We start from the raw sequence: 85,889 nt of genomic DNA, 5'->3' as shown, positions 1-85,889 counted from the left end.
TGGCGTGAGGATACTCCTTTAGGGCACGCCGAATGGACACATTCTGTAGTAGTTCACGCCGTTTCCGAACAACCCATAGGACCGTATAAAGTCGTCCAAACTGTTGGTTCTGGACACAACCCAGAAGTATTCAGATTAAAGAATGGCAGTTATGTCGTCTATGTAATTGATGGTTATTACAGTTCCAGATCAATTAATGGGCCATGGGAATATGATAAACTTCAATTTGACAATCGCGATAGGCCCATTATTGAAGGGCTTTCGAACCTTACGTTCGCTCAACGGGAAGATGGCTCCTATCTGATGGTATGCAGGGGTGGGGGTATTTGGGTTAGCGAGGATGGTACAGCCACCTATGAACAAGTATCCGATAAAAGTGTTTATCCCCACGTAGAAGGTGCATTTGAGGATCCAGTTATCTGGCGGGATAATATCCAATACCACATGATAGTTAATGATTGGCTTGGGCGAGTTGCTTATTATCTAAGGTCAAAGGATGGGTTTCAATGGAAGACTGATCCTGGCGAGGCCTATGTACCTGGTATTACTAACTATGAAGACGGTACTAGGGAGGACTGGTTTAAATACGAACGTATAAAAATATTACAGGATAATCTAGGAAGGGCCATTCAAGCAAATTTTGCAGTCATCGATACTTTAAAGAAAGAAGATAAAACTCGGGATAGACATAGTTCAAAAAATATAGGAATTCCCTTGGTCGTGGGAAGACAAATAGAATTGTTGGACAATAAAGAGATTACCGAAAGTACAAAATCCATATCGGTTAAAATCATGGCGGAAGAGGGTTTTGACCCCCATAAGGATATTAATGTGAATTCCCTGCGTTTTGGGGCACCAGAAGAAGTAAATTTTGGAAGGGGAAGCCAAATAAAAAAGATAAAAAAGGAAGGTACAAATTTAATCTTAACTTTTCAAGGATCGGGCAATGGTTTTACAGATAGCAATTTTGTTGGCAAACTACTCGGAAAAACCAATGACGGAAAACTACTTTTTGGCTACTCCAGGCTTCCTTGGGTCGATTTTTATGAGCCTGTTTTGTCCGCCCGTATACCAAAAATCACTGAGGATGGAAGACTGAAAGTGGAAATTAATAATTATGGCCTGGTAAGTTCCAATTCGAGCAAGATTCGGATTGAGATTATGGAAAATAAATCATGGCGAGAAATTGCTTCAGGGGAAATTCCCAAAATAGACTCATTTCAGAATATTGTGATTGACCTTCATTGCAATGAAAAAAATAATGTAAAACTGGAAAAGGAATTTAGGATCACTATGTATGGAAATAACCAAAATCCAGTAATCTTGATAAGAAAGTGGCCGTCCCAAGAATAGGGATAGGTCAAAGTAGTACCAAGCGATTATCGGTAATAGCGGGCTGGACCTATATCCAGACATTATCATGGAACAAGAGAACCAATACAGAAATGTAAAAGCGAAAATAGTAGCAGTTCCGAAGTAGAAAAGGCGGATAGTAACGATGTTCTGAATTAAGGCGGCTTTAGTTGTAGTAACGGACATATCTAAGAGAGCAGAGGTAATTCTCCCGTAAGAGAAGGACATCACTTGAACAAGTCCATATATTGTATAACAACTTAAGATCTTTGTTTTAAGGATGATTTTTAATGATGGACACAACAAGAGGCACAAGTCGCAACCAGTAGTAAAGTTGCAGGTAAACGAGATTTTTACAAGCATGAAAGTCAATGGAGTCAGTGCGGTAGTAATAGCAAACCCACGCAATAATCTATTCCCTTGTCAAGTAGGTTGGCCAGTGGGAGCTATTTTTTAGACCTTACAGCTTGATAATAAGAAGTTTATGTATATAATTCCCCTCTATTTATTAGGACAGATAAATTATTTTGACATCAGGAATCCGACAAATTTGAAGCGTCGTATGTGCAATCATAGCATTCGAGGACTGGGTCATGGAAAGGCGAAGACGTATCGGTATTTGTTTTCCGAATACTAGGACTGGCTATGTAACTCTATGTGCTCAACCTATGTAACGATCGTGCATTGGCAGAAGATATTGTCCATGAGACAATTGTTTTTCCTATGGCTAAAAAAAAGGCAGGTCATTATTATTTCTACATCGTTTAAGAACTACCTTTTCAAAATATGCCATAATCAGTTTTTATAACATATTCGCAATTTGATGCCTTTGATATAATAAGATGGGATGTTATCTCAAAGGCAACTTTGGAAGATGACCTCTATGAATTAAAAAAAATGGAAAAAGGAAGTATAAAGAAATTGCCTTGGACATGGGATATCCGAGAAAACCGTCGAAAATCAGATGTCAAAGGTCCTCAGTTTCTTAAGGACAAATGCCAATACTTTCTTAATGTAAAGTTTGATGGCATTCATTTAAAAGGCATATTATATTTGGGATTTTTTATTTTTTCAAACCAAATCATTGGTTATGCTACATATCCATTTATTGGACTTTTTGGAACTATATTTTTCATAGAAATGTTAAAATTCTGTTTATTAAAAGTCTCTAACTAAAATTTAGACCTTCAAGATATTATATTTTCCCCGAGTTTAGTTTTTGGTTGAGGGTTTAATCACAGACCACTAAGAAATTGAAATTAGGCTTTTTTAAGCTCTTTTAAAACTGTTCCATCAAATATAATTGTTTATAACCACCTATATTCCAATAAACAGTCCATTTTCAACCAAAAATATTTGACTGGTCCTGAATTCTTTCGACTACGCAAGGGAAGGTCGTATCTCATCCCGCAGCCTGTAGGCGTACAGAGCAATCTTGGACGCATCGATCCGATCGTCCTTTCCCCTTGTAATCCCCAAGGATCTTTTTATTTCCAATCCCGAGATCATGGCATGGGGAATGTCCCTTTCGGAAAGATATTCCTATAACTGTTCCGAATAAAACCCCGTGTGTTCGAAGGCTATAGAAATATGCTCCTTTGGGTGGGGGCTGGATCTGTAGCCCCATTTGAGCAGTTGGGCAAAGCCTTTGACCGAGTTTTCGAAGGTAGCCAGTTCCTGGTTGCTGTGAATGCAGACATCAAGGGTCACTTTACTGACATCGATGCCGATGGTTTCCATGATTTTCATAACTTTATCCTGTTTAAATGGTTACGTTGACTAAATTCTTTAGCAGGTAAATTCCTAAAATTCTATATGGTCCTTGTAACCGGGTTAGAAAAGAATGGGGACTAATACTTACCCTTGGCCGTTAACCTAGATTTGGGACGAGTTCACCCCATTCTTTTTTAATAAGCTAAAGTTATGGACATTTTTGGAAGTTATAAGTCTCCCCCAAACCCTCTTTTTTCAACATCATCATTATCCTTTTTAGCTTATTTGTCTAATTAGGCTAATCTTAAGGATTTGGGTTAATGGTGGCAACTTCTAAGTCCATAAGTAGTGGGTCAAGCTCGCATTGGGATCAATTAAACTACAAGTTCATGTTCAAATAAACCGATACCCTATTTTTTAACTCAACTTTGTTGTTATTTAAATTTTGATCTATGGGCAACATTCCGATCAAACCTAGAGAATATCGGTTATAGGTTGCCTCTACACTAATTTTACCTAAATATACACTACCCTTGGAATTGGCGACCTCCCTATCAAATTCTTTATTGGTGCCATAACTTTCTCCAGCTAGGCCCAGTTGCGGAGTTAGGGCTAGGGAATTGGAAACATAGTAGGTTTTAAATGCGTTTATACCATAGTTCAATTGGTTTCCAAATTGGTAGTCCTTTGGGTTTTTGGTTTTAAGGGTGTAATTGAGCAGGGTGCTAATTCCCCAGTTCCTATACATAAAGCCGTAATTCATGGCCAATATGTAATCCCAGCTGCCATTACCTACTTGAAAGCTTGGGTTTACGCTTCCGCTATTGTTTGCTTTATCATAATTCCCAGTAGGCATTTTTATGCCCCCACCTAACTGTATATAGTGTTCGGGTTTAATAGATATAATACTATCAGGGGTAATGGGGAGTATATTATAGAGACCAAGGACACTTATATCTCCCAGCCCATTAATGTTTTGTTCCTCGCTATTGGGGAGTGTCCTATTGTGAAATTGATAAGGAACTATTACATTTAACATAGCTCGCTTGGTCACTGCAAAATTTCCCCAGGCCTGTATAGTATTGAAATTCTCTTGAATCCATGGGGAATCGTTAAAAATTCCGTCTCTCGATCTGTATTCTTGGCTAATGTATCTTAAGCCAAAAAAATTGTTGTTTAGGCCTGTACCATATCCCATGCTGCCCCCGCTACTTCCACAGCCACATGTATCGCAGAAATCATAAAACGAATCCTCAAAATGGGTATGCACTGGACATTCCACTGGCCAATCATTTTTTGAAATCCCGTTACCGTACACTATAGTGGAGTAAATGACTGCCAATAATAATAGTATGTATTTAGTATTCTGCAAAGCGTTTATCTTTGATATAAGTTTCATCTGTCAAAGTGATTAAAAAAGAAATTAGTAAAGTTTTTTCTTCCAGAGATAGGGGTATTCCCGGTTTGCCTTCGTTCTTCAAAAGGGGATCTAAGGTGGGAGAATCCTTAATGCCATCGGTATAGAAATCAAGAACGGCCGCTAGACTTCCAAACCTTCCATCGTGCATATAAGGTGCCGTAAGTTCAACATTGCGAAGGCTAGGTACTTTAAATTTATAGCGATCGGACTCGGCACCACTAACTTCCTCCCTTCCAATGTCCATAAGAATTGGATTGGGTGGTAAACCGTTGTTTCTAAATTGTCCATCTGTAAAAAGGTCCGAGCTATGGCAAGTGGCACATTTCGCTTGGAAGATGGCCAGACCTTCCATTTCGGTATCAGTCAATTGTCCACTAGTTTCCTGACGTACATATTTGTCGTATTTGGAATTGGAGGATACCATCATAAGCATAAACTGTGAAAGGGCCTTTAGAAAATTTTCATTGTTCACTTCCCCTTCATCAAAAGCATTTTTGAAAAGATTTTGGTATTCTGTGTCCGATTTTAATTTTGTTAGTACATTGCTTAATGTCTCTCCCATTTCCACTTCATTGGTAATAGGTATAATGGGAAATAGATCCAAATGGGAAGTAGCGCCGTCCCAGGTAAATTCGTTCATGAAAGCGACATTTTGTATCGCAGGAGTATTTCGCGTACCCTCAAGATCATCTATTCCATGACTAAATTGATGGCCATGATGGGTAAAGGCGGTTCTCTGTTCATGACAAAAGCCACAGGAGATAAATCCGTTAGCGGAAAGACGTCCGTCATAAAAAAGTTTTTTCCCTAGCTCAAATCCCAATTTAGTGGGTGGGTTGCTTTCCAAATTGTAAATAGGTGCCGGAAAATTGGAGGGCACCACAAATTCCAAGGGTTCGTTTATTGTTCGGAATTCTTCGGAATTATTGGAACAAGAGGAAAAAACAAATATAACGACACCATATAATAGGCCGATCGGTTTCATTTTTTTTAAAATTATGGCAACCGGCACCTTATAAGTGCCGATCACCAATTTATAGATAATGGTTAGTAACTCTTAATGTCCGCCTCCGTTATGTATGTGGTCTACCACGAACATTTGGGAAGTATTTACCGCTATTTGGGGAGATTTTACTTCATCTACCATTATTACAGATTTTTCTGTTAGTTTAATACTAGTGGTAGCACCAACCAATATTTTACTGGCATCTATTTTTAGATGAATGTTGGAGTCTACACCGTCTCCCACCCTGACATTGGTTGGTAGTGATAAGCTAACTTCTTTATAGTTGTCCAGACTAGAGCCATGACTTCCCATATGAATCTTAAAATCGGTAGGTTCGGTAACCGTCTCGGAGGTAAAAGTACCCTCAAAATTCAAAAATTTATAGCCGGCCTGCCAAGACCACATCATGTTGTTTTCTTCGGCCAATGATAAAAAATCACCTTGGCCTTCCGCTCCTTGTAGGTATTTTTCCTGATCAACCCCAATACCAAATTTAAGAGTGGTGTATTCCCCGGCTGGTATTTCAGTTAGGGCCACCTCATCAGACTCTTCTTCTTGGTTGATAATGAAATATCCCTGGTCTTTTGGAAAAGTATATTCCAGTCCATCTTTATTGACCAATCTGAAGTTGCTCACAATGTAATTGAAACGGGTAACAGTAATACTTTCTCCATTAGCATTTGCGCCATTGATAGTCCCTAGAACAAGATCGTTGCCGTTAAAGCCGTTATCAAAGGTCAGGGATACCTCTCCTGATCCGGTCAGTTCTTCCGAATTATCCGTATCATCACTGGAACAGGAGAAAATTAGAAAAGTGGATAGGGCCAATAGGTAATATATAAAAGTTTTCATTTGAATGTTTTTTAAAGGTTGTATATAAATGGACCGGCAACCTTGTTCCAATAATAGGAATAAGGGTAACTGCCCAAAACTAATTTGTGAAATTTCTTAAATGTGGAGATATATCGGTGCACTAAAGGGGAGGACCATAGGTCACCCTATAAAAATAAAGCACCAAATGGAACTAGGCCAGTTCTGGCGGTTGGGAAATATCTGAAGTTAAAAGTGTTGGGATAAAAACTTGGGCTATTCCAAAATTTTTAGATTGTAATAGGTGGATATTTATTCCGAAATCAATTTGAGGCAGAGTTTCCAAGAACAGACTTGTTAAAGTTTCAGTCTTGGTTTTTTTTTCTCCGAACGGATTTTCCTGATCTTGTTGTGATTCCTTGGCCAATTGCTTTGCTAGGTAACACTTACCGTCACAATTCAACATAGGCTTGTCCAAATTTTCACATAGTACGTTCTTAATATAGTTGTAGTTAATAATATACTCGGCTACCGGCCAAAGTGGCTTTACCAGCATTATAAACCCAACAAATAAAACAACATACTGTTTCATGCATCAAAAGTAGGCCTAAAAATTAGAATAAAAAATCAGTTTGAAATAAAATTTTGGGGCATATAGAACTATGGGTATAAATAGCTATAACAATGAAGATTAATAAAAAAGGAGTTAATTTGCCAATTCCAGTATTTTTGAATATCCAGTCCCGGATCGTTGAAATCCCCTTCTACACGGCTAGCCAAAATGCAAACGTTTATCAGGGACTCTATTGTGCTGAACAGATCTGTATAACCATCAAACTGGAGGAACGAAGATTTAAATTTATCTTTATTATATAAGAATTGTTCAAGGTGGTCAATTTGTACTTTGTTGATTCCTTCAACATTTTTAATTGTTTCTTTTTTTTTCCATGGCTGTATTTTACGATTATGTTAAACCCTCTCTTAATTTCTCTTCCCTATAGTAAAGATTAAGGTCGTCCAAGAGCGCCTCCTTCCCTTGCGGCGATAACCTATTGGCTATTGTCAGTACCTGACGAATATATTCCTTTTCATCCCGACAATTAAGGTGTCAATAGACACCAAAATATAGCTAATCTTATGAAAATCAGGGGTTTTTATTTTTCTTGAAATCATAAGATTGGCTTTATTATCATATCAAAGGTTACCTATTCGGTTACCTGATATATTACCAGAATATTCACTACATTGGTAATTCAATAGACTTGACTTTCGTCTCGGTTTGACTTTCGTAAACAAATCGATTATTAACTTAAAGCGAGAGTTTATGCAGACTTCAAAGACTTTTACCATTCACTTTTGGCTGAGTATGGCCAAAAGTAAAGATGATTTTGCACCCATTTATGCCCGTATCACAGTCGATGGAAAACGTGCCGAAATCAGTTTGAAACGATCCACATCGGTTACCTATTGGAGTACCCGTTCAAAAAGGTCAACTCTTAGGACTTCAGACAGCAAGGCACTTAATATTTATTTGGATCAGGTGTATTCCGACTTATTGACTTGCCACAAACAGCTTCTGGGTGAATCCCGATATGTTACAGCCCAAGCTATCAAAGCGAGATATCTTGGGGAGGATGAACAGCACAAAACACTTCTTCAATTGGTTTCCTACCATAATATGAATATGGTGTCCGTACTCAAGCCTGGCACTTTGAAAAATTATTTCACTACGGAACGCTACATCAAACGTTATTTAATGAATAGACTAAAGACCAATGATGTTTATTTGAAACAACTATCCTATAAATTCATCATAGACTTTGAACAATTTCTGCGTACCGGGAAATCTATAAACCGTTCACGACCTCTTAAAAATAACGGTGTAATGAAACATCTGGAGCGACTAAAAAAAATGATGAACCTAGCCCTTCGATTGGAATGGGTGGAGAAAGATCCGTTTGTTAGATTCTCGCTCAAGTTCACAAAACACCAACGTGCATTTTTATCCCAATCGGAACTTGAAATTCTAGAATTAAGTCAGCTTTCAAAAGAGATGCACCAAAAAACGAGGGATGTTTTTGTGTTTGCCTGCTATACCGGTCTATCCTATATTGATGTGAAATTACTTTGTGATGATCATATTGTACGCGGTATCGATGGCGATTACTGGATATTCACAAAAAGGGCAAAGAACGATGAAGCGGTAAAAATACCTCTTTTGGATAAGGCTCTAGATATAATAAAAAGATATGGGCAAGATTCCGAAAACAAGCAGGAAAAGCTTTTGCCTGTGTTTTCCAATCAAAAAGTCAATAAATATTTGAAGGAAATAGCGGCAATCCTTAAAATTAATAAAAAGCTCACGTTTCACGCGGCCAGACATACATTTGCAACCACCGTAACACTTTCGAATGGGGTGCCTATTGAAACAGTTTCTAAATTATTGGGTCATACAAAGCTCTCTACTACTCAAATCTATGCCAGAGTAATTGAACAAAAGATTTCATCGGATATGCGTTCGTTGCGCAGTAAATTAAACACCACGAACGAGGTCGATACAAAGGTGCATTATCAATAATTTGATTTGGAAACATCCATAGTTATAAAGAAAAGCACTTAAGCTCATAACCCGAGGGTCACTGGTTCGAGTCCAGTTCTCGCTATTAGTAAAGACAAGGCTTCATAGGGATGTGAGGCCTTTTTTTATGACTTTGGTACAACATAGGTACAACATTTAGATGTTTTTAAAACATAATACTCATTGATGTTAAATAATTCTATTTGTATTCAGACCCTATTAATATACTCTCAGAATAACAAATTACAACCTCAGTTCTTGGTTGGGTTTCCAATATGTAACTAAGTTAAAGAATAATGACCAACTGAATGCAATGGCCGAAATTGCACTAAACAAACTTCAGAATACGAAATGGAGCTTTTAAGCAATTTGATAAGATGGATATATGATAAGCGCAGAAAGGCTATAAAAGAGAAATTATAATGTTCTGAGGAATCAGAGAAATAGATATTACCTGAAAATCTCAAAATACTTTTTGAAGAGTGAATTAACCACCCAGGCCATTCCATTGCATTTCCACGCCACCTGCTGATAAATCAGGATGCACTAAATTTCTAAACTAAAATCGTGCAAATCCAAAAACTACAGTCAATAATCTGATTTGGCTGATACAAGGATAGATATGACTACATAACTTTTGTCTATCTATTCCACCTTTGTACTTCACTTAAAAAACAGGAAAATGAAAAAAATATTAGTTACTGGAGCAACCGGAGAATTGGGAAGTATAGTTGTAGAAACATTACTTAAAACTATGAAAGCCGAAAATATTTCGGTCCTCACAAGAAAAGAAGAAAGAAAAATCGAATTCGAACAAAAAGGATTAAAAGCTTTTATTGGTCAATATAGTGATGTTGAATCGCTTGAAAAAGCGATGGAGAATGTAGATACCGTTTTACTAATTTCTTCGGGTGACCAAGGCGATAGAATTCAAGAACATAAAAACATAATTGATACTGCAATAAAGAAAGGCGTTAAGAACATAGCTTACACAAGCCGTTCTTTAAAAGACAAAAATACGTTAGTAAATACACTAATGACAGAACATTTCCTTACCGAAGATTACATTAAAGAAAGCGGATTGAAATATGTGATTTTTAGAAATGCTTTGTATATGGATGTCTTACCACTTTTTGTTGGCAAAAACGTATTTGAGAAAGGTATATTACAACCTGCTGGAAATGGTAAAGTAGCATATGTTTTAAAAGCGGAACAGGCAGAGGGAATGGCTAATGTTTTAATACACGAAAATTTCGAAAACCAAACATTCAACTTTACAGGTGATGATGCCTATTCTTTTTATGATGTTGCAACTGCTCTTACAGAACTTTCAGGTAAACAGGTTACTTACAAATCTGTAGAAGTTGAGCCATTCAAAAAAATAATGCTCGACAATGGAGTTCCTGAATCAATGGTCAAGAAAATAGTTGCTTTTAATCTTGATATTAAAAATGGACAGGAGTCAATAGTCACAAATGAATTGCAACATTATCTGGGGCGTAAACCAAAAAATCTAAAAGAAGGCTTGAAAATATTATTCAACTTATAAAAACTAAAAAATGGCAAACGAAATTAAAATTGCTTTAGTAACTGGAGGAAGTCGTGGATTGGGAAAAAATATGGCATTGGAATTGGCAAAAAAAGGACTTCATATAATTCTTACCTATAACAGCAACGAAGAAAAAGCTAAAGAAGTTATCAAAGACATTGAACATTTAGGACAACAAGCGATTGCGGTTCAATTAAACGTTACCGACTTCAATAAGTTTGAGGAATTCTTTGGGATTGTAAAAAAGTTGATTAACTCCAAATTCGGAGTTGATAAAATTGACTATCTCGTAAATAATGCGGGAATTGGAATAAACGCACCATTTGCTAAAACAACCGAAGAACAATTAGATACCCTTTATAATACTCAATTTAAAGGCACCTATTTATTAACACAAAGTGCATTGAACGTTCTAAAAGATGGTGGAGGAATTGTCAATGTATCAACAGGACTTACACGTTTTGCGTTAAACGGATTTTCAGCGTATGCGTCTATGAAAAGCGCTATTGAAACATTAACAAAGTATCAGGCAAAAGAATTAGGCGAAAGAAAAATTCGGTCTAACGTCATTGCACCAGGAGCTATTGAAACCGATTTTGGTGGTGGAGCAGTTAGGGATAATGAAAAAATGAATAGCTTTATAGCCACTAACACAGCTTTGGGTCGTGTTGGGTTACCAGATGATATTGGAAGTGTTGTTGCCTTTTTATGTTCCGATGATGCAAAATGGATAAACGCACAACGCATTGAAGTGTCTGGTGGACAAATGATTTAAAAAAACTTATGTCTATACTTCACATAAAAAATATTACCGAATATCATAGATTAATGCAGTTGCCAAAACCACAGCATCCTTTGGTTAGCGTAATTAATTTTGCTGATATTAAAAGGAAAGAAAATGTAACGGTTTCAAGTTTTACTCACGGTTTTTATTCTATTGCCTTAAAACAGGTGTTTAATGGTAAAATGAAATATGGACAACAGGAATATGACTTTGATGAAGGCGTATTAGCTTTTGTCGCACCAAATCAAGTAATGCGTATTGCCGTAGAAGATGAACAAAAACTAAATCATTCGGGATGGTTACTAATATTTCATCCCGATTTTATTTGGAACACATCTTTGGCGCAAAAAATAAAGCAATATGACTTTTTTGGTTACGAATTAACCGAAGCATTACACCTTTCGGACAAGGAACAAAATATGTTAACCGATTTGATGCAAAATATTAATCAAGAATATAATTCAAATATTGATAAGTTCAGTCAAGATGTTATCATTTCACAATTGGAATTATTACTCACATATTCAGAACGGTTTTATCAACGTCAATTTATCACTCGAAAAAAATCGAACCATAGAATACTTGAGCAATTCGAAACACTTTTAAATAATTATTTTAAAAGCAAAGACTTACAGAAACATGGATTACCAACAGTTAATTATTTGTCTACTTCATTGAACTTATCACCCAATTATTTAAGTAGATTATTAAAAACACAAACAGGCAAAAGCACCCAAGAATTTATTCACGAAAAACTAATTCAATTGGCTAAAGAGAAACTGTCAACTACAGAGTTGTCAGTCAATGAAATTGCTTACGGGTTAGGGTTTGAACATCCACAATCATTTGGAAAATTGTTCAAGAAAAAAACTGAATTAACACCATTAGAATTTAGAAAAGCGTTCAACTAAGTGGAAATTACTACAGATAAAAAGCTATAATTTCTTTTCCATAACTCATTTAGCACATTCTCTATATTCCGCGAAAAGCTACATTTCAAGAAAAGAGCTTCGCTACAAAACTATGGATTCCGTCCGCTTTAAATCCGTCTATTTTTTTACAAAGTCTAATTAGTTTTTTAATTGAGTTATATTGTGTGAAATTTTAGCTTAAATGGAAAAACTGACAGAAAATAGAACCATTGAATTACTTATGCCTCATTTGGTTAAAAAAGGATATCAGATAGAGAGTTATTGTTTAGGTCAAACGAGAGGGTATGATATTGTGGCCAACAAAAAAAGTGAAAAGTTACTTATTGAAGTTAAAGGGGCAAAAGCACATAAAGATTCGCCAACCAAGCGACGAGATTATTTTAATTCTGGACAGATTAAAACTCATTTAGGTAAAGCAATTATTAAATGCTTAGAAACCAAAGTTGCGTTTCCAAATGCAAAAATCGCTATTGCACATCCCGAGGATGAACAAATAAGAAAAGCAATAGCCAGTATTATTCCTGAACTGAATAAGATTGGTATACAGCATTATTGGGTTAATGCCAATGGAACGGTAACTCTTGAAAGATAATTCATTTTGAACACAGCAACGAATTCCAAACTATCTTCTTTATTTAATTTCTTGAATGAAAACAGGGATTATAATAAAAAGGTCCAATCAAATTCTTACAATCTGTTTTTAGCACCGTTCGATTCTATCGAAGATAAATTGTATTCAGTTCTTCATCACATAGCGAATACCCAAAGCCAACCTAAAATTGATATACTCGCACCTTTTTTTCAAAAAGTGTATTCAAATAAATCGCAGCTTCATAGTTTTAAGACGTTCATGAATTTTCTAACAGATGTAGAAAGTGGTGTCCATAATTATGAATCACTTTACTATGGTATGTTGAGACAGAAAGGCTGGGGTAATAAAACGTCTGCATTATTTACCAAAACCATTTATCACTTACATAATGGCATGTATGGATTTCAAAATTCAATATGGGGTGATGCGCCTAAATTCATTGACAAAGAAGAAAAAATATTTTTGCCTGTCGACGCTGTAATTGAAGCAATTTTCCATCGTATTAACCCATCCACTAAGTGGAATTTCCATAAAATAAATAAACTTCTACAGGATAATTATTCTTCTAAAGAAATGGAAGTTTGGGACGACCTTTGGTTCTGGGGATTTATAAATCAACGTGGTTCTGGTCTTACAAGAGAATTTATTTGGAACGAGCCTAAATATTGGGCACTTATTGAAACAACAAAAGATGAGGCATCAATCAATAAAATTAAAGATATATCAATGAGATTTCTGAAAATATTTGATGATAAATAATTTCAAACCCACCCAGCACATTCCCCTCCATTCCGCAAAAAGTTGCATTCCAGGCAAAGAGCTTCCCAACAAAGTCTTGGACACCATCCCCAATTTTTCATTTTCATTCCGTTAACCCTTCCCGATGCTCTGGGAAGGAACACTTCATTCCCAATCCAAAATCGTGAACGGAGTCCGCTCCATCGGAATTCCATTAATTCATTTGGTGCCACTCCCTATGTATTGGTACTTCACAAAAACCTTTAGACCTATTCCCGCACCCTCACTGTCCCTCCCTTTTTTTGACAGCAAAATACCAACATTTGGAAGTTGAACGGACTGCATAACCGGTCGTTCCTCCCTTTTATAAGTCCTTATCAATTCCAAATATTGAAACTGTATCAGCAACAAAAAAAGGTAACAGCGAGGGCGCTATGGGAAGTAAATCTAAAATGAATCTTATGAAATCGTACAAAAACATCAAAAAGGAAGCGGCACCAAAAAAAACAAAAAAGGAAAACGCTCTGGATATAATAAGTAAATCACTTCAAAAAAAACATAAACTGTCTGAATGGTTCAGATAGCATTTTAATTAATCTTTAAATATTTTATTATGAGTACTTTAAAAAATCACGTACAGTTAATCGGTAACGTTGGACAAGAACCAACCATCACCAACCTCGAAAGCGGTAAAAAAGTAGCCCGTTTTTCAATCGCCACCAATGAACACTACAAAAACAACAAGGGGGAAAAGGTACAGTCCACCGATTGGCATACGGTTGTAGCTTGGGGCAAGACTGCCGAAATCATCGAAAATTTTGTAGGTAAGGGAAAGGAAATCGCCATTACGGGAAAATTGAGAACCCGTACCTATACCACCGATGACGGAAACCAACGCTATGTAATCGAAGTGGAAGCAAAGGAAGTTCTATTACTTGGAAGCAAAAGCGATAAGTAATCCTTAAAATTTAAGAGGGCGTTCCCATCGAAAGTTGCGCCCTCTTATTCATCATTCACAAATAATTGAAAAACAATGAAAAGCAAAGTTAATGAAATAGCCATAAGTTATAGCGGAAGCACAAAGGCAAATTTGCTTCCCAAAGTAACCTGTTCCCAAAGTGCTGCCGATATAGCTTACAGCCAATGGAACAAAGAAACAATTGAACTGCACGAAACCTTTAAAATAATGCTGCTCAACAATGCCAATAAGGTAAAAGGGGTTTGTGAGGTTTCAAACGGAGGTATCACAGGCACTTTAGTGGATGTCCGCATCCTGTTTGCTGTACTCCTAAAAAGTTTGACCACAGCAGTCATATTATTGCACAACCACCCGAGCGGTACTTTAAAGCCCAGTGAAGCGGATAAAAGCCTGACCCAAAAAATTAAAAATGCAGGGGAACTACTTGATATCAAAGTTTTGGACCATTTGATATTGACCCCTGATGGCGACTATTACAGTTTTGCAGATAACGGAATCCTTTAAACTGAAAGCTATGGTGTATCTCAATTTTACCGACCTAAGCGAAGAGGCTCAAACCCGACTTTTGGAAAATTCCAAAAAAGATGTGGAACGAAAATTTGGGGATGCTATCCGTAAATACGTAAGGGAAAATCACACCTGTTTTGAAACAACGATAGCTGAAGAAGCATTGCGAAATTTGTATTCCTATACGTTTATATTCAATATCTGATTCTCTAAACTTCATCGTCAAGCACCTCTAAATTTTTGGAGGTGTTTTTTTGTTGCACCGATTTCAATTCCATAAAAATCGTTATCTTTATTTCGCTGAAATACAGCATTCAAATTTACGTAGGGTTATCCATTTTTTACTTTCGCCGATAACCGTGCCCATCGAAATAGTATATAACAGGAAATTATTTTCTTGAAAAAGGCAATTGGCTTTTGAGCCAGATTGTACGGAATTTTGTTCGCCTGGGGCGAACAAAAAGGAGTAGCAAGAGGGTAACACGCGATGCGATGTTTAGCACTCCTTTTTATTTTCAAATCACTGATATTTAGTAATTTGAAAAAATATAAAATTTCCGAACTCCTACAATTTGCGACAAACGCCCTGTGAACGCCCATTTTTAGGGAAGGATTTGCGACAAATCGGCGAATTATGGACTCATTTATTGGCATCAGGTTCAAAAAGGAAACGGCAAAACGTTTTCAGGAATTTTCAAGAACGCACTTCAAATCGCACACCGAAGCATTGACTACAATGCTCGACTTTTTCTTCTATAACGAGATTTCCCCAAAGGAAAAATTGGGGCCTACCGGGAGGACAATCGAAGCTTCCCTAAAGAAACGTATCAATGCGGTCATTGCCATAATGAGGGATATGGAAAAGAGCCAGACTAAACCCACCGTGGCAATGTTGGAATCTCTTTTTCAGACGAACGAACCTTCGAAAAAACCTTTGATTTTGGAAAAGAAAGCGGTCGAAGAAAAACCTAAAGTAAGATTTCAGGAAAAGCAAAACCATAATAATCAATTCTAACTTTTGAGTTATGTATATCACAATCACACCTCAAAAACTGGGAGGGAATTATTCACAAAGTTCAGGGGATTTTGTCGGTTATATGGAGAAAGAAAACCAGGGTCTGGAACAGGAAGAAATGGAACACTTTTTCAACCAGTATGGTGACAGTATCTCAGCTGAAGAAGTGGTAAAGGATATCGATGGCAATGGTGCCAAACTCAAAAAGAACGAACCGAAATTCTATTCCATAACGGTCAGTCCTTCAAAATACGAATTGAACCGATTACAGAACAGTAGTGAAGATTTAAAAAGATACACCCGTGAACTGATGAAGGATTATGTGGTATCCTTTAACCGTGAAATCAATGGAAGGTCTATTACCATCGATGATATAAAATATTATGCGAAAATAGAACACCAACGCACCTTTAAGGGAACGGATTGGCAGATCAAGGAAAATCAACCCTATGCCACCAAAATATTGCAGTTAAAAACAGAAATAAGAAGGATTGAAGAAGGTCGTACTGAAGGCAATATTAAATTATTACAGCATAAAATAGAACGATTGGAAAAGGAAGCACCGCACCAACAGGATGGGAAGCGAATTGTTCAAGGAATGCCAAAGGCAGGAAACCAAAGTCATATCCATATCATTGTAAGCTGAAAGGATGCCTCCAATACGTTTAGCCTTTCGCCAGGAAGTAAACATAAAGCATCAGAAGTAGAGATGCACGGTAAGACTGTAAAACGTGGCTTTGACCGAGACCAGTTTTTTGAGCGTGCGGAAAAGACCTTTGATAAGACATTCGGCTACCAACGAAACTTCACCGAGACCTACAAAGCAAGAAAGGATTTCGTCAGGAATCCGAAAATCTATTTTGCATCGCTGATGAAATTGCCCACCAATGAAAAGGCAATTGCTTTTAAAATGATGAAGGAAAGCGGTGTTCCAATGCTAACAAGCATTCCAGTGTCACAGGCGCAATTGGCAATGAAGGTATTTAACCGACTACGCCGTGGCGTGGAAGTGGCCATCAAATCAAGTTCTATAGGAATCTAATTCGAGTATGATGTATATAGACAACCTTTTTACCGCTCTTTTAACCATTGGTCTGGCCAGTGCTTTATTCTATGGAGTTTATCAGGTCTCCAAATATGCATTTCTTGCAAACAGCCTTTCGTTGTTTGCCCTGGCCTATTTATTACAACCTTGGAATAATTTGGTTTTAGTTTTGTTGAATGTGGTCTGTCCGCTTTTGTTGATCAATACAACATTGTATGTTTTCTTGCATAAAAAAGAAAGACCAAAAAATGGTGATGACCGCTATCAAGTTAATTTTGAAACTACGAAAGGAAATTTTAAGATTGACAATATCAAGCGCGGGGCATCCATCATTGGTTCTGCAGGAAGTGGCAAGACCGAAAGTGTTGTCTACGGATTCTTGAAACATTTCAAGAAAGAAGGGTTTTGTGGTATCATCCACGATTACAAGGATTTTGAACTGACCGAAATGGCGTATCCACTTTTCAAGGATAGTGAAATCCCATTTAAGGTTATTTCCTTCGATAGAATCATCCATAGGGTAAATCCTATCGCTCCTCGCTATTTGGAGAACGAGGAAAGCGTTAATGAGGTGTCTCGGGTGTTAATTGAAAACCTATTGGAGCAACGGGAATCTGGAACGGCGGGAACAACTAAATTTTTCAATGATGCTGCAGAAGGTTTGATAGGAGGACTCATCTGGAAACTGAAAACGACCTATCCCCAATTCTGTACCCTTCCCCATTTAATTGCCATTTATCAGTATCTGGACACCGATAGCCTGATACAGTTTTTGGAAACCAATACGACATCAAGGGCAATGGCAGATGCCTTTATCAGCGGTAAAGATTCGGAACGACAAACCGCTGGTGTAAAAAGTACCCTAGCCAATGCCTTAAAACGCATAAGTACACAACGGATTTTTATGGCCTTGTCCGCAGATGAAGTGCCCTTAAATATTAATAGTAAAGAAAATCCGTGTGTGATAGCAGTCGTAAATAATCCAAAATTTGAAACCTCCTATGCTCCCGTAATAGCCACTATCATCCATACGATTACCAAACAAATGAGCGTGCGGAATTCTGAACCTTCATTTCTGTTGATGGAAGAAGCACCGACTATTCGATTATTGAATATGCATCGTATTCCTGCAACGCTGCGAAGCTATGGTATTTCTACGGTTTACGTGATGCAGGACAAGATTCAGAACGATATGATGTATGGGGATAAGGCGAGCAAGGCGATATTGAGCAATCTATCCTATCAGTTCTTCGGGAAGGTCAATGACCCGGACACCGCAAAATATTATGAACGCTTTTTTGAGATTATAAAGGATCCTACCAAGAGCGTCAGCCGTGGCCATAACCTCGATTTTGATACGCGAATTACTACCGGTGAAAAGGAAATCCCCAAAATCAGGGCGGATGTTTTCTTTCGGTTGAAACAGGGGGAGTTTATTACCTATGCTGATGGAATGGATAAAAAAGTGCAGTTTAAATTACAAAGAATAAAAAGGGAGGTTTCAGGAAAAACTAAGCCGTTTTCTGAAGCGGATTTAGAAGATAACTTTGAGAGGATTTATGAGGAAGCGAGGTCGATATTTAAGTAGTTTAATCTAATAAGATATCTACATGTTGGCTCTAGTCACATAAAAAGCATATTTATTTTTTTCTTCACAGATGCTAACGCTTATAAAATAGAAAAGTTGTCCTTCCCTCTAAATAGATTACAATAATCTATATCATAATTCAATACATAATTATATTATAAAAAGATAATTTAATGTATCTTTGAACTTTATAGTCAAAATTTAAAGACATAGAACCAATGAACAGAATAAAAAAGGTTTTGAAAGATCAAGGAAGGACGCAAACTTGGCTCGCTGAAAAAATCGGGAAAAGTTATGTAGTGGTTACCAACTATTGTAATAATAATACACAACCTAGTATTCAAGTTTTAACAGAGATTTCTCAGGTTCTAGATGTTGACGTACGAGATTTATTAGTTTCAACAAAAAACGATTAACAAGATGGATAAAGAATTTAAAATTTTTGAAAATGGAAGTACTTGGCTTAGAGCTGATTTTCATTTGCATACAAAAGCGGATAAAGAGTTTGTATATCTCGGAGAAGATAATTCTTTTACATCTGACTATGTTAATCAGTTGAGCAAAGAAAAAATTGGTGTCGCAGCAATAACTAATCATAACAAATTTGATTTAAATGAATATAAAGCTCTCGCCAAAAAGTCTAGAAAACAAGAGATTTATTTATTACCAGGAGTAGAATTATCAGTTAATGACGGATCAAATGGAATTCATTGTCTAGTAATTTTCAATCCTAATGAATGGCTTGAAAATGGTACGGACTACATTAATAGCTTTATAAATCAAACATTTGCAGGAAAACATAATTACGAAAATGAAAATGGACGTTCAAATGATAGCCTGATTGAGACTATAAAAAAGCTTGATGCTTTCGAGAAAGACTATTTTATAATAATGGCTCATATCGAGGCAAGTAGCGGATTCTATAAAGAATTAAATGGAGGTCGAATTACGGAATTAGGTAAAGTTCCAATATTCCGTAAGGCAGTACTTGGATTCCAAAAAGTAAGGACAAGGGATATAATTAAGAATCTTAATACTTGGCTTGAAAATGAACTGCCTGCTTTTGTAGAATGTTCTGACGCCAAAAATATTGAAGAAATTGGAACAGGTAATTCTGTAAATGGAATTACGCAAAAAACATATTTGAAAATTGGTGCATTCAATTTTGAAGCTATAAAATATGCTTTACTAGACCAACAATACAGACTAGCACAAAATACGACTGAACCTATTAATGGATACATTAAATCCATCAGTTTTAAGGGAGGAAAATTAGATGGTTCAACTCTTCATCTAAATCATTCTATGAATAACTTGATTGGTATAAGAGGAAGTGGTAAATCTTCAATTTTAGAGGCTATTAGATATTCTTTAGATATTGATTTAACTGAAAAGCAAAATGTAGATTATGAATATAAAACAAAATTAGTAAACGCACTATTAGGAAGTGGGGGTAAAATAACTTCGATTTTGGTTGATGACCAAGGAAAAGAATATGTAGCTGAGAAAATCCTTGGCGATAGAACGAACATTTACAGAGATGGAGAACTTCAGCTTGGACTAAAACCGAATGCAATTGTAAAAAAACCTATATACTTTGGTCAAAAAGACCTTTCTCAAATAGGAGATTCTTTATCAACTGAATATTTGATTAGTAAATTGATTGGAGACCGTTTATTTAATAAAAAACGAGAAGTTGAAGAAAAAAATCAAGATGTTTTAAAAATTATCAATGAACTCAAAAAAATTGATTCAAAAGTTGCTAGAAAAACAGACATTGAAGCGAAACAAGCGGAGTTGAAAATTAAAATTCAAGTTTTTAAAGATAACGAAATAGACAAAAAACTTGAAAAACAAATCTCATTCGACAAAGACAGTAATTTCATTAAACGTCTTGAAAAATTCGAGTTAAAAGTTATTGAGGTAATAAATGAATATGTTGGAGAATACGAAGATAGTTTTCAAAGCTTTAAAGGATATTCCTCAAAAGAAAATGCCATAGATATTGATAAAATAAAGCAACATTTGATTGCCTTTGAAAGCATATTTCTTGAAACCAAAACAATTTCATCAAGGTTAGTTACCGAAAATTTAGTTCTTGAGACAATGCACAAAAGTTTCAATGTGAAATATGAAGAGCTGAAAGAAGAATTTTCAAAAATCAAGAGGGAAATAAATCTACCTAATATTCAGGCGGATGACTATGTCAAATATACAAAGGAACTTGATTTAACAAAAGCCCAACTATCAGAGTTAGATAAACTTTCAAAAAAGAAAAAAGAATTAGAAACTCAGTTAAAACAGACTTTGGTTTCATTACAAAAACTGTGGCACAACGAATTTGAAATTGTACAAGAAGAAATAAAAAAAGTTAATGATGACCAAGATTCAATTAAAATAGCTGTTGAGTTCAAAGGAAACAAACAAGATTTTAAATCATATTTGAAAGAAAATCTAAGAGGTAGTAATTTAAGAGATAATAATATTCAAACAATCATTGACAGCTATAGTGATATGATTGCGGTTTATGAAGATTTGAATCTTCCAAAAAGTACTATTTCTACAAATCTTTCAGATGTCCAACTACATACGTTTCGAGAATATTTCAACTCAAATATTGAAGCCTTTCTGACGTACAGAATACCTGATAAATTTGATATTATATACAGAAATAGGTCATTGAACGAGCACTCTTTGGGGCAAAGAGCATCCGCTTTAATAATATTTCTATTAACACTAAAAGAGAGTGATTTAATAATTATTGACCAACCAGAGGATGATTTGGATAATCAAACGATCTATAATGATGTAATTAAAGTACTAAAAGAATTAAAAAACACCTCTCAATTTATTTTTGCCACTCACAATCCAAATATACCTGTTCTTGGAGATTGTGAGCAAGTAGTTTCTTGTAGGTATGATTCTAACATTATTGAGACTAACCTTGGAAGTATTGATGATGAATCAATCAGAAAGGAAATAGTAAATATTATGGAAGGTGGAAAAGAAGCATTTAACAATAGAAAAAGAATTTACGAATTATGGACGCATTAGAATTATTGGATTTAATCCAAAAAGGAGAATCAAGCGTTGTGCAATTTAAAGTGCGTATTAATGATGCTTACAAAATAGGCACAGAAATGGTTGCATTTTCCAACACAAAAGGTGGCTTAATTATTATTGGAGTTGACGACAAAACGGGTGATATTAATGGACTATCATTTGAAGAAATAGCAGAAACTAATCAGCTTTTAGCTAATGCTGCTTCCGATAATGTCAAACCTCAAATTTTTATTGAAACGGAAACTGTTGAAGTAGAAAATAAGAATGTTATTGTAGCTAGTATAGCTGAAGGTTTGAGCAAGCCTCATACTGATAATAAAGGTATAATTTGGTTGAAAAACGGTTCTGACAAACGCAAGGTTATCGCAAGAGAAGAAATGGCAAGACTACTTCAAAATAGCGGAAACCTTTTTGCAGATGAAACCTTAGTAAACGGAACAACAGTAAACGACATTGACGAAAACTTTTTTCAGGAATTTATACTTGCAAAAACAAAAAAAACTATCGAGGAAATAGGTCAATCAACTTCTGCTGTTCTATCTAATCTCGGGATGATAAAGGAAGGTAAACTTAGCCTTGGAGGACTACTTTTGTTTGGTAAAAACCCTCAACAATTTAGACCAACCTTTACCGTACAATGTGTCTCTGTTATTGGAAATAGTATAAGTTCAAATAATTATCGAGATAAAGAAGACCCTTTCACAGGTAATTTAAAGGAATTATACGAAAAAACACTTTCTTTTATCACTCGAAACTTAAAAAAGGTACAAATAAAGGATGGTTTTAACTCACAACCTGAATTGGAAATTCCAATCGAAACGATTGAGGAGTTACTTGTTAACGCCCTAATTCATAGAGACTACTTTATTTTATCAAGTATTAAGGTATTCATATTTGATAATAGAATAGAAATTAATAGCCCAGGAAGACTTCCTAACACATTGACAATTGACAATATCAAAATAGGGACCTCTATTCCAAGAAATCCAATATTATTTACAAATGCTAGATATATCCTTCCTTTTGTTGGTGTTGGTAGCGGAATACCTAGAGCAATTGAGAGCTCGCCGGACTTAGAATTAATCAATGATACTGAAAGAGAAATATTTATGTCAATAATAAAACGACCATAATGAAGAGTCAACCCTAAAATGTTAAACTCATTTGCAATTCGCATCTGCCAAAGCTAAAAATAGCAAAAGAGTGTGTCTTTGCAAATGCAGAACAGAACAAAATAAAAGAAATCCATTGTCTAACAATGCTTCACTACTAAATAATTTACCAGAAATGATGGATGATTATAAAGACGAATACCTGTTAAGATTACAAAAAAGTTCCTTGTATAACCTTCTTAAAGAAAAATGTAAAGAGAAAGATAGTGAAGTTATAGCTTTGGTTGATCAAGCAATTTCGTATGCTTATCAAAGAACAAAAACTATTCTAAAGCATATGGGAGAGTTTACCCTTCATGATGGTGATCACCTCTTTAGAGTTTTAAATTTGATGGGGAAGTTAATCCCTGAGGAAGCATTGAAAAATTATTCTACTCCTGAATTAACCATTTTAATATTAAGTTCGTTTTTCCATGATATTGGAATGGCTCCTCAAGAGAAAGAAATACTTGCCTGGAAAAAGATATGGGATTACAAACGAACTTTTATAAATGATGAAGAAAAAGATGAATTTGAAAAATTTGAAAGATTTTATAGTGCACGTCCTAATTCTAAAGAGATAATTTCTAATTTGATAATCAATGGCAAACACACGGAAGCCGATTTACAAAAAGGATATTTAATAGCGGAATATATTAGAATAACGCATGCTGAAAGAGCAAAAGAAATAATTGCCAAAGATTGGAATAATAAAATTATATTTAGGGACGTAGATTTAACTGTAGAATTTGCTCAAATCTGCTATAGCCATAATGAAAATGCTCAAACTCTTCTAGAACTAGATTCAAATTTTCTGTGTGGGTCGGAAATATATAGTTGCCTCCCACTTATTGGAGTTGTGCTAAGGCTAGCTGATATTTTAGATTTTGACGCTAAACGAACACCTGAATTATTGTTTTCTCATTTAAATGTAAAACATCCAATATCAATCCAAGAATGGAACAAGCATAGAGCAGTTGAGGCTTGGGAAATAAACTCTGAGATAATTCAGTTTAATGCGAAATGTAAACATCCTGCTATAGAAGCTTCAATTCACAAATTTTGTGACATGATTGATCAAGAGTTAAGCATATGTAATAATATTATATCTAAATTAAATGACTCCAATCAAGTAAAAGAAAGAAATATTCTTATTAAGATTCCATTTAAAGTAAGTCGCGATAAAATTCAAACTCAAAGATCAGTACATAATAAACCCTTATATATTTATAAGGACACACAATTCAATTTAAGTAAAAAACAAGTTATTGATCTATTGATGGGGACCAAACTTTACGGAAATCCAGAAGTTGCCTTGAGAGAACTATTACAAAATTCTATTGATGCTTGTTTACTTAGAAAAGCACAGGAGAAAAAGTGGGGGAATTTATATTCTCCTGAAATAAATGTAAAGTATTACAAAGAAGATGGGAGTGTAATATTGGAAGTCGATGACAACGGAACTGGAATGGATCAATATATTATTGACAAGTATTACTCAAAAATTGGCTCTTCATTTTATAAGTCATCTGATTTTTATAATTTGAAATCAGTATCCAATGCAGATTTCACTCCTACGTCCAGATTTGGAATTGGTATACTATCATGCTTTATGGTAGCTGACACTTTGAATGTTGATACAAAAAGAGTATATGAACCACACAATTCTAGTGAAGCCTTAAACATTACAGTTGAAGGTCAAGAAAGTATATTTTGGATTAAAGAAGGTAATCGAAAAATGCCAGGTACTACCACAAAATTGGTGTTGAGAAAAGAAAAAAATCCCTGGGATGAAATGTCTGAAACAGATTTTATTAAGTCCATCGATAGTGTAATTCCGAACCCCCCATTTAAGTTAAACATACATACATCTACCGAGGTAAAATCTAAAGATGAAAATAGTTTTTTAACTTATACTGCTGTTTCCCTAAAGGATCATACATGGAAATCTCACGAAAACTTAAAAGTTTTTGAAATCGAATTAAAAAACAAAAAGGATGGTATTATTGGGTCAGCAAGCGTTGGTATTTTGGAAAGCCTAGGTCAGCCTTTGGCAAAAGTTGAATTAAACTCAAGAGACATAGAAATAGAAGGAGAAATTTACACACTTGAAAAGCAAATTACTATTTCAGAAAATTCAATTTCTGAATCTTCAAAAACAATAACTATCACAGACGATGGAGAAATAAGTGAATCTAATTCAACTAGCGAATTTGCTAAATCTAGGTCTAGATTATCACTACATGGAATTGAAGTTCCTTCGACTCTATTTCCGAATTCCTGGGATTTAAAAAACAATCAAGTTAGAATTGCTTGGCCTTTTCCGTTTGTCTTGGTTGTTGATGTTTGTGGTACAAGAGATTTAGATTTAAATTCTCCAAGAACTGAAATAATTATGTCAGACAAATGGATTGATTTTGAACAAGAACTTGCTTTTTTAATCTGTCAATCAATCGCCAATCAAGTTTCTACCGAATATTGGAATAAATTAAAAGAAATGTTCATTGATGAAAATAAAAATAAAACTTTTTTAGTAGGTTTAAAAAGAGTCAAAAAATAACGACAACAAAAAAGTTGTATATAAAGAATAGGCAAAAACTGTTAATTAGACGATTTTTCACCTCGTATAAACCATTGTTTACTTTTCTCTGTACTCAAAGTTACAACAATGCACACTAATTCGGAATATTAACAAACCGATGCGATACTTTCAATTCTATATTCCGTTCGCCACCCTTCTCGTTCAACTCCAAAACAGCCCTACGCTCATTGGACAATGAAAATTTATGCAAAACATACACCAATCTCATGGTTTCATTTTTTGCAATTCTGGAAGGTATATTATATAGGTACAGCGGTTCTTGATACAATTTCTGTAGAGATTTCTTTTTGCCCTTCTGTCTCGTTTCAATGGAGAGGTTAAGGAAATTCAAATCATAATCCAAGCTGGAATTGTTCGTTATTTCGATTAAGAAATAGAGCTCATCTTTGTCAAAAACAATATTTTCAACACTTAAAGCGATGCCTTCCTTTCTTTTTTTAAGCCGTCCAATACGTTGCTTTCTATCCAAAAGGTAAGAACAAAATCTTTCATAATACTGAAGGCTTTTTGTAGTAACGGTTTCAGAATCGCTAACTTTTATCGAATCATTCGCTATTGGTCTTTCATTCCTAATACTGCTTGACATCGGGATAAAATAATTCAGCTTTGATAATCGCTCCCTGTATTTTATAATATACGAGAAAACCGAACCATCCCTATTGACGACTAACAGATTGCTTTCCTTTCCGGGCTTGGCCTGCAAAAGTCCTAGATACTGTTCGTTATCCCGGTTATAGGTGAAAACAAAATTATCCGAACCGGTTATGCCCTGGCGAATGGGTTCAGGAAAAAATAAGGCGACGTTCTTTTGGTCATTAGCATAAATGGTATCCAGTGCTATAGTGTTTTGCGCTTTAGTGAATGTGGAAACCAGGACAAAGGCGGAAATAAATAGGTGATTTTTCATAAGAGTACATTTTAAAAATACCATTTTGGGATTATAGTTTAGGCTTTAATATCAGTTGATAATTATTGAGTACGGTCACCTTTACCCTACGGTTATTACGCTTTAGTACTTTGGTGATTCCTCCTACCTGCGGTACACTTGGAATATTGATATCGCCGATGATATCATCCATTACCTCATTGGTGGCTTCTGCGCGAAAATTGTTTTCCACATAGATTCCCTCGCTGCCATCCTGAAGGTCAAAGGCTTTTAAACTGGTGGGACGGTGTTGGATATTCTCAATGGTAATCAAAGCACGATTGGGCTGAAAACTGATAAATCCATAAATGGGTGTATTTTTTGGCACCGTTTTATTGTTAATGAGTGCATCTTGAAGCAGGCGCATCCGCAAGCGGGAATTGACCTTGACCACTTGATTCCCATCCACGACCGCATAAATCATTTCATCCGTGCTGCCTAAAAGCGATAGCTCATTTTTCTTGGGAGCGGCCGCAAAGAACAATTGATGTTCCAGCCCCAGCTCCTTGGCGGCAATCTTCTGTTCCATTTTCAGTTCCGTGGAATCAATTTCCCGAACTTTCTTTGAAGTGGTTCTTTTTTCGCCGATATGTTCATAAGACGTATCTGAATATCGAATCTTTCCGGCAGCGTAAATGCTGTCAACAATGCGTTCTTTTTCCATTTCGGGCAAATCCGGATTATAAAAGCCAAGTGAATCGATCATCTTTTCATCATAGATGCTCGGTGCGTTGGTCTCCCGTACTTCTTTCAGATCGTTGATGGCATCCAGTTTTGAATCATATTCCTTTTGGTTTTGCTCCAGCTCAGGTATCAAGGTCTGTTCAAGGTTCTCGTTTTTACTTTCATCATCGCCCATAATCAAAATGGAATAAGACATCAGGAAAATGAACAGTACGGTAAGTAGGGCCGCAAATACTATTTTATTCTTTTCTACTTTCATTGGATATTTTTTTTAGCGTGTTCTCGAAGTAATTTGTAATCAACAATCCGTGCGGGTTGTTGGGGAAGTTCCGGTCAACCGTAATCAGATTACCGGAGGAAACCAATTCATAAGTGTCGATTATCGACCCTCGATTGATTTCAAATAGGGTAACTGTTCTGAAATTATACGTTCCATTGTTTTCTTCAATTTGGGAATCGATGCGCAATACCTTTTGTACCAAGGAATATTGCAGAAGACGGTTATAAACCCCATCCGCTTTTTTTTGGCGATAGAGATTGTCCACGGAACTGTTGCCCAGCCAAAGCGCCTTTTTCAGGTTCTTTTCATAATTGCTCGCATCGACATTATAGAAATAGGTATGGAAGAGTTCCAAATGTGATAAAGCCTCGACCTTGAAATTTTCCTTTTGGGTAACCAATTTTAAAGGAATAATACTACCATCGGTGTTGATGGCAAAGGCACTGTTCAAAGCTTTCTTGTGCATATTAAAAGCCATTAAAACCGAAAATATGCCTGAGAGTGTGGCGCATATAATAACCGCCAAAACAATGAACCTGTTTAATTTTAGAATGGCATAGATGTTTTTATAGGGTGTTTTCATAGATGTTTGATTAGTTGGTGAAAAGTCGTAAAGTGAAAGAGGTGGCACGCCGATATAGTTTGAATTTCAAAAACACGATGAAACCTACAGAACCCAATTGCACCACTGGGGCAAAGAATCCCTGACCGACATCCGTACCAAAAAGGTTGTTCCAAAAGTTGGTATTGATTTCCGTATAGAGCGTATTAACAAAAACATTGACCAAAAAGAAGGCAGGAACGAGCATATACACCGCAGCGTACAATTTAAAAAAAGTATAGGCCAAGGTGCGGAACTTTTCAAAAACAGCCAAACTGATGACCAAAGGAAAAAATGCCTGCATAATTCCCAAAAGAAAAAAGCGTTCCGCCAAGAAGAGCGGATAGATGAACAGATCCAGGATCCAAAGGATGATGCTGACGATAAAAGCGAATATCTTAAACCCAAAAAGGGGCGTAACCAAAGCTTCATACAGCAAGGTCATTGCATTTTTTGCTGCATCTATCAGGTTCACGTCCTCTTCAATGGGAATGTCCTGCATCTGTAAGGGCAACAAGGCTGGGGCTGTTCCCCGATACTGTCCTTCGATGGCCACTAAAATAGCATCAAAAAAGCCCAGCACCTGTGTCGAAAAAATGACCAGGAGAACGACCGCAAAATTCTTGGCCAGTTCTCCCGGACTCAATCCCCAAGTATATCCGTCTTTATCCGCAACACCTTCATTATACTTTTTAAGGATGTTGACCAGGAAGAACAGTACGGCAAGCGTTTTCATTCCCACAATGGTATATTGCGAGAAGTCGCTGTTTTGAATGGTCTGGAATACCGTATCTACATATTCAAGCCCGATCCCTAAAATGATGGTTGCGGTCATCTTTAGTATTCGGTTTCGCGGTTATTGATTTTATCCTGCATTTTTCTAAAGGAGATAATATCCCGATAGCGTTTGGTTCGGATCGTTATATCCGAGACCATCTCCTTGGACTCGGTTTCCTTTTCCTTTAATATTTCTGCACGTTCGGCATCGCTCATTTTGAGGTAGTCACTGGACAGAATTTCGTCAATGAAGTCCATTGTGTCCAGCGAATTCTGGACAATGGAGCTAAACGATTCGGACACCCTGGCCACTTCATCGGGTTTGATATAGGGCGAGTTCAGAATATCCTGCAAATCGTTTTGCATTACCTCAATAAGGCGTTGATTGTTTCGTCCAATTTCTTCTACAGCCCGAAGTTGTCTGACGACATTGGAGACTTTCTCGATACTTTCCTTTGCATCCTTCAGGAATTTTACGGACTTGATAAGTTGGGCGGTCTGCTTCCCGGATTCCACCAATTGTTTTACCAAGCTGATAAAATTGGTATTGTCATAAGTGGGCATTCCTTGGGCGGTAGCACCGCTAGGCGATAAAATGGCAATCTTAAGGATTGACCCCAACAAAATTGTTTTGATTTTTGTTTTACTCATCACCAAATAGTTGTTTTGGTATTCGTGAATCTTCGATTTCATAATATTATGTTTTAGATGTGAATTCAATGATAGCCTTCTCCATATCTTGGGTCTTTTCATAAATGGCCATTATGGCCTCGTTTTCCTGTCCATCGGTTAGATATGCGGCATACACTTCCTTGGGAACTTCGAGCCTGAAGATGTTGCTTTCCTTTCCGATTTTGATAAACATTTCGGTGTACTTTCGTGGCCCGGTAAGGTTGTTCTTGATGGATTTTAATTGGTTCAGGTCGTGACTGGAAAGGTTGAGGCGTTTGACCAGTTCGGAATAGCCTTTTTCATTGTTCAGACTATAAATGACCTGTGTATTTTCCAATATGCTTGCCGATGTTGAATTGTTGGGAAGCTGATTGATGGATTGTAAAATGATGCCAATCGCACCGTTTTGTTTACGTATCGCCTGATAGTAGAATTCCACACTTTCCAGAACGTTCTCAAACTTCAGTTGCTTGGCAAACTCATCGAACAGGATGATGCCTTTTTCGGCACGGTTCTTCCAAATCGTCCGTTGTATGGCTGACTTAATAAGCTTCAACATAACCGATAGGATTTCCTTATTGTCCTTGACTTCATCCAGCTCAAAAACAATCAATCGCTTGTCCTCGATTTTATAGGTCTGGTCTTCACTGACCTCAAAAAGGAAACTATATAGACCATCGCCGACATACTCGGACATTACGTGCAAGAAGCCCGTAACATTGAAGTAGTCGGGATGGATTTTTAAGGTGTCCAGAAGATCTTTCTGATTCCTTTCTATAAAGCTGTAAAAACCATCCAAGGAATGGTCTTCTGAAGTACTGTCATAATAATACTGAAGTATCTTTTTAACGGAGACCGATTGTGCCTTGGTTACTTTTAAATCGGAAGCGAACAGTTCAAATAGAAAAAGCGATAAATCCTCTAACCTTTCTGGTGTCAGGTCATTGATGTCGCTGATGTAAAAAGGATTGATGCCCAAGTTCTTTCCACTCTCGTAGCGCAGCACAGTATACTGGTCAGGGTAGAGTTTGGCAAATTTGGTGTACGAGCCGCCCAAATCGATGATGACCAGGCGAACCCCGCTTTCAAAATATTGACGCAGAATATTATTGGCCAAAAAGGATTTTCCCTCACCTGTTGGTGCAAAAATGGCAAAGTTCCGTGCCTTGATGCGCTTTTTACGTTCGTCCCAAACATCCTTTAGAACAGGAATGTTATGCTCCCGATCGTTGAAGATGATACCAGGAGCATCCGATTTATAAATGGTATTGTTGATGAATAGACAAAGGGCGTGTTTTAAGTCGGTTACATACAAATCATTATTCGAGAAGTTAGACGAAAAACAGCAGTAACTATTGAGTATATAATTCTTGCGTTCTTCACCTCGTGGATAGTAGGGTATAATATCCAGTTCCTTAAACTCAGTCTTGATTTTTGAAGTTATCTTATCGAGATCTTTGGCATCTTTAGACCAATAGATGATATTTAGATGACCACGAATAATTCTGGAATTATCATCGGCATTGATTTGGTCAAGGATATACTGGATTTTTCCAAGAACCACTTTGTTCTGTGAACCAAAATTGGAACTCTTGTTCAGTTCCTCTATTTTCTTGTCAAGCAGCTTGCGCCATTTCTGTTTATCATCCAAATACAAAATTTGGTTCACGATATGATTCTCATTTAGCGTAAGCCCTAGACCATCAATAAACCCTTGATGAAATACAAAATCGTCAGATGTGAATTTCTCATTGGTTTTGCTGCTCTGTACACTTTCGCCAAAGCACAGTTCGCTGTTGATGGCTAGGGCATCAAAATAATTTTCGCCAATAGTGACGTTTTTCTTTTCTAAAAGGATGTCGGTGTCGAAACCTTCGTTGAAGCCATTGAAATAAGCATCACTGATGCTCTTTATTATTTCTGGGTTCAGTGGTGTCAGTTTAACTTTGCGACTATTATTAATGAAGGAAACCGAATCGCTTACCGAACCAATAAAACTTTTAATATTGTCATCCATTTCCTGAACGATACCCTTGGAGACCTTTCTAAATGGGTTGACATATTTTGGATTGTTGAGTGCTTTGTTTTTGGTCAATATGAAGAACAGATAACAGGTGTGTTCCATATGTTCACGTCCTTTAAAATGCTTGTGGGTTGCTCTCTCTAAAAAGGTTTTATTGGGGAGTTGTTCGGACGAATAGGATTTCTTCAGGTAGATGTCCTGTTTGTGAACCACAGTGCCCACGGGTAAGGATTTCAATGCCTGAAACCACGCACCGTGCATATCCTCAAAGTCCTTTTCCGATAAGGAATAGATTTCTGGTAAATTGCCTTTGTAGCACAAGACCACATTGCCATTATTGGCAAAAATGACATTGTCCTGAATATCCGCAATGGGTTGATATCCTGATAGGTTAATCTTGTCCATACTCGAAGCCGGAATTTCTTTTGTTACTAATAATGTTTGGGAAAGCCTTTGTCATCTGAAAAAGTTGTGGATTGCTGGTTATTCGTATCAAGGCGATATATAGAACACTGTTGAATACCAGTAAGCTTATAATCATCATAAAGCTGAAAGAGAAGATAATGAACAGTAAGGAAGCCACGATGCAGATCATTAGTATCGCAAAGAGGGATATGGGCAGCCCAAAAATGACCGCCTGTTTCCTAATGTTTTTATAGACCTCGAATCGTTTCATCTATACTACGATTGAGATTAGGTAAGTGAAAATTCCAACTACTGCACCTGCAATTAACACAAAGACCAGAACACGGGTAATCCCTTTCTTCAGGTCGGCATTTTCACCAAAGAAATGTCCTGCATTAAATAGGAAGCCGATGAGGAAGATGACGCCCAGAATAATGGGGAAGATAGTTCTTATGGTATTGGAAACATCGTTAACGGAATCTTCGATGCCTCCAATTTGAGCAAATAGCGAAGATGAAACCAGTAAGAGGAAAGCTGTCAAATAGATTGATTTTTTCATAACGTAAAGTTTAAAATTTTGATTCGTTTTCGTTATTGGAAATTTACATATATTTGTTTGTAAATAATTGATAATCAAATATTTGTGAATAAAATAATATTTGATTCTGTTTGAATTCCGTTGCTATTATTTGATATCAAATGCTATGGAATTTTGCAATGAAGTTGTTTATAACCCAAAAGATGAGAATGAAAAATCTGCTCAAAAACGTCAGTTTTGCAATTTTGCTCTTGAAAATGTGCATCATTTTTGGACAGGAAATTGACGCTCAAAAACGAATTGTGATCGATGTTGGACACGGCGGAAAAGATTCCGGTGCCATCGGTATAAATGGCATTAAGGAAAAAGATGTTGTATTGGATATTGCAAAGGAAATAGTAAGTCTTAACGAAAAGTCGGAAGCGCCATTGGATATATATTTGACCAGGTATAACGATACACTTATTTCATTATCGGACAGAACTAAACTGGCCAAGGCTTTAAATGTTGATTTGTTTGTTTCGTTGCACTGCAATCATTCGGATAATCCAAAGGCTAGAGGGATTGAGGTATATGTTAGCAAAAACAAATCTGAATATTCAAAGGAATCTATTTGGCTTGCCTATCAATTACAGAACCAGATAAAAAAACGATTAGGGTTTGAAAGTAGGGGTGTGAAGTTTGCTAATTTTCAGGTGTTGCGGGAAACTGTTGATTGTTGCCCATCTATGCTTTTGGAAATGGGATTTTTGAGTAATGGGGATGAAAGAGACTATTACCAAAATTTAGAATCAATAAAGGTTTTGACATTGATAATATGGAACTATCTAATCAAAAATTTAGAAAGTTATGAGGGAGTTAGGAATTGAGGTGATAAAATGTATAAGAGATATTTTAAATTTATTAGAAGGGAGGAGAAAATAATCTTTGCCAGTACTTTGCATTTTTACCATTCCTGTGGTATTAGAGCTTGAAAATCATTGTTTCCCTCAGTTCCTCTCCATTCTTCTACTAAGTTGATGTAATCTGGGTCAATATCACTCCACATATCTATTGGAACGTGTTCCAATAGAATGAGTTGAATTTCGTTTCCAGTGTTTTTCAAAAATTCAACACAAGCTTCAAAAATCTTTTTAGTGTCTTCTACGTCTTTAGAGTTTTTTTGGAGCTTATCATTTTTAGAATTAAGGCTTTCGGGGTAATAAACTTGACTGGGTTGGTCTAAAATAAGGAAAGAAGGCACGTAATTTACTTTGTTACTTCTTTTTAATTGCCAGAAAAATTCGTGTAATCCAAACATTGTTGCTAAATGATATCCCATATAGTTTGCTCCGCTTCCAAGTCTTGCTAAGTAATATCTGTTCCTTGTTTTAGTATCTTCAATTTTGATGTTTAAACTACTATCCGGGTCAAGGTGAACTAATCTATTCTCCTTTGATTCAATGGATAAAATCGATACATATTTGCCAATTAGGGTTGTCAGTTTTTTCAAAGAAGATTCTTTATCAAACTTTTCATTTAATCTTTTCAATGATGTTTTTTTTGACGCAATATTACCGTTAAGTACTTCAATTTCTTTGTTCAACTCACTCGAAGGTTCAATTTTTTTCAAGTTTGAAAGAGCGTGTTCGATTTTTCCAACATATTCAAAAGTTCTTTTTAAGCTCTGTTCAGTTTCCTTTTCTTCCTTTAGCAATATATTTAGGTTAGCATCTAATTGGGTTATCGAATTTTCATATTTAGAAATTTCTTGAGCCAAAGCTTTTTTTTCTTTTTCAAAGTCGTAACTCAACGACTTAGCCTGATCAATAATCTCTCTATTTGCCTTTCGAACTTCATTAAGTGATAATAATTCATCTATTGCTTTCGAAGATTCTGAATCACAAAAAGGACAAAAGTTTGTGCCGTTCTGTTCCAAAAACCATTCTACAGGCCTAAGTCTATTCTCTTTTTCCCTAATAACATCATCCAAGTAGTCGTCTTTAGATTGTTCTAGTTGTTCAATTTTATTTAAGTTATTCTTGGCAATATTTAAATTGCGAATGAAGGAATCTCTATTATTAATTAATTCATTTGTTTTTTCGTTGAATCTATTTGCCGAACCTTTCTTGAATAGTTCTCCCTTTTTTGCGGACGCTACTATTTCATTTAAAGCGGCTCTAATCCTACTTACAGATGCCGTTTCTATATCTATGTCGGAGTTTGTTAAGCCTAACGATACTGCCTCCGAATAATATTTATAGACCTCACTTTGCCAGTTTTCATATTGCTCTTTTAAATTCTCAAGAGTGTTTATTAACTTATTTTTCTGCTTCTCTAATTCCGAAATTTCATTTTCTAAAAATATAATATCGTATGAACTATATCCTAAAATCAGAGGGAAAATGGTCTTGAGTTTTTGCAGGTGTTCCCAAGAATCAGTTTTGTAGAACATAGTAGAAGGGTTAGCTATGATGTTCTGAGTTTGAAATTGAAATGCAGCTGTATCTCTGAAGCTCGCTGATGTATTAAAAGGATTGTTTTGGTCTTCTCCAGTATAATTTCTAAATCCTGCAAGTTCACTTAGTTGTTTCTTGACAAAAGCAATGTTAAATTTATACTCTGATTTATTTGCCAGCCATTTGTTACTCCTTAGGTCCAAATATTCTCCTTTCACATTTTCCTTAACGAAATACATAGTTGATTTTGATATTTCGTAATTTTCTCTGGCCAAAAAATAGAATTCACCATTCAATTCCAGATATAAGGCATATACACTAACACTATCTCTTATCTTACCGACAGGGATGTTACATTCTCCACTACCCAAACAATAATCTACAATATCAATTATTGCCGATTTTCCTCTCTGACTATAACCGGTAATAATATTCAGTTTTTTTGTGTCAAAGGAAATTACCCTAGGTTTTTTATCAATCGACTCAGGGTAGAGTATTATGTTTTTAATCTTTAGTTGCATTAAAATTTGATATTAAGCGTAAGCTGGAGGTTCTTATCTGTATTTTTGGCAAATATATGACCAATTTTATAGGCACTATCTTGAATCATTCCCACAATATTCTCACGACCTAAGGTGCTTGGAATATTAATTTTTTCAGACATAAAACCACGTAAAAGAATTGTAGTTTTATTTGTCTTATCGTATTCAAGTATTTTCTTACTAAACAAAAGGTTGATGGCATCGAATGTTTGCCCCGACATTTTATTCGAACGTTCCTGAAGCCCTAACACAGTCTCTTGGTCATTTGCGATAGCCGTATATATTTCATTGGACGATTTAAATGTATCACGGGACTTTCGGTGATAAACTATTGGAAGAACATAAAATAAATATAAAAGGCTAGGGAAATTGGACTTATTTTTCTTGTATCTAGCAACTTTATAATAACCCAAAACAAAACTATGCAACGCCAAAGCACTAATTGCAGAATTTTGCAGAGTTGTATATAGATTAAATTCGTCTTCGTACTTTGATTTCATATTTAGTTCTTGTATAACTTTTCCCAATTTGGATGCCATCCAATTTCAGGTATATTTGAAAGTTTTAAAAAACCACCATTCTTGATGTATATATTATTTATATTGAAAGAATGGTCTGTTTGAAAGTTCATTTCAAGTTTTTTCATTACATAATTATAAATGTCGATTGCTTTTGAATTCAATTCATCATCCGAATATTCATTTAATTCTCTTGTAATAAATGTATCAAAAATGTCTTGCCATTTTTCTTGACACTGATAGATAAATTGGTCAAAATCTTTTTTTGTGAAGTCCCCAATCTGGTTAATTATATAGGTATGCTCGATTTCATATCTTATGTAGTCTTCTATTGCTCTTTTTATTAACCTTCTTTTTACATCACTGTTATGCTTAATATCTTGAAGTTGTTTTACAAACAGTTCATTTTTTCTTTCTTCAATTTCTTTTGTCCCAACTTCGATATCCTCTTTGTTTCTAAAAATTGCCTTAATAATGGAGGGAGAGTTAATTAATCTTTGATATTTTTGGTCTAGGTCTTCTTTCTTGACTAAGGCAATTGTTCCGTTTCTCCATTTATACAAACAAACTTCCTGTATCCAACCTAATAATGCTTGATATATGTTATCCTTTTGTAAATCGCTCAAGCTATTACCGCTCAAAAGAAGTTTATTGAGAATTCTTTCTTTAAGGTTACCTTCGTCCCTTAATTCTAGATTACAATGTAGAGTTTCAAATAAGCCCTTATTATTAAGCACACGTTTTATGATAGGGAGAATTTTATCAGCTGTTTTATAGCTTTCACCATTTGCGTCTTTAACCTGTTTTTTATCAAGTAAACTTTGCTTTTTTTTAGCGATTAAGGACAAGGCATCATCTAGACTTGCGTGCTTAATTTTACATAACAAAGATTCTTTTGGTATTAATTTGTTAGTTGCACAAATGAACTTAGTTTTTTCGTTGAAAACCCCTTGGTTGATTTTATCCAACCAAATTTCGATTGTGCGCCAAAGGTCATAGCTATTATCAGGAAAAGTGGTGGTGCTCTGTGAAATACTATGTTTTGCTTGCAATGTAAATAATACAGTCCCGTCTGGGTTGTGAATTGCCACATCATCAACATTTTCGATGGATAGATAGGCTTTAGGATCCTCTAATAGCAAAAGAGAATACAATCCTTGTTCGAATTGATACAAATAACCAGCAAAAGGACCTGGTGCTTTGTCGTTCAATATGGGATTTTTATTCATTACAAACTGCTTAACATTATCAATTTGCAGAAATAAAATCGTTAAGGGTTACTTACATTGATTTTAAGTTTTTTTGGTAAAAAAAAGTCAATATTTCTATTGACCATTGGATAAAAATTTAAATATCTGCAAATCAATGATAAATATAACAAAATGTTAAATAAGATTCTTACGGAATTACACAATTTGCTGTAAATATTATAAAATTATGTCCTCTTATCCTCAACATCCTTATCAAAAGCAACCAAATTAAACAATTCCCGCATCCGGCTACGAACGCGATTACCGTACCGTTCTTCCAATTCTTCAGCATTTAGATTGGTGGTGGCGTGAGTTTTAATTTTATGCTTGGTCTGCTGGTAAAGTTCATAGCGGGATAATAGCACTTCACCCATTACGTTCAAATCTTTACCATAAAACCGTCCAGGGGGCTCAATGCCCAAATCATCAAAGCAGAAAAATTTGGTGTTGCCATATTCTTCAATGGTTTTAAAACCAAGGTGGTTAAAACTGAAGGTCACATTCCTGCAAGGTATTATTTCGTAAGGACGTTGAAGTGGAACTATATGTCGTAACAATTTCATCAAACTGGTCTTGCCGCAGCCTACGGGCCCGGATAGCAGAATTCCCTTATCGATATCAATCCCATAGTGCTTACAATTTTCTTTGTCCTTGATGAAATACGAACAGAGCTTCAGTAGAATATCCTTATCCTCATCATAAATCCTGAATTTTTCCCCGAAAAGTAATTTGCCTTTAGCATTCAAGTAAATCAAGATTTTAGGGAAATCATACAGCACGCTTTTACCGTCAAACTTCCCAAGCGAATATTCCACGCCACCTTCGGTTATTTTAGAGGGGTTGTCCATAATCCTTGTTTTTAGTAGTTAGCAAGTTGTCCTTGATTTGGGATGCTTGTTTTTTATTTGGTTTGTTTTCCTGATCAAACGACTCTGTTCTTTCCATCCAGTTGAAGGCCAATGCTTGCCAATCGCCAATCGCTTTTCCGTCACTCGTTTTCCAATCGTTGGCTTCGTAATGGTCGAAGAATTTTTTTCCTTCATCAGGATCAAACCCTTTTTTATTGAAAAAAATAATAACAGCCTGCCTGTCCTTTGGCTGTTTATTATTGTTTACTTGTTTGGTATTGTTTATAGTAGATACCAATGCTTGTCCATTAAAGGGACGGTGCTGGTACACTACTGGTTCACGTATGGGATGGTACTGTTCCGCAAGTTGTTCCAATATGGGATTGTACTGTCCCGTAACTGGTTCATCACTTGTCCCAATAATAGACATCTTGATTTTACTGCCCTTGTATGGATTGTTGGAAGGGAAATAGGAGAGGTAGTTCCAAGCATCCAACTCGGTCACACATCTGTGGTAGGTAGATTTTGAACCTATTTTAGCCACACGCATAAGATCACGTCGGTTTACGTAAAATTCATCTGCAAAACGGCAGCTGTTCCATTCTTGAAATAATGCCATATACAGGCTGATATGGGTAGGATTTAGGCGGTCGTCAAAATAGAACCTTTTAAAAGCCGCATTGAGTAGCTTTATGTAGTTCATAGACTATAGATTTAATCCGTGCTGTACACGGTTTGCATCCATTACATTTTGAATTTCCGCTGCATCGTAATAAATGATCCCGCCTACCTTTGTATAGGGTAGTGTCCCATTGATCCGTAGGTTTTGTAATGTGCCCGGACTTACTTGGAGCAAGTCCATAACTTCCGAAGATTTAAGGTATTTCTTAGTGTTTCCGGAAGCTTGCTTGGTAAGAAGTTTTTTGATGTCATCGAGCAATTCCATTTTGAATTCCCGAAGATCGTCTGTAGTAATAATGGCTGTTGGCATAATAGAACGGTTTTAATGGAAGAGGCTATCGCACCGCTGTCAACTAATTTGATAGCCCCTGACCTGATTTAACTTTCGTTCTACAAATTTGAAATGGTTTATTGGGTTTTATTCACAAGTTGCACCCAAGTTGGGTGCAATTTTAACATATTGATTTTTAGTGTTGTTTAGTTGATTTTGGTAGTTTGAAAACTGAAAATGCTATCTAAAATGCTTTAAGATTTATTACTAAAACAAACACCCAAGTTGGGTTCAACTTGGGTGTTTGTTCTGTTAAGATTATTACTTTTATACTACTCATCTGCTTCCCTGATTTTTTTGATGAGACTTGTTTTCAATAAGTCCAAAAATCTAGCGAAATCCTCTTTACGTCCACGTATTTCCAGAAAACTACGGTAGTAATTTCCTAAGTCAATATCAAGAACCATTTCAAAAGCGGTAGCCAAATCTTTGATATCTCCCTTTACTGCTCCAGATGCTATTAGCGCATAAACAAGTTCGATTAAATCAATTTTGTTTGAGGTCCAAGTGAGATTCAGGCTTTCCAATAATTTTTCATTGCTGGAAATTTTTCTTGTTGATTTTTTCAAGTCATTTAATTCGTTAGTGTAATGATTCAGCAGTAAATCATATGCCAATATTTTTGCAACGGCATTGTCGTGACTTGTTGAAAATTCAGCATCGGTATAAAAATGGGAAGTGTCAGAAAGAAGTCCGATGTTATCATTACCACGTAAAAAATAAAACTCGTCCAAAAAGGTTGCATTCTGCCTGTAATATTTGATGAACTCGCTATTGTAATAATAATATTCTTGTAGTTTTTTGATTTCATTATCCAAGTAAGTGCGTTTAGACTTATCGGTGCCTCTTGGTTTTTGTATTAAGTACTTATATAGTTTAGCATAAAATTTGAGATGTCCGTAGATAAATGGTTTTTGCTTTTTAAAAAATAGTATTTCATTTTCTTTATTGATAAAATTTCTTTTGCGTAGTACAACCCTTAATTTCTGTAGATATTTTCGTGATATTTTAATGCCTTTTTCAACATTCAAAAACTCACTCAGGTTTTTCTCGTTAACTTCAGCGAGAGCTAACTTACATTCATCAAGTATATGTTGTATTTCATTTGTCACGAATAAACTTCAATTAAATTTAGCGTAACCCACTAATATTTTAAGAGGTTAAATATGTATTTATAATAAATTAGGATGATTATAAAAGAAGCTGAAATTCTTGAAAATTCCATACTTAACCTTTTTTATCTCCCTTTAGCTTTTTCCCCACGAAGTGTCATTACTGTACTTGTTACGGAGGCTGCTAGTTTTCCATTACTTTTATAGATTTCGCAAACATAACAACTTATCGTTTTTCCACTTTGTATTGGTTTAGCGACCGCTCTTAGTGACTCTTTCCATACGGGACGAAAAAAGTTTGTTTTAAGTTCTATAGAGGTGAAACTCTCACCTTCATCTATTAAGGTAGAATGTGCCGTTCCAATTGCTGCATCTGCTAGCTCACATAGATATCCTCCGTGAATAGTGCCCTGTTGGTTGCCGTGTTTTAAAGGGTCTGTATCTACTTCAATGATTGCTGTCCCTTTATCAACTTCAGCTATCCTAAAACCTAGTGTTTTAGAAATAGCTGTTGGATAAGTCATAAATGTGCGGTCATTTTCATCCAGATTTCCATTAATCATTTTATGGATATATTCTAAAACGGGTATTGTGTTCATAGCACTTATTGTTCTAGATTAATTCTATCATTTACATTACCTGGAAATGATATTACCAAAAAGCGGAGTATTCTAGAGGTATCATTACAGATTTTGTGAGGGTGTTCTATTTTGATTTGTATTCCTTCATTTTGCGATACTACCTCTTTTTTTCCATCCACTATAAAAGTGGCTTTACCTTCCAATATATAGAAAAACTGCTCTGTTTTTTTGTGCAAGTGCAGTTGCTCATCCGTTTGTGGAGGCATTATTTCTTCTTTAATAATGGCATTCTTAGATTGAAAAAGCTCCCAAGCATTGCAATTATTTCCCCATTGATACTGCTTTGTATTGGTTTTATTTAATATCATAAACTATTGCTTTTACTTATAAATCATCGGTGTAATGTCGTTTGTCCTTTTCGTTTAAGAATTTACGCTGGTTGTAATCATTGGACTTATTTCTTGCTATGGAAAGTGATTTCCATTCTTCGTTTTTCAACATTTTAGCAATAAACACCAATTGTCCAAGGTGATATGCATAGTGAGCTAGCTGCCTGTTCATCGCTTCAATGACGGTATGTCCATCATTTCGTATATAGATTATGGTTTCCAAATCAGATTCTGTCAACTTGCTTAAAGTATCTATTAAACAAGTCCATCCTTTGTCCCAATAGGCCATTAATTCATTCTTTGAAGAAAATGGATTTTCAAATTCCGCATCCCGATTCCGCCAAGCTTTTTCACCGTCTGAGGTTAAAAAATCGGTAAACCTAGACAACATATTGCCTACCATATGATTTACTAGGATAGCAATGCTGTTGGCTTCTTGGTTATACTGCCAGAACAATTGCTCTTCTCCCAATTGCTCCATAGCCTTTTCTCCCAACATTTTGTAGTAGAGAAATTGCTTTTCGATACTTTCTAGATAACTACTTTTCAATTTAAATGATATTAGGGTTTAAAACTTATAATGCGCTCTTACTTTACAGATTCTTTCTTCTTTATCAAACTCCATATATTCTGCCGAAAGAGAATCATTGACACTTTTATAAAACAAGACAACTGAATGAACGCCCTGTAGTTCGTGGTAAAACTCAAAGTTTAAAGAGGGGTATTTTTGTAGTGCTTTTGAAAAATATTCCTTTAATTCGTTTCTGCTGGATATGTTGCCTTCAACCTTGATACCCATTTGCTTAATAATTGGCGAACTAAAATCAATGTCCTGGCTGTAATGTTCCATTATGGCATCCAAGTTATGACTGTTCCAGGCATTTAGCCATTCGGCTGTAAATTTTGATGTTTCCATTTGTCTTATGTATTAATGGATTTGATTACTATAGTTTTCATTTTCAAGCTGCATAAGCGTTACCAGGGATGTGGCCACAAGAGTTTCGCCACCTTGTTTTGTTACATAAATATCAGAACGTACTACTGTTAGTATTTTACCTCTTTTGATGACTTCAGCTTTTGCAATGAGATTGTCTCCAATAGCTGGACTTAAATAATTGATTTTCAATTCTACTGTAGCATAGTAGTGAGTGTTTGACTTTGTTAAGGCACTTGCATACGAGGACACATCTACCAAAGTAGCCATAGTTGCTCCATTGAACATTCCGGCCGAGCGCATCATAAAGTCTTTTTGGGGAACCCTGATTTCAAAGTAGTCGTCATTTATATTTGATATTTCAGCACCGAAAAGCTGCATCAATTTGGAATTTTTAAAATTTTCAAAAAGTTCTGTTTTTAAGTTGTTCTCCATTTTTCTTATGAATTTAACCAGTTGATTAATACGTGCTTCATTAAGGTGTTGCACGACTTGATGTTTTTAAATCCTTGAAGAATTTCTTCTAGGGATTGGACAAAAGCAGCTTCCTTGAGTTCATTTGTGCCATTGTCCAACATTTGCATTAATGAGTTTTCTGTGACTTCCAGATGGAACTGTTGGCCGATAACATTTTTGGAATGATAGAACGCTTGATGCTTATTTCCTATAGAAGTAAGCAATTCAGAACTTCCATCAGTAGGGATGCTAAAAGTATCGCCGTGCCAATGGAAAACGGTTTGGTCATTTTCAAAAAATTTGTACATCCATTGTATATCCTTGGCGGTTTGGTTCGCAATTACAGGAAACCAGCCAATTTCTTTATTCCTTGCGGGGTAAACTTTTGCACCAAGGCAAACCGCCATAAATTGTGCGCCAAGGCAAATGCCCAGTACTTTTTTACCTGCATTTATACAATCCGCTATAAATACCTTTTCTTCATATAACCAAGGATATGCATATTCATCATAAACACTCATTGGTCCGCCCATAATAATTATAGCATCAATACTGTCAATGGCTGGTAATGTATAGCGCTCTTCAAAAAAATGTGTGGTGGTTACCTGATACTTGTTTTCATTTAACCAGGTTTCTATATAGCCCAAGCCTTCATAAGGCACGTGTTGCAAATAATGGATGTTCATCATTTTAATTTTTATTTTCGTTCCAGTAATAACTATCTGGATAAATCCGCTCTCCAAAAATGGCCGTGCCGACCCTTACAATAGTAGCCCCTTCCGCTATTGCTATTTCAAGGTCACCGCTCATTCCCATAGAGAGCTCTTTCATTTCCACATTCGGAATTTGTAAAGTTTGTATCTCTTGTTGCAAGTTTTTTATTTTTTGAAAACAAGACCTGATTTTATCTTCCTCGGCACTGAACAATCCTATTGTCATCAGTCCTTTTATATGGATGTTGTCATAAACCGAAACCGCTTTTACCAACTCGATGGTATTATCGGGATGCACACCAAACTTACTTTGCTCATTGGAGGTGTTTACCTGAATGAGTACTTCTATTTCTTTCTTTTCAAAAGTCAGCCTTTTATGCAGTTTTTTTGCCAAGGTTAAATGGTCTATAGATTGGACACAGGACACGTTGTATTTTAGCAACTCTTTGATTTTGTTTGTTTGTAAATGCCCTATGAAATGACTTTGGTAGGGGAAACTTTTTAGATTATCGTACTTTTCTTTTATTTCCTGAACCTTATTTTCTCCAATCAAGGTTTGCCCTGATTGAAGTGCAATTTTAATACGCTCTGCAGGAACGGTTTTGGTTGCCAAAAGCAGTTTCACCTCTTTAGGGTTTCGGTTACTTTTGATGCAGGCATTTTCTATTCTCTGCTGAATACGGTTTAGGTTGTTTAAAATGTGATTGTTCATTCTAACTTGATTTTTTCCTTTTGTTCCAATACTTCTATCACTTTTGATTTTATAAGTGTGTAGGTATAATCTTTGGCTTCGGCAAAAGAGATCTGATATTTACGCTCTATGTCCTTTAATTTTTCAGGAAAGGGAGCTAATAATTGGTTGTAATATTTATCTAAAACTTCTTCTGTTGGCATTTTAAACTGGATGCTTAACTGGAATCTTTGCAATAAGGCCAAATCAATAATTTCAGGATGATTGGTGGCACATATCAGTAATGCATCTGTTGGATAATAATCTATCACCTGAATAATGGTATTGACCAGCCTTCTCATTTCACCTACATCTTTATCGGCACTTCCCCTTGATTTACCAATCTGGTCAAACTCATCTAAAAACAATACTGCTTTTTCTCTTGCCGCTTTATCAAAAACTCCTTTGATATTCTGTGATGTTTCTCCAATGCGTGAGCAGATTACGTTACTTAAATTCAGTATCAATATATTTTTACCTAATGCATTTGCAATAGCTTTTGCTGTCATCGTTTTGCCACAGCCAGAGTTTCCCTCAAGTATAACCTTATTGTTTACAGGTAATCCGTATCTGTTAAGTTCATCTAGATATTTATGTTCTTTAATTAATTGTTGGATGCTTTTGCTGTTTTCTTTGTTGAGAAAAACAGCATCTAAGCTTACACGGTCTTTGTTATTTATTACTAGGTCAACTACATTCATCTAATAACTGTTAATGGAGGTCGGAAATGGATTCGAATCACTGTAAAAGGTATTGCGTACCCTTGCCTGACCACTCAGCCATCCGACCTTTACCTAATTATTTTCACCTTTATATTCAAGTCCATTCCATTTTTTGTTTGGTGTGAGTGATATGGGCTAAATGGTGTTTACAATGCCAAGTATACTTTGCCATTGCTTCCTCTATTTTTAGATTCTTCCGAAGCTGTGGATGGAAAAAGTCTCTTTTCCAATCTTTTTCATTCAAACTAGCCAATAGTGCTGCCCAGCGTTCGTGAACACCCTCCAGTATTTTCAAAGAGGGTTCAATCGGGAAACTATATGCGTCCAAAAGTGTTGCCCAAACGTCTTCTTCAAACGGTTTTATTATGGGGCTTTCTTCTGTAATGGCATACTTGATTCGTGAAAAACAGCTCATATTACTATCCGCAAGGTGATGTACTACTTGCTTGATTGTCCAGCCACCATCTCTATAGGGGGTTTTCAATTTTTCATCCGTTAATGGTGCTACCTCATTTATTATATTTTCTGGGAACGAAGCAATTATGGTGATGTAATCTGAACGCATTTCTTTGGTAAAGGAAGATGGTTCTTCATAGTTTCCAATCGGATATTTTTCTCGGTTTATCATTGACATAATTGTGATTTTAAATAAAATGATTCCAGTGGTATGTATCTGTAGTTGTTCCTCGTCTTATGTTGTCTATTTCCTTTTTTAAGCGGTACATAACAGCATTGTTTTTAGTATAAGGGAAGTAGTCAACTTCTTGAATTTGCACACATGAGATAGGTGAGATTACAGCAGCAGTTCCAACTCCAAAGAGTTCAACCCGATTTCCTGATTCTAGATGTTCTTTAAGTTCCTTCCAACTCACAGGTCTTTCTTCTACTGGTATGCCTAAATCCTTAGCTATTTGAAGGATAGAACTGCGTGTTACACCATCTAGGATAGAAGAGCTAAGTTTTGGAGTGACCAATTTGTTATCCATAAAAAGCATCAGGTTCATCGTTCCCGACTCTTCTATAAATTCGTGGGTTTTGGCATCTGTCCAAATTACTTGATCAAAACCTTGTTCATTTGCCTTTTTGGTAGCAAAGAACGCAGCCCCATAATTCCCTCCACATTTTGCATAGCCAGCACCACCTTCTGCAGACCTAACATAATCTGTTTCAACTTTCACCCGAACTGGTTTGGGATAGTATAAACCTATAGGAGTACAGGTAATCAAGAACGTATATTCATCCGCAATCTTAACCCCTAAACGAGGCTCAGTTGCAATGACAAAGGGACGGATGTATAAGCTAACCCCTTCTTCTTTGGGAATCCAATGTTGTTCTAATTGGACTAGTTTCTCTAGGGCATTTAAGAATAATTCCTCTTCTATTCCAGGCATACACATTCGCTCCAAGGAACGGTTAAACCTTTTGTGATGTTTTTTAGGGCGAAATATGTGAACTTTTCCATCGTCTTGCCTAAAAGCCTTCATCCCTTCAAACACCGTTTGGCCATAGTGAAAGCATAGGGCAAATGGACTAATGGTCAAGGAATGAAAAGGTTCTATTCTTGGGTTAACCCATTTTCCGTTTTTAAATTCAGCTAGGAAAAAATGGTCTGTGGGAGTTTCCCCAAACTGGAACGATTTAAAATTGAACCTTTCCCATCCATTTTCCTTGTTTTTGGTGGTCTCTATTTTTATAGTATTCATAAGTATTGTATTTTATAAGATTAGCTCCATCATTACGTCGGCTCTTATGTATTTACCGTCTTCCAATGGTATTTCTTTGAAGTCGTGTTTTTGGTATATGTTCAATGCTAATGTTAACTTTCTCTGAGAGTATAGAATCAACTTCATCACTTTCAATAGCCTCGCTTTATCAATAGCGCCTTGGCATAAGATTTTTCCAGCTCCAAGCCCTTGGTAAGATTCGTCTACTGCCATTTTAGTCAGTTCCATTACTCCATCACCTATATGTTTTAATGCAACCGTTCCTATAATTTTGCCTTTATATTGAGCAAACAAAATGCAGCCTCCATCATTTAATATGGCCTCTTCTGGATGTATTAGTACATATTCATCCAAGGGCTCAACAGTATAATATTTTGTGAGCCAAGCCTTGTTGAATTGCTCAAAATAAGGCTGCCACTCTGGGCGGTAATCGACTAATGCAATGTTACATATCAGTTTTTCCAATTGGTGCCTTTTAATGATTTCTACGCCTATATTTTGTACTTCTGTGATACCTTTTTCATATAGTCCTGATAGGGCTGTAGGGATAATCCCTATTTTAAAATCCCGCTCACTGGCCTGATAAATAGTTGTTCTGGGACAGTTAGGAAAATTGCATCCAATTATCAACAATGAATCGATTCCCTTTTTATGAAGAAAAGATTCCAGTCCCGTTTGATAGAATGCACCCCATCTGGGTTTGTACATCACATAATCAAGGGGTGCTATTTTTAAGATCTCTCCGGAAAGGAGCTTACTGTGGTTTGGTTCTATACTGTTTGCAGGGAGTAGTGCAGGAATTATTTGAGCACCTTCTGAATAAGGTTTGACAATTTCTTTGCCGTTTTCAATTAAAGCACGTCTGCATAAATCCACATTACTACCATCTTCTTTGTAAAGTCTGATGATATGGATAATGGGGCGATTATGCCTACGGAAAGTATCGGCAATTTCTGAAATATAGGGAACCACTTCCAGAGTGCCTTCAATAGGTGAGGCCCCATCCAAAAGGGTAAAATCCTTTTGCATATCTATGATCAAAAGTGCCGACTTCTGCCAATTTAATTTTGTATAATCCATTGCTTTTAATTTATTTATCAGAAATTTTCATCTTTTTTATTTCCGTTTTAATTTTAAGGACTTTATACCCTTTATTAATAAAATAAACCCCTCCCATAGCAGTTGTTAAGGCTAGTATAGTAATAGGTGTCATTTTTTCATTCAAGAATAAAAACCCTAGCAACAATGCAATAAAGGGATTGAAGTATGCATAAATGGAGGATAGTCCTAAAGGAAGTTTTTCGAGGGCATAGACGAAGCAACTATACGCTAGTATAGACCCGAAAACGATTAGATATAATAAGGCCCAAATGCTTTCACTGGACACCATCCCTAAATGGGTTAAGTCATCAAAAACTGGACACATAAGCAAAAGAGCCAAACCTCCAAGAATCAGCTGAACCGCCGCATTGGTGATTATATTGCTTTTAGGCGGTCTGTGTTTGGTATAAATAGCTCCCATAGCCCAAGCGAGACAAGCTCCAAAAGCCACTAACATCCCAATAAGGTAATCTGTGTTGGTTACATCTTGTATATTGTCCTTGAATATCAATACAATCCCTATACTTCCCAGTAGTAATCCTATGATAATCCTTGCATTTGGAAATTGACGGTCTGCACCGCTGAGATAGTTTAGCGCTACTACATAAACGGGCATAATAGAAACAATGAGTGCGGCCAAGCCACTAGGAATGTATTTCTCGCTCCATCCAATAACGCCATTTCCCAGAGCTACCATAAGGACTCCTGGAACAGCTTGCCTTTTAACATCCGATTTTGACAGCTTGCTTAATCTGCCCGAGAATTTAAGCACTATGAGCATTAAAATGCCTGCTATGGTATGGCGGATTCCTGAAAATAAGAACGGAGGAAATGTTGCTACTCCAATTCGCATAGCAAAGTAGGTCGTTCCCCAAACAACACAAACCACAGCTAATGCTATATATGCCAATAGAAGTTTTTTTTCCATAGTTGTCAATATTAAATGTTAAATCCTGTTTTGTTTCCAATCCCAGATTACAATATGCCAATTCTGTGTCCCATCGAAATAAGTGTGCAGAATACGAAACCCAATTTTTTCGTGAGCCTTTAGGGAACGTTTGTTTGTTACTGCTATCTCTGTTAAACAAAGGCTATACACTGTACTTAAATCAACTTGCATTTGTTGGTACATTTGAGAAAGAAGTCCCAAACCCCTACTGTCTTTATCAATACAGACTTGACCCGATATAACATAGCTGTAGTTTTCCAATGCAAAGGATTTATAGGTAATATCCTTGAACTCTTGAAACATTGGTTTTAACAGTGGGAATTCCGATTTTAACGAACGAACTAATGTCAATACAAATCCAACTACATTGTCTCCATTGATTGCGATGTATTGCGGTGCCTTAGAAGACATTTTTTTCAAAACCCCAAAATCGTGTTTTAGGGTAACAAATCCATTGATCTCCTTTTCTAAAATTGGAATGTTCCCAATATGGTTCTGTTCCTGTAAGGAAAGAATACCTTCAAATTCTGCTTGACTTTGAGCTATTTTTATATATGTATTTTGGCTTGTCATCTGATTAAAAAACTATTTATCAACAAATTTCGATAAAAATAATTGATGGGTACAGATACATTTTTGTTATATTTGTAGGGTACAGATTTGTAATAACTAATGGGAAAAGATTTATTATATGTTCGAATAGCCAAGGCATTGGAAAAGCAGATAAAGAATAAGGTTTTGTCATCTGGGGACAAACTACCTTCTTTAAGAACCATAAAAGAGGAATATGGTGTGAGTATGAACACCGCTACACAAGCCTTTCTGGAACTCGAAAAATGGGGTTTGATAGAGTCTGTTCCACGTTCAGGGTTTTATGTAAGCAATCTTACCGAGCGGCAATTGAAGACTCCTGAAACGAGCAATCCATCTGCTTCTACTGTTCAGGAAGAAGCAGAACAATTAATTACAAAAGTATACCGCTCCCTTAATGATACTTCAATAACACGATTGTCCCTGGGCGTTCCGGACCATCAGTTGGTTCCAATCGCAAAACTTAATAAATCTTTGATCCATTCTATGCGTAATTTAGGTGGGGGAGGAATTGATTATGAGGAAATTCAAGGTAACAGAAAATTAAGAAAGTATATTGCTAGATGGTCATTTACTTGGGGAGGTGATTTTAGTGAAGAAGATTTCGTTACCACGGCTGGGTCAATGAACGCCATTTCTTTTTGTTTGATGGCATTGACCAAACGAGGGGATACTATTGCTGTCGAGAGTCCTATCTATTTCGGCATCCTACAATTGGCCAAAAGTTTAGGTCTACACGTCTTGGAGATGCCCACACATCCCGCAACAGGTATGGATTTGCAAGCATTAAAGAAGGTTGTCCCTAAAATAAAGGTTTGTTTGATCGTCAGTAATTTTAGTAACCCATCGGGAAGCTGTATGCCCGAAGCCCATAAAAAGGAACTTGTTTCTATGCTTGCAGCTGACGATGTTCCAATTATTGAAAATGACCTATACGGCGATGTTTATTTTGGGGATAGCAGGCCGAAACCTTGCAAAGCTTTTGATACGACAGGAAATGTATTATGGTGTGGTTCGGTTTCCAAAACCTTAGCTCCCGGTTACAGGGTGGGGTGGGTTGCACCGGGGAAATATCTTGCCCAGATCAATCATTTAAAACTGTTGCACTCAGTATCTTCAACAACCATCACTCAAGAAACTATCGCTCATTTTTTGGAAAATGGAAGATACGAAAACCATTTAAAGAAAATGAGAAGGACATTGGCTACTAACAGTTTATACTTTAAGCGCGCCATTGCAGCTTATTTTCCTGAAAACACGAAAGTCAGTAATCCGCAGGGAGGTTTTATGCTTTGGGTGGAACTAGACCCTAAAATTGATACCGCCATACTTTATGAAAAGGCTATGGAACATAAAATAAGTATTGCTCCAGGTAGGATGTTTACGTTGCAAGACCAATTCCACAATTGTATGCGGCTTAGTTACGGACAACAATGGACAGAACAATTGGAAAGTAAGTTAAAGGAATTGGGCAATATTGCTAAAAGTATGCTTTAAGTAACTATAGCCCATTTAAAATTAAAATGTATAACGCTATCTAACGCATCATCTGCATCATTATGGATAAAATTCGCTTGATAATTTAGAGTTGTTTTTAAATCACAGTGGCGATAAAGCTTTTGCAACATTAAAGGGTGTATTCTATCTCCAGCTATATTTCCGAAACTATGACGGGCAATATGATTTGACATATTCTTATCGATTTCACATTCTTTGGCAATTCGTTTTAAGAATTTATTGAATAATTTTGTTGCATTCCTTGTCTTTCTAAAAACGTCTTCGGCATTTCTATTATTGGCATCTTTTAGAAAGGGAATTACACATCCGCCACTTTCTTTTTGGTTCTTTTTGTAAAAACTCAATATGGCAGTAGCTTTAGCAGTAATTTTAAGACTTAAGGGTTTTCATTTTCATTCAATTTTTCCTGTATTAATTCTACTTTCTGCCAGTTTGCATGTCAAAACCATCCTTTACATACTGGGCTTTTCCGTCAAAAAGAACTTAAAATCAGAAAGTCTAATCTTAATACCTTAGGAAAGTAAGGATAGGAGAGAATTAGGTGTATGTCCAGACCATCTTTTCACTTCTTTAATAAAGTGATTTTGGTCGTAAAAACCATAGTGAAAAAAATCAGGGGTACATCCAGTTGTATGAATGTGTTTAATTGCCAGCCTACAGCGAATCATTGATTGTACCTGTTTGGGAGTTAATCCAGCATACTGCAAAGTGACTCTTTGAAGATGCCTTTGGCTTATTTGGAGCATTCTAGACATTCGACTTGCGGACGATGCATAATTTTTCCCGCTTATGATGAGTTCTAAAAATTGGTTCCATAAAACTTGCCCATTTCTATCCTTTCCACAAGAAATTTTTTCAATTTGATGATTAAAAGTATTCATAAAAATAGCTGGTTGGACTTCTTCAAAAAAAGGTGTCAACCAATTAAAAGCAGGCAGTATCTCATCCTGTAAAATAATTTTATTGGTTAATAGACTTGTTTCTTCCTTGAAAATAGGCAGCGTACTTCCAAATTGAAAGGTCACTCCAAAAGCCAGATTTCCTTCGGGATGTACATATTCGGCAAAATTGGTTCTTGGCCCTAGAATGCGTGTATCTTTTATAACTAGAGATCCCGACTGATTATCTTTAACAGTATATGGAGATCCAAGTGTGAACACCCAGTTCACGTAGGGATAGGCAAAAATATATTCCGTCACTCCACGCTCTTTTACGCTTAAATCAAGTAGCCAATAATAGCGTATTATATGGCGTAAATGTTCTGGTGGGGAAAATATTTGATACATCTATCTATTTAATTCTGATTTTATTTTTACCAACTCCCCAAGTAACTTTGTTTCTTGGACTTGTGCCTCAAGGTTCATTTGCTTCGCTATCCTGACAACTTCAAAATTGAGGGTGTCTATTTCAGTTTCCCTTTTATTTCGAATATCTTGCAATGTAGAAATAAACTGGCCATCGGACATTTTGCTGATGGAAATCACCTGATCCTCGACTTCTTTAGCTTCTAAAGCAATCCCTTTTTTATTTGATATGAGCACACATTCCTTAATGATTCTCCTCGCAAGGGAAAACACTTCTGTATTTCTATGGAAAATCCCATTATCGACGTCCAATAAGGGACATATGGAATTGAACACACAATTTGCAATGGCCTTTTTCCATATAATTTTATCGATTTGTTTTTCAGCAACAAATCTGAATTCGGGGGTATCTATTTCCTTTACAATAGTTTCTAAAACTGTATCATTCTGCCGGATTATACCAATCGGAGATTCCGCTACAGGTTTATAACTAACTTCACTTTTTGAAACGTTTTGACTGGTTGCAAAAAGTACACATCTATAGACTTCATGAAAATCATGCTCAATAAACGGTCTTTCTATGCCTAAACCATTCTGCAAGATAACAATCGGAGTATTGATGGCTTTACTCTTAAGTTTATCAGCAAGCTCCTCATTCCCGAAGGATTTATTGGTAAGCACCACCAGACCATTAAATTTAGTGAAGTTACTTAAAGAATTGAACTTTACATCCGCTGTCAACTCTTGGCCCGATTTAAGTTTCAACGTTAGCATTTCACTATATGAACTACCATCGTCAACACGTCCTCTAATAAGCTGAACGTCTTTACCATGTCGTGTTAAGCAAACTGCCAATGCTTTACCAATGGCCCCTGCACCAATTATATATATAGTCATTTATTTTTGATTTTTCCTGAACAACAAATTACGGTAAAACACATTATTTTAAATAGTATAAGTTGGACATTTTAGCCTGATGTCCACCTTGTACTATCCTATTTATAGCTATTTAATGACTTTTGTTCAAAAAACAAATGGACAAAAAAGATACGGTTTCAGCCGATTATAAGCAACATATTTCAAGAGAACCTTTTCCGAATTCAAAAAAGCATTATGCCATTACAAATAATGGTTTGAAGATTCCTTTTCGAGGTGTTAAACAAGATAAAACCACGATAAATGGAACGGAACAGGACACCAGAAATCCAGAGGTATTCCTCTATGATACCAGTGGTCCTTACACGGATCCAAAAGCAACTATCGATTTAACGCAAGGGCTTCCTGATGTTAGGGATTGGTTAGCAAAAGACAAGCAAATCATAGAATTATCACAGCCTTCATCTGAATATGGGAATACCCGTTTAAAAGATAGTGCGTTAGATAGGTTACGATTTCCAAACATCCGAAAACCGAAACGATCCATAAGACCATCCCACACCCAGATGTATTATGCAAAACAAGGGATAGTTACTCCAGAAATGGAATACATAGCCGTGCGGGAAAACCTGATGATGGATGATTATAATCAGCATTCTGGAAACAGTTGGGGCGCTAACATTCCTCAAAAAATTACTCCAGAGTTTGTTAGGGATGAAGTAGCTAAAGGTCGTGCCATCATTCCTGCCAATATTAACCATCCCGAACTAGAACCTATGGTGATTGGGCGTAACTTCCTTACCAAGGTGAATGCCAATATTGGAAACTCTGTAGTGACATCGTCTATTGCAGAGGAAGTGGAAAAAGCGGTATGGGCTTGCCGTTGGGGAGCAGACTCCATTATGGATTTATCTACAGGAGAAAACATCCACGAAACCAGAGAATGGATTATACGAAATTGCCCTGTACCATTGGGTACTGTGCCTATTTATCAGGCGTTGGAAAAAGTCAATGGAAATCCAGAAGCGTTAACCTGGGAGCTTTTTCGGGATACCTTAATAGAACAAGCAGAGCAAGGAGTAGATTATTTCACGTTGCACGCTGGCGTTTTATTAAGGTATATTCCGCTTACCGCTTCACGGCTTACGGGTATTGTTTCGCGAGGGGGAAGCATCATGGCCAAATGGTGTTTGGCACATCATAAAGAAAATTTTATTTATACTCATTTTTCTGAATTATGCGAAATATTGAATAAGTACGATGTTTCCATTTCATTAGGTGACGGGCTACGCCCAGGGAGTATCGCAGATGCTAATGATAGAGCGCAGTTTGCTGAATTGGAAACTTTGGGTGAGCTGACTGAAATCGCTTGGAAATACGATGTTCAGGTAATGATTGAAGGACCTGGACACGTCCCTATGCAGTTAATCAAAGAGAATGTGGACAAGCAGCTTAAACTTACTCACGAAGCCCCTTTTTACACATTAGGACCGCTCACTACGGATATTGCCCCAGGTTACGATCATATCACGAGTGCTATTGGTGCGGCATTAATTGGTTGGTTCGGTACTGCCATGCTCTGCTATGTTACGCCCAAAGAACATTTAGGGTTGCCCAATAAAGAAGATGTAAAGGATGGATTGATTGCCTACAAAATAGCAGCCCACGCAGCAGATTTGGCAAAAGGTTTTCCATCTGCTCAATATAGGGATGATGCATTGAGTAAAGCAAGGTTCGAGTTTCGATGGGAAGACCAGTTCAACCTTTCCCTTGACCCCTATAGAGCTCGTGAATACCATGATGAGACCTTACCTGCAGAGGGAGCAAAAATAGCTCATTTCTGTAGTATGTGCGGTCCTAAATTCTGTTCAATGAAAATTACACAAGAGATAAGGGAACTGGCCAATGAAAAAGCAGCTACAGAAACGAAAGTGATTGAAGAAGGTTTAAAGGAAAAGGCAGAAGAATTTACAAAAAAAGGATCGTCCATTTACTTATGAAGCAGCCAAAAGTATTATCAATCGCTGGGTTTGACCCTTCAGCGGGCGCAGGGATTCTAGCCGATATAAAAGTATTTCAGCATTTCAATGTCTATGGCTTTGGGGTAATGAGTGCCTTGACCATCCAAAATGAATCAGAGATTCGTGGTATCCGTTGGTCAACACACAAAGAGATTAAAGACCAGATAGATATCATTTTTTCCCTTCACACTATAACTGCCGTAAAGATTGGAATCTTAAAAGATTCCGATACTTTGAAATGGTTGGTCAAACTTTTAAGAGACCACGACCACGACTTAAAAATTGTATGGGATCCTATATTCAAAAGCTCTGGTGGATTTAATTTTTGGAATGATATTGACCCAAAACATTTATTAAGCACCATTGAACTTATTGATCTAATTACACCAAACAAGGAGGAATACTCAAAAATTTGGGACGATGACTTTTCCTTTCATGAATTTAACGGACACACCGCTGTTCTGCAGAAATCAGTTTCTAAAAATGAAGAATTTGTAATTGACTATCTGTGGTGGAATCAAAATGTATATCATCTAGAATCCAGAAAATTTACTGGCTTTGATAAACATGGTACGGGTTGCATATTGTCTTCGGGCATCACAGCCGGACTGGCACTTGGTCTAAATATGAAACAGGCGTATTATAAATCAAAAGAATTACTCAATCACTATATGTTAAGTAGTGAGTCTTTACTTGGCATTGCCTAATCAAATACGTTATGATGCAAAATAGAATATCCAGAATTCATTTTATCACACAAAACAAGCCCAATAAAACACATCAGCAATTGGCATTAGAAGCCTGTGAAGCAGGTGTTGACTTGGTACAGCTTCGACTCAAAGATATGGAAAGGTCAGAAATGCTTGATATCGCCTTGGAAACTAAAAAGATATGTAAGCGGTTTAATGCTACATTGGTGATTAATGATCATTTAGACCTCGCTATAGAAATTGATGCAGACGGAGTACATTTAGGAAATGGGGATATCGATCACGAGATTGCAAGAAAGGAGTTTGGGCAACATAAAATTATAGGTGCAACTGCTTATAATGAAATAGAAGCAGCATTTCATCAACATAAAGGTATAGCAGATTATATTGGGCTTGGGACTTTTCGTAAAACAAGAACAAAGTCGGAGATTAAAGATTTTATATCCTTAGAACAAATCAAAGCCTTAATTGATAAGCAAAAGCAAAACTATAACAATCCCATCCCATTTCTGGTTATAGGTGGAATTAGGATCTCAGATATAAAACCCTTATTATCGATAGGGGTTTATGGGATTGCCATTGCTTCTTTGATTAATGAGAGTGATGAAAAGAAATTGACGTTTCAAAAAATACAGGCTCAGTTTACCAAAGCAGAAAATAAAAATGAAAGAACTCATTATTAATACAGACCATAATCAACTTGATATTCAGCTGATAACGGATTTTATTACCCAGACGTATTGGGCAAAAGGACGGACGCTTCAGCAAGTGCAAAGAACCATAGTAAACTCTTTAAATTTTGGAGTATATCTGGATGATAAGCAAATCGGATATGTCCGGGTAGTGACCGATTTTACCATAATAGCTTATCTAATGGATGTGTTTATCATAGAAAGTGAAAGAGGTAAAGGCTACTCTAAAAAATTAGTGGAATACATCCTCAATCATCCGAGTTTAAAGCGTGTTGAAAACTGGAAACTATCCATAAAGAATGCTCACGGATTGTATCGAAAATTTGGATTTAAAGAAGTGCAAAACCCTAAAAAAATGATGGAACGAGAATTAAAAAATAGCACCTCTCATTAAAGGTCGCGATAGAATTAAATTTAGAATGAATAAAATAGAAATCCGACTGGCAAATAAAAAAGATGCTAAATCCATAGCTCTTTTAGGTAGAACAACATTCTCTGAAACCTTTGCTCATTATTTTAGTTATGATCAGGATTTGCTCGATTATCTAGAAGCTACTTTTTCTCTTGATAAAATAGAAAATAGTATTGAGAAACCTAATAATAAATATTGGATAGCCACAGTTAATAATTTACCTGTTGGCTATGCCAAACTTAAATTAAACTCGGCATCAGAATATACCCTAGCCAACCAGGTATGTCAACTTCAAAAAATATATGTTCTTAAAGATTTCCTTTCTATGAAAATAGGGAGTGAATTACAACATCATCTGCTGAAAAAAGCAAAACAATTGGGGTTCAAAAACATCTGGCTTTCGGTACTCAAAGAAAACACTAGAGCTATAAGTTTTTATAACAAAAGTGGATTTGAAAAAATTGGTGAGCATAACTTCCAGATTGGTAGGGAAAACTTTCGTTTTTTTGTATTGAAAAAGGATTTACAAATAATAGAAGAATAACTCAAATGAAAAAAATAGGATTAGTTGGTGGAATCAGTTGGACATCAACCTTGGATTACTATAAATACATCAATGAAGGTGTTAATGAAGCTTTAGGAGGTTTACAGTCTGCTGAAATTATCCTTTATTCTCTGAACTTTGCTGATATACAGGATAAAGGGTGGCTAAACTCTTTTGACTTGCTTTTAAAGGCCTGTAAAGAATTGGAGAAAAACGACGTTGACGGTATTGCCTTGTGTGCCAATACGGCTCATTTATTTGCTGATGAAATTCAAGAAATAATTAATATTCCTATTATAAATATTATAACCGCAACTGCACAAGAGATTAATTCAAAGGAAATAAATAAAATAGGTTTACTGGGGACAAAGTTTACTATGGAAATGGATTTTTACCGAAAAAAATTAAATGAACACCAAATAGAAGTGCTTATACCTGAAACACTTTCTGATATTGACCGTATTCATTATATCGTAAAAGAAGAGTTAGGCAAAGGTATTATCAAAGAAAGTTCGAAAAAAGAGTTCGTTAAATTTTCTGAAGATCTTATACAAAAAGGGGCACAAGGTATTGTTCTAGGCTGTACCGAAATCCCACTTTTAATTGGCGAAAAAGACTTTAATTCAACCCCTGTTTTTGATACTACCAAAATCCATGTTCAAGCAATTTTAGATTTTATATTGGATAAAAATTAATGTAAAATAAGGTTCTTTCCATCTTTTGGAATATAACATCTATTGGAAAATCCATTCTCTAAAACTTTTTTAGAAATATATTCTCTGGTTTCTATACATGGACTAATCGCTTCCAGATGTGTTACAAGGACTTTTATTTCCGGAAAGATTTTACATAATGCCATTATATCTTCTGAAGTCATTGTAACAGGAGCACCAATAGCAAATGTAGCTGCACCACCTGCTACTACCACATATTGTGGATTGTGTAAGTTTATTGCCATTTTTACTTCTTCACACCAGATGGTATCTCCCGCAAAATAAATGCACTCTTCATTTGTTGAAAAGATAAATCCATTTACAGTTCCCATCTTTTTTCCAATTTCTCCTTTACCATGTTTGCCTTGCGTGAGTGCTATAGAAATTTCTTTAAATACCATATTGTTTTCAAAGCTCTTTATGTTTTTAAAGCCATAGTTTGCAATCGTTTCTGCAATAGCAATAGGGCAAATAATAGGCAGGTTTTTATCTAAACGCTCTATTGTCGCTTTATCCCAATGGTCTGGATGAAGATGGGTTACTACAACCGCATCTATGCTTGCTAAATAATTGTCTAACTCTTTTGTGTCAAACGGTAAATCTACTAAGGGATTCGGTCTATTGTCCTGAGTCCAAGGAAAAACCCCAAACGAAGATTTTTTCCCTAGCATAGGATCTATTAAAAACTTTATGCTTTTTATATGCAGTAGTACTGTTGCATTTCGCCATAATTGAACTTCCATGGTGTTTGTTTTTTATGAATAATTTATATTCACTAAATTAGTGACACGTTATGTATTCTTAAAGAAGTTTACCTTTAAGTAACCCACTTAAAAACCCAATTATGAATTATAAGGAGTTTGAAAATTGCGGAGTAAAACGAAGTTTAGATTTACTTTCGGGAAAATGGAAACCCCTGATTTTGCATCATCTATTCCAAGAAAAAGAAATACGGTTTATTGAATTATGGCGTAAAATGCCACGGGTATCAAAAAAAGTTCTAGTCGAACAATTACAACAAATGCAAGAGCATCATATCATTGAACGAATAGAACTTAAAGATTTCCCTCCACAAGTATACTACCGATTGCATCAGGATACAGAACCTTTAGGACCCGCTTTACAAATACTGGACGGTTGGGGAAAAAACAGATAGCTATTACTTATCTAATTTATTATAAAAGGGAAAGACAAAAATTTGTAATTGAAGTTAAAGAGTATCAGCAATAAGACTTCTTTTCTGAATTTTTAAGGTTAAATAAAATTTGAGTCGATTAATACTTTTTTAGTCTTAAGAATTCGAATATCTTTGTAAAACGATAAGAAAACTGACAGAAAGGTTACCTATTCGGTTACCTCGATTTAGTGAAATAGATCAAGTGTCTGGTAATCAAAACATTGTAAGGTGACAGCTTAGTTCTGTCATACCTATCGTTGATATCATCACACAATTCGGGATCGATTACCTTCATGGCCAAATGAAGCATAGCTCGGACGGCCAACACCAAATCTACATGATTGTCAACATAAAAGAGACTGACCTCAAACTTATTTTAAAGAAGGGGTGGGGCTTTAATGTTGGATGATGGTCCATTGCCTGATGTTTTAAGCTATTGATCAATTTTTCTTCATTCGGGTTCATAGGTATTAATTTTTAGATGATTTTGTTTTGGCATTGTCCAAACCGTTCAGCTTTTCGGTTACGTAGTCCATAAAATCCATTTGGCTATGGGGCAGAATGTTTAGGACCAGTTCCAATACCCGGCAAACGCTGTCATGTTTGGTTACATTTTGATTGTTTGGGGACAATAGCATTCCGTTTCCGTCCAAAGCAAATACACATACTTCCAATAGGCTTGCTATGTTCAACAGAAGATCACTGTTATCTTTGATTTCAATAAAGACCTTATAGGTTTTAGAAGGATTACCTGCATCCTGTTTTAAGAGCCCTATAAGGGTTTGATGGAGTTTATGAATGTCCTTCAAGGTCTTTAATTTTTTCTTTTTCATAGGCTTATTTTTATAGTTGTCATTGGGTTTCCAAATCGGGGAGTAAATTCCAGATCTTATCAAGTAATTCCATTTCCTCATAAGGTATCATATTGAGAACGTATCCGAGTACTTCTTGAATATTCTGGTCGGGTTCTTGAACAACATTATTTGGGGTGCGTTCCGCATCCAATGCCGTGATGCACACCTTTAATAAACTAGAAATCATAAAGGAGGTTTCCAGGTAGCCATCGGTGATAAGGTTTACGGTATAGAGTTCCTTTTTGGAGGGGTACCGTTTTAAGGTATGGAAATGTTCCTTGGCCAATTCGCTTATTTTATACAAGATGTCTTTTTCCTCCGATTCCTGATGTTCCACTTGAGAAGTACTCTCATTAACAAGCGTGTTTTCTTTGGTAGGGTCTCGATTTTCCAAATACTTTCGGGATTCTGTATTAATTATGTTTTGTTCTGATTCACTGATTTCGTGGCCCATAATAGATAGTGTGTTAGAATCATTAATATATCTTTAGATTATCTAATCAAATCTTTAGATAATCTATTGAAATTCCAAACAAAACTTTAGGTATTCTATATTTTTCATTAAGAAAAGTATATTTATGTAATCAAATTCAATAGATTTATGACTCCGCTAGGATTATTTTTTACCAAAAAATCGGTAAATCTTGCCATGGTCTCAAGACGGACAGGTATTAGTCAGGCCAGGCTTTCTCAATTAAGTTCTAATGAAACTACTAAATTACGAGCGGATGAGCTCTATTTGATTGCCTTGGCAATAGATATTGATCCTTGAGAATTATTGAGGGAAGTATTTAAAGGACTTAAACTACCTAAAGAGTAAAGACTGTTGGCATAGATTTTTATTGTTTTAAACCAATAGAAGTATGTGCTATCCGAGTTTTAGAGATTTACTAGATACTTTGAATATTCAACATACAGCATATGCATTCTGCTAAAATATAATTTTAAGTGGCTAGTAACAATTGAATAATTTAAATTGTATAGGAGGCAATTATAATCTATCCTTTAATTTATTGATAAGCATGCTGTGTTTTTCAGGGTTTGTTTCCTTTAGTTTTTGTAAGTTTTGCAATTTCCATTGCACAGCAGGAAATCCTTTAAAATTGTATAGACTCCAATTTGGAGTAACATTTTCAAAATTCAACAGAAAATCTTTATCGGCAGCAGTTAAACTTTTATGGATGTTTTGAATTAGTAAATTCCGGGTGGTTTCAAAATCATCATAGGTAAATGGTTCATTGCTCATTCCGTCGAATTGATTGGTCATTGCGGAACGCTGATCCAATAGGTTTGGGAACAACATTTCATATATAGGTCTCTTACTTGCTAAAAGGCAAAAAAGAAATCCTTTTTTTATTTCATCAGCAAACCCCTCATTTTCTAAAAGATATATAACATCGAACAAATCCCTCGGGTGCTGACGGTCCAGTACGGGGCATATTTTGCCTCCGTAGAGTTGTCCTATAGGTACCATATGAATGAAGCAAAACACATCAAAAGCCGTTTGTGCTTTATTACACAATCCTATTTCTGTTACCGGTGCTATTATGCCTCGCATCTCTTGGCTTATTTCCAGCTTTATTTAGGCCTGATTATTGGTAATTAAAAGCTTGAGTTCTTTTTTTTATGTGATATTCGAGCATTTGGTACAATAGTTTCAATATTGGATTTGATTCGCGCGAGTACTTCTGAAATATGGATTAATGAAGTATTCCTATCCTCAACTGGAATATATGTTAAATCAATATCCACTGAAAGTCGAGGCATATCTCGAAGATAGAGATTGATAGCAGTACCACCGTGAAGTGCAAAGTAATTTTCTTTAGCTACTTCGGGTAATACGCTCAACAACAATAAAACTTGGGATTTATAATTCTCCATTGGCTAGTTCTACTGGAATAGTTATTTTATATTTTGGGTCACTAGTGTCCCATTAAAATTGGGACGTTTTAAAAATTAAATAAATTTGGCCCATTAGGCCTATTTCGTTCTTTGTCATTTTGAAATTTAGTTTTGCTGAAGAGTTCCCGAAGGTTCGTTTTATCGGTCAGGGAGATGCTTAATATCTGCAGCACTTCATAAGTACTTCTCTCCAGTTTCATATAGTGCTGAACGATGGCCACCAAACAATAGGTGCAGATGGCGGCATAGATCTGGATTCGCACGGCATTCTCGGTAGTACCCCAGAACTTTTTGATTTTAAGGTGTTGTTTCAGCCATTTGAAGAACAGCTCTACTTGCCAGCGGTTCTTATAAAGTTTAGCAAACTGTAGGGCTGAGATGTGGGTAGCATTGGTCAAAAAGACGAACTCCCGTTGTTGTAGTTCATCCCAGTATCTGACAAGCCGCAGTGACTCAGGATAGTACTGCTTTGGGTAAAATCCAGTCAACCCAATGGTCAGATCTGAAAGCACGTTCCTGGGCAATCTGCGTTTCCACTTGATGGATCTGTACTGTAGGTTATTCTTTGCCCTGATCACAAAGTAAGCACCTATCTGATGGATTTTATACAACATCTTAAAGTTGTTATAGGCTCGATCAAATATATAGTAGGACCCTGGTTCATAGGGAATTTCTTTCATAACCTTTGAGTCGTGTACTGAAGCTTCGGTAATATGAAAAAATGCCGGTATCTGTGTTTCCACATCATACAAGGTGTGTACTTTGATCCCGCCTTTTCTCCTTCGGAACTTTGCCCACCAGAATACGGAAAGACATAGGTCGATCGTTGTCGAATCGAAAGCATAGACGTGGCCACTCAGATCGAAGATGTTGGTAGTTCTGGTTTCTCTGGCCTGGTTTACCAAATAGTAGGCATACTCCTCAAAGATATGGTAATCCCTGTCCTGATTGGCCCTTGCCAAAGATGATTTAGAGACATTCTTCCCCATTCCCAAATGATAACATTTGGATCGGTGGGCATCAAGTGCGATCACCAGATCCCTAAGGCTTTCACGATTGGAGAGCTGGCCGAACATCAAAGCGAGCAACTGGTTCCAGCAGGTGAAGTGTTTCACATATTTATCCCCCCGATAGATACGAACAATATAATTGAACTTATTTCTATCCAAAAATGAAACAAGCTGTGAGAAAACGAATTTGTCTTTATGCATTGCAAATCTGTATAAGAATTGCAAAAGTTAAAATTGAAATCCGTTTAATCGAAAAACCTCTGTAACTAACTATATTTCAAATATTTCAAAGAACTATTTTAGATTTTAATGGGACAGTAATGATTTTGGGTCATAAACACCATTCTTTACAATACTACGCTTTCCACTTCCTAAATTTATTTTATCCATATTCAGGTGTTTTACCCAATTAAGGTTGGCTTTTTCAGCTAGATACTTAAATAGGCGGTTTACCTTGATGGAGGTACCGTTTTCCAGTAAATCTTGAACAAGGTTTGGTCTTAGATTGTTTAAACCCTCCATTAATTGGTAACATTCTATTAATTCTTGATGTTTTGGAGCCAAAAATAGGCACTCTAACATGGCCCTGGCGGCTCTGGATACTTTTATTGAGAAGGTTTTTAGTTCTAGTTCAATAAGGCCTATATCAGCGGGTAGAAATGAAGAACTGTGATAATCCAATTTTACACTCCAGTCATGTTTTATGCACCAGGTGGGCAGCTTTTCATGTTGTCCACCAAAAAGTGTTACCTTATTTGGCGAAAGTTCCAAGTAATGGGATTTACCAAGCAGGGATAAGGCCATCTTGCCTGCAGGATGAACATACATCCCAGCTTGTTCTTGAAGTGAATAGATTGCACCTTCATAACCAACCTTATCACCCGAACGTATCATGGCACCGGTTCCGATTGAGGTAAACCAGCCACTTTTTTTTATTCTTGTCAAGTAACTGATTAGAAAACCCTCTTTGAGTTAGCCATGCGGTCAGATAAACTATTGAAGATGGCTTTAATTATAGAAGAGAGTTTATTTTTTGTTCTTTTTTTAAACTCATGGTTGATAAAATTTATTTTTTTTAAGCCAAAGCAAATATATGGTTTATTTTTTGATCTACATATAAACCAATGGTTTATGCAAAATAATCTTTTTAAACCAGATATTATCTAGGATTAATTTTTTTAGCTACATTATAAATCCGCTTAAGAGCTACTTTTGAAGTAAAAGGCCTCGTGAGTATCCAAATAAATTAAAGGACATTGGTGTATTTTTCGTTATCTGGGGTTAATTCATTAACTCATGCATATACATTAAATATTGCCTACAAGAATTTAGAATAGTGACTAACTTACCATATAAAACGTAATATCGAAATAGAGGTGAATAAGCTAGTTTTTAAATAGGAATTTGTGTCATAGCGGATATTTTTTGAAGGTAAGGGGAAGCAAGAAACCTATTCAATTTTTGTGTATTGGCCTTCCTTTTCTATGATTTACATTCAGTCATAATAATGGTGCTACTTGCTAATATAATTTTAAAACGTCATATCAATCTGAGCTTTAGAATACGATTTACCCTGACTTTGTTGCAATATTTTTAGAAATTCACCCTGACTTTGTTACAAAAAATTGAAATGGTTGAGCATTCACAGTTATAAAAAATAGTGGAATTTTTCCTGTAAGCTCAATTTGAGATATGATTACTCATTGATTCTTGAAAATAATTCTATATAAAAATGAGTATTACTATCCCCATAATTGCCATATTTGGAGAAAATATAACCCATTGTAAAAAATAAGAAAGCTGTCCTTTTTCCAAAATACCAGAGGATAATGGGACAATTAGGAGAGAATATAAAGCTTGCCCGTAAACGAAGAAAGCTTACAACAATTCAGGTATCCGAACGGGCAGGTATAGATAGAAAGACTTTGTATCAGATAGAAAGGCGAAGTCAAAGGTAGCGATCGGTTCATATTTTAATGTTCTGATTGCCCTTGGTTTGCAACATGATTTCTTGAAGTTGGCAACAGATGATGTATTCGGAAGAAAACTTCAGGACTTGGATTTATTATAACAGGGAAGAATGGCACAAGGTAAATTTGATAAATAGGTTTAACATTGGCAAGGAATGCCATAAGCTAAGATGATAGGTGTTCTTGCGGCCCATTATACCAAGCGAAAAAAAGCCTTTAGCTTCGAATACGATAAGCATTGGATAAAATCACAACAACAATAAATGGCAGCGGCATTTATGGATGGCTAGCTGTTGTCCATATTAATTATGTCGATAAAAATCGAAAATTTCGATGTATTCAGCATATCTGTCGTTGGCATAGACATCTTGCCATATTGCATACTGGGCAAGTGTCCCTTAAAAGCTCAATTAACGAGACTATTAAAAGAAGCCACAAATAGGACATATTAGAATAAATTTCTCGAATTTATAAAGTAGTCTGGCAATACGGCCGTGGCTGTTGCAGAAATTATTTATGAGCAAGAGATGGATTTAAGCAGGCTGTTTATAGACTTTTCAAATAAAATTCATTATTTTTTAATTGGTCTATTTCCCCTCATTATACCCATCCGTTTTCTTGGGGACTAAATTGGGGTTTAAAATATCAAACAATAACATTAAAGAGATTATGCTTATGAACAATTTAATGTCATAATAATTATTGCGGCATATTTATAGGAAATCAACTTCCAGAATATAAATCCCTCTCATTATATTTTTTCCTTTCACTTTTATTTCTACTATATTATAGATAAAGATTTTTAAGGTGTATAAGTATACTAACAGCAGTATATTGTAAGGAATTAATAAATTTTGATTAATATTGAGCGGTTCAACTATTTAAAGTTGAATATTACTTCATACTTCAATAGATTTTTAAAGGAATATATTAAAGTTTACTTGGAAACACAGTGACGACGAATAAGGTAGAGGGTGATAATTTTTTGGTTAAAGAGCTTATCAATGGCAATGAAAAGGCCTTTAGAAAACTCTTTGATTTCTATAGGAACGACCTCTATAGATTCAGTTTAAGTATGGTTTCTTCAGAAGATCATGCCGAGGAAATAGTTCAGGATGTTTTTATGAAAATTTGGATCAAGCGAGGATCCTTAAATCCTGAAATGTCTTTTAAGTCCTACCTTTTCACCATTACCAGAAACAAAACCATAAAATTTATGAAAAAAGCTGCTAATAATAGAAAGCTGAGGGAAGAGATTTTTTACAGGAAACAAAAATTTGTCAACTCCACTGATCTTTATGTGCGGGAATTGGAATTGGAATCCCTTAAACAAGAAGCGTTGGACAAATTATCACCCAGAAGGAGGAAAATTTTCGAAATGTCCAGAAATGAAAATAAAAGCTATGAAGAAATAGCCTATGAATTGGGTATTTCAATTAGCACAGTGCGGAATCAAATGAGTACCTCATTAGAGATTCTTCGCGATTTTATATTTAAAAATAAGGATATCGGGCTTGGAATTTTATTATTTTATGCAGGTTGGGTTTAGGATAAGAGTTTCATTTTGAGTAAATTAACAATGGATTTTTGATATTTTGACGCTTTGTTTTTTGTCATATCTTTAAAGAAAACCACAAAAAAAAACAACTTCAATAGTATTCCATAAAGTTTCAAGGGTATTATATCTGTTACCATTGATGTAATTATCATGAAATCATTCGAAAATAAAGAGTTATTTATTAAATATATAAGGCGCGAGTGTTCAGAAGAAGAACTGCGGCAAATTATTGCTTTTTTTAAAAAGGCCAAAGATTTTTCCAGTGTTCCTACTATTGAAGAGGTCTCTAAATTACTGGAGGATTATCCGGATATGGCGGAAGAAGTCGCCAATCGTATTTATAACAATGTATTAGAAACTGAAAAAGACGAACATCCGCGCATTAAGACCAAAAAGACATATACCATTTTGAAATATGCTGCAGCGGCAGTTATAATCGGTATTCTCACAACATCTTATTTTTTAAGTGACAATAGGTACAATAGTCCACAGGTGAACATTCCTAAAAATGTGGTCAATAATGTTGAGCCAGGTACGGATAAAGCTACTTTGACCTTAGAGGACGGTACAGTGGTAGCATTGCAAAAGGGGAATGCGGTTCAAACCCAAAATGCAAACAGTGATGGGGAAAAGATAGTTTACAAAACTGTAGGGGTAAATCCAACGGAAATAGTATACAATTATTTGACTATACCAAGGGGAGGGCAATTTAATGTTGTTTTATCCGATGGGACTGAGGTTTGGTTAAATTCCGAGACCCAGTTGAAGTATCCAGTGCATATTGTGGATGGTCAGGACCGGGAAGTGGAGCTGGTTTATGGAGAGGCATATTTTGATGTATCCCCAAGCACGGAACACGGAGGTTCAAAATTTAAAGTTCTGAACAATGCCCAGGAGGTTGAAGTTTTGGGAACCGAATTTAATGTAAAGGCGTACAGGGACGATAACAATATTTATACCACATTGGTCGAAGGTAAGGTGGTAGTAGGTTATGGGGATGTAGAACAATATTTAACTCCAAACCAACAGTCGCATTTAAATCTGGAGAATAATAGTATTGAAGTAAGGGTTGTTGATGTAAATGTGGAAACTTCATGGAAGAATGGAATCTTCAGCTTTAAGGGTATGCCATTAAAAAATATAATGAAAGTAATATCCAGATGGTACGATGTAGATGTCGTATTTGAAAATAAGGAGATTGAATCTATAAAATTCAAAGGCGTCTTGGACAAATATCAATCCATTGAGGAAATTCTCAATATTATGATGTCAAGTACCATTAATAATTATGAAATAAAAAATAAGACCATAATTCTTAGATAGCATTGGATGCTATAAAGGGATTAACATTGGTCCAAGGAGACCAAATTGGAAAGACTTAGATTAATTATAAAACAATGTAGCCAATGAAATAAAAAATAACAAAAAAAGGAGATAAAGTTTAACCGACTAAAGTATAAAGCTCTATCCCCTAGTATCATTATCAATTAATTAAAATAATTAACTAATAAATAAGCGACTAATTTATGAAAAATAATCTTAATAGGGCTGGTTTCCCTTATGGCAAAATGCTCTTTATATTCTTTATGCGTACATTCATATACTTATTTTGCGCTACCCTTTTTGCTTTAACACCCGTAGATGTTGTCTCCCAAAATTCCAAAATAGTAATTGAAAAGGACAAGATACTAAGTGTGGACCAAGTCTTTGATCTTATTATGGAGCAGACAGAATATAGGTTCTTTTATGAAGAAGGCATATTTAAGGACTATCCCAAAGTACATCTGCGAAAAGGAGTAATTAGAACGAACAAGCTGCTAAAAGAAAGTCTGACCCAGGGCAACCTTAATATTACCGTTACAGCAAACGATGCCATACTAATAAAGGAAAATCCTCCTAAAATCATAGAAGAAGAGCAGACAGAATACCAAGTATCCGGTACCATAACAGATCAGAATGGTCAGCCTTTACCAGGGGCAAGCGTCGTTGAAAAAGGAACCAATAACGGTACCCAAACCGATTTTGATGGCAACTTTATCTTAATCGTTAAAGAGGAAAATGCGGTATTAGAAGTTTCTTACATAGGTTATGAAACCCAAGAACTTCCGTTGAACGGAAGATCAGAGGTAACAATAGTCCTTAAGGAAGATGCGGCCAGTTTGGATGAAGTTGTCGTTGTAGGTTATGGAACAAGAGCTAAACAAGCTGTTACCGGTGCCGTGGCCGTGGCAGATTTGAATACTTATAACAGAGTACCGGTGAACAATATAATAGAGACGGTCAAGGGTACATTGCCTGGATTGAATGTTGCAGGTATTAATAGTGCAGGTGCTGTAGCAGATATTACGATAAGAGGCCAAAACTCTATTGGAGCAGGTAATAGTCCATTAATTGTTGTAGATGGTATAATATATAATGGATCATTGGGGGATATCAGGCCAGATGATATTGAAAATTTAACAGTTCTAAAGGATGCCAGTGCCGCGGCTATATATGGCGCAAGATCGGCAAATGGTGTTATTTTGATTGAAACTAAAAAAGGGGGAGGTATCAATGGAAAACCTCGTTTTAATTTTAAATTGGTAAATAGTGTTTCCAACCAATTAGAACCTAATCCCGTGTATACCGATGGATGGTTTCAGAATATCCTTGATATTCGAGAAGCACAGGGTTTAGACGCTGACCCTAATTTGATTCGAAGCTATTTAACCGAACAAGAACAAATCAATTATGATGCAACTCCTGATCATCAATTTACTATTCCAGACCCCAATGATATTGGTATAAGGGATGGATTTTTAAGATCTGTAGACTTTAGCGTATCCAACTCCACGGAAAAATCGAACTATTTTATCTCACTTGGAGTTACGAATCAAGAAGGGGTAGTCCTCAATGATGACTTCAGACAGTATACTACTAGGATCAACCATAGTTCCAATCTTACTTACTGGTTGAATCTTTCGGTTTTAGCTTCTGCGAGTTTGAGGGATTTTTCGGGCTCTGAACCATCTATATCTGCCGTAACACGCCTAAGTCCATATGCAAGTTTGTACGACGAAAATGGAAACCCTATAAGATTCCCACAAACAACCACATCTTCTAGTAATCCACTTTATGCAATAGCGTCAGAACATTCAAGGCTTTCCAATAGTTTAAATGGAGCCATTAAATTAAGATTTGATGTGCCATGGATAAAAGGGTTGTCTTATACCTCTACATATTCTAACAATTTTAGGTGGGACAAGAATAGAACTTTCTATGGTGAATTTAGCTCAAGGGGTGAAGATAATGACGGTTATGGTGACAGATCCTATTCTCATAATTATTATAGGTTGTTTGATAATTTAATAACGTTTAAGCGACTTTTTGCCCAGAAACATGCTATTGATCTTACTTTGCTACACTCATTAGAGCAAACAGACTTTGAGAATGAGGAATTAACCGCAAGCGGGTTCGATAATTATGCTTTGGGTTCTTACGGGTTGTCCGACGGAACTGTTCAAACTGTGAGCACTGGAGGTGGCGAGAGTGCCGCTATCGGACAGATGGCCCGTTTAAATTATACTTATGACAATAAGTACAGTATTACCGGTACTGTTCGTCGTGATGGCTATTCCGCTTTTAGTGAAAATAACAAATGGGGGGTGTTTTCATCAATTGGAGCAAACTGGAATATCACCAATGAAAATTTTATGGTCGATTCGAAGCTGTTTAGTACACTTTCCCTATCGGCATCCTATGGAAGCGTAGGAAACAGATCAATAGATCCTTATGCCACACTGTCCAGGGTTTCAACGGGAAAAGTCATTTTTGCAGACAGTGAGGATTATGTTGTCACCCAAGGGATAAACCGTCTCGGTAATAATTCATTGGGATGGGAAAAAACAACGGGCTTAAATTTAGGATTGGACTTTGGTCTATTGAAAAATCGTATTTCTGGAAGATTGGATTATTATAATACATCCACAACAGATTTGATTTTTGAGTTGTCTTTACCTAGCGCCACTGGACCTGAAGAATCAAGTATTCTTGACAATATAGGTGAAATAAAAAATCATGGGTTTGAAGTATCTCTTAATACCCAGAACATTATAAAGCCCAATTTCAATTGGACATCCAATCTAGCTTTTTCCTTAAACCGAAATAAAATAGAGACTATTCTAGGGGAAGATAATGATGGGGACGGGGTTGAGGACGATATTCCCCAATCTAGCCTATTTATAGGTGAAAGTCTGGGTACAATATTTGATACACGGGTCATTGGTATGTGGCAAGAGGACGATACCGATATAATGGCAGGCTTAGAACCAGGAGACTATAAGATCGAAGATATTAATGGTGATGGAGTAATAACCTCAGATGACGACCGTCATATAATAGGTAATACCAATCCTAATTACCGCTGGAGTTTTACGAACACATTTAATTATAAGAATTTTTCTTTGCTGATGTATGCCTATTCTGTTTGGGGGGGGGATAATTGGTATTTATCTGGCAGTAATGATCCACATTTGGATTTCGGTGTGAACAGAACAGACCTCAATCATCCCATTTACGATTATTGGACACCTAACAATCCCAATGCCGAATACCCTAGACCCAACTATAATGACAATGCGGCTTACACGAGTAAAAAATATTACGACCGAAGCTTTATTAAGCTTCAAAAGGTTGCTTTAAGTTATGATATGTCCAGCATCTTAAATCCCATAACAGGAATAGAAGGGTTCGTTTTAACCCTAAGTGCCGATAATCTTTTTGTATTTGCGCCCCACTGGGATGGATTGGATCCAGAAACGCAACAGGGATTGACTAGTGATGCTAGACCATCCATTAGGAATTTTCAATTATCCTTATCGCTAAACTTTTAAAATAAATAAAATGAAAGAATTAAAAAATATATGTGCGTTATTGATGGTGTTATTTATTGTTGTAGCGTGCAGTGAAGATAACTACTTAATCGAAGAACCGAAGGATTTTCTGACACCAAGTAATGCTTTTGTTTCGGAAGAAGGTTTTATTTCCGCTTTGACAGATATATATCTTGATAATAGGGATGTTTTCTATAGTCCGGGAGATAATATTGGAAATTTTAGTCTGCTGGGCATCGACCTTGATCTGACGTACGCAAATGAGCCAAGTGCTAACGTATATACAGATGAAGTTTTTCAGTGGGACACCTTCAATGCAGATTCAGACTTTGCCTCTCAATGGTACCGTAATTTTTATAGATTGATTTTTAAAGCTAACACCATTATTGGTAGAATAGACGATATCGATTGGGAATCAGAAAAAGATCGCAATGCCGTAGAGGCAGAAGCAAGATTTTTAAGAGCGAACTATTATAGGTACTTGGCAAACATGTACGGTGGTGTTCCGATTGTTTTGGAAGAAGCCAGTGAACCGCGTTTTGATTATGTTAGGGAGACTCGCGAAAATGTTTATCTCCAGTGCAAAGCTGATTTAGAGTATGCTGTACAGCATATGTACACAGTGGATGAGGTTCCCGGGGGACGTGCACCTAGGGCAGCGGCTTATCATGTCCTAGCAGAAGTGAATATTCAACTTGAAGACTATCAAGGCGCAATAACTGCAGCATCTGCCGTAATTGATGGTGGTGATTATGCTTTGATGACGTCAAGGTTCGGACTTTATTCGGATTTTGAGTGGAGAGGGTATGATTATACCGGTCCTGCAGAACCATGGGGGGATGTGTATTGGGATATGTTCCGTACGGGTAACTTCAATAGGTCCTCTGGAAATACCGAAGCAATCTGGAATGTACAGTTTGAGTATGATGTACTTGGTGGTAATACAGATAATCCTAGAGGGAACTTTGTTTTGGAAAGATGGGTAGGAGGAGCTGTTTATTGGAATGGTGGACAAGCTCGCGATTTAAACGGTGTCCGAAATATGTATAAAGATACCCTAATGGGCAGACCTACTGGTTTTGGGGGTTCTACCGATTATCTTAGAAATCAGGTTTGGAATTTTAACGGGGATTTTGACAATGATATAAGAAATTCTAAATATAATGTGCAACGTACGTATTATTGGAATAATCCTGAAAGTGAATTTTTTGGGATGCCCTTTAGTGAAGATACCTATGACCCTACCTTAATAGAGAGGTTCAGATCGGGTAGGATAGACAATCCATCATTCAAGAAAAATGTGGCACTTTTACATGAAGAGTATAGATTGCAAGATGAAGAGAATAATACAGATGGAAGAATCTATAAAGACTGGTATATCATTAGGCTTGCAGAAACATATTTGTTGAGGGCAGAAGCATATTACCGCAACAATAACAGTGATTTAGCGGCCGCTGATATTAACGTCATCAGGAACAGGGCCAATGCTTCTCCTGTGACGCCGGGCCAAGTAGATCTAGATCTTATCTTGGATGAAAGGGCTCGTGAGCTCCATTTTGAGGAGTATCGAATAAGCACGCTTTTGAGAATGGGAAAACTGGCCGAGTATGTCAGAAAATATCATTCTGCCACCCTTGAAAATGGTTATGTAATTGATGATCGTATCAATTTAATGCCTATTCCAAATAGCGAGATTCAAGCAAATAAGGATGTTGTTCTCGAACAGAATCCGGGATATTGAGTTTGTTAGTTTGGTTGAGTTAGTTTCGAATAGTGCCATCACAAAAGTGTTGGGGTGGCACTATTTTTAAATTAATCATCAACTAAAAGTAAAAGGATAATTGTTTGCCAATATTGACAAATGTCAATTAGTCAATAGTTTTTATTCAAGCGCTATGCTATATAGCCGATACTTGGATTTTCCGTTAGCGTACCTTTTTTTCTACCGTAAGCTTCCAAGAATTTTAGAATATCGAGGATATATCTTTTTGTTATGTAGTGAAGTGAAAACCAGTATTACAAATATGAAACTTAAAAGAAAAATGCGAATCAGAACAACACATAAATTCATAGTACTAGGATTAGTATTCCTAATGGTGGTGCCTTTGCAAGCAAAAGGAGGAGGCTTCAGCGATGCGGCAGAATTCGGTTTTTCCCCGGATGCCACGGGAACGGAGAACGTAAGGTCGCTTCAAGCGGCCCTGGATCAAGGGGGCAATATCATTGTGAGCAGACCGGGTACCTACAAAGTGGCCGGTACGTCTTACATTGGAAGCAATACCTCTATCGAATTTGGCAAAGGTGTCATACTCCAGAAAGTTGATGAAGAAGGGCTTTTTTCCCATGTACTCTTGAACAAGGGTGCTCTGACCAGAACCTGGGATGAGCATATTGCCGTAAAAGGTTTGCACATTGAGGTGAACGGTGTGGTAAAGCGCTATGATAAGATATTCGGATTGAGGGGACAATTGGCATTTTTCTATGTGAAAGATCTGCGCATAGAAGGATTCCGGTGTTATGATATAGAGGGGAATCAGTTCAGCATACATGTGTGCACCTTCGAAGATCTACTGATCGATGATACCATCCTCGTTGGCGAGAAGGACGGTATCCATCTTGGCCGCGGTAACCGATTCAAAATTTCAAATGCCACGTTCAAGACCCTGGACGATGCGCTTGCGCTCAATGCCCACGACTATGCCACGTCCAATCCCGAAGTTGGATGGATTGAGAACGGGGTGATCGAAAATTGCCACGATCTGAGCTTGCAAGGCCAGCCCTTGGTGGGTTATTTCTGCAGAATCCTGGCGGGCGGTTGGATTGATTGGGAGAAGGGATTGGAACTACAAAATGCGGATGCAGTCGTCAGTGGTGGCAGAATTTACCGGGTGGACGGAATAGGACCGGACGGCAAGCCTGACAAAAAGGTCTACGTGACCAAGACCAGGCCGACCCACAAGGAAGGAACCGTGGTGCTGGATGGTATCAAGTGGGTGATGATGCAGGACGATGTGCAGTACACCGCAGGTGTGCGTAACGTGGTGTTCAGGGATATATTTCTCGAAAAACCACGACAGACCTTTTCCATCCACTTCGATAACAGCAGTTGGAGCAGGTCCTATTATCCCGGTGCGGAAATACCGGAACAGAAACAATTATTGTTCGACAATGTAAGGGTACTACATGACGGTGACAAACCTTTCATAAAGGTCAACACCCCCGTTGACGTATTTACGGTAATGAATAGCAGTCTTAGAAACACGGGCATCCTGTTCCATGGCAAGAAAGGCTATGTGCCGGATTACGGAAAAACACAAATTAATTTTTATGGCAACATTCTCAATAAAGAAGGTGAGATGGTGCTGGTCGAAAATACGATACCCGGAAAGGAGATAGAAATAAGGACAGTCAATAATATTGAAATATCTGATGACTTTAAGGCCTTGATCAAAGAAGGGGAGGGCAAAATCACTTTTAAATCTGACCTTACCGGACTTAAATGAAAATCAGGACTAAAAAATGGCTTTATTTCCTGCGTATTCTAATATTTCCTCTGTTCTTAATTGTTTTAATTTCTGCAATCGACTTTGTCAGGATATCCAGTTATGAAATTACAAAGAAAAGAAAGGATGTGGAGCGAGTCACTGAAGGGAGCTTAAAGTGCGAGGAGGATGAAGTCTATTATGACCTTGTCAATGGAAAGCAGGACATTGATTGGGGCAGGTTGGAAGGCACATTGGAATATAGTCATCTGGAATACGACCTATCGGACTTTCATTTGGTAAACCTGATAAGAATACTTTATGAATATGGTGACAGAATCCCTGATCCCTATCTAAAAAAGATTGAAGATTCGCTGTTCGATTTTCGGTATTGGTGGGACGAGCCCGGGGAAAACGGCATGTGCTACTGGAGCGAGAACCACCAGATATTATTTGCCTCCGCGGAGTACCTGATAGGGCAAAAATACCCGGAAGCGCTGTTTCCTAGAAGCGGACTGACCGGCAGCCAGCACAAGGAAAAGGCCAGGAAGCGGATTCTGGATTGGTTGGAGATGAGGTGGAACTATGGGTTCACAGAATTTTATTCGGCGGCCTACTATCCCGAGGATATGGGTGCGCTCATCAACATCATCGACCTTTCGGAGGATGATGAGGTGGTCGACAAGTGCCGGATTATCCTGGACCTGTTGATGTACGACGTTGCCTCCCAGACCAGCAGCAGTACCATGTTCGTGTCGGTGACCGGGAGGGCCTACGAGCGGGGACGTACAGGAGCACCTTGGGTGAATAGCTTTAGGGAACTTACCAACTATTATTGGGGGGATGGCAAGGAGATAGACGCGGACATGATCTTTGCGATTATGCGGTCGAACCGCTACCGGCTACCACCGGTATTCACGGAAATAGCCATGGACAGTTCCAATGTGGTAATCAAACAGTGCAACGGGCTGGACCTCCCCGATTTAAAGAAAGAGGGATACTATGGCCTGGATGACAGAAGCATGATGATGCAGTGGGGCATGGAATGCTTCACTAACCCTGAGATCATCAGGAACACGATGGCCCAAATCCGAAAATGTAACATGTTCTCCAACAAGTTTTTGGCAGATACCAAATACCTGGATTTTACACTGATCAAGGCCTTGCATCTGGAGCCCTTACTCTCCAAGGCATTGAAAATGCAGTCCAATGGGGCAGCGATACAGCAAGGAAATACCTACACCTACAGGACCAAGGATTACTCATTATACACAGTTATGAAGTATCATCCCGGCACTTATGGTTCTCAACAGCATGTGGCGGGAATGAACATCGGGAACCACTTTAGCATTTTCCATATGTATCCTGCCAGAAGTGGAGGAAGTAAGGATGCTTCACCCGGATATTGGGTAGGTTATGGCCATCTGCCCTATTCCGTGCAGGATCAAAATGTAAACCTTTCTATATACAATACACCTGAAAAGAAGGCAATAATGGAGTTGGATTTGATTGATTTTACCCATGCCTATTTCCCCGAGACGTTATTCGATACCACGCATGTCGCGAATAACTATGCTTTTGGTAAAAAGGATGAAACCTACAGTGCGTTCATTGGTACCAATGATTTCATTGTCCGGGACAAAAAGGATATAATCCAGCCCGGGAAAAAAGTATTTTGGATCACCGAGGCGGGCTCTAAATATGAAGACGGTTCTTTTGATCTTTTTATCCAGCGGATAAAGAACAACAGAATAGAATGGGACAGTATGTCCCTTTCACTCACATACCAATCTCTCGACAGGAACTACCACCTGAAGTTTGATGGCGACTTCACAGTTGATGACCAGGTCATCGATTCCAATTATAACAGGTACGATTCCCCTTATGTCCGGTCCGGACACAGGCCGGAAACAATTGAGATCACCCACAATGGCAAATCACTTTTTCTGGATTTTAAAAACATGATAAGAGAAATACGATGAAAAAGATGCAACAAATAGCAGTACTGCTATTGATACTAATTGGGAGCCAGGCAATATCCCAAGATACAATTCTTAACCTTAACAAACCCGAGCGAGAAGCCTGGTTCACGGAGCTGGGTTTTGGCATGTTCATCCACTGGAGCATGGACGTACAATTGGGGATGGTCATCAGCCACAGCATGGTTGGTGCATCGGATGACTATTTGGACCGGTACGTAAATGAGCTACCTAAGACCTTCAATCCAGATGAGTTCGATGCAAGTGAATGGGCGAGAGCTGCAAAGTTGGCCGGCATGAAATACGTGGTTTTTACCACCAAACATCACAATGGATTTTGCATGTTTGATACAGAAACCACGAATTTTGATATCATGAACACCCCTTATGCGAAGGATATCACCAGACAGGTGGTAGACGCTTTTCGAGCCGAAGGGCTGGCCATTGGGTTCTATTATTCTCCTGATGATTTTTATTTTTTGTATGAACAGGGCACACTGATTTCCAGAGATCGACCAGAAGCCCTTGCTTCAGGTAATAAACCACTGTATAAGTATGTGAAAGAGCAGATGGAAGAGCTCATGACCAAATACGGGAAGATTGATATTATTTTTCTGGATGGCAGAGAGCAATATGCCAAGACCGAATTGGCTAAGGTTTGTTGGAAAATTGATCCAGATGTTGTGGTCACAAGAGGCGCCATGGAGACACCCGAGCAGTTTACCCCGGATCAGCCATTGCCAGCTCCATGGGAGGCGAACTACACCTTCGGGGATCAATGGCAATACAGACCAACTAATGAAACTTACAAAAAAGCTAATGACTGTATCGAGAAGCTCATTGACATTAGGGCCAAAGGAGGAAATTTTCTTCTCAACTTCGGGCCGGACGAGAAAGGACTATTTCCTGAGGAGCAGGCGGCAGGATTGAATGAGGTTTCACTCTGGACGTTCATCAATCGGGAAGCATTTGTCAATACCGAACCACTGGACATTGTCAGGGAGGACAACATTTGGTTTTTAAAAAAGAAATTGGAGCATACTGTCTATGCTTTTCTGGTGGAGGAATCTTGGCCCTTGGGAGAGCGTAAAGTGCGTACCATCAAATCATTGAAGGCCGGTAAGAACGCTAAGATATCCGTGCTGGGACAGAACAGCAAGGTGCTCGAATACAACCCTGATGCGGACCCGACACCGATGGTTAAAAACACCAATGCAGGACTTGAAATATCCGTCATGCGTTCCCATAGAATCTATAACGACAGGAAGTGGCCCAATCCCATCGTAGTGAAGCTGGAAGATGTAGTATTCAACCACGAAAAACAGTAAAAAATAAAAGTAACGCCAAAAATGAATTTAAAACATATAAAACCTTTTATAGCCATACTTTACTTAGTACTGGCATCATGTTCAGAAAAGCACAATGACCTTGCGAATATTTCCAATACGCTTTGGTACAATGAACCCGCTACCGAATGGTTGGAAGCGTTGCCTCTCGGTAACGGGCACTTGGGCGCTATGGTCTTTGGTGGGATAAAAGAGGAAAAATTATATCTGAACGAAGAAAGCCTGTGGGCCGGAATACCGGAAGACCCCTACCCGGAAAACGTTGGCGGGCATTATAAGAGATTTCAGCAGTTAAACCTTGAAGGCAACTATGATGAGGCATTTGATTATGCCATGAAAAATCTTGCCGTTTCTCCAACCGCCTATCGATCTTATGAACCACTCGGAAAATTATTTCTCACATTTGGTCATGATAGTCCACCTGAGGCCTATACCCGTAGGCTTGATCTGGAGACTGGGATTTTTACAGTGGAGTATATCATTGATGGGAAGCGCTTTCGCCGTGAGTCATTCATATCTGCAGATTATGATGTATTGGTTTACCGGTTTGAAAGTCTGGATGGTGAACGGCTTTCCTCGCAGATTGATTTTCAGAGAGAAAAAGATGTAACCGTTGAGATTGTAGGTAATCAAATCATAGAAGTAACCGGACAAATCTTTGATGACCCTGAGGGGTTTGATGACAACAGAGGGGGATCTGGTGAGGGAGGATATCATATGAAGTTCTCGAGTCACACAGGGATACTTCAGAACAATGGAGAAACCTTAACTTCTGGAAATAGGCTGAATATCGAAAACAGTACGTCGTTCACCCTTATTGCTAGTGCTGCCACTGACTACTCCATTGAAAAGATGCATTTTGATAGGAGCATAGATTCCAAGAAAAACTCAATGGCTACCCTTCAGGCCGCATTAAAGGTTCCCTATGATCAGATCAGGGCACAGCACATTGTAGAACACTCCGGAATTTTCAATCGGGTAGAACTTGAGATACAAACCGTTTCACCGGACAGCCTTTCGACCGGTGAAAGGTTGGAACGATTGGCCGAAGGTGCAGAGGACGTTGGCCTAGAGCAACTTTTCTTCCAATACGGTAGATACCTGATGATGTCCAGTGGAATGCGCCGGTCCATTTTACCAGCCAGCCTACAAGGTATTTGGAGCCACAAAATGTGGGCACCTTGGGAGTCTGACTTCCATTTGAACATCAATCTGCAAATGAACTACTGGCCCGTGGAGGTCTGTAACCTAACGGAAGCGGCACTTCCACTTTCAAAGTTTATGCAAGGCCTTGCAAAAAGAGGTAAGGTTCCTGCCCAAAAGTATATTGGCTCCGATGGCTGGATGGCACATCACGCGACCAACCCATTCGGTCGAGTCACTCCGAAAGGATCCTATCAGCAGTCGCAGGTCGCAAACGGGTATTGTTTTCCGCTTGGAGGTGCTTGGATGTCACTTACGCTTTGGCGGCATTATGAATTCACGAAGGATGAAAAATACCTGAGGGAATCCGTTTATCCCCTTATAGCCGGGGCTTCAAAGTTCATACTTGACTTTTTGCAGGAAAATGAAAAAGGCGAGCTAGTCACGGCACCATCCTATTCTCCGGAAAACTCCTATATCAATCCAGCGACTGGGAAACCACAATTGAATACCGTGGCTTCCACAATGGACATGCAAATAATCAGAAGTGTTTTTGAAGCTTGCCTTGAAGCTGAAAAAGTGCTTGGGACGAATGAGTTATCCGACCGGATTAGTGCTGCAATGAAGCGGTTGCCGGTCACCAAGGTCGGTTCGAACGGGACCATACAGGAATGGTATGAGGACTATGAAGAAGTGGATAAGGGACACAGGCATATTTCGCATTTGTTCGGCCTTTATCCCTCGAGCGAAATTTCCCCTGAAACCCCTGTGTTGTTTGAAGCGGCCGAAAAAACCATTGAACGGAGACTGGCGGAGGGAGGAGGACAGACAGGTTGGAGCCGGGCCTGGATCGTCAACTTCTACGCGCGCCTTGGTAATGGGGAACAGGCACACGAACATTTAGAAGGGCTTATCGGGGAGCAGTTAAGCCCCAACTTTTTCGATCTGCACCCTCCAGGGATTTTTCAGATCGATGGAAATTTCGGGGGTACGGCAGGAGTAGCGGAAATGCTCATCCAATCCCATGTACCGGGAAAGATCTATTTGTTGCCCGCCTTACCGGAAGCGTGGAAAACTGGAAAAGTGAAAGGGTTGAAAGCAAGGGGGAACTTCGTGGTGGATATGGAATGGAAAAATGGAGCGGTTACCAAGGTGAACATCTACTCGCCGATTGGTGGAGAAGTGACCTTGATAGCAGGAGATAGGAGTAAACGTATCTCTCTAGCACAGCAAGAGACCAAATCCGTAAAGTTTAACTAGTCAAGATATACCTAATTAATTACGGTTATATGAAACATCAGAAACTAACAAAAATATTAATTCTGGTATTTATCGGGATTTCATTCAGTATCAATGCCCAAAAAAAATCGATTTACCAAAAGGGTTGGATCGATTTTAACAAGAACGGTCAGAAGGACATTTTCGAAGACCCGGATGCTGAAATTGATTCCAGGGTCGAGAATCTATTGAGTCAGATGAACGTGGATGAGAAAACAGCTCAATGTGCCACGCTATACGGCTACAAAAGGGTTCTGAAAGATGAATTGCCCACTCCCGGTTGGAAAAACGAGGTTTGGAAAGACGGTATTACCAATATAGACGAGCAGCTCAATGGTCTTAAACCTACGGCGTATTCCTATCCGTACAGCAAGCATGCAGAGGCCATCAACACCATTCAAAAGTGGTTTGTAGAAGAAACAAGACTGGGTATTCCTGTAGATTTTACCAACGAAGGAATTCACGGTCTTAATCACGAAAAGGCGACCCCCCTTCCTGCACCTATAGCCATAGGCAGTACCTGGAACAAAAAGCTGGTAAGACAGGCAGGAGAAATAGAAGGAAGGGAAGGAAAGTCGCTGGGTTATACCAACATTTACGCACCCATTCTTGATTTGGCCAGAGATCCACGATGGGGCAGGGTAGTCGAGTGTTACGGAGAAGATCCATATCTGGTTTCCGAACTAGGTATCCAGATGGTAAAGGGGATCCAATCGCAAGGTTTGGCTTCCACATTAAAGCATTATGCGGTATATAGCGTTCCCAAGGGCGGACGAGACGGTAGGGCACGAACCGACCCTCACGTGGCTCCCAGGGAATTGCACCAGATGCATTTGTATCCCTACAAAAGAGTGATTGGCGAAGCCAATCCCAAAGGCGTGATGAGCAGTTATAACGATTACGATGGCGTACCCGTGAGTGGAAGCTATTATTTCCTGACCGAACTGCTGCGTCAGGAGTACGGTTTTAACGGGTATGTAGTTTCAGATAGTGAGGCCGTGGAGTTTCTTCATAGAAAACACCATGTTGCCAAAGATTATAAAGAAGGTGTAAGACAGGTTGCCGAAGCCGGTCTGAATGTGCGCACCCATTTTACCCAACCCAAGGATTATATTTTGCCATTGAGGGAATTGGTCAATGATGGGGAACTTTCTATGGCAACGCTCGATCGGAACGTGAGAGACGTTCTTCGGGTGAAATTTGAACTGGGACTTTTTGATGAGCCCTATGTGAAAGACCCCAAAGCCGCAGATAAGATAGTGGCCCATGATACTGAAGACTTTGTCCTGCAAATGGCCAAAGAGTCGTTGGTACTTCTTAAGAATGAAAGGAACACGTTGCCCTTTAATCTCAACAAGCTCGATAATATTCTGGTAACCGGGCCTCTTGCAGTTGACAAGTCGGTCTATGTAAGTCGATACGGGCCTCAAAATTTGGAAGTGAAAAGCGTACTGGAAGGCATTCAAAATTATGTAGGAAGTAAAGCCGATGTTGATTTCTCTTTGGGCTGTGAAGTTGTGGATGAAGCCTGGCCGGAGAGTGAGATAATCCCTATTCCGCTTTCAAAACAGGAGCAGCAGATGATCGATGAGGCCGTTGCTAAGGCCCAAAAGTCTGATGTCATCATTGCCGTAATGGGCGAGGATGAAAAACGCTGTGGGGAAAGCCGATCAAGAACGGGTCTTGGTCTACCGGGAAGACAGTTTCAATTGCTGCAAGCTCTGAAGGACACAGGAAAACCCATAGTGCTTGTACTTATAAACGGAAGACCCTTGACGATCAATTGGGAGAACCAATACCTTCCGGCTATATTGGAAGCGTGGTTTCCTAATGTGGAAGGACCCAAAGCGATTGCCCAGACTTTATTCGGCGATTACAATCCGGGAGGAAAATTGCCCATCACCTTTCCGAGATCCGTGGGCCAGTTGGAGCTGAACTTTCCCTACAAACCGAGTTCCCAGGTCGGTCAGCCCTCATCGGGTCCCAACGGCACAGGTAAAACATCTGTAGTAGGAGAGCTTTACCCATTTGGTTACGGATTGAGTTACACGCAGTTTGACTACAAAAACTTAAAGATCACACCTGAAACAGGCAAGACACAGCAGGAGATAGCTGTATCCGTGGATGTGACCAATACCGGTAAACTTAAGGGCGATGAAGTTGTGCAACTCTACTTTAAGGATTTGGTGAGCAGTGTGATCGTGTATGAATTGCAGCTCAGGGGTTTTGAGCGGATCACATTAAATCCTGGCGAGACCAAAACGGTCAACTTCAACCTGAAACCGGAGGACCTTCAACTGTTGGATGGAGATATGAACTGGACGGTGGAGCCCGGCGACTTTGAAATATTGATCGGTTCCAGCTCGCAGGATATTCACGCAAAGGGGAGTTTTAGATTAGAATAACATAAACCGACGAAAAAATAATATCAATGCATAAAAGAACAGTACTCCTATATTTTTTACTGGCAATAGCCAATGTGGCTTTTTCACAGTATGGAAAAGTTTACGATGACATGTCCCTGGAAAGTGAAATCCTGGGCATGGAGAAAAAGTATTCCATTTACTTACCACCTGATTATGAAGTTTCGAATCGCAGTTATCCCATACTGTATTTACTCCATGGGTTGGGAGATGATCATACAGGTTGGGTACAGTTTGGAGAAGTAAAAGGAATTGCAGATCGGGCGATCGAAAATGGATCGGCAACTCCTATGATCATTATTATGCCAAATGCCAAGCAGGATCGGAGTGGGTATTTCAACTGGATTCGGGAAGATGATTGGAATTTTGAGAATTTCTTTTTTGAGGAGTTGATGCCACATGTAGAGGAGACTTATAGAATAAGAAAAGATAAGCGTTACCGGGCAATTGCCGGATTATCAATGGGCGGAGGAGGCACCTTCTTATATGCTATGCATCATCCGGAACTATTTGGTGCGGCATGTCCACTCAGTGCCTGGTTTTGGTGGTCGGAATTTGATGAATTTAAGGAAAAGTTTGCTAAAGATGATCTCAGTGTTGGCGATGAAAAGCTTCTGGCCTATTACAAAAGGAACCACCCTCTCGAACTAATCAACTCGGTATCGTCCGAAGATTTGAATACCATCAAATGGTACATTGACTGTGGGGACGGGGATTTTTGCAGCGAGGGGAATAGTTTGATGCATATTGCCATGCGAAAGGCCAAAATTGGACATGAGTACCGCGTTAGGGATGGCAGTCACAATTGGAGTTATTGGAGGGAGTCACTACCCTCGGTACTTCATTTTGTGTCTAACAGCTTTCACAAATAAATCTATTAATTATGAAGTTTCTATACATATTGGCATTTTTAGGACTGTCCACATTGCTTTCAGGGCAGGAAGGAATCGTGGTGAAATTGTGGCCAAATGGTGTACCTAAACAGCAGATAGCTCAAGAAGGGGAAATTGTGATTGTAACGGACAATGTAAGAATCTCAAATGTTCAGGACCCAACAATTGAAGTATTCTTACCTGATAGAAGCGAAGCCAATGGGCAGGCCGTGATCATCTGTCCGGGAGGAAGTTATAAATGGCTGTCTTATAAAAAGGAAAGAGTTGACATGGCAAAAAAGCTAAATGCACATGGGATTGCAGGAATTGTGTTGAAGTATAGGCTGCCAAACTCCAAAAGCCTCATAGAACCACAAAAAGCTCCATTAATGGATGCGGGGCAAGCGATGCGGATAGTTCGGTCAACAGCTGAAGAATGGGGTATCGACGTAAATAAGGTAGGGGTAATGGGATTTTCGGCTGGAGGACACCTGGATTCCACGCTAGCCACGCATTTTTCGGAGGACATCCGACCGGATTTTGCGATTTTGGTATATCCGGTGATTTCAATGAAGAAAGAAGTAACACATGGTGGTTCTCGACGAAACCTTTTAGGAGAAAATCCGGATCAAGGTAGGATTGAAGACTATTCCAATGAGTTTCAGGTGTCGACGAGTACACCACCAACTTTTCTGGTTCATGCCTCAAATGACAAGGCTGTAGTAGTGAAGAATAGCCTGTTGTTCTACGAGGAATTGGTGAAAAATGATGTCACAGCAGAAATGCATTTATACCCAACTGGCGGACATGGATTTGGTCTGGCATTAGGTAAGGGACACCTCTCAGCATGGTCTGATCGACTCATGGACTGGCTTGCATCACTGAACTGATAATTGCTTTAGGTTGCTCCTTTTTGAACTAAACAAGAATAGCCTGATCTATAATCAGATACTAAATAAAACCATAACTATTAAAAAATTAAAAAATGAAATATATAAGTTTTCTTGCCTTAGTTTTCTTGCTGTCATGCACCCCCAAGAAGAAAGATTTCTTTACATCAGGATTTAGGACGATGGAGGTGTCGGATTCGAAGGCACTTATCTGGACCAGACTTTATGGCCAAGCTGCACCTAACCCTGTTGTACATCAAAAAACGGATGCGCATCCGAGTTACCCAATTGATTTTGACGAAGAAATGGCACTTGATTCAATGGATGGGGGAGTTCCTGGGGCGGAAGGTGAGGTTAAATTCACCCTAACCGACGGATTGGAAAGCATGGAATCACCATGGGTAAAAGCAACAAAGGAAGATGATTTTACAGCAAGCCATCTTTTCAGTTCATTAAAACCGGATACGGAATATGAAGTAACCATTGAATCGAAAGTATCTGGAAACAAGGTTGGTGGAAGTTTTAGGACGGCTCCCGCAAAAACAGTTGAGGAAGCCATTCACTTCACCACTTCTACCTGTCAATTTTTCTGGAGTTATGATGATGGAAAGAGGGGGTTCAAAGTTTATGATGCCATGAACAGGATGAATCCTGATTTTTTTGTTCAGACAGGAGATTATGTGTACTACGATCGAAAGGGCCCAGTGGCAAAGGATATTCCAACAGCACGCCACAAGTGGCATGCCATTGACTCATGGTCTTCATTGGTTGATTTCCATCTTAAAACCCCCATGTATATGATCAAAGATGACCATGACCTTTTGCGGGACGATATTAGCGATAAGAATAGAACATACGGTAAATTAAGTTGGCAAGATGGCCTAAAAATATGGAAGGAAAATGTTCCGTTGCGAGGAGAACCTTACCGGACATTTCGATGGGGAAAAGACCTTCAAATCTGGCTGGTGGAAGGGCGGGAATTTAGGTCTGAGAACAAAATGGAAGATGGCCCAGATAAAACAATACTGGGCAGTGAGCAGAAATCATGGTTGGAGCGTACACTCAAGGAATCCGATGCTACTTTCAAAATCTTATTTTCTGCTACTCCCATCATAGGCCCGGATAGGGAAAACAAGAAAGATAACCATGCAAATGAGGGTTTTCGAACAGAAGGGGATTGGATGCGGCGAATGCTCTCACAAGTGGACAATGTTTACATCATCAATGGTGATCGTCACTGGCAGTACCACTCGGTTGATCCTTTAACGAAGGTGAATGAATTTGGCTCTGGTCCGGTGAGCAATTCGCACTCCCAAGGTTGGGATCAGGAAGATGTAAGGCCCCAGCATCGTTTTTTGAGAGTGAACGGTGGTTTTTTGGGAGTGAAAATAACCAGGGGGTCCA

Annotated in this window: 83 protein-coding genes and 2 pseudogenes (1 of these 85 only partly in view); 42 read left to right on the top strand and 43 right to left on the bottom strand. The window is 37.5% G+C overall.

Annotated features, from left to right (window positions below):
- Together QSE00_RS05580 and QSE00_RS05575 are read left to right on the top strand one after the other, a co-directional pair.
- Positions 1 to 1,353: glycoside hydrolase family protein (locus tag QSE00_RS05580; RefSeq protein ID WP_286105220.1), on the top strand; the 1,353-nt coding region annotated here is incomplete at its 5' end.
- Between the two features lie 897 nt (positions 1,354 to 2,250).
- Positions 2,251 to 2,529, top strand: coding sequence for a hypothetical protein (locus QSE00_RS05575; protein WP_286105218.1), 279 nt, complete (start codon positions 2,251 to 2,253; stop codon positions 2,527 to 2,529).
- A gap of 366 nt (positions 2,530 to 2,895) precedes the next feature.
- On the opposite strand, the gene QSE00_RS05570 is transcribed toward QSE00_RS05575, so the two are convergent.
- The 5 genes from QSE00_RS05570 to QSE00_RS05550 all read right to left on the bottom strand — a co-directional run bounded on the left by QSE00_RS05570 (position 2,896) and on the right by QSE00_RS05550 (position 6,894).
- Complete coding sequence (locus tag QSE00_RS05570) at positions 2,896 to 3,102, bottom strand: hypothetical protein (RefSeq protein WP_286105217.1); 207 nt, start codon at positions 3,100 to 3,102, stop codon at positions 2,896 to 2,898.
- 343 nt (positions 3,103 to 3,445) lie between these two features.
- Entirely contained in the window at positions 3,446 to 4,465 is a 1,020-nt protein-coding gene (locus QSE00_RS05565) for a transporter family protein (RefSeq protein WP_286105216.1), read from the bottom strand.
- A complete protein-coding gene (locus QSE00_RS05560) occupies positions 4,425 to 5,471 on the bottom strand; it encodes a cytochrome-c peroxidase (protein ID WP_286105215.1) in 1,047 nt (348 codons plus the stop codon). Before QSE00_RS05560 ends, QSE00_RS05565 begins: the two co-directional genes overlap by 41 nt.
- A 72-nt stretch (positions 5,472 to 5,543) precedes the next feature.
- The gene (locus QSE00_RS05555) at positions 5,544 to 6,344 is read right to left on the bottom strand and encodes an MbnP family protein (protein WP_286105214.1); all 801 of its coding nucleotides are present in this window, start codon (positions 6,342 to 6,344) and stop codon (positions 5,544 to 5,546) included.
- 172 nt (positions 6,345 to 6,516) lie between these two features.
- Positions 6,517 to 6,894 carry a hypothetical protein gene (locus tag QSE00_RS05550; RefSeq protein WP_286105213.1) on the bottom strand — a complete coding sequence of 126 codons (378 nt, stop codon included), beginning with the start codon at positions 6,892 to 6,894 and terminating at the stop codon, positions 6,517 to 6,519.
- 732 nt (positions 6,895 to 7,626) lie between these two features.
- Between QSE00_RS05550 and QSE00_RS05545 the strand changes: the two genes are divergently transcribed.
- The 17 genes and pseudogenes from QSE00_RS05545 (at position 7,627) to QSE00_RS05465 (ending at position 25,383) form a co-directional block, all read left to right on the top strand.
- Positions 7,627 to 8,880, top strand: a complete 1,254-nt coding sequence (locus QSE00_RS05545) for a site-specific integrase (protein WP_286105212.1) — start codon at positions 7,627 to 7,629, stop codon at positions 8,878 to 8,880.
- A 682-nt stretch (positions 8,881 to 9,562) separates the two neighbouring features.
- Positions 9,563 to 10,429 carry an SDR family oxidoreductase gene (locus QSE00_RS05540; RefSeq protein WP_286105211.1) on the top strand — a complete coding sequence of 289 codons (867 nt, stop codon included), beginning with the start codon at positions 9,563 to 9,565 and terminating at the stop codon, positions 10,427 to 10,429.
- A 10-nt stretch (positions 10,430 to 10,439) separates the two neighbouring features.
- Positions 10,440 to 11,204, top strand: coding sequence for an SDR family NAD(P)-dependent oxidoreductase (locus tag QSE00_RS05535; RefSeq protein WP_286105210.1), 765 nt, complete (start codon positions 10,440 to 10,442; stop codon positions 11,202 to 11,204).
- 8 nt (positions 11,205 to 11,212) lie between these two features.
- The gene (locus tag QSE00_RS05530) at positions 11,213 to 12,124 is read left to right on the top strand and encodes a helix-turn-helix domain-containing protein (protein ID WP_286105209.1); all 912 of its coding nucleotides are present in this window, start codon (positions 11,213 to 11,215) and stop codon (positions 12,122 to 12,124) included.
- A 202-nt stretch (positions 12,125 to 12,326) separates the two neighbouring features.
- Entirely contained in the window at positions 12,327 to 12,737 is a 411-nt protein-coding gene (locus QSE00_RS05525) for a hypothetical protein (RefSeq protein WP_286105208.1), read from the top strand.
- 6 nt (positions 12,738 to 12,743) lie between these two features.
- Positions 12,744 to 13,496 (top strand): hypothetical protein, encoded by a 753-nt coding sequence (locus QSE00_RS05520; RefSeq protein ID WP_286105207.1) that lies wholly within the window; start codon positions 12,744 to 12,746, stop codon positions 13,494 to 13,496.
- Positions 13,497 to 13,936: 440 nt separating this feature from the next.
- Positions 13,937 to 14,059 carry a hypothetical protein gene (locus QSE00_RS05515; RefSeq protein WP_286105206.1) on the top strand — a complete coding sequence of 41 codons (123 nt, stop codon included), beginning with the start codon at positions 13,937 to 13,939 and terminating at the stop codon, positions 14,057 to 14,059.
- A gap of 29 nt (positions 14,060 to 14,088) precedes the next feature.
- On the top strand, positions 14,089 to 14,433 hold the full coding sequence (locus QSE00_RS05510; RefSeq protein ID WP_286105205.1) for a single-stranded DNA-binding protein: 345 nt from the start codon (positions 14,089 to 14,091) through the stop codon (positions 14,431 to 14,433).
- Between the two features lie 75 nt (positions 14,434 to 14,508).
- Positions 14,509 to 14,958, top strand: coding sequence for a JAB domain-containing protein (locus tag QSE00_RS05505; RefSeq protein WP_286105203.1), 450 nt, complete (start codon positions 14,509 to 14,511; stop codon positions 14,956 to 14,958).
- A gap of 10 nt (positions 14,959 to 14,968) precedes the next feature.
- The gene (locus tag QSE00_RS05500) at positions 14,969 to 15,166 is read left to right on the top strand and encodes a hypothetical protein (RefSeq protein WP_286105202.1); all 198 of its coding nucleotides are present in this window, start codon (positions 14,969 to 14,971) and stop codon (positions 15,164 to 15,166) included.
- Positions 15,167 to 15,595: 429 nt separating this feature from the next.
- Complete coding sequence (locus QSE00_RS05495; protein ID WP_286105201.1) at positions 15,596 to 15,976, top strand: BfmA/BtgA family mobilization protein; 381 nt, start codon at positions 15,596 to 15,598, stop codon at positions 15,974 to 15,976.
- A 10-nt stretch (positions 15,977 to 15,986) separates the two neighbouring features.
- A pseudogene (mobB, locus tag QSE00_RS05490) lies at positions 15,987 to 17,018 on the top strand (MobB family relaxase).
- Between the two features lie 10 nt (positions 17,019 to 17,028).
- The gene (locus QSE00_RS05485) at positions 17,029 to 18,609 is read left to right on the top strand and encodes a type IV secretory system conjugative DNA transfer family protein (RefSeq protein ID WP_286105261.1); all 1,581 of its coding nucleotides are present in this window, start codon (positions 17,029 to 17,031) and stop codon (positions 18,607 to 18,609) included.
- Positions 18,610 to 18,827: 218 nt separating this feature from the next.
- Positions 18,828 to 19,025 carry a helix-turn-helix transcriptional regulator gene (locus QSE00_RS05480; RefSeq protein ID WP_093977184.1) on the top strand — a complete coding sequence of 66 codons (198 nt, stop codon included), beginning with the start codon at positions 18,828 to 18,830 and terminating at the stop codon, positions 19,023 to 19,025.
- A 4-nt stretch (positions 19,026 to 19,029) separates the two neighbouring features.
- Positions 19,030 to 21,663: a TrlF family AAA-like ATPase gene (locus QSE00_RS05475; RefSeq protein WP_286105200.1), complete on the top strand. Its 2,634-nt coding sequence runs from the start codon at positions 19,030 to 19,032 to the stop codon at positions 21,661 to 21,663.
- A complete protein-coding gene (locus QSE00_RS05470) occupies positions 21,651 to 22,805 on the top strand; it encodes an RNA-binding domain-containing protein (protein WP_286105199.1) in 1,155 nt (384 codons plus the stop codon). Before QSE00_RS05475 ends, QSE00_RS05470 begins: the two co-directional genes overlap by 13 nt.
- Before the next feature lie 31 nt (positions 22,806 to 22,836).
- Positions 22,837 to 25,383, top strand: a complete 2,547-nt coding sequence (locus QSE00_RS05465) for an HD domain-containing protein (RefSeq protein ID WP_286105198.1) — start codon at positions 22,837 to 22,839, stop codon at positions 25,381 to 25,383.
- A 115-nt stretch (positions 25,384 to 25,498) separates the two neighbouring features.
- Here QSE00_RS05465 and QSE00_RS05460 read toward each other — a convergent pair whose 3' ends face one another.
- From QSE00_RS05460 to QSE00_RS05425, 8 genes are read right to left on the bottom strand one after another with little or no spacing between them, the layout of a single operon-like run.
- Positions 25,499 to 26,332: a DUF4138 domain-containing protein gene (locus tag QSE00_RS05460; RefSeq protein WP_286105197.1), complete on the bottom strand. Its 834-nt coding sequence runs from the start codon at positions 26,330 to 26,332 to the stop codon at positions 25,499 to 25,501.
- Positions 26,333 to 26,363: 31 nt separating this feature from the next.
- Positions 26,364 to 27,293, bottom strand: a complete 930-nt coding sequence (traM, locus tag QSE00_RS05455) for a conjugative transposon protein TraM (RefSeq protein WP_286105196.1) — start codon at positions 27,291 to 27,293, stop codon at positions 26,364 to 26,366.
- Positions 27,274 to 27,897, bottom strand: coding sequence for a conjugal transfer protein TraK (locus QSE00_RS05450; protein ID WP_286105195.1), 624 nt, complete (start codon positions 27,895 to 27,897; stop codon positions 27,274 to 27,276). Before QSE00_RS05450 ends, traM begins: the two co-directional genes overlap by 20 nt.
- Before the next feature lie 10 nt (positions 27,898 to 27,907).
- On the bottom strand, positions 27,908 to 28,750 hold the full coding sequence (locus tag QSE00_RS05445; RefSeq protein ID WP_286105194.1) for a hypothetical protein: 843 nt from the start codon (positions 28,748 to 28,750) through the stop codon (positions 27,908 to 27,910).
- 2 nt (positions 28,751 to 28,752) lie between these two features.
- Positions 28,753 to 29,385, bottom strand: a complete 633-nt coding sequence (locus QSE00_RS05440; protein WP_286105193.1) for a conjugal transfer protein — start codon at positions 29,383 to 29,385, stop codon at positions 28,753 to 28,755.
- A 4-nt stretch (positions 29,386 to 29,389) separates the two neighbouring features.
- Entirely contained in the window at positions 29,390 to 31,792 is a 2,403-nt protein-coding gene (locus QSE00_RS05435; RefSeq protein ID WP_286105192.1) for a TraG family conjugative transposon ATPase, read from the bottom strand.
- Positions 31,779 to 32,063: a hypothetical protein gene (locus QSE00_RS05430; protein WP_286105190.1), complete on the bottom strand. Its 285-nt coding sequence runs from the start codon at positions 32,061 to 32,063 to the stop codon at positions 31,779 to 31,781. Before QSE00_RS05430 ends, QSE00_RS05435 begins: the two co-directional genes overlap by 14 nt.
- Positions 32,064 to 32,351 carry a hypothetical protein gene (locus QSE00_RS05425; RefSeq protein WP_286105189.1) on the bottom strand — a complete coding sequence of 96 codons (288 nt, stop codon included), beginning with the start codon at positions 32,349 to 32,351 and terminating at the stop codon, positions 32,064 to 32,066.
- A 188-nt stretch (positions 32,352 to 32,539) separates the two neighbouring features.
- Between QSE00_RS05425 and QSE00_RS05420 the strand changes: the two genes are divergently transcribed.
- Positions 32,540 to 33,199, top strand: a complete 660-nt coding sequence (locus tag QSE00_RS05420) for an N-acetylmuramoyl-L-alanine amidase family protein (protein WP_286105188.1) — start codon at positions 32,540 to 32,542, stop codon at positions 33,197 to 33,199.
- A gap of 77 nt (positions 33,200 to 33,276) precedes the next feature.
- Here the strand turns inward: QSE00_RS05420 and QSE00_RS05415 are convergent, their stop codons facing one another.
- The 20 genes from QSE00_RS05415 to QSE00_RS05320 all read right to left on the bottom strand — a co-directional run bounded on the left by QSE00_RS05415 (position 33,277) and on the right by QSE00_RS05320 (position 48,922).
- Positions 33,277 to 35,289: a DUF3732 domain-containing protein gene (locus QSE00_RS05415; RefSeq protein WP_286105187.1), complete on the bottom strand. Its 2,013-nt coding sequence runs from the start codon at positions 35,287 to 35,289 to the stop codon at positions 33,277 to 33,279.
- A complete protein-coding gene (locus QSE00_RS05410) occupies positions 35,289 to 35,810 on the bottom strand; it encodes a three component ABC system middle component (RefSeq protein WP_286105186.1) in 522 nt (173 codons plus the stop codon). The genes QSE00_RS05415 and QSE00_RS05410 overlap by 1 nt, the downstream gene beginning before the upstream one ends.
- Positions 35,811 to 35,812: 2 nt before the next feature.
- Entirely contained in the window at positions 35,813 to 37,039 is a 1,227-nt protein-coding gene (locus tag QSE00_RS05405) for an ABC-three component system protein (protein WP_286105185.1), read from the bottom strand.
- A gap of 224 nt (positions 37,040 to 37,263) precedes the next feature.
- Positions 37,264 to 37,926, bottom strand: a complete 663-nt coding sequence (locus QSE00_RS05400) for an ATPase (RefSeq protein WP_286105184.1) — start codon at positions 37,924 to 37,926, stop codon at positions 37,264 to 37,266.
- Positions 37,910 to 38,629, bottom strand: coding sequence for a hypothetical protein (locus QSE00_RS05395; protein ID WP_286105183.1), 720 nt, complete (start codon positions 38,627 to 38,629; stop codon positions 37,910 to 37,912). The genes QSE00_RS05400 and QSE00_RS05395 overlap by 17 nt, the downstream gene beginning before the upstream one ends.
- Positions 38,630 to 38,632: 3 nt before the next feature.
- Positions 38,633 to 38,917 carry a helix-turn-helix domain-containing protein gene (locus QSE00_RS05390; protein ID WP_286105181.1) on the bottom strand — a complete coding sequence of 95 codons (285 nt, stop codon included), beginning with the start codon at positions 38,915 to 38,917 and terminating at the stop codon, positions 38,633 to 38,635.
- A gap of 293 nt (positions 38,918 to 39,210) precedes the next feature.
- On the bottom strand, positions 39,211 to 40,050 hold the full coding sequence (locus QSE00_RS05385) for an RteC domain-containing protein (RefSeq protein WP_286105180.1): 840 nt from the start codon (positions 40,048 to 40,050) through the stop codon (positions 39,211 to 39,213).
- 125 nt (positions 40,051 to 40,175) lie between these two features.
- The gene (locus QSE00_RS05380; RefSeq protein ID WP_286105179.1) at positions 40,176 to 40,649 is read right to left on the bottom strand and encodes a PaaI family thioesterase; all 474 of its coding nucleotides are present in this window, start codon (positions 40,647 to 40,649) and stop codon (positions 40,176 to 40,178) included.
- 5 nt (positions 40,650 to 40,654) lie between these two features.
- Positions 40,655 to 40,999 (bottom strand): cupin domain-containing protein, encoded by a 345-nt coding sequence (locus QSE00_RS05375; RefSeq protein ID WP_286105178.1) that lies wholly within the window; start codon positions 40,997 to 40,999, stop codon positions 40,655 to 40,657.
- Between the two features lie 16 nt (positions 41,000 to 41,015).
- Positions 41,016 to 41,570 (bottom strand): DUF1572 family protein, encoded by a 555-nt coding sequence (locus tag QSE00_RS05370; RefSeq protein ID WP_286105177.1) that lies wholly within the window; start codon positions 41,568 to 41,570, stop codon positions 41,016 to 41,018.
- A gap of 18 nt (positions 41,571 to 41,588) precedes the next feature.
- Complete coding sequence (locus QSE00_RS05365) at positions 41,589 to 41,936, bottom strand: nuclear transport factor 2 family protein (protein ID WP_286105176.1); 348 nt, start codon at positions 41,934 to 41,936, stop codon at positions 41,589 to 41,591.
- A 12-nt stretch (positions 41,937 to 41,948) separates the two neighbouring features.
- Positions 41,949 to 42,389: a PaaI family thioesterase gene (locus tag QSE00_RS05360; protein WP_286105175.1), complete on the bottom strand. Its 441-nt coding sequence runs from the start codon at positions 42,387 to 42,389 to the stop codon at positions 41,949 to 41,951.
- Positions 42,390 to 42,394: 5 nt separating this feature from the next.
- A complete protein-coding gene (locus QSE00_RS05355; protein ID WP_286105174.1) occupies positions 42,395 to 43,099 on the bottom strand; it encodes a type 1 glutamine amidotransferase in 705 nt (234 codons plus the stop codon).
- Between the two features lies 1 nt (position 43,100).
- Positions 43,101 to 43,835, bottom strand: a complete 735-nt coding sequence (locus QSE00_RS05350) for a YggS family pyridoxal phosphate-dependent enzyme (RefSeq protein WP_286105173.1) — start codon at positions 43,833 to 43,835, stop codon at positions 43,101 to 43,103.
- Entirely contained in the window at positions 43,832 to 44,554 is a 723-nt protein-coding gene (locus QSE00_RS05345; RefSeq protein WP_286105172.1) for an AAA family ATPase, read from the bottom strand. The genes QSE00_RS05350 and QSE00_RS05345 overlap by 4 nt, the downstream gene beginning before the upstream one ends.
- Positions 44,555 to 44,669: 115 nt before the next feature.
- Positions 44,670 to 45,209 carry a YfiT family bacillithiol transferase gene (locus QSE00_RS05340; RefSeq protein ID WP_286105171.1) on the bottom strand — a complete coding sequence of 180 codons (540 nt, stop codon included), beginning with the start codon at positions 45,207 to 45,209 and terminating at the stop codon, positions 44,670 to 44,672.
- Between the two features lie 10 nt (positions 45,210 to 45,219).
- Complete coding sequence (locus QSE00_RS05335) at positions 45,220 to 46,278, bottom strand: branched-chain amino acid aminotransferase (protein ID WP_286105170.1); 1,059 nt, start codon at positions 46,276 to 46,278, stop codon at positions 45,220 to 45,222.
- Positions 46,279 to 46,290: 12 nt separating this feature from the next.
- Positions 46,291 to 47,379 (bottom strand): isochorismatase family protein, encoded by a 1,089-nt coding sequence (locus tag QSE00_RS05330; RefSeq protein ID WP_286105169.1) that lies wholly within the window; start codon positions 47,377 to 47,379, stop codon positions 46,291 to 46,293.
- Positions 47,380 to 47,389: 10 nt separating this feature from the next.
- Positions 47,390 to 48,328, bottom strand: a complete 939-nt coding sequence (locus tag QSE00_RS05325; RefSeq protein ID WP_286105168.1) for a DMT family transporter — start codon at positions 48,326 to 48,328, stop codon at positions 47,390 to 47,392.
- An 18-nt stretch (positions 48,329 to 48,346) separates the two neighbouring features.
- On the bottom strand, positions 48,347 to 48,922 hold the full coding sequence (locus QSE00_RS05320) for a GNAT family N-acetyltransferase (protein ID WP_286105167.1): 576 nt from the start codon (positions 48,920 to 48,922) through the stop codon (positions 48,347 to 48,349).
- Between the two features lie 99 nt (positions 48,923 to 49,021).
- On the opposite strand from QSE00_RS05320, the gene QSE00_RS05315 reads away from it, so the two are divergent.
- Positions 49,022 to 50,437 carry an aminotransferase-like domain-containing protein gene (locus QSE00_RS05315; RefSeq protein ID WP_286105165.1) on the top strand — a complete coding sequence of 472 codons (1,416 nt, stop codon included), beginning with the start codon at positions 49,022 to 49,024 and terminating at the stop codon, positions 50,435 to 50,437.
- Here QSE00_RS05315 and QSE00_RS05310 read toward each other — a convergent pair.
- From QSE00_RS05310 to QSE00_RS05300, 3 genes and pseudogenes are all read right to left on the bottom strand, one after another.
- Positions 50,434 to 50,844, bottom strand: a pseudogene (locus tag QSE00_RS05310) (site-specific integrase); the annotation flags it as partial. The gene QSE00_RS05315 and the pseudogene QSE00_RS05310 sit on opposite strands and share 4 nt — an antisense overlap.
- A 126-nt stretch (positions 50,845 to 50,970) precedes the next feature.
- Positions 50,971 to 51,744 (bottom strand): helix-turn-helix domain-containing protein, encoded by a 774-nt coding sequence (locus QSE00_RS05305; RefSeq protein WP_286105164.1) that lies wholly within the window; start codon positions 51,742 to 51,744, stop codon positions 50,971 to 50,973.
- Positions 51,745 to 52,659, bottom strand: coding sequence for a ketopantoate reductase family protein (locus QSE00_RS05300; protein ID WP_286105163.1), 915 nt, complete (start codon positions 52,657 to 52,659; stop codon positions 51,745 to 51,747).
- A 137-nt stretch (positions 52,660 to 52,796) separates the two neighbouring features.
- Here QSE00_RS05300 and thiC point away from each other — a divergent pair, with 137 nt between their 5' ends.
- From thiC to QSE00_RS05270, 6 genes are read left to right on the top strand one after another with little or no spacing between them, the layout of a single operon-like run.
- Positions 52,797 to 54,638, top strand: a complete 1,842-nt coding sequence (thiC, locus tag QSE00_RS05295; protein WP_286105162.1) for a phosphomethylpyrimidine synthase ThiC — start codon at positions 52,797 to 52,799, stop codon at positions 54,636 to 54,638.
- Positions 54,635 to 55,366, top strand: coding sequence for a hydroxymethylpyrimidine/phosphomethylpyrimidine kinase (locus QSE00_RS05290; protein WP_286105160.1), 732 nt, complete (start codon positions 54,635 to 54,637; stop codon positions 55,364 to 55,366). The genes thiC and QSE00_RS05290 overlap by 4 nt, the downstream gene beginning before the upstream one ends.
- An 11-nt stretch (positions 55,367 to 55,377) precedes the next feature.
- Positions 55,378 to 56,052 carry a thiamine phosphate synthase gene (gene thiE / locus QSE00_RS05285; protein ID WP_286105159.1) on the top strand — a complete coding sequence of 225 codons (675 nt, stop codon included), beginning with the start codon at positions 55,378 to 55,380 and terminating at the stop codon, positions 56,050 to 56,052.
- Entirely contained in the window at positions 56,033 to 56,455 is a 423-nt protein-coding gene (locus QSE00_RS05280) for a GNAT family N-acetyltransferase (RefSeq protein ID WP_286105158.1), read from the top strand. The genes thiE and QSE00_RS05280 overlap by 20 nt, the downstream gene beginning before the upstream one ends.
- A 25-nt stretch (positions 56,456 to 56,480) precedes the next feature.
- A complete protein-coding gene (locus tag QSE00_RS05275; RefSeq protein WP_286105157.1) occupies positions 56,481 to 57,017 on the top strand; it encodes a GNAT family N-acetyltransferase in 537 nt (178 codons plus the stop codon).
- 5 nt (positions 57,018 to 57,022) lie between these two features.
- Entirely contained in the window at positions 57,023 to 57,712 is a 690-nt protein-coding gene (locus QSE00_RS05270; protein ID WP_286105156.1) for an aspartate/glutamate racemase family protein, read from the top strand.
- Here the strand turns inward: QSE00_RS05270 and QSE00_RS05265 are convergent.
- Entirely contained in the window at positions 57,709 to 58,473 is a 765-nt protein-coding gene (locus QSE00_RS05265) for an MBL fold metallo-hydrolase (protein ID WP_286105155.1), read from the bottom strand. The genes QSE00_RS05270 and QSE00_RS05265 overlap by 4 nt on opposite strands.
- Before the next feature lie 101 nt (positions 58,474 to 58,574).
- On the opposite strand from QSE00_RS05265, the gene QSE00_RS05260 reads away from it, so the two are divergent.
- The gene (locus QSE00_RS05260) at positions 58,575 to 58,886 is read left to right on the top strand and encodes a winged helix-turn-helix transcriptional regulator (protein WP_286105154.1); all 312 of its coding nucleotides are present in this window, start codon (positions 58,575 to 58,577) and stop codon (positions 58,884 to 58,886) included.
- A 491-nt stretch (positions 58,887 to 59,377) separates the two neighbouring features.
- On the opposite strand, the gene QSE00_RS05255 is transcribed toward QSE00_RS05260, so the two are convergent.
- On the bottom strand, positions 59,378 to 59,740 hold the full coding sequence (locus QSE00_RS05255) for a hypothetical protein (RefSeq protein ID WP_286105153.1): 363 nt from the start codon (positions 59,738 to 59,740) through the stop codon (positions 59,378 to 59,380).
- A 19-nt stretch (positions 59,741 to 59,759) separates the two neighbouring features.
- Positions 59,760 to 60,215 carry a hypothetical protein gene (locus QSE00_RS05250; RefSeq protein WP_286105152.1) on the bottom strand — a complete coding sequence of 152 codons (456 nt, stop codon included), beginning with the start codon at positions 60,213 to 60,215 and terminating at the stop codon, positions 59,760 to 59,762.
- A gap of 147 nt (positions 60,216 to 60,362) precedes the next feature.
- On the opposite strand from QSE00_RS05250, the gene QSE00_RS05245 reads away from it, so the two are divergent.
- Complete coding sequence (locus QSE00_RS05245; RefSeq protein WP_286105151.1) at positions 60,363 to 60,533, top strand: helix-turn-helix domain-containing protein; 171 nt, start codon at positions 60,363 to 60,365, stop codon at positions 60,531 to 60,533.
- Positions 60,534 to 60,752: 219 nt separating this feature from the next.
- On the opposite strand, the gene QSE00_RS05240 is transcribed toward QSE00_RS05245, so the two are convergent.
- The 4 genes from QSE00_RS05240 to QSE00_RS05225 all read right to left on the bottom strand — a co-directional run bounded on the left by QSE00_RS05240 (position 60,753) and on the right by QSE00_RS05225 (position 63,618).
- Entirely contained in the window at positions 60,753 to 61,319 is a 567-nt protein-coding gene (locus tag QSE00_RS05240) for a nucleotidyl transferase AbiEii/AbiGii toxin family protein (RefSeq protein ID WP_286105150.1), read from the bottom strand.
- Positions 61,320 to 61,363: 44 nt separating this feature from the next.
- A complete protein-coding gene (locus QSE00_RS05235; RefSeq protein ID WP_286105149.1) occupies positions 61,364 to 61,642 on the bottom strand; it encodes a nucleotidyl transferase AbiEii/AbiGii toxin family protein in 279 nt (92 codons plus the stop codon).
- A gap of 68 nt (positions 61,643 to 61,710) precedes the next feature.
- On the bottom strand, positions 61,711 to 62,874 hold the full coding sequence (locus QSE00_RS05230; RefSeq protein WP_286105148.1) for an IS4 family transposase: 1,164 nt from the start codon (positions 62,872 to 62,874) through the stop codon (positions 61,711 to 61,713).
- Positions 62,875 to 62,979: 105 nt separating this feature from the next.
- On the bottom strand, positions 62,980 to 63,618 hold the full coding sequence (locus QSE00_RS05225; RefSeq protein ID WP_286105147.1) for a type IV toxin-antitoxin system AbiEi family antitoxin: 639 nt from the start codon (positions 63,616 to 63,618) through the stop codon (positions 62,980 to 62,982).
- An 884-nt stretch (positions 63,619 to 64,502) separates the two neighbouring features.
- Between QSE00_RS05225 and QSE00_RS05220 the strand changes: the two genes are divergently transcribed.
- The 13 genes from QSE00_RS05220 to QSE00_RS05160 all read left to right on the top strand — a co-directional run.
- Positions 64,503 to 64,631 carry a helix-turn-helix domain-containing protein gene (locus QSE00_RS05220; protein WP_286105146.1) on the top strand — a complete coding sequence of 43 codons (129 nt, stop codon included), beginning with the start codon at positions 64,503 to 64,505 and terminating at the stop codon, positions 64,629 to 64,631.
- A gap of 964 nt (positions 64,632 to 65,595) precedes the next feature.
- Positions 65,596 to 66,192, top strand: a complete 597-nt coding sequence (locus QSE00_RS05215) for an RNA polymerase sigma factor (protein ID WP_286105145.1) — start codon at positions 65,596 to 65,598, stop codon at positions 66,190 to 66,192.
- Positions 66,193 to 66,351: 159 nt separating this feature from the next.
- Positions 66,352 to 67,524, top strand: coding sequence for a FecR family protein (locus tag QSE00_RS05210; RefSeq protein ID WP_286105144.1), 1,173 nt, complete (start codon positions 66,352 to 66,354; stop codon positions 67,522 to 67,524).
- 203 nt (positions 67,525 to 67,727) lie between these two features.
- Complete coding sequence (locus QSE00_RS05205) at positions 67,728 to 71,072, top strand: SusC/RagA family TonB-linked outer membrane protein (RefSeq protein ID WP_286105143.1); 3,345 nt, start codon at positions 67,728 to 67,730, stop codon at positions 71,070 to 71,072.
- Between the two features lie 10 nt (positions 71,073 to 71,082).
- Positions 71,083 to 72,813 carry a RagB/SusD family nutrient uptake outer membrane protein gene (locus QSE00_RS05200; protein WP_286105142.1) on the top strand — a complete coding sequence of 577 codons (1,731 nt, stop codon included), beginning with the start codon at positions 71,083 to 71,085 and terminating at the stop codon, positions 72,811 to 72,813.
- Between the two features lie 283 nt (positions 72,814 to 73,096).
- Positions 73,097 to 74,575 (top strand): glycoside hydrolase family protein, encoded by a 1,479-nt coding sequence (locus QSE00_RS05195; protein ID WP_286105141.1) that lies wholly within the window; start codon positions 73,097 to 73,099, stop codon positions 74,573 to 74,575.
- Entirely contained in the window at positions 74,572 to 76,536 is a 1,965-nt protein-coding gene (locus tag QSE00_RS05190) for a hypothetical protein (protein WP_286105140.1), read from the top strand. The genes QSE00_RS05195 and QSE00_RS05190 overlap by 4 nt, the downstream gene beginning before the upstream one ends.
- Positions 76,533 to 77,861 (top strand): alpha-L-fucosidase, encoded by a 1,329-nt coding sequence (locus tag QSE00_RS05185; protein WP_286105139.1) that lies wholly within the window; start codon positions 76,533 to 76,535, stop codon positions 77,859 to 77,861. Before QSE00_RS05190 ends, QSE00_RS05185 begins: the two co-directional genes overlap by 4 nt.
- 21 nt (positions 77,862 to 77,882) lie before the next feature.
- A complete protein-coding gene (locus QSE00_RS05180) occupies positions 77,883 to 80,282 on the top strand; it encodes a glycoside hydrolase family 95 protein (protein ID WP_286105138.1) in 2,400 nt (799 codons plus the stop codon).
- A gap of 29 nt (positions 80,283 to 80,311) precedes the next feature.
- Positions 80,312 to 82,705 (top strand): glycoside hydrolase family 3 N-terminal domain-containing protein, encoded by a 2,394-nt coding sequence (locus QSE00_RS05175; protein ID WP_286105137.1) that lies wholly within the window; start codon positions 80,312 to 80,314, stop codon positions 82,703 to 82,705.
- A gap of 26 nt (positions 82,706 to 82,731) precedes the next feature.
- Positions 82,732 to 83,595, top strand: coding sequence for an alpha/beta hydrolase (locus tag QSE00_RS05170; RefSeq protein ID WP_286105136.1), 864 nt, complete (start codon positions 82,732 to 82,734; stop codon positions 83,593 to 83,595).
- Positions 83,596 to 83,606: 11 nt separating this feature from the next.
- On the top strand, positions 83,607 to 84,485 hold the full coding sequence (locus QSE00_RS05165) for an alpha/beta hydrolase (RefSeq protein ID WP_286105135.1): 879 nt from the start codon (positions 83,607 to 83,609) through the stop codon (positions 84,483 to 84,485).
- Positions 84,486 to 84,580: 95 nt separating this feature from the next.
- Positions 84,581 to 85,889, top strand: partial view of an alkaline phosphatase D family protein gene (locus QSE00_RS05160; RefSeq protein WP_286105134.1) — the 5' portion only. 80 nt of this gene lie beyond the right edge of the window; the window shows 1,309 of its 1,389 coding nt (coding positions 1–1,309); the start codon lies at positions 84,581 to 84,583; the stop codon falls past the right edge of the window.

This window comes from Arenibacter flavimaris, assembly GCF_030291335.1.
Lineage (GTDB): Bacteria > Bacteroidota > Bacteroidia > Flavobacteriales > Flavobacteriaceae > Arenibacter.
Note: the sequence above shows the minus strand (reverse complement) of the source record. Positions and strands in the feature narration are given on the sequence as shown.

Bases quoted from the DNA above. Each gene is read 5' to 3' on its own strand.
- QSE00_RS05505 (WP_286105203.1), top strand. From the start codon at position 14,509: ATGAAAAGCAAAGTTAATGAAATAGCCATAAGTTATAGCGGAAGCACA.
- QSE00_RS05500 (WP_286105202.1), top strand. From the start codon at position 14,969: ATGGTGTATCTCAATTTTACCGACCTAAGCGAAGAGGCTCAAACCCGA.
- QSE00_RS05345 (WP_286105172.1), bottom strand. From the start codon at position 44,554: ATGAATGTAGTTGACCTAGTAATAAATAACAAAGACCGTGTAAGCTTA.
- QSE00_RS05365 (WP_286105176.1), bottom strand. From the start codon at position 41,936: ATGGAAACATCAAAATTTACAGCCGAATGGCTAAATGCCTGGAACAGT.
- QSE00_RS05570 (WP_286105217.1), bottom strand. From the start codon at position 3,102: ATGAAAATCATGGAAACCATCGGCATCGATGTCAGTAAAGTGACCCTT.
- QSE00_RS05300 (WP_286105163.1), bottom strand. From the start codon at position 52,659: ATGACTATATATATAATTGGTGCAGGGGCCATTGGTAAAGCATTGGCA.
- thiC (WP_286105162.1), top strand. From the start codon at position 52,797: ATGGACAAAAAAGATACGGTTTCAGCCGATTATAAGCAACATATTTCA.
- traM (WP_286105196.1), bottom strand. From the start codon at position 27,293: ATGAAAGTAGAAAAGAATAAAATAGTATTTGCGGCCCTACTTACCGTA.
- thiE (WP_286105159.1), top strand. From the start codon at position 55,378: ATGATGCAAAATAGAATATCCAGAATTCATTTTATCACACAAAACAAG.
- QSE00_RS05230 (WP_286105148.1), bottom strand. From the start codon at position 62,874: ATGCATAAAGACAAATTCGTTTTCTCACAGCTTGTTTCATTTTTGGAT.
- QSE00_RS05325 (WP_286105168.1), bottom strand. From the start codon at position 48,328: ATGGAAAAAAAACTTCTATTGGCATATATAGCATTAGCTGTGGTTTGT.
- QSE00_RS05320 (WP_286105167.1), bottom strand. From the start codon at position 48,922: ATGACAAGCCAAAATACATATATAAAAATAGCTCAAAGTCAAGCAGAA.
- QSE00_RS05210 (WP_286105144.1), top strand. From the start codon at position 66,352: ATGAAATCATTCGAAAATAAAGAGTTATTTATTAAATATATAAGGCGC.
- QSE00_RS05550 (WP_286105213.1), bottom strand. From the start codon at position 6,894: ATGAAACAGTATGTTGTTTTATTTGTTGGGTTTATAATGCTGGTAAAG.
- QSE00_RS05420 (WP_286105188.1), top strand. From the start codon at position 32,540: ATGAAAAATCTGCTCAAAAACGTCAGTTTTGCAATTTTGCTCTTGAAA.
- QSE00_RS05390 (WP_286105181.1), bottom strand. From the start codon at position 38,917: ATGCCAACAGCCATTATTACTACAGACGATCTTCGGGAATTCAAAATG.
- QSE00_RS05290 (WP_286105160.1), top strand. From the start codon at position 54,635: ATGAAGCAGCCAAAAGTATTATCAATCGCTGGGTTTGACCCTTCAGCG.
- QSE00_RS05480 (WP_093977184.1), top strand. From the start codon at position 18,828: ATGAACAGAATAAAAAAGGTTTTGAAAGATCAAGGAAGGACGCAAACT.
- QSE00_RS05305 (WP_286105164.1), bottom strand. From the start codon at position 51,744: ATGTATCAAATATTTTCCCCACCAGAACATTTACGCCATATAATACGC.
- QSE00_RS05470 (WP_286105199.1), top strand. From the start codon at position 21,651: ATGGACGCATTAGAATTATTGGATTTAATCCAAAAAGGAGAATCAAGC.
- QSE00_RS05260 (WP_286105154.1), top strand. From the start codon at position 58,575: ATGAATTATAAGGAGTTTGAAAATTGCGGAGTAAAACGAAGTTTAGAT.
- QSE00_RS05330 (WP_286105169.1), bottom strand. From the start codon at position 47,379: ATGGATTATACAAAATTAAATTGGCAGAAGTCGGCACTTTTGATCATA.
- QSE00_RS05510 (WP_286105205.1), top strand. From the start codon at position 14,089: ATGAGTACTTTAAAAAATCACGTACAGTTAATCGGTAACGTTGGACAA.
- QSE00_RS05435 (WP_286105192.1), bottom strand. From the start codon at position 31,792: ATGGACAAGATTAACCTATCAGGATATCAACCCATTGCGGATATTCAG.
- QSE00_RS05395 (WP_286105183.1), bottom strand. From the start codon at position 38,629: ATGAACTACATAAAGCTACTCAATGCGGCTTTTAAAAGGTTCTATTTT.
- QSE00_RS05255 (WP_286105153.1), bottom strand. From the start codon at position 59,740: ATGAAAAAGAAAAAATTAAAGACCTTGAAGGACATTCATAAACTCCAT.
- QSE00_RS05425 (WP_286105189.1), bottom strand. From the start codon at position 32,351: ATGAAAAAATCAATCTATTTGACAGCTTTCCTCTTACTGGTTTCATCT.
- QSE00_RS05375 (WP_286105178.1), bottom strand. From the start codon at position 40,999: ATGATATTAAATAAAACCAATACAAAGCAGTATCAATGGGGAAATAAT.
- QSE00_RS05275 (WP_286105157.1), top strand. From the start codon at position 56,481: ATGAATAAAATAGAAATCCGACTGGCAAATAAAAAAGATGCTAAATCC.
- QSE00_RS05445 (WP_286105194.1), bottom strand. From the start codon at position 28,750: ATGACCGCAACCATCATTTTAGGGATCGGGCTTGAATATGTAGATACG.
- QSE00_RS05450 (WP_286105195.1), bottom strand. From the start codon at position 27,897: ATGAAAACACCCTATAAAAACATCTATGCCATTCTAAAATTAAACAGG.
- QSE00_RS05440 (WP_286105193.1), bottom strand. From the start codon at position 29,385: ATGAAATCGAAGATTCACGAATACCAAAACAACTATTTGGTGATGAGT.
- QSE00_RS05180 (WP_286105138.1), top strand. From the start codon at position 77,883: ATGAATTTAAAACATATAAAACCTTTTATAGCCATACTTTACTTAGTA.
- QSE00_RS05460 (WP_286105197.1), bottom strand. From the start codon at position 26,332: ATGAAAAATCACCTATTTATTTCCGCCTTTGTCCTGGTTTCCACATTC.
- QSE00_RS05475 (WP_286105200.1), top strand. From the start codon at position 19,030: ATGGATAAAGAATTTAAAATTTTTGAAAATGGAAGTACTTGGCTTAGA.
- QSE00_RS05165 (WP_286105135.1), top strand. From the start codon at position 83,607: ATGAAGTTTCTATACATATTGGCATTTTTAGGACTGTCCACATTGCTT.
- QSE00_RS05205 (WP_286105143.1), top strand. From the start codon at position 67,728: ATGAAAAATAATCTTAATAGGGCTGGTTTCCCTTATGGCAAAATGCTC.
- QSE00_RS05430 (WP_286105190.1), bottom strand. From the start codon at position 32,063: ATGAAACGATTCGAGGTCTATAAAAACATTAGGAAACAGGCGGTCATT.
- QSE00_RS05530 (WP_286105209.1), top strand. From the start codon at position 11,213: ATGTCTATACTTCACATAAAAAATATTACCGAATATCATAGATTAATG.
- QSE00_RS05380 (WP_286105179.1), bottom strand. From the start codon at position 40,649: ATGAACACAATACCCGTTTTAGAATATATCCATAAAATGATTAATGGA.
- QSE00_RS05220 (WP_286105146.1), top strand. From the start codon at position 64,503: ATGGGACAATTAGGAGAGAATATAAAGCTTGCCCGTAAACGAAGAAAG.
- QSE00_RS05540 (WP_286105211.1), top strand. From the start codon at position 9,563: ATGAAAAAAATATTAGTTACTGGAGCAACCGGAGAATTGGGAAGTATA.
- QSE00_RS05250 (WP_286105152.1), bottom strand. From the start codon at position 60,215: ATGGGCCACGAAATCAGTGAATCAGAACAAAACATAATTAATACAGAA.
- QSE00_RS05410 (WP_286105186.1), bottom strand. From the start codon at position 35,810: ATGAAATCAAAGTACGAAGACGAATTTAATCTATATACAACTCTGCAA.
- QSE00_RS05525 (WP_286105208.1), top strand. From the start codon at position 12,327: ATGGAAAAACTGACAGAAAATAGAACCATTGAATTACTTATGCCTCAT.
- QSE00_RS05415 (WP_286105187.1), bottom strand. From the start codon at position 35,289: ATGCAACTAAAGATTAAAAACATAATACTCTACCCTGAGTCGATTGAT.
- QSE00_RS05315 (WP_286105165.1), top strand. From the start codon at position 49,022: ATGGGAAAAGATTTATTATATGTTCGAATAGCCAAGGCATTGGAAAAG.
- QSE00_RS05535 (WP_286105210.1), top strand. From the start codon at position 10,440: ATGGCAAACGAAATTAAAATTGCTTTAGTAACTGGAGGAAGTCGTGGA.
- QSE00_RS05245 (WP_286105151.1), top strand. From the start codon at position 60,363: ATGACTCCGCTAGGATTATTTTTTACCAAAAAATCGGTAAATCTTGCC.
- QSE00_RS05190 (WP_286105140.1), top strand. From the start codon at position 74,572: ATGAAAATCAGGACTAAAAAATGGCTTTATTTCCTGCGTATTCTAATA.
- QSE00_RS05575 (WP_286105218.1), top strand. From the start codon at position 2,251: ATGGAAAAAGGAAGTATAAAGAAATTGCCTTGGACATGGGATATCCGA.
- QSE00_RS05360 (WP_286105175.1), bottom strand. From the start codon at position 42,389: ATGGAGAACAACTTAAAAACAGAACTTTTTGAAAATTTTAAAAATTCC.
- QSE00_RS05485 (WP_286105261.1), top strand. From the start codon at position 17,029: ATGTATATAGACAACCTTTTTACCGCTCTTTTAACCATTGGTCTGGCC.
- QSE00_RS05235 (WP_286105149.1), bottom strand. From the start codon at position 61,642: ATGGAGAATTATAAATCCCAAGTTTTATTGTTGTTGAGCGTATTACCC.
- QSE00_RS05355 (WP_286105174.1), bottom strand. From the start codon at position 43,099: ATGATGAACATCCATTATTTGCAACACGTGCCTTATGAAGGCTTGGGC.
- QSE00_RS05545 (WP_286105212.1), top strand. From the start codon at position 7,627: ATGCAGACTTCAAAGACTTTTACCATTCACTTTTGGCTGAGTATGGCC.
- QSE00_RS05280 (WP_286105158.1), top strand. From the start codon at position 56,033: ATGAAAGAACTCATTATTAATACAGACCATAATCAACTTGATATTCAG.
- QSE00_RS05565 (WP_286105216.1), bottom strand. From the start codon at position 4,465: ATGAAACTTATATCAAAGATAAACGCTTTGCAGAATACTAAATACATA.
- QSE00_RS05200 (WP_286105142.1), top strand. From the start codon at position 71,083: ATGAAAGAATTAAAAAATATATGTGCGTTATTGATGGTGTTATTTATT.
- QSE00_RS05495 (WP_286105201.1), top strand. From the start codon at position 15,596: ATGGACTCATTTATTGGCATCAGGTTCAAAAAGGAAACGGCAAAACGT.
- QSE00_RS05400 (WP_286105184.1), bottom strand. From the start codon at position 37,926: ATGGACAACCCCTCTAAAATAACCGAAGGTGGCGTGGAATATTCGCTT.
- QSE00_RS05340 (WP_286105171.1), bottom strand. From the start codon at position 45,209: ATGTCAATGATAAACCGAGAAAAATATCCGATTGGAAACTATGAAGAA.
- QSE00_RS05265 (WP_286105155.1), bottom strand. From the start codon at position 58,473: ATGGAAGTTCAATTATGGCGAAATGCAACAGTACTACTGCATATAAAA.
- QSE00_RS05560 (WP_286105215.1), bottom strand. From the start codon at position 5,471: ATGAAACCGATCGGCCTATTATATGGTGTCGTTATATTTGTTTTTTCC.
- QSE00_RS05195 (WP_286105141.1), top strand. From the start codon at position 73,097: ATGAAACTTAAAAGAAAAATGCGAATCAGAACAACACATAAATTCATA.
- QSE00_RS05515 (WP_286105206.1), top strand. From the start codon at position 13,937: ATGAAATCGTACAAAAACATCAAAAAGGAAGCGGCACCAAAAAAAACA.
- QSE00_RS05350 (WP_286105173.1), bottom strand. From the start codon at position 43,835: ATGAACAATCACATTTTAAACAACCTAAACCGTATTCAGCAGAGAATA.
- QSE00_RS05270 (WP_286105156.1), top strand. From the start codon at position 57,023: ATGAAAAAAATAGGATTAGTTGGTGGAATCAGTTGGACATCAACCTTG.
- QSE00_RS05240 (WP_286105150.1), bottom strand. From the start codon at position 61,319: ATGCGAGGCATAATAGCACCGGTAACAGAAATAGGATTGTGTAATAAA.
- QSE00_RS05175 (WP_286105137.1), top strand. From the start codon at position 80,312: ATGAAACATCAGAAACTAACAAAAATATTAATTCTGGTATTTATCGGG.
- QSE00_RS05185 (WP_286105139.1), top strand. From the start codon at position 76,533: ATGAAAAAGATGCAACAAATAGCAGTACTGCTATTGATACTAATTGGG.
- QSE00_RS05170 (WP_286105136.1), top strand. From the start codon at position 82,732: ATGCATAAAAGAACAGTACTCCTATATTTTTTACTGGCAATAGCCAAT.
- QSE00_RS05335 (WP_286105170.1), bottom strand. From the start codon at position 46,278: ATGAATACTATAAAAATAGAGACCACCAAAAACAAGGAAAATGGATGG.
- QSE00_RS05555 (WP_286105214.1), bottom strand. From the start codon at position 6,344: ATGAAAACTTTTATATATTACCTATTGGCCCTATCCACTTTTCTAATT.